Source organism: Alkalimonas sp., from assembly GCF_020831925.1.
Taxonomy (GTDB): Bacteria; Pseudomonadota; Gammaproteobacteria; order Enterobacterales; family Alteromonadaceae; genus Alkalimonas.
On record NZ_JAFIFQ010000002.1, the window covers coordinates 57,672 to 167,546 of the forward strand.

General features: G+C 49.4%; 95 protein-coding genes, 1 tRNA gene and 1 riboswitch (1 of these 97 cut by a window edge). Of the genes, 44 read left to right on the forward strand and 52 right to left on the reverse strand.

Translation table 11 applies throughout. The features are described from left to right. The 3 genes from JJU14_RS01165 to JJU14_RS01175 form a co-directional block, all read right to left on the reverse strand. Positions 1–194: the 5' portion of a glycosyltransferase gene (locus tag JJU14_RS01165; RefSeq protein WP_228610704.1), read on the reverse strand. It extends 700 nt beyond the left edge of the window; only the first 194 of its 894 coding nucleotides appear in the window; it begins with the start codon at positions 192–194; its stop codon lies beyond the left edge, outside the window. Next, complete coding sequence (locus tag JJU14_RS01170; protein ID WP_228610706.1) at positions 191–862, reverse strand: WecB/TagA/CpsF family glycosyltransferase; 672 nt, start codon at positions 860–862, stop codon at positions 191–193. Before JJU14_RS01170 ends, JJU14_RS01165 begins: the two co-directional genes overlap by 4 nt. 67 nt (positions 863–929) lie before the next feature. Continuing rightward, a complete protein-coding gene (locus tag JJU14_RS01175) occupies positions 930–1,982 on the reverse strand; it encodes a glycosyltransferase family 4 protein (protein ID WP_228610708.1) in 1,053 nt (350 codons plus the stop codon). A 109-nt stretch (positions 1,983–2,091) separates the two neighbouring features. Here JJU14_RS01175 and wecA point away from each other — a divergent pair, with 109 nt between their 5' ends. Further along, positions 2,092–3,144 carry a UDP-N-acetylglucosamine--undecaprenyl-phosphate N-acetylglucosaminephosphotransferase gene (gene wecA, locus JJU14_RS01180; RefSeq protein WP_228610710.1) on the forward strand — a complete coding sequence of 351 codons (1,053 nt, stop codon included), beginning with the start codon at positions 2,092–2,094 and terminating at the stop codon, positions 3,142–3,144. Between the two features lies 1 nt (position 3,145). On the opposite strand, the gene JJU14_RS01185 is transcribed toward wecA, so the two are convergent. After that, complete coding sequence (locus JJU14_RS01185; protein WP_228610712.1) at positions 3,146–3,850, reverse strand: DUF3581 family protein; 705 nt, start codon at positions 3,848–3,850, stop codon at positions 3,146–3,148. A 220-nt stretch (positions 3,851–4,070) separates the two neighbouring features. Here JJU14_RS01185 and JJU14_RS01190 point away from each other — a divergent pair, with 220 nt between their 5' ends. The 3 genes from JJU14_RS01190 to JJU14_RS01200 all read left to right on the forward strand — a co-directional run bounded on the left by JJU14_RS01190 (position 4,071) and on the right by JJU14_RS01200 (position 5,589). Next, complete coding sequence (locus JJU14_RS01190) at positions 4,071–4,565, forward strand: tetratricopeptide repeat protein (protein ID WP_228610714.1); 495 nt, start codon at positions 4,071–4,073, stop codon at positions 4,563–4,565. Between the two features lie 77 nt (positions 4,566–4,642). Beyond that, the gene (locus JJU14_RS01195; RefSeq protein WP_228610716.1) at positions 4,643–5,056 is read left to right on the forward strand and encodes a hypothetical protein; all 414 of its coding nucleotides are present in this window, start codon (positions 4,643–4,645) and stop codon (positions 5,054–5,056) included. Between the two features lie 38 nt (positions 5,057–5,094). Continuing rightward, on the forward strand, positions 5,095–5,589 hold the full coding sequence (locus tag JJU14_RS01200) for a YchJ family metal-binding protein (RefSeq protein WP_300976125.1): 495 nt from the start codon (positions 5,095–5,097) through the stop codon (positions 5,587–5,589). On the opposite strand, the gene JJU14_RS01205 is transcribed toward JJU14_RS01200, so the two are convergent. Continuing rightward, positions 5,574–6,041 (reverse strand): VC2046/SO_2500 family protein, encoded by a 468-nt coding sequence (locus JJU14_RS01205; protein ID WP_228610720.1) that lies wholly within the window; start codon positions 6,039–6,041, stop codon positions 5,574–5,576. The genes JJU14_RS01200 and JJU14_RS01205 overlap by 16 nt on opposite strands. Positions 6,042–6,149: 108 nt before the next feature. Here JJU14_RS01205 and JJU14_RS01210 point away from each other — a divergent pair. Together JJU14_RS01210 and JJU14_RS01215 are read left to right on the forward strand one after the other, a co-directional pair. Continuing rightward, a tRNA-Tyr gene (locus JJU14_RS01210) sits at positions 6,150–6,234 on the forward strand. 88 nt (positions 6,235–6,322) lie between these two features. Beyond that, complete coding sequence (locus tag JJU14_RS01215) at positions 6,323–7,960, forward strand: response regulator (RefSeq protein WP_228610721.1); 1,638 nt, start codon at positions 6,323–6,325, stop codon at positions 7,958–7,960. Here JJU14_RS01215 and deoC read toward each other — a convergent pair. Together deoC and JJU14_RS01225 are read right to left on the reverse strand one after the other, a co-directional pair. Beyond that, positions 7,957–8,694, reverse strand: coding sequence for a deoxyribose-phosphate aldolase (deoC, locus tag JJU14_RS01220; RefSeq protein WP_228610723.1), 738 nt, complete (start codon positions 8,692–8,694; stop codon positions 7,957–7,959). The genes JJU14_RS01215 and deoC overlap by 4 nt on opposite strands. Before the next feature lie 160 nt (positions 8,695–8,854). Further along, the gene (locus JJU14_RS01225; RefSeq protein WP_228610725.1) at positions 8,855–9,559 is read right to left on the reverse strand and encodes a SprT family zinc-dependent metalloprotease; all 705 of its coding nucleotides are present in this window, start codon (positions 9,557–9,559) and stop codon (positions 8,855–8,857) included. 142 nt (positions 9,560–9,701) lie between these two features. Between JJU14_RS01225 and xthA the strand changes: the two genes are divergently transcribed. Next, the gene (xthA, locus tag JJU14_RS01230) at positions 9,702–10,511 is read left to right on the forward strand and encodes an exodeoxyribonuclease III (RefSeq protein ID WP_228610727.1); all 810 of its coding nucleotides are present in this window, start codon (positions 9,702–9,704) and stop codon (positions 10,509–10,511) included. Positions 10,512–10,550: 39 nt separating this feature from the next. Here the strand turns inward: xthA and yfbV are convergent, their stop codons facing one another. Then, complete coding sequence (yfbV, locus tag JJU14_RS01235) at positions 10,551–11,009, reverse strand: terminus macrodomain insulation protein YfbV (protein ID WP_228610729.1); 459 nt, start codon at positions 11,007–11,009, stop codon at positions 10,551–10,553. 1,052 nt (positions 11,010–12,061) lie between these two features. Here yfbV and JJU14_RS01240 point away from each other — a divergent pair. Genes JJU14_RS01240 through JJU14_RS01255 form a run of 4 tightly spaced genes read left to right on the forward strand, consistent with a single transcriptional unit; the run spans position 12,062 to position 14,458 of the window. Further along, entirely contained in the window at positions 12,062–12,415 is a 354-nt protein-coding gene (locus JJU14_RS01240) for an ArsC family reductase (RefSeq protein ID WP_228610731.1), read from the forward strand. Continuing rightward, positions 12,412–13,548: a succinyl-diaminopimelate desuccinylase gene (dapE, locus tag JJU14_RS01245; protein WP_228610733.1), complete on the forward strand. Its 1,137-nt coding sequence runs from the start codon at positions 12,412–12,414 to the stop codon at positions 13,546–13,548. Before JJU14_RS01240 ends, dapE begins: the two co-directional genes overlap by 4 nt. Next, the gene (locus tag JJU14_RS01250; protein WP_228610735.1) at positions 13,545–14,237 is read left to right on the forward strand and encodes a M15 family metallopeptidase; all 693 of its coding nucleotides are present in this window, start codon (positions 13,545–13,547) and stop codon (positions 14,235–14,237) included. Before dapE ends, JJU14_RS01250 begins: the two co-directional genes overlap by 4 nt. Further along, complete coding sequence (locus tag JJU14_RS01255; RefSeq protein WP_228610737.1) at positions 14,234–14,458, forward strand: DUF2897 family protein; 225 nt, start codon at positions 14,234–14,236, stop codon at positions 14,456–14,458. Before JJU14_RS01250 ends, JJU14_RS01255 begins: the two co-directional genes overlap by 4 nt. 6 nt (positions 14,459–14,464) lie before the next feature. Here JJU14_RS01255 and yejK read toward each other — a convergent pair whose 3' ends face one another. Further along, positions 14,465–15,484 (reverse strand): nucleoid-associated protein YejK, encoded by a 1,020-nt coding sequence (yejK, locus tag JJU14_RS01260; protein WP_228610740.1) that lies wholly within the window; start codon positions 15,482–15,484, stop codon positions 14,465–14,467. A 68-nt stretch (positions 15,485–15,552) separates the two neighbouring features. Between yejK and JJU14_RS01265 the strand changes: the two genes are divergently transcribed. From JJU14_RS01265 to JJU14_RS01275, 3 genes are read left to right on the forward strand one after another with little or no spacing between them, the layout of a single operon-like run. Further along, entirely contained in the window at positions 15,553–15,774 is a 222-nt protein-coding gene (locus JJU14_RS01265; RefSeq protein ID WP_091341262.1) for a DUF1414 domain-containing protein, read from the forward strand. A 10-nt stretch (positions 15,775–15,784) separates the two neighbouring features. Further along, positions 15,785–17,302: a DUF3413 domain-containing protein gene (locus JJU14_RS01270; RefSeq protein WP_228610742.1), complete on the forward strand. Its 1,518-nt coding sequence runs from the start codon at positions 15,785–15,787 to the stop codon at positions 17,300–17,302. A gap of 43 nt (positions 17,303–17,345) precedes the next feature. Next, complete coding sequence (locus JJU14_RS01275; protein ID WP_228610743.1) at positions 17,346–18,173, forward strand: S1-like domain-containing RNA-binding protein; 828 nt, start codon at positions 17,346–17,348, stop codon at positions 18,171–18,173. On the opposite strand, the gene JJU14_RS01280 is transcribed toward JJU14_RS01275, so the two are convergent. From JJU14_RS01280 to dapA, 15 genes are all read right to left on the reverse strand, one after another. After that, on the reverse strand, positions 18,174–20,576 hold the full coding sequence (locus tag JJU14_RS01280; protein ID WP_228610745.1) for an EAL domain-containing protein: 2,403 nt from the start codon (positions 20,574–20,576) through the stop codon (positions 18,174–18,176). 125 nt (positions 20,577–20,701) lie between these two features. After that, positions 20,702–21,958, reverse strand: a complete 1,257-nt coding sequence (locus JJU14_RS01285; protein ID WP_228610747.1) for a cyclopropane-fatty-acyl-phospholipid synthase family protein — start codon at positions 21,956–21,958, stop codon at positions 20,702–20,704. Positions 21,959–21,963: 5 nt separating this feature from the next. Continuing rightward, positions 21,964–22,701: a DUF1365 family protein gene (locus tag JJU14_RS01290; RefSeq protein WP_228610749.1), complete on the reverse strand. Its 738-nt coding sequence runs from the start codon at positions 22,699–22,701 to the stop codon at positions 21,964–21,966. Next, entirely contained in the window at positions 22,691–23,953 is a 1,263-nt protein-coding gene (locus JJU14_RS01295) for an FAD-dependent oxidoreductase (protein ID WP_228610751.1), read from the reverse strand. The genes JJU14_RS01290 and JJU14_RS01295 overlap by 11 nt, the downstream gene beginning before the upstream one ends. A gap of 10 nt (positions 23,954–23,963) precedes the next feature. Next, entirely contained in the window at positions 23,964–24,419 is a 456-nt protein-coding gene (locus tag JJU14_RS01300) for a nuclear transport factor 2 family protein (RefSeq protein WP_366914871.1), read from the reverse strand. Continuing rightward, positions 24,379–25,797 carry a deoxyribodipyrimidine photo-lyase gene (phrB, locus tag JJU14_RS01305; RefSeq protein WP_228610856.1) on the reverse strand — a complete coding sequence of 473 codons (1,419 nt, stop codon included), beginning with the start codon at positions 25,795–25,797 and terminating at the stop codon, positions 24,379–24,381. Before phrB ends, JJU14_RS01300 begins: the two co-directional genes overlap by 41 nt. Positions 25,798–25,810: 13 nt before the next feature. Next, positions 25,811–26,752 carry a DUF523 and DUF1722 domain-containing protein gene (locus tag JJU14_RS01310; RefSeq protein ID WP_228610755.1) on the reverse strand — a complete coding sequence of 314 codons (942 nt, stop codon included), beginning with the start codon at positions 26,750–26,752 and terminating at the stop codon, positions 25,811–25,813. 179 nt (positions 26,753–26,931) lie between these two features. Then, on the reverse strand, positions 26,932–27,228 hold the full coding sequence (gene ihfA / locus JJU14_RS01315) for an integration host factor subunit alpha (protein ID WP_091341292.1): 297 nt from the start codon (positions 27,226–27,228) through the stop codon (positions 26,932–26,934). A 2-nt stretch (positions 27,229–27,230) separates the two neighbouring features. Then, positions 27,231–29,618, reverse strand: a complete 2,388-nt coding sequence (gene pheT / locus JJU14_RS01320; protein WP_228610757.1) for a phenylalanine--tRNA ligase subunit beta — start codon at positions 29,616–29,618, stop codon at positions 27,231–27,233. A gap of 15 nt (positions 29,619–29,633) precedes the next feature. Then, positions 29,634–30,614, reverse strand: a complete 981-nt coding sequence (gene pheS / locus JJU14_RS01325; RefSeq protein WP_228610759.1) for a phenylalanine--tRNA ligase subunit alpha — start codon at positions 30,612–30,614, stop codon at positions 29,634–29,636. 16 nt (positions 30,615–30,630) lie between these two features. Beyond that, entirely contained in the window at positions 30,631–31,350 is a 720-nt protein-coding gene (gene hda, locus JJU14_RS01330) for a DnaA regulatory inactivator Hda (RefSeq protein WP_228610761.1), read from the reverse strand. Further along, positions 31,351–32,451, reverse strand: coding sequence for a DUF2066 domain-containing protein (locus JJU14_RS01335; RefSeq protein WP_228610763.1), 1,101 nt, complete (start codon positions 32,449–32,451; stop codon positions 31,351–31,353). A gap of 45 nt (positions 32,452–32,496) precedes the next feature. Continuing rightward, positions 32,497–33,213: a phosphoribosylaminoimidazolesuccinocarboxamide synthase gene (gene purC / locus JJU14_RS01340; protein ID WP_228610764.1), complete on the reverse strand. Its 717-nt coding sequence runs from the start codon at positions 33,211–33,213 to the stop codon at positions 32,497–32,499. A gap of 125 nt (positions 33,214–33,338) precedes the next feature. Continuing rightward, positions 33,339–34,385, reverse strand: coding sequence for an outer membrane protein assembly factor BamC (bamC, locus tag JJU14_RS01345; protein ID WP_228610766.1), 1,047 nt, complete (start codon positions 34,383–34,385; stop codon positions 33,339–33,341). 11 nt (positions 34,386–34,396) lie between these two features. After that, the gene (dapA, locus tag JJU14_RS01350; RefSeq protein ID WP_228610768.1) at positions 34,397–35,278 is read right to left on the reverse strand and encodes a 4-hydroxy-tetrahydrodipicolinate synthase; all 882 of its coding nucleotides are present in this window, start codon (positions 35,276–35,278) and stop codon (positions 34,397–34,399) included. Between the two features lie 160 nt (positions 35,279–35,438). Here dapA and JJU14_RS01355 point away from each other — a divergent pair, with 160 nt between their 5' ends. The 3 genes from JJU14_RS01355 to JJU14_RS01365 are packed head-to-tail and all read left to right on the forward strand — an operon-like array spanning position 35,439 to position 37,946. Then, entirely contained in the window at positions 35,439–35,960 is a 522-nt protein-coding gene (locus tag JJU14_RS01355; protein WP_228610770.1) for an ACT domain-containing protein, read from the forward strand. Positions 35,961–35,973: 13 nt separating this feature from the next. After that, positions 35,974–36,741, forward strand: coding sequence for a class II aldolase/adducin family protein (locus tag JJU14_RS01360; RefSeq protein ID WP_228610857.1), 768 nt, complete (start codon positions 35,974–35,976; stop codon positions 36,739–36,741). A gap of 29 nt (positions 36,742–36,770) precedes the next feature. Continuing rightward, on the forward strand, positions 36,771–37,946 hold the full coding sequence (locus tag JJU14_RS01365) for a mandelate racemase/muconate lactonizing enzyme family protein (protein ID WP_228610772.1): 1,176 nt from the start codon (positions 36,771–36,773) through the stop codon (positions 37,944–37,946). Positions 37,947–37,973: 27 nt separating this feature from the next. On the opposite strand, the gene JJU14_RS01370 is transcribed toward JJU14_RS01365, so the two are convergent. From JJU14_RS01370 to lysC, 3 genes are all read right to left on the reverse strand, one after another. Beyond that, positions 37,974–38,279: a hypothetical protein gene (locus tag JJU14_RS01370; RefSeq protein ID WP_228610774.1), complete on the reverse strand. Its 306-nt coding sequence runs from the start codon at positions 38,277–38,279 to the stop codon at positions 37,974–37,976. 78 nt (positions 38,280–38,357) lie between these two features. After that, the gene (locus JJU14_RS01375) at positions 38,358–39,617 is read right to left on the reverse strand and encodes an FAD-dependent oxidoreductase (protein ID WP_228610777.1); all 1,260 of its coding nucleotides are present in this window, start codon (positions 39,615–39,617) and stop codon (positions 38,358–38,360) included. Positions 39,618–39,705: 88 nt separating this feature from the next. Then, positions 39,706–41,052 (reverse strand): lysine-sensitive aspartokinase 3, encoded by a 1,347-nt coding sequence (gene lysC / locus JJU14_RS01380; protein WP_228610779.1) that lies wholly within the window; start codon positions 41,050–41,052, stop codon positions 39,706–39,708. Positions 41,053–41,151: 99 nt separating this feature from the next. Further along, positions 41,152–41,322, reverse strand: a riboswitch (Lysine riboswitch). A gap of 221 nt (positions 41,323–41,543) precedes the next feature. Here lysC and JJU14_RS01385 point away from each other — a divergent pair. Together JJU14_RS01385 and JJU14_RS01390 are read left to right on the forward strand one after the other, a co-directional pair. Beyond that, the gene (locus tag JJU14_RS01385) at positions 41,544–43,283 is read left to right on the forward strand and encodes a BamA/TamA family outer membrane protein (protein WP_228610780.1); all 1,740 of its coding nucleotides are present in this window, start codon (positions 41,544–41,546) and stop codon (positions 43,281–43,283) included. Next, complete coding sequence (locus tag JJU14_RS01390) at positions 43,280–47,023, forward strand: translocation/assembly module TamB domain-containing protein (RefSeq protein WP_228610782.1); 3,744 nt, start codon at positions 43,280–43,282, stop codon at positions 47,021–47,023. Before JJU14_RS01385 ends, JJU14_RS01390 begins: the two co-directional genes overlap by 4 nt. Before the next feature lie 6 nt (positions 47,024–47,029). On the opposite strand, the gene JJU14_RS01395 is transcribed toward JJU14_RS01390, so the two are convergent. Beyond that, a complete protein-coding gene (locus tag JJU14_RS01395) occupies positions 47,030–47,797 on the reverse strand; it encodes a methyltransferase domain-containing protein (protein WP_228610784.1) in 768 nt (255 codons plus the stop codon). A gap of 10 nt (positions 47,798–47,807) precedes the next feature. Between JJU14_RS01395 and JJU14_RS01400 the strand changes: the two genes are divergently transcribed. Continuing rightward, on the forward strand, positions 47,808–48,566 hold the full coding sequence (locus tag JJU14_RS01400; protein ID WP_228610786.1) for an ElyC/SanA/YdcF family protein: 759 nt from the start codon (positions 47,808–47,810) through the stop codon (positions 48,564–48,566). Between the two features lie 12 nt (positions 48,567–48,578). Here the strand turns inward: JJU14_RS01400 and JJU14_RS01405 are convergent, their stop codons facing one another. Further along, positions 48,579–49,343: a Nif3-like dinuclear metal center hexameric protein gene (locus tag JJU14_RS01405; RefSeq protein WP_228610788.1), complete on the reverse strand. Its 765-nt coding sequence runs from the start codon at positions 49,341–49,343 to the stop codon at positions 48,579–48,581. Positions 49,344–49,473: 130 nt separating this feature from the next. On the opposite strand from JJU14_RS01405, the gene JJU14_RS01410 reads away from it, so the two are divergent. Further along, positions 49,474–49,845, forward strand: coding sequence for a hypothetical protein (locus JJU14_RS01410; protein WP_228610790.1), 372 nt, complete (start codon positions 49,474–49,476; stop codon positions 49,843–49,845). A 72-nt stretch (positions 49,846–49,917) separates the two neighbouring features. Here JJU14_RS01410 and JJU14_RS01415 read toward each other — a convergent pair whose 3' ends face one another. Both JJU14_RS01415 and JJU14_RS01420 read right to left on the reverse strand, forming a co-directional pair. Next, a complete protein-coding gene (locus JJU14_RS01415; RefSeq protein ID WP_228610792.1) occupies positions 49,918–51,531 on the reverse strand; it encodes a S8 family serine peptidase in 1,614 nt (537 codons plus the stop codon). A gap of 152 nt (positions 51,532–51,683) precedes the next feature. Continuing rightward, entirely contained in the window at positions 51,684–54,959 is a 3,276-nt protein-coding gene (locus JJU14_RS01420; protein WP_228610794.1) for a sensor histidine kinase, read from the reverse strand. A gap of 185 nt (positions 54,960–55,144) precedes the next feature. Between JJU14_RS01420 and trxB the strand changes: the two genes are divergently transcribed. The 4 genes from trxB to infA all read left to right on the forward strand — a co-directional run bounded on the left by trxB (position 55,145) and on the right by infA (position 57,822). Next, the gene (trxB, locus tag JJU14_RS01425; protein WP_228610796.1) at positions 55,145–56,101 is read left to right on the forward strand and encodes a thioredoxin-disulfide reductase; all 957 of its coding nucleotides are present in this window, start codon (positions 55,145–55,147) and stop codon (positions 56,099–56,101) included. A 6-nt stretch (positions 56,102–56,107) separates the two neighbouring features. Further along, positions 56,108–56,821: a leucyl/phenylalanyl-tRNA--protein transferase gene (aat, locus tag JJU14_RS01430; protein ID WP_228610798.1), complete on the forward strand. Its 714-nt coding sequence runs from the start codon at positions 56,108–56,110 to the stop codon at positions 56,819–56,821. Beyond that, entirely contained in the window at positions 56,814–57,515 is a 702-nt protein-coding gene (locus JJU14_RS01435) for an arginyltransferase (RefSeq protein ID WP_228610800.1), read from the forward strand. Before aat ends, JJU14_RS01435 begins: the two co-directional genes overlap by 8 nt. 88 nt (positions 57,516–57,603) lie before the next feature. After that, the gene (infA, locus tag JJU14_RS01440; RefSeq protein ID WP_091341339.1) at positions 57,604–57,822 is read left to right on the forward strand and encodes a translation initiation factor IF-1; all 219 of its coding nucleotides are present in this window, start codon (positions 57,604–57,606) and stop codon (positions 57,820–57,822) included. A 71-nt stretch (positions 57,823–57,893) separates the two neighbouring features. Here the strand turns inward: infA and clpA are convergent, their stop codons facing one another. Continuing rightward, on the reverse strand, positions 57,894–60,152 hold the full coding sequence (gene clpA, locus JJU14_RS01445; protein WP_228610802.1) for an ATP-dependent Clp protease ATP-binding subunit ClpA: 2,259 nt from the start codon (positions 60,150–60,152) through the stop codon (positions 57,894–57,896). Positions 60,153–60,204: 52 nt separating this feature from the next. After that, on the reverse strand, positions 60,205–60,525 hold the full coding sequence (clpS, locus tag JJU14_RS01450) for an ATP-dependent Clp protease adapter ClpS (protein ID WP_228610805.1): 321 nt from the start codon (positions 60,523–60,525) through the stop codon (positions 60,205–60,207). Positions 60,526–60,716: 191 nt separating this feature from the next. Here clpS and cspD point away from each other — a divergent pair, with 191 nt between their 5' ends. Further along, the gene (cspD, locus tag JJU14_RS01455) at positions 60,717–60,941 is read left to right on the forward strand and encodes a cold shock domain-containing protein CspD (RefSeq protein ID WP_228610807.1); all 225 of its coding nucleotides are present in this window, start codon (positions 60,717–60,719) and stop codon (positions 60,939–60,941) included. Positions 60,942–61,082: 141 nt separating this feature from the next. On the opposite strand, the gene JJU14_RS01460 is transcribed toward cspD, so the two are convergent. Continuing rightward, positions 61,083–63,308 (reverse strand): NADP-dependent isocitrate dehydrogenase, encoded by a 2,226-nt coding sequence (locus tag JJU14_RS01460; RefSeq protein ID WP_228610808.1) that lies wholly within the window; start codon positions 63,306–63,308, stop codon positions 61,083–61,085. Between the two features lie 353 nt (positions 63,309–63,661). Between JJU14_RS01460 and JJU14_RS01465 the strand changes: the two genes are divergently transcribed. The 5 genes from JJU14_RS01465 to JJU14_RS01485 are packed head-to-tail and all read left to right on the forward strand — an operon-like array spanning position 63,662 to position 68,691. Continuing rightward, positions 63,662–64,330 carry a pseudouridine synthase gene (locus JJU14_RS01465; RefSeq protein ID WP_228610810.1) on the forward strand — a complete coding sequence of 223 codons (669 nt, stop codon included), beginning with the start codon at positions 63,662–63,664 and terminating at the stop codon, positions 64,328–64,330. A gap of 42 nt (positions 64,331–64,372) precedes the next feature. Further along, positions 64,373–65,491, forward strand: coding sequence for a tRNA 2-thiouridine(34) synthase MnmA (gene mnmA / locus JJU14_RS01470; RefSeq protein ID WP_228610813.1), 1,119 nt, complete (start codon positions 64,373–64,375; stop codon positions 65,489–65,491). A gap of 3 nt (positions 65,492–65,494) precedes the next feature. Continuing rightward, positions 65,495–66,115, forward strand: a complete 621-nt coding sequence (gene hflD, locus JJU14_RS01475) for a high frequency lysogenization protein HflD (RefSeq protein WP_228610814.1) — start codon at positions 65,495–65,497, stop codon at positions 66,113–66,115. A gap of 33 nt (positions 66,116–66,148) precedes the next feature. Then, positions 66,149–67,519, forward strand: coding sequence for an adenylosuccinate lyase (gene purB / locus JJU14_RS01480; protein ID WP_228610817.1), 1,371 nt, complete (start codon positions 66,149–66,151; stop codon positions 67,517–67,519). 17 nt (positions 67,520–67,536) lie between these two features. Beyond that, a complete protein-coding gene (locus JJU14_RS01485; RefSeq protein ID WP_228610819.1) occupies positions 67,537–68,691 on the forward strand; it encodes a cupin domain-containing protein in 1,155 nt (384 codons plus the stop codon). Between the two features lie 50 nt (positions 68,692–68,741). Here JJU14_RS01485 and JJU14_RS01490 read toward each other — a convergent pair whose 3' ends face one another. Then, a complete protein-coding gene (locus JJU14_RS01490; RefSeq protein WP_228610821.1) occupies positions 68,742–69,158 on the reverse strand; it encodes a DUF4826 family protein in 417 nt (138 codons plus the stop codon). 234 nt (positions 69,159–69,392) lie between these two features. On the opposite strand from JJU14_RS01490, the gene JJU14_RS01495 reads away from it, so the two are divergent. Further along, positions 69,393–70,433, forward strand: a complete 1,041-nt coding sequence (locus tag JJU14_RS01495; RefSeq protein WP_228610822.1) for a Glu/Leu/Phe/Val dehydrogenase dimerization domain-containing protein — start codon at positions 69,393–69,395, stop codon at positions 70,431–70,433. A 60-nt stretch (positions 70,434–70,493) separates the two neighbouring features. Here the strand turns inward: JJU14_RS01495 and JJU14_RS01500 are convergent, their stop codons facing one another. Together JJU14_RS01500 and JJU14_RS01505 are read right to left on the reverse strand one after the other, a co-directional pair. After that, positions 70,494–72,776, reverse strand: coding sequence for an acyl-CoA dehydrogenase (locus JJU14_RS01500; RefSeq protein WP_228610824.1), 2,283 nt, complete (start codon positions 72,774–72,776; stop codon positions 70,494–70,496). Positions 72,777–72,785: 9 nt separating this feature from the next. Then, complete coding sequence (locus tag JJU14_RS01505; protein ID WP_228610826.1) at positions 72,786–73,457, reverse strand: TetR/AcrR family transcriptional regulator; 672 nt, start codon at positions 73,455–73,457, stop codon at positions 72,786–72,788. A 448-nt stretch (positions 73,458–73,905) separates the two neighbouring features. On the opposite strand from JJU14_RS01505, the gene JJU14_RS01510 reads away from it, so the two are divergent. Next, the gene (locus JJU14_RS01510) at positions 73,906–76,482 is read left to right on the forward strand and encodes a TonB-dependent receptor (protein ID WP_228610828.1); all 2,577 of its coding nucleotides are present in this window, start codon (positions 73,906–73,908) and stop codon (positions 76,480–76,482) included. 48 nt (positions 76,483–76,530) lie between these two features. Here JJU14_RS01510 and JJU14_RS01515 read toward each other — a convergent pair whose 3' ends face one another. Further along, on the reverse strand, positions 76,531–78,186 hold the full coding sequence (locus tag JJU14_RS01515) for a response regulator (RefSeq protein ID WP_228610830.1): 1,656 nt from the start codon (positions 78,184–78,186) through the stop codon (positions 76,531–76,533). 198 nt (positions 78,187–78,384) lie between these two features. Between JJU14_RS01515 and rimO the strand changes: the two genes are divergently transcribed. Next, positions 78,385–79,701, forward strand: a complete 1,317-nt coding sequence (gene rimO, locus JJU14_RS01520) for a 30S ribosomal protein S12 methylthiotransferase RimO (RefSeq protein WP_228610831.1) — start codon at positions 78,385–78,387, stop codon at positions 79,699–79,701. Position 79,702: 1 nt separating this feature from the next. On the opposite strand, the gene JJU14_RS01525 is transcribed toward rimO, so the two are convergent. Both JJU14_RS01525 and cysB read right to left on the reverse strand, forming a co-directional pair. Beyond that, on the reverse strand, positions 79,703–80,605 hold the full coding sequence (locus tag JJU14_RS01525; protein ID WP_228610832.1) for a LysR substrate-binding domain-containing protein: 903 nt from the start codon (positions 80,603–80,605) through the stop codon (positions 79,703–79,705). Positions 80,606–80,919: 314 nt separating this feature from the next. Beyond that, positions 80,920–81,897, reverse strand: coding sequence for an HTH-type transcriptional regulator CysB (gene cysB, locus JJU14_RS01530; protein ID WP_228610833.1), 978 nt, complete (start codon positions 81,895–81,897; stop codon positions 80,920–80,922). A gap of 178 nt (positions 81,898–82,075) precedes the next feature. Here cysB and JJU14_RS01535 point away from each other — a divergent pair, with 178 nt between their 5' ends. Together JJU14_RS01535 and JJU14_RS01540 are read left to right on the forward strand one after the other, a co-directional pair. Further along, entirely contained in the window at positions 82,076–82,768 is a 693-nt protein-coding gene (locus JJU14_RS01535) for a HAMP domain-containing sensor histidine kinase (RefSeq protein ID WP_228610834.1), read from the forward strand. 37 nt (positions 82,769–82,805) lie between these two features. Beyond that, on the forward strand, positions 82,806–83,576 hold the full coding sequence (locus JJU14_RS01540) for a hypothetical protein (protein ID WP_228610835.1): 771 nt from the start codon (positions 82,806–82,808) through the stop codon (positions 83,574–83,576). A 37-nt stretch (positions 83,577–83,613) separates the two neighbouring features. Here the strand turns inward: JJU14_RS01540 and topA are convergent, their stop codons facing one another. Further along, positions 83,614–86,205: a type I DNA topoisomerase gene (gene topA, locus JJU14_RS01545; protein ID WP_228610836.1), complete on the reverse strand. Its 2,592-nt coding sequence runs from the start codon at positions 86,203–86,205 to the stop codon at positions 83,614–83,616. A 218-nt stretch (positions 86,206–86,423) separates the two neighbouring features. Here topA and astB point away from each other — a divergent pair, with 218 nt between their 5' ends. Further along, positions 86,424–87,767, forward strand: coding sequence for an N-succinylarginine dihydrolase (astB, locus tag JJU14_RS01550; RefSeq protein WP_228610837.1), 1,344 nt, complete (start codon positions 86,424–86,426; stop codon positions 87,765–87,767). Positions 87,768–87,837: 70 nt separating this feature from the next. On the opposite strand, the gene JJU14_RS01555 is transcribed toward astB, so the two are convergent. Further along, positions 87,838–90,066 (reverse strand): Ig-like domain-containing protein, encoded by a 2,229-nt coding sequence (locus tag JJU14_RS01555; protein ID WP_228610838.1) that lies wholly within the window; start codon positions 90,064–90,066, stop codon positions 87,838–87,840. A gap of 169 nt (positions 90,067–90,235) precedes the next feature. Here JJU14_RS01555 and JJU14_RS01560 point away from each other — a divergent pair, with 169 nt between their 5' ends. Next, a complete protein-coding gene (locus JJU14_RS01560; RefSeq protein ID WP_228610839.1) occupies positions 90,236–91,579 on the forward strand; it encodes a dicarboxylate/amino acid:cation symporter in 1,344 nt (447 codons plus the stop codon). A gap of 9 nt (positions 91,580–91,588) precedes the next feature. Here the strand turns inward: JJU14_RS01560 and JJU14_RS01565 are convergent, their stop codons facing one another. The 3 genes from JJU14_RS01565 to JJU14_RS01575 form a co-directional block, all read right to left on the reverse strand. After that, the gene (locus JJU14_RS01565; RefSeq protein WP_228610840.1) at positions 91,589–92,236 is read right to left on the reverse strand and encodes a thiopurine S-methyltransferase; all 648 of its coding nucleotides are present in this window, start codon (positions 92,234–92,236) and stop codon (positions 91,589–91,591) included. A gap of 2 nt (positions 92,237–92,238) precedes the next feature. Then, positions 92,239–93,231, reverse strand: coding sequence for a protease SohB (gene sohB / locus JJU14_RS01570; protein ID WP_228610841.1), 993 nt, complete (start codon positions 93,229–93,231; stop codon positions 92,239–92,241). An 80-nt stretch (positions 93,232–93,311) separates the two neighbouring features. Beyond that, positions 93,312–95,693 carry a VolA/Pla-1 family phospholipase gene (locus JJU14_RS01575; protein ID WP_228610842.1) on the reverse strand — a complete coding sequence of 794 codons (2,382 nt, stop codon included), beginning with the start codon at positions 95,691–95,693 and terminating at the stop codon, positions 93,312–93,314. A 217-nt stretch (positions 95,694–95,910) separates the two neighbouring features. Between JJU14_RS01575 and JJU14_RS01580 the strand changes: the two genes are divergently transcribed. After that, entirely contained in the window at positions 95,911–96,654 is a 744-nt protein-coding gene (locus JJU14_RS01580) for a YciK family oxidoreductase (RefSeq protein ID WP_228610843.1), read from the forward strand. A gap of 66 nt (positions 96,655–96,720) precedes the next feature. On the opposite strand, the gene JJU14_RS01585 is transcribed toward JJU14_RS01580, so the two are convergent. Continuing rightward, the gene (locus tag JJU14_RS01585; protein WP_228610844.1) at positions 96,721–97,245 is read right to left on the reverse strand and encodes an H-NS histone family protein; all 525 of its coding nucleotides are present in this window, start codon (positions 97,243–97,245) and stop codon (positions 96,721–96,723) included. A 75-nt stretch (positions 97,246–97,320) separates the two neighbouring features. Next, positions 97,321–98,157 carry a formyltetrahydrofolate deformylase gene (gene purU / locus JJU14_RS01590; RefSeq protein WP_228610845.1) on the reverse strand — a complete coding sequence of 279 codons (837 nt, stop codon included), beginning with the start codon at positions 98,155–98,157 and terminating at the stop codon, positions 97,321–97,323. A 187-nt stretch (positions 98,158–98,344) separates the two neighbouring features. On the opposite strand from purU, the gene tsaA reads away from it, so the two are divergent. The 3 genes from tsaA (at position 98,345) to JJU14_RS01605 (ending at position 101,887) form a co-directional block, all read left to right on the forward strand. Continuing rightward, positions 98,345–99,067: a tRNA (N6-threonylcarbamoyladenosine(37)-N6)-methyltransferase TrmO gene (tsaA, locus tag JJU14_RS01595; RefSeq protein ID WP_228610846.1), complete on the forward strand. Its 723-nt coding sequence runs from the start codon at positions 98,345–98,347 to the stop codon at positions 99,065–99,067. After that, complete coding sequence (locus JJU14_RS01600) at positions 99,027–100,079, forward strand: galactose oxidase (RefSeq protein WP_228610847.1); 1,053 nt, start codon at positions 99,027–99,029, stop codon at positions 100,077–100,079. The genes tsaA and JJU14_RS01600 overlap by 41 nt, the downstream gene beginning before the upstream one ends. Positions 100,080–100,156: 77 nt before the next feature. Further along, positions 100,157–101,887, forward strand: coding sequence for a proline--tRNA ligase (locus JJU14_RS01605; protein WP_228610848.1), 1,731 nt, complete (start codon positions 100,157–100,159; stop codon positions 101,885–101,887). Between the two features lie 48 nt (positions 101,888–101,935). Here the strand turns inward: JJU14_RS01605 and JJU14_RS01610 are convergent, their stop codons facing one another. Together JJU14_RS01610 and JJU14_RS01615 are read right to left on the reverse strand one after the other, a co-directional pair. Beyond that, positions 101,936–102,325 carry a DUF2750 domain-containing protein gene (locus JJU14_RS01610; protein WP_228610849.1) on the reverse strand — a complete coding sequence of 130 codons (390 nt, stop codon included), beginning with the start codon at positions 102,323–102,325 and terminating at the stop codon, positions 101,936–101,938. Between the two features lie 34 nt (positions 102,326–102,359). Then, positions 102,360–102,779 (reverse strand): MAPEG family protein, encoded by a 420-nt coding sequence (locus JJU14_RS01615; RefSeq protein ID WP_228610850.1) that lies wholly within the window; start codon positions 102,777–102,779, stop codon positions 102,360–102,362. Between the two features lie 147 nt (positions 102,780–102,926). Here JJU14_RS01615 and JJU14_RS01620 point away from each other — a divergent pair, with 147 nt between their 5' ends. Continuing rightward, positions 102,927–103,541 carry a thymidine kinase gene (locus tag JJU14_RS01620; protein ID WP_228610851.1) on the forward strand — a complete coding sequence of 205 codons (615 nt, stop codon included), beginning with the start codon at positions 102,927–102,929 and terminating at the stop codon, positions 103,539–103,541. 44 nt (positions 103,542–103,585) lie between these two features. Continuing rightward, a complete protein-coding gene (locus JJU14_RS01625) occupies positions 103,586–105,136 on the forward strand; it encodes a sensor domain-containing diguanylate cyclase (RefSeq protein WP_228610852.1) in 1,551 nt (516 codons plus the stop codon). Here the strand turns inward: JJU14_RS01625 and JJU14_RS01630 are convergent. The 3 genes from JJU14_RS01630 to JJU14_RS01640 form a co-directional block, all read right to left on the reverse strand. Next, on the reverse strand, positions 105,124–105,909 hold the full coding sequence (locus JJU14_RS01630; protein ID WP_228610853.1) for a putative porin: 786 nt from the start codon (positions 105,907–105,909) through the stop codon (positions 105,124–105,126). The two genes, JJU14_RS01625 and JJU14_RS01630, sit on opposite strands and share 13 nt — an antisense overlap. A gap of 112 nt (positions 105,910–106,021) precedes the next feature. After that, on the reverse strand, positions 106,022–108,013 hold the full coding sequence (uvrB, locus tag JJU14_RS01635; RefSeq protein WP_228610858.1) for an excinuclease ABC subunit UvrB: 1,992 nt from the start codon (positions 108,011–108,013) through the stop codon (positions 106,022–106,024). Then, positions 108,007–109,377 carry an MATE family efflux transporter gene (locus JJU14_RS01640; RefSeq protein ID WP_228610854.1) on the reverse strand — a complete coding sequence of 457 codons (1,371 nt, stop codon included), beginning with the start codon at positions 109,375–109,377 and terminating at the stop codon, positions 108,007–108,009. Before JJU14_RS01640 ends, uvrB begins: the two co-directional genes overlap by 7 nt. Positions 109,378–109,875: the final 498 nt, after the last annotated feature.

The following is a 109,875-nucleotide window of genomic DNA, read 5'->3' on the forward strand; positions in this document are numbered from 1 at the left end:
AAACGCACCTTTGGATGCTGACCATAGGCCTGCTGCAAGAAAGGCCAGCTGTCATCCGTCGAGCCATCATCAACTACTATCAACTCAAAATGTGGGTAATCTTGCGCCAATACGGAATTAATTGCAGTGGCCGCCATCTGCTTTCGGTTATGCGTTGGCATATAGACACTGATCAATGGCAAATCTTGCTTCATAGTTTTCCCCGGATGGCTAACCACATGTAATGCAATAGGCGTCCTTGCCGACCAATCCGGCTCGGTTGACTCAGCAGACGATACAGCCACTCTAAATGCAGACGACACCAAAGCGCCGGGGCCCGTTTTACCTGGCCTGTGAATACATCAAAACTGCCCCCCACGCCCATAAAAAAACTATCCGGTAATTGCTGACGCAAACGTTCGATCAATTGCTCCTGCTTTGGCGAGCCCATCGCAACCGGTATTACTTTGGCACCACTTCTGCGAATGTCAGCTAACAGCCGTGTTTCATCATCAAAGTAACCATCGGTTGCACCTACTACAGGGACTCCTTGCTGTAACAACAGGGCTTTGGTTTTTACCAACACCTCTGCCCTGCCTCCGACCAGATAGACGGGTACCTGATAGTCGGCACAGCGCAGCATCAGGCTTTGCCAAAGCTCACACCCAGGAATACGTTGCACGGGCTGTTTTAATCGGCGTCGCATCAGCATCACCACCCCAATCCCATCAGCATAACGCAGTTCAGCCTGGCTCAACATAGCAGCTACCTGTGGATTTTGTCTGGCGGCCATGATTTTTTCAGGATTGATGGCAATAGCAGCGCCCGCAAATACCTTGCCATCCGGATCGATGATTGTCTGAAGCAACTGTTGCTGATGCAAAAAAGCACCTACCTTGACAGGCCCAATCTGAACACTGGCTATGCTTTCTGCTGAATTTGTTCTTGTGTTACTTGAGGTCATGCTTGGCCTTGTAAAGAGTCTGGTAGATGCTCATCAGTTCACTGGCTATCACGGGCAAAAGCTGTGTTTGAGCGTATTGAAAACCTGCTTGCTGCATGCGCTGATAATCTGGTTCTGCTAATTGCCAACATTGCTTCAATTGTAGAAGTAATTGTTCAATCAGCATTGGCTCGGTTTGCTGCTGGCTAATCACCCAGCCAAATTCCGGTTTTAGCTGTGCTCTGGCGCCATCAGTTTCGGTGGCAATCACCGGGGTATAACAGGCCAGGGCCTCCGTCATCACGAGGCCAAAGGATTCCTGCCGTGACAAACTCAGCAACACCTTGGCTCGCTGATACCATTTTCTTAGCTGCAGTGGGTTTTGACTTGGCAGCCACAGAAGCTTTGGGTAGAGCTGTTGCCACTGTTTAACCTTGTCCGATGCGGGGCCCTGGCCGATAATGCAAATCGTATGCTGCTGCAGTAACGGTAATAGCTGCTCCAAACGATCCAAGCCTTTGTTATGATTCAAACTGCCAACAAAGAGTAGATCAATATCTTTCTCGGATGGCCTCAACCGGTCCGCGTTGCCATAGTCAGCAGCAATGCCGGCGGCCAGTACCCGGGCCGAGACGGGTTGCTGGTAAAATGCCTGCTTTAAAGGCTCACTGGCAAAAAGCCACTGCTCGACCCAGCCAGCGCACCAGCGATACAGTGTACCCGGCGGTTGATAGCGGTAGATATCACTGCCATGGCAGGTCACTACTATTTTGGCAGAGCGGTGACGGAGGCACTTGTACAAAATGGCCAACCAAATGGTTGGGTAAAAAAAGTGTACATGCAGGATATCAAAACGCTGTCGACAGAAGACGAAACGCAGCACAAAATCCAGCAACCACACCGGGTATTTACACAGCCGGTTCAGCAAGCCATCATTGTGCCAACGCATCCAATGGTAGGCGGTTGCCACAGGAAGTGCTTGCCGCTGAAGCTCGATAAACTGTCCTTGAACCGGTGCCGAGGGTTTGGGTCCCATATTGCTTATTAGCAAGATTTGCATCAATCTATCTCATACATCGGGATTTTTATCCTATGTTCAGCTTAGTGCAAGCTGAATGACTGTAAGCTGAATCCTAAGCTGCTGCTCAGCATAACAAAAAAGGATGTCTATGTATTCGCTGTTCTGGCCTGTTATTAGTTGCTTTTTAATCACAGCGTTAATGCTACAAGTATTGTTCCCTCTAGCCCACCGGCTAGGCTTATTAGATATACCCAAAGGCCGCAAGCAACATCAAGGCAAAGTCCCGCTGATTGGTGGCTTAGCCATCTTTACTGGCGTATCTGTAGGCCTACTTGTGGCCGATGCCAGCCTGATGCAGCATTGGGCCTATATTGGTTGTGCCTTGGTGATCGTACTGCTAGGTGCTCTGGATGATGCACTGGATCTATCGGTATCTGTGCGTCTGATTTTTCAATGTCTGGTGGCGATTGCGATGATGTGGTTGCTGGATTTGCACCTGGCCCATCTTGGCAATTTGTTTGGCTTTGGCCCGGTCGAGCTTGGCTGGTTTGGCCCACCATTGACAATTATTGCTGTCATCGCTGCCATCAATGCATTTAACATGACCGATGGCATCGATGGCCTGGCTGGTAGTTTGAGCCTTTTAACCATGCTGGCGCTCGCATTTTTTATGCTGATGTGGGGGCAGCAGGATACGGCCTTGTTAGCAATCATGATGATGGTTGCTCTAGTGCCCTACCTTGCAGCAAATCTGCAGTATTTTGGCTTGCGTAAGGTTTTTCTTGGCGATGCTGGCAGCATGTTAATTGGGCTAACTGTGATCTGGCTATTGCTGCAAGGCAGCCAAAGTGCAGCCAGCAGCTTTCGACCCGTGACGGCCTTGTGGATCATCGCCATTCCATTACTGGATATGGCAGTGATCATGATTCGGCGCATTCGCAAAGGCCAGTCCCCTTTTAAAGCTGACCGAGAGCATTTGCATCATATTTCACTTCGGCTAGGTCTGGCCCCACGTCATGCATTGATGTTTATCGTTGGCCTGGCAGGGACCGCTGCCAGTATTGGTGCCTTGGCAGAGTACCTGCTATTGCCTGACATCGTAATTTTGCTGATGTTTCTTCTGGTGGGCGCAGGCTACTATTATCTGTTATTGCATGTCTGGCGCATTGTGTCCGCGCTGCGCCGTCGAAGTCAGCGCTGACTCAGGCGGCGAAAGCCGCCTTGCGACGGTTGTACTCAGCAATCATGGCTTCCATGCTGGGGGCGTCATAAGGTGATAAGTTACTTAAAATCATCCGCTTACGACCTTGACCAATGTGGTTTCCATCGCAACTCAGGCTAAAATCAAGCAGAGCACTGCCACGTTTTCCTGCAACCTCCAGGCTTGAATTGGATAGCACTAAATGAGGTGAGCAAGTCGGCAACTGCATGAGTTCCAGTGTCATGCTCTCGTAAATGACCATAGGTCGCTGCGGATGGATCATGACTTGCTGCTGCTGCATCAGAGGATGCAAAATATGTGGAAAGTTTTCACCGGAAAACTGCACATAATCAGTTGCGATCGCTTCAATTAACCCTAAGTCTTTGCTTATAGCACCCTGTTGCGTCAACGACAGGTAGACTTTTCCGTCTCGGTCACAAATTCGGATCTCACTGCCATCCTGCTCGAAGTGTAACCAAACATCCGCAGCGACCATGCCAGCGAAGGTACAGCACAATCGTTCGCTGATACCGTACTGACTTAACAACCAGGAAAACATCAAATCACCCGGCACGCAAAATCGCTTGGCATCTTCATCATGCAACGGATTAAAGTCACCGGCTACTTTTTTGGCAAAGGTACTGCCTTGTTGACGACTGAAGCTAAACTCGCCGGCTTGCTGATTAATATAAGGGGTCAAAAACATGAAATATCCACGGGTTTAATGCAAAACCCGACAAGTCTACCCTAATTTCCCCTTAAATTGGTCTAGCCAGTGCAGATTTTCTCGTTGAGGATTGGCATATTCGCTTCCTTTTCAGGTGGCGATTTTGAATTATGGCAGGCTTTATGCTTTCTTAACGGTATGGCAGGGGTGACTGGGCACTCCCTGTATCACAATGCAGTTCAAGGCACGAGAAGATACCATGACGTTTAAAACCGGTCGTCAACACTTAGCAGCAACAAAAAAACTGACTCTGGCTGAGCTGGAAGACAAGCTGCTCGAACATCAACAGTTGATCAACGCCATCGTGAAAGACAGCGGCATCTTATTGCCATCTCTGCTGCAAGGACCTGCCATCGCAGACACCGCTGCAACTACATTTACTGCCGCTTTGAAATCCTATGCCAGCAAAGACTACGCAACTGCCGCTCATCATTTTCGTCAGGCAGCCATGATGGGCCATGCTAAAGCTCAGTATTATCTTGGATTAATGTTCGCAAAAGGTCTTGGTATGCCAGCCTCTATCAAGCGCGCTTATTGCTGGTTACTGCTGGCAGCCAAGCAGCGTGATCAATCCGCCCTGGAATTGGTTCGTACTTTACAGAGCAAAATGTCAGCGGACTTATTGCAGCAAGCCACTGAGTTGGCAGCAGAGCGTTTTGAATCCATCGAAGACAGAAAAAACGCCCTGAGCTGAAAAAAGTGCTTGATTTATCATCAACAGCAAACTACTGTATATGCATACACTGTATATAACAACAGTTAGGAGTTGGTATGAGTTCACCACAAAGCCACAAGCAGACGTCCATGAATATTAGCAACCAACCTGGTTTGCATTATTGTCTCCCCTCAGCTGAGCAACAAGAAAGCCGTTATCTGAATGAATTGCTTCAACAACAGCTGCACGCCAAAGGTTGGACCTTGGTCCTGGCACCAGAAACTTCGTCATTAAAAGTGTTGGCAGATATGGAGATGTTGCAGCAAAGCCGCACTTTATTGATTCATCGCAAGCAAATTCAGGATTTAGCCGGCACCTTAAAAAAAGCCATCCTTGCTGGCACCTGCAGTTGTATTATCAACTTTGCTGAGCTGACTGATTTGCAACAAACACATGAGTTATCGCTACTGGCCGAGTCTTGCGGCTGTGCGGTATACTGCTTTACAACCAATACCAGCTGGTGCCATTAAAACGCAGCAGCCACTTTAAACAAAACATCGTCGAGCCAATGCATTGTTATTGTGGATCCGGACTTAGTTACAGCCATTGTTGTCAACCCTACCATAGCGGGCTGAGGCAAGCTGAAACCTGTGAACAGCTGATGCGTTCTCGCTATAGCGCTTTTTGCCGTAAAGAACTGCCCTATTTACAGCTCAGTTGTGTAGCAGAGCTGCAAGCGGAGCAAAGCCCGGAACAGATGCGCGACTTTGTTAGCCGAGTTCATTTTGTACGACTTAAGCTGTTGCCATTGCCGCACTTGGTTTTTTCCAAAGATGAAGGCTACGTCCATTTTCAGGTGTGGTATCTGCTTGGCAATCAATTACACAGTTTTAGCGAGCTTTCTCATTTTGTCCGTCAGCAAGACCGATGGCTATACAGCAGCGGTGACGTTCGTGAGCACGTAGCGCAAAAAGTTGGCCGCAATGATCCCTGCCCCTGTGGCAGTGGCCGTAAATTTAAGTCCTGTCAGCCACATTTAGCTTCAGGTCATGCAGCGGCATGAATGTCTAATTGCTGCAACACCTCGTATAAAGCTGTGGCATCTGTTTCTATTGGCTCTATCCCTTCTTGATACAGCCGACGCCGACTATGCAAATCCAAATTATCAGCCACCCGAACATCCAATTTTTTCGGATCGTTTTTCAGAACCCAAGGCAAAGGGCTTAGCTGTTGCTGCAAACGACTTTGCGTAAAGCCCTGATGCAAGGCATCGCTACACAGTTGGCAGCATTCCAGATCCCCATCTTGCCAGCTAAAGGGTCTTTGCTCACGCAAGCCTAAGCTTTGCCTAAGAGAGTGTTCTGGAGTGACCAGCTGCTGTTGTCTCAATACAAAAGCAGCCTGCTCTTCGACGGCAGTCGATAACATTGCCCGCCATAAACGAAAATCAGCAGGCTGCTGCTTTTGCAGCGCTTGATTCATTTTTGGACCAAGTTGCCACTCATGGATCAACATGGATTCAGTTCCAGGATTGTTCTTGCTGACTTTATCGGCAAACAAACAAATAAATAAAGGCCGCGCCTTTACATCAAGGTTTTTTTTGGTATTATGCAGGCCTTGTGTGGAGGGGTTCCCGAGTGGTCAAAGGGATCAGACTGTAAATCTGCCGGCTCAGCCTTCGAAGGTTCGAATCCTTCCCCCTCCACCACTTTCCTTCATCACCATAGCTTTTTTCCTTGCTATCCCCCCTTATTTTACTGACACTTAATCTATGACACTTCAACACTGTTGTCTCAATGGATAGTAAAGCACTCGAAAACCTGCGGGTATTAATTGTCGATGATCAGCGTTCATTTCAGCTGATGTTTAAAGGTATTCTTTACTCGATGGGCGCTACCAATGTAGCCTTCGCCCCAACCGGTGAACAGGCGTTGGCCAAGTGCATAAACATGGATTACGACGTGCTTTTTGTTGATTACCACTTGGGTACCGGTAAAAATGGCAAGCAACTACTGGAAGATTTACGGGAAAAAAAACTGTTAAAGCCTGGCAGTATTTTTATGATTGTGACCAGCGAAAACACTGTCCCCATGGTCATGAGCGCCGTTGAGTTGGAACCTGATGATTACCTGATCAAACCCTTTTCACAGCGGGTGCTTCGAAGCCGTATCCAAAAAATCCAACAAAAAAAACATCAGCTAAAAGCACTGTATCAAGCCATGCATGACGAACAGTATGAGCAGGTGATTGAGCGCTGCCAACTTGAAATCAGTCAGGCAGGTCGCTACCAGCAATTTTGCAAGCGGGTGCTGGCAGAAACCCTCATTAAGCAGCAACAGTTGGATACTGCTGAGCAGGTACTCACGCAGAACTTGCTTCAACACCGAAGCGGTTGGGCCTTGGTGCTTCAAGCGCATATCTGTTTTGAGCGCAAAGCCTTTGAACAATGCCTGGCACTCTGTGAGGAGGCGCTGGAATCAAACCGCTATTTTGCCGAGGCGCTGGATTTAAAAGCAAAATGTTATATGGCGCTCAGCGCACCGGAAGAGGCGCTCAAAGCCATTCAACAAGCAGCTGAAATAGCACCCCATTCAATTAAGCGCCAGTATCTGGTGATGGACATTGCTCGCGAATTGCATGACACCCCACAGCAAGTAAGTGCCAGCAAACAATTGTATGAGATTACTCGTCGCTCACTAAAGCAAGATGTTATTCATCTGCAAAACTACATTCGTACTGTGATTGAAGCGGCGATGGAAGCTGACGACCCGCAACTGAAAAATCGTTACCAACAAGAGACTCTGATTGCCTTACAGCGCGCCAGGCTTGATGAAAGTATGATTCGCGACATCGATTTTGATCTCTTTGAAGTCTTGTGCCAGGCCCGCTTGGAGTCATTAAGTGGACAGCAGTTTCAGGCCAAACGCACCTATGCTACTGTCGCCGATTTACTGAATGAACAAGAGCACAGTCTGGCCGATGCCGTCTTATTGCTAAACCAAATTGGCGAGTACGAAGAGGCTGAAAGCTTAAAGCAACAACTACCGGATAGCACCTTATCCAATCCAGTGCTAAATGCGATTCTACGAAGACAAACAGAAAGCACCGGAGAACGCAGAGCACACTTTGCTGAGCACAACAAAGAAGGCATTCGGCTATACAAAAGTGGTAACTACCATGAAGCCGCAAACCAGTTTGAGCAAGCACTGGAACTAGCGCCGATGAATACTGGTGCCGCACTAAACTACATCCAGTCGCTGCTACAACTGCTTGCCCAACACGCAAATAACCGTAGCAAGCCAGGTGATGCTTTTGAACGTTGCCGCAAGACATTTCGGGTGGTCGATCATATGCCTTTGCCAGAGCATCATCGCGTTCGTTACCAGGAATTACTGGCCCGATTTGAAAAAGTCCGTAATGAACTGAGACGCTAAGTTTTTGACTGTAACCGGTTGCATAACTCCTGAAACAAAGTACTTGCACCCAATCGCATAGTCTGAGGTTGTGCCTGACGCCCGGTAATACGCTCAAACTGCTGCATGAAAGCCAGACCATGCTCAATAGTGCGAACACCACCAGAGGCTTTAAACCCTACTGGCCGATCGGCTCCTGCTATGACAGTTAACATCACTTCCGCCGCTTCATCGGTCAGGCCGACCGGCACTTTACCGGTAGACGACTTCACAAAGTCAGCTCCACTATCGATCACTAACTCGGTTGCTTTGGCAACCTGCTGGCAGGTGATTAACTCACCGCTTTCAATAATTACTTTTAACAAGGCTGTGCCGCAAGCCTGACGTACATCAAGCAGAAAGCTTTTTACTCCACCAATCCGGCCAGCCATCAGCTCTTGATAAGGTAGCACACAATCTATTTCACTTGCGCCAGAGGATAGAGCAGCTGCAATGTCAAGGCATACCTGATCGGCACTTTGCTGCCCACTCGGGAAGTTCACTACCGTTGCAGCTGCAACCTTGGACGAAACTAATGCTGGATAATTGGCTATCAAAGGTAGATATTCAGAGTACAAGCAAATGGCAGCTGGTCGAAAACCAGATTCTGCTATTGGTAGCAGCCAGCGATGCATCTGTTCCTCGCTATCAGGCTGCTGTAAACGGGTAACATCCAGCAAAGACATCATTTGTGATAATCGTTCAAAGGTATTCATGTTTGGCCTTTTAATTTTTTTTTGTATCTATGGAATTTTTTTAAAAGATCACAGTCCTATTAAATAGCAGTGATGAGCCTATCTCTCCCAGGCATGGCTCCCACTTGTACTCATGTTTCGTCCTTGTGTTTGTCTTACCGGCCTAATTGGCCGGTTTTTTTTAACTCAACAGGCGAAGATGATGAAGTTTCAACCAATCTCTGGCAGCATCCACTTCGGGATAATGACAGCGAACCAACTGCCAGAAATCAGCCGAGTGATCCATCCACTTCAGATGCGCCAATTCATGCACCAAAACATAATCAATCACCCAGGACGGCGCTTTCACTAAGTGCCAATTAAAGCCCAGTTCCTGATTGCTGTTGCAACATCCCCAACGCCGACGCCAGGATTTTACAAAGAAACGGCGGCATTGCAATTGCATTCGCTGTTGCCAATAAGCGAGTCGCTGCTCAATCCAACTCACAGCTTGCTGTTGATACCAACACTTTATCTGTTGTTGATAACGTTGTTCCCGCCTCTCCGGGCGGACTCTGAAGCCTGCATACAACAGCAATTGCTGACCATCGAATACGAAGCCAGAATGGCTTGCTGGCATACACTGAACAGGCACACGCTTACCAAGCAACCATAGCCCTTGCTCAGCGGTTTCTATCGCTAATTGTCGCAACTGTCGTTGTTGCCATTGCATTTGTTGCCGGATCCAGCCTCGCTTTAGACGAATAAAGGCATCGATCTCTGGCTGACGACAATAAGGTGTAGCGCGAACATAGAGTTCTCCGGCTTTAATCTGAAGTGCCAATCGCTTTCGCCTTGGGCTTCGCACCAGCGTATAGTTCAGTTCTGTATCAAAGTTTTGCAGCATAAAGCCTGTTTGTTACTATCATTTCAAGTGCTGCCAGCATAGGTATTTTTGGCACTGTGCTCAAGCTTTCATTCACCCCTGCCCTTTGCAATGGTAAGATCGAGCACAGAACTTTTCAATCAACAGCAAAAGCGAATCAAGCATGAAGATTGTATCATTTAATATCAATGGCATTAGAGCCCGACTCCACCAACTTGAAGCACTAATCACGAAGCATCAGCCCGATTTGATAGGCCTGCAGGAAATCAAAGTTCACGATGATGAATTTCCGCTGAGCGCTATTGAAGGAATGGGCTACCATGCTTACTACTTTGGCCAGAAAGGACACTACGGCGTTGCAATTTTGAGTAAAATGCCAGCACTTCAAGTGCAGTATGGCTTTCCAACCGATGATGCGGATGCTCAACGTCGCATGGTCATTGGCCGCTTTGCTGTCAGTGGTGGCCGTGAACTCACGCTGTTAAATGGTTACTTCCCTCAAGGTGAAAACCGCAGCCACCCGATAAAATTCCCAGCCAAAGAAAAATTTTATGCCGATTTGCAAAACTATCTGGAAGCACACCACAGTCCGGATGAATTACTCGCTGTCATTGGTGACATCAACATTTCACCACAAGATCTCGACATAGGTATCGGAGAGGCCAACGCCAAACGCTGGTTACGTGAAGGTAAAACCTCTTTCCTGCCAGAAGAACGCGACTGGCTGCAACGCCTTCAGGGTTGGGGGTTAACTGATACATTTCGGCAACTACACCCGGAAAGCGGCGAACAATATAGTTGGTTTGATTACCGCTCCAAAGGCTTTCTTGATAACAGAGGACTTCGCATAGATGTAGTGCTTGCCACGACGTCACTGAGCAGCTTGCTAACTGAGTCCGGCATCGATTACGAGCTGCGTGGTATCGAAAAGCCATCGGATCATGCACCAGTTTGGTCCAGCTTCGCACTCTAGTTTCCACCCTGAAACGCCGTTGAATGAATTAGATTTCGTTCAGAGTATTTCCCGGATAAAGGCTTTATCGAGTTGGCGATAGGCCTGCTGCAGCAGCCGGCCTAAATCGTAATAACGCAGTGCCTGACCAGTTTGCTTATTGATGGATGCTGCAGCAACTCCTTGCGACTGAAGCTGTTGTAGTATCTGTTGATACCATTGCCGCATGGCTGGTGGCAGCTGCTTTTCTGCGCGGATACCAAGTCGGTACCAGCCTTGCAATGGAATAGAAAGCAGCAACAGGCTCATTGCAATGATCAGAGGCAATTGTGAGCTGCCGTGCCACCAGTACATGGATACAGCATTTAGCACGACAAAAAACGGCATCACTTTTTGTGCCCACAAAGTAAGCAATATCAGTCGGTTTTCTGGAAACACACTGTTTAATTCGGGCTGGCATGGCCACACTTTACCATAACGCACACCCGCCTGAATGACACCGATTAACGATTGCGACATGGAGCACTCCCAGGACCAATTCAGCCAAGTTCACCTTAGACTTTAGCACAATCTGCACAGAAATAGATCAGTAAAACCTGCATAATCCTCTGTCAGAAAAGCCGCAAGAAATCGGCAACGCGTTACTTATTCTTCCCATCAAAGTCAATTAAAACAGCATGAAAAATGACTTTTAACTCGCAGTTAACGCCATCAAGGTGCAAAAAACCACTCAGAAAGTGAATTTATGGCATTTCAAGCCCAATTCTACCTTATAAACAAACAATCAAAAAATATGCCAACTAATATAAATTAACTAAATCAATAGATTATGACAGTTAAACATAATTAACCACAGAATTATCCACAGATTCTGTGGACAAGATCAAGACTGTTTCCAGCTGGATTGCTTGCTATCTGTCAGCATTTTATACAGCAAAAATAACAGCTTCATGATGATTTCATGCTTAGTTCATATAAATATCATTTATTCCAACTTGAACTAGCCAATCCCAAAGGATATGTGATGCATCCGGCCAACTATTTAGCTATGCTAATGATTAGATATGAAGCCACGACAACAATAGCATGCATCCTGATACCGACCAGGCCAGCAACAGATACCGTTTTGCCATCCAATCTCCTGCAGACGGTGTATTACAGCCTCTGAGCCAACACCCACGAGCTGCCATTCGACAGCTGGCTGGGTTTGGCTTTTGTTTGCAAGCGACTAGCCACTATCTGCTCAGTCCCTGTGCCGGAACTGCGAGCGTGCATTTCTTGCCACACCCATGTATTCGAGTACGCCACAACAGCGGTTTGCAATTAAGGGTCGATTTACCTCTGGCGTGGTTGGAGCGTTTAGGTCTTGGGCTTCGCTGGCAGCTTAATGACTATGCTGTAGCAGCGGGCCAGCTCCTGCTTGAAGTTGACCCAGGCTATTTAAGCAGCAAACCTGTAATCAGTGTTGCTGTCTTTCCTCATCCAGCGGTTCGTCCGGAGCCGCAACATTTTGGTCAAACAGTACTGGCTAAGGAGCCGTGTTTTTTTATTCAAATGACAGGAAATAACCCATGATCACGCTGTACGGGATCCCAAATTGTGACACCATCAAAAAAGCCAGGCGCTGGCTCGAGCATCAACAAAAGCCCTACCAGTTTATCGACTATCGGGAGCAGCCATTAGGCAAGGAACAACTGCAGGCGGCTATTGAAGAGCTGGGCTACGACAAAGTATTGAATAATCGAAGCACCACCTATCGCCAACTGCCTGCTGCCGATAAAGATCAGCTTAATGCGAGCAAGGCCCTACAGCTTTTGCTGCAACATCCCACGCTGATTAAGCGCCCATTGCTGCATTGCTCGCTGGGGTACCGGGTCGGCTTTTCGGAAGCGAGTTATCAGCAACTGTTGGAGCAATTAGCATGAGCGAGTATAGCGCCGTCGTTAAACTGGCAATGGAGTTGATGGCAAGGCCATCCATTACCCCGGAAGATGCAGGTTGTCAGCAATTGATGGCAGAGCGTCTGGCACCGCTCGGCTTTGTCATCGAGTCAATGTTTTTTGAAGACACCTTGAATCTTTGGGCCCGCAAAGGCAGCGGTAAGCCGTTATTTTGTTTTGCCGGTCACACCGATGTGGTTCCGCCAGGTCCTGAGCAGCAGTGGCATACCCCTCCCTTTGAGCCCACCCTAATAGATGGCACCCTCTATGGCAGGGGGGCTGCCGATATGAAAGGCAGCCTGGCAGCAATGATTGTGGCAACTGAGCGTTTTTTATCCCGCACCCCCCAATTAACCGGTGATATTGCCTTTTTAATTACCAGCGATGAAGAAGGACCTTTTATTAATGGTACCAAGCGCGTGATTGAAACCCTGGAAGCCAGGCAGGAAAAAATTCGCTGGTGCGTGGTAGGCGAGCCGTCCAGCAGTCGTCAGGTAGGTGATGTAATTAAAAATGGTCGTCGCGGTTCGTTAAGCGGCACTTTATTGGTCAAGGGTGTACAGGGGCATGTGGCCTACCCCCAGCTAGCCGACAACCCGGTTCATAAGGCTGCAGCTGCCCTGGCGGAGCTGGCTGATCAAGAGTGGGATCACGGCAATGCCTACTTTCCGGCCACCAGCTTTCAAATCTCCAATATCCATGCTGGCAGCGGCACCACCAATGTCATCCCGGGTGAACTGCAGGTACTGTTTAATTTCCGTTTTAGCACTGAAGTCACGGCAGAGCAGTTGCAACAGCGAGTGTATGCCATTTTGGATAAGCATGCGCTAAATTATCAGTTGGACTGGATACTAAACGGCGAGCCGTTCTTAACCCAATCCGGCACCTTGCTAGAATCGGCCACCCATGCTGTTCAACAGGTTCAGGGCTTTGCCCCCCGGCTTGAAACCAGTGGCGGCACCTCGGACGGTCGTTTTATTGCGCCAACGGGTGCCGAAGTGATTGAGCTAGGCCCCTGCAACGCCACCATTCATAAAGTGAATGAGTGTGTATTGGCAGCGGATCTGGATAAATTGGCCGCAATGTACGAACACATTTTAGAGCAAAGCCTGACATGAATAAGGCGTGGCTCTCAGCCCAACAACTGACCGGACAAGATCCAAGCCATCTGGTCCAGCTTGCAGGCGGTGAGCAACTTCAGCCCGAAGCTGCCAGCGCCTGGAAAAAGCTCTGTCAGCAAGCTGCGGCTGAGGGTATTAAGCTGGCCGCAGTTTCCAGCTTTCGCAGTTATCAGCGCCAAGCCCTTATCTGGCAACAAAAATGCAGTGGTATTCGCCCAGTGCTAAATCAGCAGCAACACACTCTTGATATTGAGCAGCTCGTTGGTTGGAACAAACTGGAAGCCATTTTGCTGTACAGTGCTTTGCCTGGTGCCAGCCGGCATCACTGGGGCACCGAACTGGATGTGATTGATCTGGCTGTATCGCCACCTGATTATCAGCCACAACTGCTGCCATCTGAGTATCAACCGGGTGGTGTCTTCGAGCAACTTGGCCAGTGGCTACCTGAGCACGCCCAAGCTGCAGGCTTTTTCCTGCCCTACAGAGAATATCGCGGAGGTGTCGCAGCCGAGCCCTGGCATTTGAGCTACCAGTCGCTCTCCAGCCGGTGCTTCGAACAATTAACTTTGGACATGCTAGAACAGGCCTTACTCCGCCAGCCTATAGCAGAACAAGAACTGGTACTGGCTCATCTCCCAGCAATTTATCAGCGCTTCGTTCAAACCCTTTGCGAGCCAACCGCATGAACTGGATGCTAGTGACTGCACTTGCACTGGCCTTTGGCATTATTTTGGGCAACCTAATGCTACTGCGTTATCTGGACAAACTGCCGGGCAATAAGGCGCCTGCTAAACCTGACAAAAAGCCAGACTCGTCATCAGAGGCTACCGGCCAACAACACGACAATCCCGCTAACTCTTCCGGCACGAAAGAGTCATCACAGCGCTCTGATGACGACCCAAGCTAACACCTTTTACTGACTTTCACCGGTCAAAAAGCGCTGCAGCTGATCCTTAAGATTCGGTGGTACACCGCGAATGGTTAAAATGTCTTGCTTTGGATCGTACAGCACACGCTCCCCAAGATGTTTTTGTTCAAAACTGACACTGACCCCGGCTCCTGCACCGCTAAACTTCACCAGCGGCTTTAGGCTCTTTACCTCAACCGGAAACTGCTCTGCCACCGCCAGTTGTTGCTCAGCACAATAATGCAGGAAACCATGCTGGTCGTCTGGGTCCATCGTCTCTGACAACTCTTTGAGCACAACATCCTGCCCTTGCTTACTTTGCTCTTCGCAGTATTGGTACACCAGTTGCCGTACCTGACTTTTTTCGGCCGGATCAAACTCAGCCGCGCTCAGGTACTCTTCGACCGAACTAAGCATCTGTTTGCTATTTTCCTTTGCATCACTGCCTTCCTCACAACCGAGAAAATCTAAAAAGAAATCGGCTACTTTGCGCCCGGCTCGACCACGAATAAAAGAAATTGCATGCGGATGATTGCGGTTGAGCTGATACTCGGTCAAATCAATACGAGCAGCCAATTGCATACGTGCTATATCCAGATGTCTGGCAGCGGCCAGATCCAGGTCGGCAGTAACGCTGAAATGTTCTTTGCTTCCTAGCAGGCACAGCAGTAAATAATCAGTAGCAAGATAACGATAATGACTTATCAGCAAATAACCGGACTCCGCCAATTGGTGATCAGTCAGTTGCTTGACCAGCTCTGCTGTAGCCGTTTTGGCCAATTGCATAAAATCATCCGGCTGTTTCAGCCAAAGCTCCATACTCTCTTGCAGCAACGGCGATTTATCAGCACTAAAGCGGGCGTAGCCTTTAGCCGGTTTGCCGTTGTACGACAGATGCAATTGCTCCAGCAAATGACAGACTTCTGCGTTGGTAGGGATTAAGGCCTGACGCTCCCGGATTTGAGGGGCTTGCTGCTCGTCCAGCTCGAGATAATGAATGGTTAACTGGAACACATCGACCGACATAAATTTTCCTAATGTTGCGGATTTCTGTTACTATTCACACCAGATAAGCGGACTTTCCCGGTACTCCAATGCCCATTGTATCAAAGTATTCCTCAACGCAAATTGAAAATCTGGTCAATGCCCTGCTTGATGAGCTGCGCCAGCAACAAGCTACCACCGAACTGAGCCTCATGTGCCTTGGTAACGCCGTCAGCCACATCGTCAATCAGAATGTGCCCACGGCCAAGCGTGCTGAACTGGTGCAACAGTTCTGTCTGGCATTAACCGACAGCATCACCACCAAGGCCTGAACAACCGCTTATGGTGCTGGAGCATAACCTATCGCTGGTCAATAAAGTAAACCGTCTACTTAGTTGGGGCCACTGGTTTACTTTTTTTAATATTTTGCTGGCCTTGGTGGTTACGGCCAGTTATTGGCTGGCTGAGCCCTTGCCGCAAACAGTCACAGGCTGGAGTTATTTATTAAGCAATTGGCTCGGTCATACCGCCTTTTTGTGCTTTTTGTTTTTTATTCTTACCATTTTCCCTATCAGTCTGCTGTTTCCTTCGCAAAGACATGTCCGTGGCCTTGGTGCCTTACTGGCTACACTGGCACTGGTATTACTTATCTTTGATGCCTATGTATACAGCAGCCTTGGTTATCACATCGGCAATACCTCCTGGCAGCAAACCATTGAGCTGATGCGTTCACAGATCGTTACCAATCTGCGTAACTTTGTGCTGATCGTCAGCATCACAGCAACTGGTTTACTCGCATTGCAACTGACCCTAAGTAACTTTTGCTGGAAAAAAGTTGGCCGACTGCAAGCCACTCAGACAGGCCGGCCTATTTGGGTATTTTTTGTTAGTTGCTTCATGCTCAGTCATTTGATTCATATCTGGGCCGATGCACAACTCAATCAGGACGTTGTCCGCCAAGACAATGTGCTGCCACTGAGCTACCCCGCTACCGCAAAAAGCTTTTTAGCGAGGCATCGATTGCTGGACCGGCAAGAGCGTGCCAGCAGCCAGCAACAACAATTGGATGCGTTGGATTACTTAAAGCCAGTCTCTATGCAACTGCATTGTCCATCGCCTGCAGCCAGCAGCCAGCAGCTAACTGTGATTGTCATGCCACCACTTAACGCGGATGATAAACAGCATATCTCTCAGTTGGGATTGCGACAACTAGCACCTCACTTTGCCCCTGTTCAGCGAGACGAAGCTTTAGGCCAATTGTTATTTGGCCAGTTTGTAGCTGCATCACAAATCCCCGCCTTGTTGGCCGAGCCTCCTTTTTGGTTGCAGCAAGCTCCGGAGCGTTTTGGCATTGAAGTAGCACCTTCATTTCCAGCAGTTCCAACTTGGCTTCATCACTATACACAGCCAGAAGCACCCGTACAGCTACGATTTACTGATGACATCACCTCTCTGAGCCTGCCGACAGGCCCGCTGTTGCTGGTTGAGCTAACCGCTAACCACAACCAATGGAAGATGGCGCCGGTAAACGGTTGGTACCGCTGGCCTGCACTTCGCCAACAAACTCAACCCGCCGCAACTTTACAGTTGGATGTATTACCTACCCTGCTCGCTTATGCGGGCTGTGACTCCGTGCCAGCTTTAGCCGGCGACAACCTGTTGGCACCTCGCAACCTGCCTAAGATTGCCATTAGCCAGCACGAGGTTTACAGTTTTTATAAAGACAAACTGGTCATTATTCGTGAGGATAACAGCTTTGGTGTCTGGTCGGCGGCCACTGGCTTGCCACTAAACGAACGCTTTGATATGCCGATGCTGGTGGATGCGCTCCAGCGCTTGCCAGCACTAAACCACGACTAACTGCCCTGTTAGCTTACTTGCGATAACCACACTAGGAACCCTGATGCTGGCACTTGGAAAGATCAATCAGCTTGCGATTAAGAAAAAAGTAGATTTTGGTTATTTTTTGGATGGCCTTGAATGGGGCGAGATTTTGCTGCCAAAACGCTATGCCCCAGCCGAAGCAGAACTGGGTCAGCTGCTGGATGTGTTTTTGTACCTCGACTCCGAGGACCAGTTGATTGCGACCACTGAATTACCCAAAGTGCAGGTTGGTGATTTCGCTTTGTTGCAAGCTGTCGATGTGAACCGCGTTGGTGCTTTTTTGCAATGGGGCCTCAGCAAAGATTTGTTGGTGCCCTATAGCGAGCAACAAATTCCAATGCAAGCAGGAAAACGCTATCTGGTGCATTGTCTGGTGGATAAAAGCAACCGCATTATTGCCTCCAGTAAACTCGACAAGTTTCTGGACAAAACGCCTGCTAGCTATCAAGAGAAGCAAGCTGTCGATATCATCATCGCCAATCACACCGACTTGGGCTATAAAGCCATTATTAATCAGCAGCATTGGGGTTTGTTGTTTAAAGAACAGCTTAAAGAGCGACTCTACCCCGGCCAGCGTATGACGGCCTATATCCGACAAGTACGCCATGACGGTAAAATCGATTTAAGCTTAAATCCGATAGGTGCAGCTAAGGTAAAAGCACTGGAGCCCGCTATTCTTGAAGCTTTGCAGCAGGCAGGTGGCTTTTTACCCCTGCACGATAAAAGCAGTCCAGATGCGATTTATCAGCAGTTCTCTGCCAGTAAAAAAGCCTTTAAACAGGCTATAGGTAGCTTGTTTAAAGCAAAAAAAATCCGCATTGAAGCGGATGGTATTTATATAGTCTGACTAAGCCCGATAACCTGTTAACCAGTCCAACGCTTGCTCTGCGCTAAGTGGTTTGGCAAATAAGTAACCCTGACCATAGTCACAACCAAGACGATGCAGTACATGCTGTTGCTGCTGGGTTTCAATCCCTTCTGCAACGACCGATAACTGCAGCGTTTTTGCAAGCGCAATGATGGTATTGACGATAGGGTGGTCCTGCTCATCATCTTGCATATTATTGATAAAACTGCGATCTATCTTAAGAACGTCCAGCCGGAACTCGCTAAGATAACTTAGACTTGAGTAACCGGTGCCAAAATCATCCAGCAAAATACGAATCCCCAACTTACGCAGTTGTTGCAGGCTATCTTTTGCCTGCAACATATTCTCAATCAGCGCCCGCTCCGTCAGCTCCAATGCCAGACAATAACAAGGGATACCAAACTGCTGAATGAGCTCCTGCAGCCAGGGAACAAAGCTAGCTTCAGACACGGTCGTACCACTCACATTGACACTCACATAAAACCTGTGTCCCGCTGCAAACCAATAGGCAGCTTGTCTTAGCGCTTTGCGCAGTACATAGTGATCAAGGCGCACTATCAGGCGGCTTTGTTCGGCAATTGGGATAAATAGATCTGGCATCACCATCCCCTGCTCTGGGTGTGGCCAGCGAACCAATGCCTCAAAGCCTTGGACTATACTTCCTTCCAGTGCCACGATCGGCTGGTAAACCAATTGAAGTTGGTTGTCATTTAAGGCTGTTTTCAGGGCCTGCTCGATATTCCAGCCTGGTATTTCATCTGCCTGCATGCTCTCATCATAAACCCGATAGATGCCACGACCATCTTTCTTAGCTTGGTACATGGCAATATCAGCACGACGGATTAATTCATCTGGGATCAAACCAGGAGCATCCAATTGACAGAAACTAATGCCTATGCTGGTTGATGCCAATAAGGCCTGGCCATTGACTTCAACCGGGCGCTGAAGTGATAGCAGAATGCGCTGCGCCACCTCTTCGATGGTCGCCAACTCATCTACATCTTCAAGCAAAATCGCAAACTCATCACCACCAAGCCGAGCCAAAGTATCACTTTGACGCATGCACTGCTTTAATTGCTTGCCTACCGCTACCAGAAAAGCATCGCCAACGGCATGGCCATGAGTATCATTAACGGCTTTAAACTTATCCAAGTCCAAATACATGACAGCCAACTGCTGCTCAGGAAAGCGTTGCATCCGTAAAAATGCATGGTGCACCCGGTCAAGAAACAAAGCTCTGTTCGGCAGGCCTGTCAGGCTGTCATGCAACGCCTGATGTTGTAACTTACGCTCGGAAAAAACACGCTCCAATGCATTAGAGATATGCTGAGCCACGAAGGTCAATAACTCTAGATCATTGGGCTCGTAATGGATTTGCTCAATATAACTTTGCACTGCAACGACACCGTGCACTGAGTCGCCAGAATGAAATGGCACGCCCAGCCAGCATTCGGGAGTTTCACCATAGACTTTCAGATCTTTTTGTTGGTATAAATTATTCAGCTGTTCACGGTTGACCAGCAAGGGGCGATCCGTCCTAAACACGTAGCCGGTGAGGCTGTTTTTCAGAATTTCTTTCGGATAAACCTGCTCAGGCTTCTGATCCCCTCGTGTATCCACAAAATATGGAAAATACAGATGCTCTTTGTCTTCATCGTACAGTGCAATAAAAAAGTTGGGTGCATATATCAAGGCACTAACCACTTGGTGCACATGGCTATAAAACTCGGATAAGTCATCAGCAAAATAGGCAAATGAAGCTATTTCATAGAGGGATTTTTGTAGTTTTTCGGCGTACTCTAATTTCTCTACCGACTCTTCGAGCTGAGACAAGGTTTGTAGCCAACGCAGTTTGCTGGCCAGAATGGAAGCAACCTGCTCCAACAATTGCTGATGCTGTTGAGTAAAATAACCTGTTTGATGATGCTCACAGTCTATCACCGCAAGCACCTCACCAGTGTCAATTACTGGGACGGCCAGCTCAGACAAACTATGAGCAACATCCAATAGATAATAGGTGCATTGGCGGGTATCTTCTACCAGTAAACTCTGACGCTGACTGGCACAAAAACCTACGATACCTTGATCAAGCGACAAAATACTATAGCCTAACCCATCCGAAAGATTACGCGAACCAGCTGCCGAAAAACGCACTAGTTGTTGATGTTCTGCATCCATCAAAAAAATAGCACAGTCTTCAAATCCAAGCATGGAAGCCAGCGTACTGGCAACATAGTCAGTAACCGCTTTCACATCGTTCAACTGGTGCAGCTCGGTTGCCAGCTGATTAATAATGCGCAGCTCATGGTTCTGTTCAGTTAACAAAGCTAGCTTTGCTTCCAGCCTGCTGGTATCCACAGCATCAGGGTTGCGCTTACTCATCATTACAGGGACGTCATTCGCTATTTCATTATTCTTTGTCTCGCTTATAACACAGAATAATGCCCCAGTACCAGCGTAAAACTGAGCCAAGCAAAGAGGTGATGAATTCGTCAGCAACCAGAGCTTCAGGCTACCGGCTGAAAAGCTGAGCGGTTATTTGGTTTGGCCAATACCAAATGCACTGTACTGGTAGCGCGCTCTAAAAAACCGCCTTCGCAATAACATAAGTAGTAATGCCATAAACGGATAAACTCATGATCATACCCAAGCTTGAGAACCTCATCTTTCTGCTGCAAAAAACGCTCACACCAATGACGCAGCGTTTTAGCATAATCAAACCCAATATCCTGTAGCTGACGAATGACCAGATCTGTCCCTTTAGTTACCGCTTCAGACATTCGATGAATGGACGGCAGGCAGCCGCCTGGAAAAATATAGCGTTTGATAAAATCTACTTCCCGGACATACTGCTTGTAGCGCTGATCAACCATGGTAATAGCTTGTAACACCATGATTCCATCAGGTTTTAGCAAGGAAGAACACACCTTGAAGTAGGTGTCCAGATAATCATCACCAACGGCTTCAATCATTTCTATTGAGACCAGCTTGTCGTAGCTACCGGTCAGATCACGGTAATCCTGTAGCAATAGGGTAATTCTATCTTCTAAGCCAGCAGCAGCAACCTGGGTTTTCGCATAGTCGTATTGTTGCTGAGAGATAGTGGTCGTCGTTACCTTACACCCATAATGCTGCGCAGCATAAATTGCCATGCCGCCCCAGCCGGTACCGATTTCCAATAAGTGATCATCGGGGCTCAGCTGCAATCGTTGACACAATAACTCCAGTTTGTGTTGTTGCGCTTGTTCAAGGCTTGCATGTTGGTTTGGGTAAACAGCACTGGAGTACATCATGCTTTCATCCAGAAATAACCGATACATAGCGTTGCCCAAATCATAATGTGCTGAAATATTTTTACGCGCTTGCGACTTGGAGTTCGCATTTTGCCAATTCAGTAGCTTAAGCCATGGCCGGCTTAACCGGGCCCAGGTGGAGTCCATTTGATCCAGCAAGTTAAGATTGCGGGCGAAAATCCGCACTAGATCAGTAAGCTCATCGCAAGTCCAGGCTCCTTCGACAAAGGCTTCAGCGGCACCTATGGAGCCACTGCTGACCATTTTGCGGTAAAAGGTTGCATCTTCAACCCGGATATTAACTTGTAAATCAGCAGCTTTGTCACCAAACTCCAGCAGCTGCTGGCCCTCAAAGACCCTTATATAGCCGTGCTCCAGCCTGGCTATAAAGTTAAGCACAAAGCGACGGCTAAATTTATCAAACCAACTCAACTTGTTTGCAACCGAGTTTTCTGTCAACGACATCGTCATTGGCACTATCCTTTTTTGCTGTGGGCATAGACCGGGTTTCGCTTTAGAAACAACTTGAGGGCATGCCAGTAAATTCTTATCTTAACCAGTACGTTAGGCCATGGATTGTGGATCAGCAGTTGCTTCATAGCCGGTACACTCAACGCTTGGCGCGTCAATGTCATCCAAGCACTGAACACCTGCTGCTCATTCTTGTAATTGCTAATACTGCATACCAACTGCTCTGCCGGTGCATTGATACGCCAGCGATAGTGCATCGACAAAGGATTAAAAGGGGAAACATGAAAGGCTTTTTCATGGTGAAACTCACCGTCTTCACACATCGGGATGAGGTAGTGATGACGTTCATTCCAGGGTGTATTACTGACCTCAGCCAGCAGGTAGTGGAGTTGATTTTCCTGCCCATAGCAATAATACAACGTTAAAGGGCTAAAATAATGACCCCAGTTGGCCAATGGGCTAAGCAGATACACTTCTTCAATGGGAAGCTCGCCGCCAAGCTGTTGTACCTTGTCGCACACGGCTTGCTTTAAACAAGCTACGCCCGGTAAATAATCTTTGCGCCGATAACTAAATGCCGCAAAGCCTTCGTATTTAAGCAACCAACTGTGCCCAATGGCTGGCAGCTGACGGCAATTCAACCAAAAGTAATGCAGCCGATAGCCAAAACCATGTGGGCTAGGCACAAAGCGTTGATGTCCAAGTTCCCCTTGGTATAGGGCATGACCAGACTCATTCGTCACCAAATGCAACTCCAAGTGCCCGTGCTACATCAACCGCACTACGCACACCGTCTTCATGAAAACCATTGTACCAATAAGCACCACAAAACCAGCTGCTATTCTGCCCATTAATTTCTGCGCGCCGTTGCTGCGCATCCATACTGTAGCTATTAAACACAGGATGCGCGTAGTTAAAGCGATGCAGAATACGATCAGTGTCTATCGCTGCGGTGTTGTTTAATGTAACGCATACCGTTTGTTCCGACTCCAGTTGCTGCAAAATATTCATGTTGTAAGTCAAGGTTGCTTTTTCGCTGGTATTGGCTGATAAATTGTAGTTCCAGGCAGCCCAGGCAGCGCGACGTTTTGGCAATAAGGAGCTGTCGGTATGCAGTACCACCTCGTTGCTCTGATAAGGGATAGCCCCCAGGATCGATTGCTCGGCCGGACTGGCATCGGCCAATAACTTGAGTGCCTGATCGCTGTGGCAAGCAAACACGACTTGGTCAAAGTGCTCAACCGAACCATCCGGCAAGGTTAGCTCTACACCACTATCGCTACGCCGCACTGATTTTATCGGGCTATTCAGTCGAATGCTGTCTGTGGGTACCTGTTGCTGAAGGCGGCGAACATACTCACGCGAACCGCCACAAACTACGGACCATTGTGGCCTGTCACTCACATTCAGTAGACCATGATTGTTGAAGAAGCGCAAAAAGAACCGCATTGGAAATGAGGGCATATCGGCCAGGCCGGACGACCAAATGGCAGCTCCCATAGGCAACAAGTAATGCTCCTGAACTGCCTGACCAAAATGATGCTTAGAAAGGAAGTCTCCCAACGTCAGATCCAGATCATCATGGTCTTCGGCAAGTAGTTTTTTTCCAAGTTTATTAAAGCGAACAATGTCCAACAGCATGCCCCAAAACGAAGGTCGCAGTAAGTTACGTTTTTGAGCGAACAAGGTCGCAAAACTATTGCCGTTGTATTCAAGACCTGACTGCTCATGCTTCACTGAAAAACTCATTTCAGTCGGCTGGAATGGCACTGCCAGTTCCGCCAAAAAACGATTAAATAAAGGATAAGTCCAGTTGTTAAACACGATAAAACCGGTATCGACTGCCAGCTTTTTTCCCGCTAATTCTATATCAACCGTAGCCGTGTGGCCTCCCAGGTAATCGTTGGCTTCGAACAAGACCACCTGATGCTGACGTTGCAGCAAATACAAGGACATCATACCTGCGATGCCACCACCAATAACCGCAATTCTCATAGGGTTCCTTTCAGGCTTGCGCCATCCTCTGTTTCACTTGTCTGGTTGCCCAGCCGATGACCGGTAAATGTTGGTACACCAGCTCGGTTAAATCGTAATAATCACGATGACATATAATGCGTCCATCCGCATGCCAATGAAGTTCTGAGCACCCCTCCAACTGAACTTTTTTTCCTTTGCCAATGGCCTGGTGGGCAAAGGTCATTTGCCAACTGATAAAGCCACACTCGCCTTGCTCTGATTGCGCCTTTCGCTCAAACTGACAATAACTTAAACGAGCATAGGCATGTTCAAAATAGCGCTGAAGTGCGTCACTGCCTCGCACCTCGTGCACAGGATCGATAAAGCGAATATCCGGATGATACAGTTCCGTCAACCGGTGTAGCTCCTTGTTAGTAAGTCCATTGTAAAAATCTAAAAAGCTATCAAGTCGACTCATCTGATTTTTCACCTTGCTGTCTGGCATGCCGGAACAACTCCAGCGTCACTTGCCTTGCTTTGGCATGATCCACCACCGCCTTAGGGTATTCTTTGCTAATTGGCAATTTATGCGGCCAATGAATGTGTTGATTCGGCAGCTTGGCAAGCTCTGGCACCCAATTACGAATAAAGTCCCCTTCAGGATCAAAGCGTTCGCTCTGGGTAATCGGATTAAAAATCCGAAAATAAGGCGCAGCATCGGTACCGGTCGAAGCAGCCCACTGCCAGCCACCGTTATTGGCCGCAAAATCACCGTCAATCAACCGACTCATGAAGTATTGCTCCCCCTTACGCCAGTCGATATGTAAGTCTTTCACTAAGAAACTAGCCACCACCATTCGTAACCTGTTATGCATCCAGCCGGTTTGATTCAATTGCCGCATAGCAGCATCTACCAACGGATAGCCCGTTTTGCCATCGCACCATGCCCTGAACAGGGTTTCATCATTGTGCCAGCGAATAGTAGCCGTTTCGGCCTGAAACGGCTGATGCTTGATTAAATCAGGCCAAGCCACCAGCACATGCTTGTAAAAGTCACGCCAAATTAACTCCGATAACCAGACTGAAGCGCCTGAGTCTGCCTGCTGCAGAGCAGTACCTGCTTCAACTTGCAAGCGTGCAATGCATTGCCTCACCGAAATAGCGCCAATAGCCAGGTAAGGTGAAAGCCGTGAAGTTGCATCCAATGCGGGCAGATCACGTAGTTTTTTGTAATCCTGAACCTGCTGTTGACAAAAGCGGCGCAATTGCTTCAATAATGCATTCTGCTCTACCGGCCAAGCTGTTGAGCAGTCATCTCCACTATGCATTCTGGTTAAAGCTGGCAAATTAATTTCAATTGGCGCTTGTGGTTTAGGTTTTGCGAGCACCTGAAGCCCTTGCTCGGAAAAACGCTGTAGCCAACGTTTTTTAAAGGGAGTGAATACCTGATACATGGCTCCTGAACCATTGACAAAGCTACCCGGGGCAAAAGCACATTGGCGATCGCATTGCCACCAGCCTACGCCCTGCTTTGCAAGCCACTCTTGCAGTACCTGATCGCGCCTGCGCTCACGCAACTCATACTCAAGCTCCGTGTAAACCCGTGCCAGACCGAGTGACAATAGTGGTTCAAACACGGACTGTACATCATGATACGAACTCCCCTCGATCAGCAATAAAGGGACATTCAGTTCTGCCAACTCTTGTTCGAGTACCTGAGCTCTGCGCCGAATAAGATCCTGCTTGATAGGTGCCATCTGATGCTGTTGCCAGCTTTGTGGGCAAGCAATAAACAAGGCCAGAGTAGGCCCATGGGACATGGCCTCAGTCAGCGCTGCGTTGTCATACACCCGTAAATCGGAACGGAACCAAACTAACTGCAATGCTCGCACAGCTTTACCCCCTGAGTCCCAGTGCTTCCGGATAGGGCTGTAAATAGGTTTGTGCAGCCAGATATGGATGCTCGAAACGGGATAAATGATGTTGCAATAAAGTCAGGGGAGCCATCAGCGGCAGATGCCCCAATCGGAAACGATCAATCAAACTGCTGAGCTCCTGGCGTTCTTTGCCTGATAAATGCTTTTTAAAAAAACCCTGCAGGTGTTGCAATACGTTAGCATGTGTTTTCCGGCTGCATGGTTTCTTTAGGGCCTGCATCAGTTCCAACAGATAACGCTGCTGCAGCTCCTTGGTATCAAATAGCTTCGCCTGCGCGACCAATCGGCCGAGCTGGCGGTACGCGCTGGGACTGTGCGCCATCACCAGGAACTTGTAACGGCTGTGAAAAGCTACCAGCCCGCCGACACTAAAACCACTGCGACACAAGTGCTGATAGTCATGGCAGGCAAAAATGCGGGTGATAAAGCTTTCTCGTAATTCAGCATCATGCAATCGACCATCCTCTTCGACCGGTAACCATGGATAACGCTGCATCAGTTCGCGGGTAAAGAGCCCAACTCCAGCTTTGCCAAGTTGATGGCCCTGCTCATTGAACAAGCGTACCCGCTCCATGCCGCAACTGGGAGATTTGGCACAGACTATAAATCCAGCTAAATCTTCCATGCCGGGTAACACCTGCTTGGTGTAGTCCAGCATAGCTTCGGTATAATCCTTACTTGCATCTTTAACCTGCACCAGATGAATATCACCATGATCTTTTTTCAACAGGCGAATTGGAGGGCGAGGCGTGCCAAGGCCAATGGCATTTTCCGGACAAACGGCATGGTAGCGAACGAAAGGTTGCAACTGACTCAGACAAAACTCGGAAGCCTTATGACCACCGTCGTAGCGTACTTTTTGCCCCAGCAAACAGGCACTAATGCCAATGGGTAATTGCATGCGAGATTCTCACAGAACTGGATAGTTTTTGATACAGCTCTGACTTGAGGTTGGATCAACAGTCAATGCAAAAAAGAAGTGCGATTGCTTAAATAGTCGACAAGTTGCAGCATCACACAAAAAAGCATGAGCTATAGAAAGCAAAGCCCTGACAAGTCAGGGCTTTGTAATGAACCAAATCAGAGCTTGCTGGTGCCTTCTTCAACCCTGGACTTTAACTTTTGTCCTGGCCGAAAGGTGACCACACAACGGGCAGAAATTGGAATATCCTCACCGGTTTTTGGGTTACGGCCTGGTCGCTCATTCTTGACACGAAGATCAAAGTTACCAAAGCCAGACAACTTAACTTGCTCCCCAGCTTCTAATGCCGAGCGAATTTCTTCAAAAAAAGCTTCAACTATAAGTTTGGCATCGCGTTTACTTACCCCATACTTGGTAAACAATCGCTCTGCGATATCTGCTTTGGTCAGTGCCATGGTTAATCCCTCAGCGTTGCATTGAACTCGTTTTTCAGCGCCACTACTACCTGATCAACAACCTGCTGGATGTCTTTATCCTCAAGGGTTCGCGCACTATCCTGTAACGTCAAAGCGATGGCAAGCGACTTGCAGCCTTCTGCCACTCCCTGCCCGCTATACACGTCAAATAATTTTAGGCCAACCAGTTGATTTCCGCCAACTTTTTTAATAGTAGCAAGAATATCAGCAAAACGCACATCCGATTTCACCACCACAGCAAGATCTCGTCGGTTAGCAGGATAGCGGGATAGCTCCTGGCTTTGCACAATAGCCCGCTCACCAAGCCCGGCAAGCTCCAACTCAAACAGGTAACATTTACCCTTAATCCCAAGCTTGCGTTCAGCATCCGGATGCAGAGCACCCAGCCAACCTACATGCTGACCATGGCGGGTAATCTCAGCAGTCTGGCCCGGATGCAGCGCTGTGTGCTCAGCGGGAACAAAATCAAAACGATCAGCATCCGAAGTGGTTGCCAACAAAGCTTCTACATCGCCTTTCACATCGTAAAAGTCATAAGGACGCTCTGTCTGATTCCACTGGCCCTGTCCTATTGAACCAACCAGTACCCCACCTATCACAGGGACCTGACGTACACCATTTTCCGCCGAGGCATCCGGTACAAACTTCAGGCCAGACTCAAACAAACGCAATTGCAATTGTTGCCGATTCTGGTTAGCTACCACGGTTTGCAACAAACCAGCCCAGGTACTCAAACGCATGGCGGACATATCGGCTGAAATCGGATTTGGTAACAGCAACGCCTCAACCTGCGGATACAGCAACTGCTGCACTTTCGGATCGACAAAGCTATAAGTAATAGCCTCTAGGTACCCTCGATTGACCAACAACTGACGCAACAGGTGCAGTGGGATCTCCGCTTCGGCAAAGCGGCGCATGGTTAAACGGGCGCTGGGTGCCTCGTTCGGGATCTGATTGTAGCCATAAACCCGGGCCACTTCTTCAATTAAATCTTCGGCAATGGCCAAATCAAAGCGCCAGGAGGGTGTTCTGACCTGCCAGCCATCCGCCGTGTTGGTAACCTCAAGCCCCAACTGGCGCAAAATACGCTCAACCGTACTGGCTTCGATGCTGATCCCTAGTAACTTATTTAGCTGAGTAGCGCTCAGGTTTATCTGGTTGGCTTTTGGTATATGCGAACTACTGACAGCCTCGACTATAGGACCTGGTTCACCACCGACGATATCCAGCAGCAGGGCTGTTGCACGCTCCATCGCCTGGCGCTGCAGGGCTGGGTCTACACCACGCTCGTAACGGTGTGACGCATCGGTATGCAAACCATACTGCCGGGCTTTGCCTGCCATCGCCTCTGGCGCAAAAAAAGCACTTTCCAAGAAGATGTCGTAACTTTGTTCAGTCACGCCGCTGTGTAAACCACCAAAGATCCCGGCCATTGCTAGTGGCTTTTGTTGATCAGCAATCACCAGAGTACCTGGCAACAAAGTTACTTCAGATCCATCCAACAACACCATTTTCTCGTCGCTGTGAGCATAACGCACCTGAATATTGCCTTCAATTTTTGCTAAATCAAAGGCATGCATTGGATGGCCCAGCTCCAGTAGCACAAAGTTAGTAACATCAACCACAGGATCAATTGAACGCACACCTGAACGGCGAAGTTTCTCCACCAACCAGAGTGGACTGGATACACCAGGATTGATGTTGTGAATCACACGCCCTAAATAACGTGGACAAGCATCTGGAGCCAGCAGTTCGATCTGACGCTGCTCATCATGGACAGGTTCAACCGCTTTGTAAGCTGGAGCCTGGAAATCAAGAGCATTGAGTACTGCGACTTCCCGTGCCAGACCAAGTAAACCAAGACAATCTGCCCGATTTGGTGTTAAGTCCACCTCAATGCTGACATCGTCCAACTGCAAGTACTTACGGATATCCTGACCAATAGGCGCATCTGCAGGCAGCTCAACAATCCCAGCAGACTCTTCAGCCATACCAAGCTCGGATAAAGAACACAGCATGCCCATTGATGGCTGACCACGCAGTTTGGCCTTTTTAATTTTGAAGTCGCCCGGTAATACGGCACCGACTTTGGCCACAGCCACTTTCAAGCCTTGTCGGCAATTGCTGGCACCACAGACAATATCCAATAGCTCTTCGTCACCAACATCAACTTTTGTCACTTGCAGTTTATCGGCATCAGGATGTTGAGCGCAGGACACCACTTCGCCAACCACCACACCGATAAAGTCGCCAGCTACCGGGTTGACTGCATCGACCTCCAAGCCAGCCATCGACAACTGTTCAGACAGCACATCCGAACTGACTGCCGGATTGACCCATTCACGTAACCAACTTTCACTAAACTTCATGTCAATCGATCCTGCTTATCTGAACTGTTTAAGGAAACGTACATCGTTTTCGAAGAACGAACGCAAATCGGTCACACCATAGCGCAACATCGTCAGACGCTCTACACCCATACCAAAGGCAAAGCCACTGTATTTGGTTGGATCGATGCCAACCGACTTCAACACATTCGGGTGCACCATGCCACAGCCAAGCACTTCCAACCACTTGCCGTTTTTACCCATCACATCTACTTCAGCCGAAGGCTCGGTAAAAGGGAAAAAAGACGGCCGAAAACGTACCTGAAGTTCCTGTTCAAAAAAGTTCTGCAAGAAATCATGCAAAATGCCTTTAAGCTCAGTGAAGCTGACATCGGTATCGACCATCAACCCCTCGACTTGGTGAAACATCGGTGTATGAGTTTGATCGTAATCATTACGATAGACCCGCCCAGGCGAAATAATCCGCAGCGGCGGAGCTTCAACTTCCATAGTACGGATTTGCACACCAGAGGTCTGGGTTCGCAGCATCAACTTGGGGTTAAAATAAAAGGTATCGTGATCTGCTCGTGCCGGATGATGCTCGGGAATATTCAGAGCATCAAAGTTATGAAAGTCATCTTCGATTTCAGGGCCTTGCTTCACACTAAAGCCAAGTTCGGCAAAGAAGCTTTCAATACGCTGAATGGTACGGGTAACCGGGTGCAAACCACCGTTTTCAAGCTGACGGCCAGGCAGGGTAACATCGATGCGCTCACTGGCCAGCTTTTCGGCAAGTTGGGCTAGTTGCAACTGATCGCGTTTTTCATTAAGTGCTTGCTGCACTTGCTGCTTCAGCTCATTGATATGCTGACCGGCGACTTTACGCTGTTCGGGATCCATGCCACCCAAAGACTTCAAAAGCTCAGTGATCTGGCCTTTTTTCCCCATGTAATCCACACGAACCTGCTCCAGCCCAGCAATATCGCTACTGGCCTGGATAGCTTGTGTAGCCTGTTCTAACAATGCATTCAGCTCCATCGTTTCCTCAGCTCACTCAATCGAAATAATGTCCGTCGTCATCCGCCAGTACGGCCTTGACGAATGGAATGGTAATTTTGCGTTGGTGCACGATGGACGCCTTATCCAGCTGATCCAAAATCGCCACCAGTGCCCGGATGTCCCGTTGCTGCCTGTTCAGCAAGTAACGCGCCACCTCCGTGGTTAACTCTATGCCTCTTACATGGGCTTTATACTGCAGCAACAGTTGTTTTTCCGGATCGCCAGGCAACCGCAGCTGATAACTGGTACATGCTTGCAACCTGGAAACCAGATCTGCCAACTGAAAACCGAGCTGAGTTGGAGCTTCATTCGCTACAATAAGCAGGCATTTGCCCTGCTCCGCCATCCGGTTGTATAAATCAAACACCGCGGTTTGCCAGCTAATGTCGCTGGCTATGGCCTGAATATTATCAAGACAGACCAAATCCAGGTGTTCTAGATCATCCAGTACCCTGGCATCGAGCTGGTGCAGATGCTCCAGCGCAAGCAACTGGCTGGTTAGCCCCATCTCCTGTGCATGAACACAGGCCGCATACAACAAATGCGACTTGCCAGCCCCGCTGGCACCAAATAAATACAAGGGCGCTTTGTCAGCAGGCTGAGCTAAGTACTGCCGGATGTAATCCACCGCTGGATGAGGTTTACTGCTATAAAAACTGTCCAGCGTTTCATCTTCCGGCAAGGTCACCGGTAACGTAAACTGGGTAGGCTGCATCTAAGGACGTTCAAACCGAAGTTGAATGGCATCCACCCCAGCACTGGCCGGCGTTAACAGACTTATCGGCTGATTTACTTCACCGCTCGCCAATAAACTTAAGGCGGGTTCCAGCGCGACCAGTTGCAGCCACTCGTCCAACGGAATCGATAACTGCAAACGTAGTTTCGACCAATCACCAGATCGTTTGATTAAATCGACCTGACCAACACCAGGAAAACTGCTCAGCAAACGCTGTAAACGGACCCAGTCTGCCCAGTCGCTAGCACCTGTTACCATTAACTCCAATGGCTCACTCTCTGTCAAATAGCGCACAGCAAAGCGTTGTGCCAACAAATCAGCCAAGGCATCAACAAAGTCAGCCGCTAATTGGGTTGCATTGCTACCAGCCAGCTCAAAACGCTCTACACGGCCTTGTTGATCAAGTTGCCAGAATAGTTGGTACTCAAGGTTGTCTTCGCTTTGCTGTTCACTTAACTGCATTGTGACAACTAAGTCAGGTTGGTAGCGGCTGCTCGCTGTGCGGATTTGCTGCCAGAATCCTGCCCAGACGTCCGTTTCAGTCAAATTGAGTAGATCTTCCATATCGTACAAAGGCCAAATCAGCGGTATCATTCGCTGTTGAGCACGTTGTTGTATAGCCAGCACCAGGTCATGCTGCCGCTGCCTAACAAACTGACGTCCTTGCATATCCTGTTGCACCAGCCAAATCAGACTTTGAGGACGCCGGCTGTCCCAAATTAATAACTGCTGCTCCCGAAACAGCTGTTGAATTTTTTGCTGATCCATCATTACCCGCACAGCGGGTCCTTGCTCGGTACGAATGGCTTCAAATTGTTTGACGTACGTATTAGCCCGCTGTCGTTCTTGCTGCACAGCGGGATGAGACAACACATCCGGATCAGCAGAAATACGGCGGATCACCTGTTCAAAGGCTTCGCGTTGCCATTGCTGACGACTTTGCTCTGCGGACACTTCAGCAGTATAAAGCGGGCTGGCAATGGCCTGACCACTCTGCAGCAGCAACGCCAGAACACAGAGTAACACCAACAACGCCAATTGCTGCCCTGGTTTATACTTCTCTGTGAACTGCTTGGTCATCAGCTGCCTCATACGTGATAAAGCCACCAAACGGTGGCTTACGAATTAATCGATTGGCACGCCCAGACGCTGGGCAACTTCTTCGTAGGCCTCTACGACGCCACCCAAGCCTTGCCTGAAGCGATCTTTATCCAGCTTTTTGCGGGTAGCCTTATCCCACAACCGGCAACCATCCGGTGAGAACTCGTCACCCAGCACGATCTGGCCATGAAATAGCCCAAATTCCAATTTGAAATCCACCAGCATTAAACCAGCTTGATCAAACAGATTAGACAAGACGTCATTGACCCGTAAGGTCAACTGCTTCATCTGTGCCAGCTGCTCGGCTGTGGCCCAGCCAAAAGACACTACATGCGAATCATTGATCATCGGATCGTGCAAGGCATCGTTTTTCAGAAACAATTCAAAAGTGGGCGGTGTTAATGCCAGGCCTTCTTCGACACCAAGCCGCTTGACCAAAGAGCCTGCAGCAAAATTCCGTACCACACACTCAACCGGAATCATATCCAGCTTCTTTACCAGCACTTCATCGTCGCTTAGCAACGCTTCCACCTGGGTAGGAATTCCGGCCTGCTCCAGCTGCTGCATAATAAAGAAGTTGAACTTGTTGTTCACCATCCCTTTGCGAGCTAGCTGCTCAATACGTTCACCATCAAAAGCAGAAGTATCGTTACGGAAATGCAGGATCAGCTTATCTGCATCCGTAGTGTGATAGACAGTTTTAGCTTTACCACGGTATAACTCGGTTGTTTTTTGCGCCATCTGCGACTCCGGCCTGAGCAAAATTTCAGGGCGCAAAGTATACGGGGCTTTGCGCCATTCTCAAATCACTTTTTTACGGGTTTTCATCCAAAAACAGCTTGCAGGATAAAAACTCACAATGCTGTTTACAACTCCAAGCGAGTCTCGCTTACGACCGTCAGCAGGACTGATTCAAGCTGTGCGACGACAGACTCTGACAGTACCTGTCCATTTTTATCGCGAAAGCTGAGGCTGGTTTGCTGTTGAGACCGCCCCAGCACTACCTGGTAGTCACCGTTAGTCAGTGGTAGTGTCGGCATCGCCTTACGACGGAACAAACGTGACAAAAAGCCTTGTTTGGGTTGCTCATAACGCAGATAGTAGGTTGAAGCCGACCGATTCAAATCCGTCACTGAAAGATTCACAGCTTCAAACAGGCTTTCCAGCTGAGACCAAACCACCTCGAGCGGCTGTTCGGATAGTAAAGCGGGCTGGCCTTGCCCATCTACCCCTAACTGCAAACTAGTATCAACCGGGCGACTGCGTCGCAGCTGTGCCTGGCGGAACTCGTAGTCACCGACAAAAGCTGTGAAACTGTTCAGAAAAGCAGTTTCTTCACGTTTGACACCAGTTGGTAATAGAGGTCTGCCTCTGTCGAAGTACTCATGCTCCAGCATTTCGACCAGTAATGCCACGCTGCGCCCATGCGGCCTTGGCTCCATACTTACCCGGAAACGAGCCTGATCACGAGGCTGCTTGGACTTCCAGAACCACATACCTGTGGTATCGGTTTGAACTACCCAGTCAGTTACCCATGCCAACTCCGATTCTTGCTGATAGCCAATGCTATTCTCGGAGAAAAACTCACTCAGCTTTTGCTCTAAAAAGGGCTGCAAGTCACCACTAAAATCGGTACGATCAAACCAGATACGGGCCCGGGTTTCTTCTTCATCTACTCTACTGCTTGTGGACAAAGTTAACACCAGGCCAGGTGGTTGCGCATCAACCTGTTGCACAGTGGAGCGCACAGCTGGAATATCATACTGTGCAGGTTGCGGTGGTGCCGATAAATGCGCAGGCACTTGCAGCGGCTGGCCAACAATTGGCTCTGGATCAGCTTTTGGCGAGGAAAAAAATGAACAGCCGCTAAGCAGCAGACTGGCAAGAACACAACTGGTTACCGAATAATGCACCTGGTAAACTCCTAAAAATCAATGGTGGCGTGATGTAATGCTTCTTCGATACCGGCCTGGTGAATTGGTTCCAGTGTCGTTAAAGGTAAGCGAACAAAATCTGAGGCTATCAAGCCAATACGGGCCAGAGCCCACTTTACCGGAATGGGGTTGGCCTCTACAAACAATTGCTTGTGCAGTGGTTGCAAGCTGGCATCTATCACCCGGCATCTTTCTATTTCACCGCTTGCTGCAGCCTTTACCATAGCGGCAATTGCAGCAGGAGCGACATTGGCGGTAACTGAAATTACCCCATGGCCACCAGCCAGCAGAAAATCGGCACTGCTGCCATCATCGCCACTAAAGAGCGAGAAATCTTGCGGGCAACAGTCTTTTAAATCCTGCAGCCGTTCAAGCGAACCTGTGGCTTCTTTAATACCGACAATATTTGCTACTTTAGATAGCTCTGCCACTGTTTCCGGAAGCAAATCAACTGCCGTCCTGCCGGGGACATTGTACAGTAAAATAGGTTTGTCGGTTGCCGCGGCAATGGCTTCGAAGTGCAGCTTCATCCCTTTTTGCATCGGCTTGTTGTAGTAAGGCGTTACCGTTAAAAAACCATCCGCCGGCTGGGCAGCAAACAACTTGGTTTTTTCTACTGCGGCTTTGGTCGAGTTGCCACCATTACCGACAATCACTGGCACAGCACCAGCAACTTGCTGGCAAACTGCCTGGATAATGGCCAGCTGCTCTTCCAGCTCAAGTGTGGCAGCTTCGGCCGTGGTACCGAGCACAACCAAACCGTCGGTGCCCTGCTCCAGATGAAAGCCAACCAAACGCTCTAAACCGGCATAGTCTACTTCACCCGATGCAAGCATGGGGGTGATTAATGCCACATAACTGCCTTTCAACATGCGCTAACAATCCCAAATTCTTTCCGGGCGCCTATGTTAAAGACTGCGCCCACTAAACACAAGGTTCGCTATTAAAACAAGTCCCTGTCATGCTTTGGCTGCATGACACTCCAGAGCAATATGCTACAATGCGAAGCAATTTCTCTGTACAGGATTTGTCATGACGCAACATCTGGTGGTTACCGCTATAGGCACCGATCGAACCGGCCTGGTTAGCCAGTTAGCACGGCTGGTAACGGACTGTCACTGCAATATTCTTGATAGCCGCATGGCAATATTTGGCCATGAACTTACCTTTATTATGTTATTAGCTGGCGAACCAACGGCCATAAGCAGAGTAGAACACTTGTTGCCAAGCCTTGGACTTGAACTGGATTTGCTGACCATGATGAAACGCACTCCTGCGCACGAGCTACCACCAGTGGCCAGCCATTACGTGCTGAGCTATCAGGGGCCGGATAAAGTAGGCACCCTTCGTGCCATCACGGCTTTGCTGGCACAGCATCAGGTCTCCATTGCCGCCTTACGTTCAAAAACCATTGCAAAAGATGATGGCCAGTGGATGGAAGCCAGCATGACCATGCAATTTATGCAGGATCAGTCGGTGCCTGAGGTCAAGCAGGCGGTGGAGAGCCTAATGCATGAACTCGGTTTAACCGGCGACTTCAGTGCCCAAATTTAAGGAGCCTTTGATGATTCCACCTCTACCTCAGTTCAGTTTGCAGGGCAAAGTTTCAGATGAAGAATGGCAATTGCGGCTGGATTTAGCCGCCTGTTACCGTTTAGTCGCCCATTTTGGCTGGGACGATCTCATCTACACCCATTTATCGGCACGCTTGCCTGGTACTGATCACTATCTGGTCAATGCCTTTGGTCTGACTTTTGAAGAGGTCACTGCATCCAATCTGGTGAAGGTTGATTTGCAGGGTACTATTCTGGATGACACACCTTTTCAGATCAATCCGGCAGGTTTTACCATTCACAGTGCCATCCATGAAGTACGGGCAGATGCCCACTGCGTGATCCACCTGCATACGCCTGCTACCATTGCCGTCGCTAGCCTTGAAGGTGGCCTGCGTCCGCTTAGTCAGTACTCGATGTTTTCCCTGCCATCGCTCTCATACCATCAGTACGAGGGCTTGGCGGTGAATGCCGAGGAAAAAGCCAGGTTGCAAGCAGATTTAGGACAGAACAATCATTTGCTGCTGGTCAATCATGGTGGTTTAACGGTGGGACCGACTGTGGGCGATGCCTTTATGCGGATGTACGACTTGCAACGCGCCTGTGAAATTCAGGTGTTGCTGCAAAGCTGTGGTGAAAAAACAATCGAAGTACCACAAGCCATTCAAGATGGTATTTACCAACAAGCCAAGCTGGTGCATAGTGGCAGTACAGGCGGCCAGAAGGCCTGGCCCGCGATGCTACGTAAAGCTTGGCGACTCGATCCAGGCTTTGCCCGTTAATTTGGTTTCTGCTCTGAAAAGGAAGCGCTATGAAAGTTATCCGCGTTGAAGTGTTCGATATCCACTGCCCTGAGCGTCCGGCCTGGACCCCGGTTTTTGTGCGCATCCACACCGACGAAGGCATTCATGGCGTCGGCGAAGCCGGCCTGGCCTACGATTTAGGTCACAGTGCGGCAGCCGCCATGATCAAGGAAATGGCCGAAGCCTTTTTACTAGGTCATGACCCGTTCCAAACCGAAAAACTCTGGTCGCGGATGCTGCGGGAAAGCTTCTGGGGGCTGGGTGGTGGCCCGGTGGTGTATGCGGCGATGTCGGCCATTGACACTGCGCTTTGGGACATTAAAGGCAAAGCTCTGGGTGTACCGGTCTATCAGTTGCTTGGCGGCAAGGTGAACGACAAACTGCGTACCTACGCATCACAGCTGCAATTTGACTGGGGCCCGGAATTCAAAGCCCTGGTTCACCCAGAACAGTATGCTGAAGCCGCGTTAAAAGCCATCGCCGAAGGATACGATGCGGTCAAAGTCGATCCAATTCAGTACGATAAAGATGGCAACACCTATTACGATCGCACCAACATTATTTCCCGCACCGAGATGAAACTCTATCGCGCCAGAATGCGGGCCATTCGGGAAGCGGTTGGCGATGAAGTGGACATTATTTTCGAGTGCCACAGCTTGCCTGGCGCTACCAGCGCCATTCAGATTGGAGAAATCGCCGAAGAGTTCGATTGCATGTACTACGAAGAGCCGGTGAACTACTTAAACCACTCATTGCATGACAAGGTCGCCCGCAAGGTGAAAGTACCTATTGCAGGTGGCGAGCGACTGTACAATCGCTGGGGCGTGCGTCCCTACTTTGAAGATCAAAGCATCGATGTACTGCAACCGGATATCGGCCTTTGCGGCGGCTTTACTGAAACCAAAAAGGTGTGTGATTACGCCGATATCTTCGATATCCGCATTCAGGCTCACGTCTGTGGTGGTCCGGTAGCTACTGCGGCCGCTCTGCACCTGGAAACGGCCATCCCGAACTTTCTGATCCACGAGCACCATACCTACGCTTTGAAACGCTGGAACCGCGAGCTCTGCCTGCAAGATCCTCAACCGGTCAACGGCTTTTTCCAGGTGTCAGAAACACCTGGCATCGGTATTGAGCTCAACGACGAAGTGGTGATGCGTTCACAACGGGTAGAGATTAAATAAGCGCCACCGGCGAGCCAAGACGTGTCCTTACGGTTTTCGAGTAGCTACACCAGCTATTTCAGTGACCGTTCGGGCCTTTGCTCGCTCGATAATCTTTACCAATACAGATTGAATCGCTTCATCCTCCCGCACATCAACACTGCTGGCAAAGCGCTGCTCCTGTGCTGCTGCGCCAGCTTCGGCAACAAAGCTTACCACCACTTCAGTAACGCAATCCGGCGTCTTGCAGCCCTCTACCGAAGAACCAAAATACGCTAAGGTAATGTGAGGATAACCATCAAAACCTTTCTTGACTTGTTTTGCGATGCGTTTTTTTGCTTTATCCAACTTCATAAGAGGCCTTGCCCGGTAAGTTATGGCGAGACTATAGCACTAAAGCTAAGCCTGTATGCCAATAAACGGCTGGAGCTTTCAATCTAAATGCTTGGCGGCAATAGCTTCGACCACGGCATTGGCGGAACGCACAGCCGATTCAAGCAGCGGTACCCCTTCATAGGCCCAGGAGCCACAAAAGAAGACTTTGCGACCAGGCTGGCGGTGCCATTCTGCCAGCGCCTGATGCACACGAGCATTCGCGGCGCCAACCACGGCACGTTGCAGTGGTATCCGGGCCAGCACGGTGTCCGGTAAAGGTTCGAACAATGGGTTCCAGGTCTGAAACACAGCTGCTTTGTCGTTGAGATCAGGTTGCAACGGATTGACCCAAACGGTAAACATGGCTTGTTCCAGCGCCTGGTCCATCTGAAAGTTCAGAGCCGTCCAGTCACGTTTGTCCAGCGGCATAAAGCGAGGGTCCTGATGAACCCAAAGCTCCCCTGAGTCAAAGCTAATGGTTTGCAGCAGCGCCCGCTCCTCAGCAAACTGCTGTTCATCCAAAAAACTCAGGTGATTGGCTTGGGTCGCAACAATGACCCGATCGTACAAGCCTCCGTCACCCCGTTCGTTGAAAACCTTTACTCCCACATCGTCCTGCTGCAACTGCACGACAGGGCTGCCACTATGCAGCTGCAAGTTCTTGCTCAAGGCATTCACCAGCGCAGTGGTACCTCCTTCAAGGCGACAAAGACCACCGTGGTGCAGAATGCTGTGAAGCAGCGTAAGCAACTGCCTTGCCGGCCAGTTCAGCAGATATTGTTCCTTGCAGGTGCAGATGGTGGTTAGAATGGGCAGTACCAGCCCACGCCAAAATAGCAGATCAATGCGATGCTGCTGCAATACGTCGCCAAGGGTAAGATCGCTTTGATGTCGTTCAAGCTTGTCGGTTAAGCGGCGCAGTTGCCAGATCCCAAGCCCCAGACGCAGGGCGCGACCATTGAGATAACGCCAGCCACCAACAAAAGGCCAGCCTAAAAGCGGCAGCTCGCCGCTTTTGAACCAGGTTGCTCGGTTGCGCCAGCTACAGGACGTAAAAGTACGAACACCGAAAGTAGTAACACCAAGCTCTTTGGCAAGTTGCAACACCTTAGGCCAACTGGCTGGGCTCATCACCCGCAGTGGCACATCCACCAGGCCACCGTCTACCCTGAGAGCATGAGCATCCATGCCATGGCTGTTCAGGGCTTCAAAGAGTGTGACTTGATGCCCAGCGCAACGCGCACGATAAGCCGCAACAAGCCCGGCCATACCGCTACCAATTACCGCGATGGAATACTGGACTCCAGGCTCAGCCATCATGCATACTCCTTCTGTAGTTGTCTTTCTACATCAAGGTAGCATAAGTAGCTTTATTTCTCTGTCTGCGACGAAGGCAGCGCCATGATCAGGCTGTAAACAAGCTCTGGTGCAGCTGTTTAACCACAGGAGTCGCATCGGCGTCCTGTACCAAGAAACACAAGTTGTGCTTGGAAGCGCCATGGCAAATCATGCGCATATTCACACCTTCCAACGCCTGGAACAGCTCACCGGTAATACCACGACTACTGTGCAAGTGATTGCCAATGACGGCCACCAAACTTAAACCATGTTCCACTTTCACTTCACCGAGCAGGCGCAACTCCCCTATCGCCGTTTCTGTCAGACTATCAAAAGCACTACCGGGGGCTTCATCCAGAGTGAGTGCTACACTGATTTCTGACGTTGTAACCAAATCTACTGAGATATGATGACGACTCAACACATCGAACACTCGGGTCAAAAAACCAGCAGCATGCAACATGGCTGGGCTTTTCACCGTAATCAAGGTCTGGGATTTACGCAGGGCAATGGCTCGATAGGCCGGGCGCTCGGTGACCTCACGGGCAATCCAGGTGCCGCCAGCCTCAGGCTCCCGGCTGGAACCAACAAAGACCCGGATATTTTGTCGCACGGCTGGCAACAAGGTCGCTGGATGCAATACTTTGGCACCAAAGGTAGCCATTTCGGCGGCTTCATCGAAGCTGATTTCGCGAATACAACGTGCCTGTTCAGTTAAACGGGGATCGGTGGTAAAGATGCCAACCACATCGGTCCAGATTTGTACCACACTGGCATCCAACGCCTCACCCAGCAAGGCGGCACTGTAATCTGAGCCACCACGGCCTAAAGTAGTCGTCTGTCCCTGCGCATCAGCACCGATAAAGCCTTGCATCACCAAACGCTCGCTGCCAAGCAGGGGTTTGATTTGTTGCTGACACAAAGCACGGATAGCATCGACTTGAGGCTCAGCTTTACCAAAGTGACTGTCGGTACGAAGCACCAGACGGCTGTCAAAGCAGGCGACAGCCGCATCCCGCTCAGCCAGTACCTGGGTAAACAGCACTGAACTAAGGCGCTCACCAAAAGAAAGGATCTCATCTTTTTGTTGGACACTGAACACAGCACCCGCCTGTTCGATCAATATACGCAGCTCAGACAACAACACATCAATGTGCGCAGCTACCGCTTCCGGGTGGCTAAGCGCCTGCAGCACTGCCATGGTAATGCGTTCAATTTCGGTGTATGCCGTAAAGCGTTCGGTAAGTTCGGTATGCTGGCTAATGGCCACCAACTGATTGGTAACACCAGCACTGGCGCTGACCACTACGACACGAATGCGGTCGTCGGCCAACACAATATCGGCACAGCGGGACATGGCCTGGAAATCGGCGACACTGGTGCCACCAAATTTAGCAACGATGAGTTCAGACATGGATCTCTCCTTATGCAGCAACAATAAGCAGAGCACGGCATTTGATAAAACCGGAAACAGGCAGGCAGCAAAAGCAGGCATGCTGTTAAGCAGTAAACAAAGGCCAGAAGCTCTCCACCAGGGTTCAGGTGACAGTCCCAGGGATTCAGCCCTGGCGACCGAAGCTATACGCTCTGTAACGTACGCTCCTCGGCGATGCTCCCCTCCTCTGTGCTACGATGTACAGACATCTAACACAGGCTACCTAAGCAACGCGCCTCTTCTGGTCTATCGAATTCGATGGACGGCGCTACTCTAACCAGTTCACGACTGAAAATCAATAGCTATCTGGCCGTCTGCTATTTTTGATGCAACTGCCTTAATTCAGGCTGAATTCAACTTGGTATGGCTACAGTAAACGTTCTTTTCATGCGATACTGTCTCATTCATGATGTTAAGCACTGAGTTAGGCTCAGAACCTATTTAATTCGGCAACAGGATGCAATGCCAAAGTGATTTTTTTTGTCCGCGCTGTACTGGTTGCGCTTTTATTACTGACGACTTCCTTTGTCACTTTGGCTGAAGGCCAAACCCGCCTGCAAATTCAGGGGGTATCAGGCTCTGCCAGAGACAATGTAGAACTGTATCTGGCCAATTTCGCCAATGGTGAGGTCTCAACATCACTGCGTTTTCAGGCCCGGCTTGAGCAAGAAGCAAGAGTAGCATTAAGGGCTTTGGGCTACTATCACCCCAACATCGAATTTAGCATTGAACGACCAGCCCGTGGCACCACCCTGGTCATGACGATAGAACAGGGGCCCGTCACCCGCTACCAACAAGTTGATATTCAGATTCAAGGCGAAGCCGCAACCGATGCAGACTTCATCGCTCTGAAAGATCGGCTTGCACCAAAGGTTGGCGATGCAGTACATCATGGCCGCTACGAACAACTCAAAAGTAGTATGGGTAATCTTGCGCTACGAAAAGGCTATTTCAAAGCGGATTTCAGCAAGAATATACTAGCCATATCCGAAGCACGACAAGAAGCCAGATTAACATTGCACTTTGACAGTGGGCAGCGTTACCGTTTTGGCGATGTGCGTTTTACTGGCTCACAAATCCAGGAGCCCCGACTTTTCTCCCTGATCCCATTCCAAAGTGGTGATCCTTACCTGGCCAGTCAGTTGGGTGAGTTTAATCAAGCCATCGCCAATACCAACTGGTTTGGCTCTATTTTGATCGAACCTGATGGCGAGTCACTGGAAGACAGTGAAGGCACTGTACCATTGCATGTAAAGCTGGAACCCAGAGCACGCAACAGCATGGAGCTTGGTGTCGGTTATGCCGATGTTCAAGGAGCACGCTTAAAAGCCAACTGGAACAGGCCTTGGTTGAATGATCGAGGGCATAGCCTGAATAATCGCCTGGCTTTATCCGAAATTGAGCAGAGCCTGGAGTCATCTTATCGCTTGCCACTTCGCAACGTGGCACAGGATTTTTATCAGTTTCAGTTTGGTGTGAAGAATTTCGACAACCAGGACGGCAAAGGCCAGGATTATACCATTGCAGCAGAGCGGCACTGGTTACTCAGCAATAAGTGGTATCGTACTGTTTCCATGCGCTGGCTTTACTCCGAGTTTACGCAGGCGGAACAAGAAGACAGGAGTAACCTGCTGATGCCCGGGATCAGCTTCACTCGTAGCCGTAGTCAAGGCGGTATGATGCCTACCCGAGGTGATCGCTTGCTCTTTTCATTGGAAACCTCTGACAGGGCCTGGGGCTCAGACAGTCGTTTTATTCGCTTTCGTAGCAGAGCCAACTACATTACTAGTTTTGGTAGTGACCACCGAATAGTGACCCGACTTGATGCCGGTGCAATTTTGCTGGAGGAAGCCACAGCGCTCCCACCTAGTCTGCGTTTTTTTGCCGGCGGCGATGGCAGCATTCGAGGTTATGGCTATGAGCGGGTAGCTCCTCGAGATGATGAAGATCGCTTATTGGGTGGCCGTTATATGTTGACCAGCAGTGCCGAGTATCAATACCGTGTGACCGGCAACTGGTGGCTGGCAACTTTTGCCGATTATGGCAGTGCCTGGAGTAAAGATCCGGACTGGAAACGTGGCGTTGGTCTTGGCATTCGTTGGGCCTCTCCGATTGGGCCTGTGCGACTGGACTTTGCCTGGGGCCTCGATCATGGCACCGGCAAATCACGCCAGTTTCAGTTGCACTTTTCATTGGGGCCAGAGTTATGAAGTGGCTACTCAAACTGAACAAAGGCTTTTGGTATAGCGTGCTGCTGTTTGTGCTGCTTACGGTCGTGCTTGCCTTTAGCCAGCCAGGGCTACGTTTTAACCTCTGGGTAATCGAACGCATGGTGCCCGAACTAAGCATAGGTAAGGCAGAAGGCAACCTGCTAAATGGCTTTACGTTGCACCAACTGCATTTTGCTCAAGAGGGTATCCAACTTAAGATAGATCGGCTTGAGGTAGACAACCACCTCCCCTGCCTGCTCGGCTTTAGTTTGTGTATAAATAAGCTGCAACTGGATCACGTAGATATTCAACTACAACCAGAACCTGCCACTGACGATGCTGAAAATACTGAGCTTGCGTTGCCACAGATTTGGGTTCCATTCCCAATCAACATTCGCCAGCTTCAACTCAATCAGTTGGCGTTTCAAACAACCGACTTAACGGTGACGCTGCACCAGTTTGATAGCAGCTTTGAGCTGTGGGGCAATCGACTTGTACTGCAACCAACGGCTGCGCATCAGTTAGCCATTGTTAGCAACACTGAGGAAGCCGTCTCAGAACCTTTGTTGGAGCAGCCAGACAGTACAGAGCTGTTTAGCTGGCAAGGCCTGCATCTGCCTGAGCTGTTGTTTCCACTGCAGGTCGATATGATTGAGTTTCAGCTGCATCAGCTTAGCCTGAATCATGAGTTGCTGCTTGATCACGTTCAATTCGGTTTGCTGCTGGAACGTCGTAAACTGCAGCTGATTGATTTCAGTGCACGCCAGGATCAAGTGGAGCTTCAAGCTCAGCTTGAACTTTCGCCTCAGCAAAACTATCCAATCATGGCCAGTCTGCAGCTGTCTCATCCCAGTTTGTTAACTGGAAAAACCCAGGTAACTGCCGCCATCACAGGGGATCTATCTGCCCTTATGCTGCAATTGTCGGTAGATGGCATCATGCAGTCTCAGGTCAATGCCGAACTGGATTTACTTACCGATAAGCTCCCTTTTAAACTGCAGCTGCAAAGTGACGCCTTGCAATGGCCGCTTGATACCGAACCAGAGTATCAGCTCACCGACACCAAGTTGGTGGCAGAAGGCAACCTGCAGCAGCTAAATGCCCATCTGAAAAGCCATGTTCGCGGTGAGTTAATTCCGGCTACCAGCATTCAACTGAATGCGAAACTCAACAGCCAACAACTTCTGGTGGAGCAACTAATACTGGGCACCTTAGGTGGGCAGATCCATGCCTCTGGTCAGCTGGATCTCAAAGAGCAGTTAGCCTGGCGCAGCAGCTGGCAGTTTGAACAGTTGGATCCAGGGTTGTATTGGCCAGATTATCCGGGACTTATTTTTGGCAGCAGTCAACTAAATGGTGTACTGACACCAGAGCAAGGTTGGCAATTGCACCTTCCTGAGGTACAACTATCTGGCTGGTTAAGGGAATTTCCACTTCGCCTCGATGGACAACTGTCTTTGCAAGATGAAGATGGCTCTGGTGCTATTCAGTTGAGTGTTCTGCCCCTTCGCTTGCACCATGGTCAAAACCGACTTGAACTACAGGGCACACTTACTGATCAGTGGCAGATGGCTGCCGAGGTATTTATCGTTGATTTTTCCGACTCGGTTGCGAATGCCCAAGGCGAACTTGCTGGAAAAGTGGTACTAACTGGTTCAAGAGACACCCCAGCCATACAGCTAGAGCTTTCGGGCAGCGAGCTGGGCTGGCTAGATTTAGTGTCTATCCAACATGCGGCACTTAGCGGTGAGTTGGATAGCCGTCAGCCAATGCAAACGCGGCTGAAGATGACACTTGAACAACTTCAGCTGCAAGACCATCAGCTCGATGAGATTGAGCTCGAGCTGTCAGGCACTGAACATGAACATCATCTGCAGTTGGCTGTTATTGGGACAGCACTAAGTGCTGAACTCAATCTTAACGGTCAGTTTGATCGAGCCGAACAGCGCTGGTCTGCTCAATGGCACAATAGTTGGCTAAGCAGTGACCTGGGGCGCTGGCAGCTGCAACAACCGCTGCAGATGCAACTCCTAGTCGATCAACAACAGCTAATACTATCGGCTCATTGCTGGCAGCGGGAAAGTGCAAGCCTTTGTTTGCATGAGGAAAGTGTACTCAGCCAGCAACAAGCAGAGCTAAAACTCGCGATGCAGGACTTCGAACTGAGTTGGTTAGAGCCCTGGCTGCCCACCTTTACCGACTTGGAAGGCCGTCTGCAGGCAAACAGCCAGCTCAGCTGGCACGCTAACTCTCCTTTAGAGGCATCCCTCGCGCTTAGTATCGAGCAAGGACAGTTCAGCTACCACTACGACCATCCTCTGGAATTACCCTGGCGCGATCTGCAGGTGCAAGCTAGCCTGCAGCAGGATCAGTTTTCCATGAGCTGGCAACTGGAAGTTACTGAACAGGGCCGCATGCAGGGCCAACTGGCGTTGCGTGAATTGGCCAGTGATGACAGGCAGCTGGCAGCTGATATCCAGATCGATCAGTTTAGTTTCGAGTTTTTACAACCTTTGCTGGATGAGTACAGCCAGCTCAGCGCCATACTGAATAGCCGGATCCGGATTGAAGGCCCCCTGCAGCAGCCGGATGTCACAGGCCATCTAACCATTCAGGATGTCTCAGTGCGAGGCCAGATGTCCCCTATTGATATCGAGCAAGGTGAACTGTCGATTGACTTTAAAAATGACAGTGCTGTATTGCAGGGTTTTGTCCAGACCCCTCAGGGGCAAGTCAGGTTGCAGGGTGATAGCCAATGGGCTGATCTTGCAGCCTGGCAAGCGGGGCTGAAAATTCAGGGAGATGCGTTATCTGTTCAGATCCCTCTTGGCCGGATGCAGGTCCAGCCGGATCTGATGTTAACTGTAAACCCCGAACGCGCGCTGATCAGTGGCACTATTGATATTCCGTGGGCGCGCATGGTGATTGACAGCCTACCTGATGCCGCAGTCAGCACCAGCCGCGATGAAGTACTTACCGATGAAAACTTTGTGCCACTGACAGAAGCCAGTGATAGCCGACCTATAGCCATTCATACCGATATCAGGGTGCGCCTTGGCGACCAGGTCCGTTTTGCAGCCTTTGGCCTGCGCAGCCACATAGCTGGCAGTTTGCAAGTTCGACAGGACAGTGAACAACCTCGCCTTTATGGTGAGTTAAATCTGGTAGATGGTACCTTCCGCTCTTATGGTCAAGATTTATTGATCCGCCGAGGTCAATTGCTGTTTAATGGTCCGGCCGATCAACCGTTTTTAAATCTTGAGGCCATCCGCAACCCGGACAATATCGAAGATGATGTCATTGCCGGGATCCGTGTGAGCGGTCCAGCCGATGAGCCAACCTTCCAGATTTTCTCTGAACCGGCCATGGCTCAAGCTAACGCTACCTCCTACCTACTGCTTGGCCGAAATTTGGACAGTGAATCCGGTAGTGGGGCCAACCCGGTGACAACAAGCCTGATTGGCCTTGGCTTGGCATCCAGCTCAAAGCTGGTTGGTAATATTGGTGAAGCCTTTGGCGTACAAGACTTAACACTGGATACGGCAGGAAGCGGCGATCAATCCCAGGTCACTGTCAGTGGCTATCTGACCCGCAATTTACAAGTAAAGTACGGTGTTGGCATTTTCGAGCCTTTCGGTGAGTTTACTTTACGTTATCGCTTGATGCGTAATCTCTACCTGGAAACCGTGACAGGGCTGGAACAATCGGTGGATGTGCTGTACCGCTTTGAATTTGATTGAATCCCCTTACCCGGCTCTTAGCAACAAATGAATGTATTTGCCCAAGGACGCATAAGGCTCTTGCCGATTGTACTTAAGTTCCATCTCCAGTAGCTCTGAGAAATGGCTTTGTTGCATGGCCGGTTGGCGCAAATAGTCATGAAAACAACGCACACCTGTCTTACTGAGCACCTGAAAACCTGCAATGTCACACCAACTGAGTACCTCAGCAGGTACCAGCGGATACTGTGGGCTGAGTGATACCGTTTTACGCTTACTTAAACCATCGGTCACGTAGTCAAAGTTGCCATAAATCATGTTACCAAAGCGCTTGGCATCCAGGTTGTAAAACATCAGCGACAGCAGTCCCCCTTGTCGTACTAACGCTTTTAACTGCCCAATAGCAGCTTTCGGCTCAGCCAGCCACTCCAGCATGGCATGGCACAACACAATAGAATACTTCTCACCCTGATGACTTAATTGCTGCAAACTGCTTTGCTGACAATGGATCTGATGGCTAAGCCCAAGTGCTTCGGCTTGCTGGACAGCCAACTGCAACATGGCAGCCGATATATCCGTTAAAGATATAGAGTGACCGAGCTTGGCAAGTTCCAGTGCAAGCTGCCCCTGGCCGGCTCCTACGTCCAAAATGTGCTGCGGCTTTTGAAACTCGGGCAACTCAAGCAGATCACGCAACAACACCTGCTGGCGCAGCTGACCTTTTGTGGTCTGATAAATGTTGCGTTGGAATTTCTGCGCTATGCTGTCAAAATTACGATCGTTTATTTTGCTCATGGATGACCCAATGGATCCTCTACTTAAATCGTTATTGATGCCTTTGCCATTGTTGCTGCTCTGGTTGTTGCTCGCAGCTGCGCTTTGCATTGTCAAAAAGAAAGCAGGCCTATGGTTGTTGTTCCCTGCAATCGTAGCACTTTGGCTTGGCAGCAGCAGTGCAGTCACCGAGCGCTTAGCGGCCAAACTGGAGCTTCGCTACCCGACATATCAGTCTACCGCTGGTGTGGATAATATCATTGTCCTTGGCTGCTATCACAGTGATTATACGTATTTACCCTTAAGTAGCCGACTGGCCGAGTGCTCATTAGCCAGACTAACTGAAGCCATCATTCTCTGGCATCAGCATCCTGAGGCCAGGTTGATTGTAAGTGGACACTTAACCGGGTTATCAGGCAACCATACCCAGCTAGCAGCGGATTTCGCCATAGCTTTGGGCGTACATGAACACAAAATTCTCCGCCTTACTGAACCTACCAATACGCAGCAAGAAGCAGCTACAGCAGCGCCTTTGATCGTTGATCAACGCAATGTACTGGTTACTTCGGCTATCCACATGCCACGCGCCAAGCGTTGGTTTGACTACTACGGTGCAAATGTGACAGCTGCACCTGCTCATTACCAGGTAAGGCGTCCGGCAGCTGAGCACGGCATAGCCGGCTACCTACCCTCGCCACAGGGCATTCGCACACTCACGCTGGCACATTACGAATACCTGGGGCTTTGGCAACAGCGCTTGAAGCTGTGGTGGGATCCGGAAAACCCCTGACTGTTCAAAGCACTAAGCTGGGTTCGGTATATCAATAAACTCTACGGCAATACCGGTTTCAGCAGCCAGCCATTCACCTAGCGCCTTGACGCCGTAGCGCTCAGTAGCATGATGACCGGCCGCAATAAAATGAATGCCTTGCTCGCGAGAACTGTGGATGGTTTGCTCCGATACTTCGCCGGAAATAAAGAGATCGGCTCCAGCGTGCGCAGCGGCATCTATGTAGCCCTGACCACCACCAGTACACCAGGCTAACTGCTGCACCTCTTGCTGACCGGCACTATGACTTAGTACTGAACGACCTAATTTTTGCTCCAACAAAGCAGCCACCTGAGACAGCGTTTTTGCCTGTGGGTAAAGACCATGCATCACAACACCAGTTGGTTGAACCCCAACCAATGGCTGCACATCCGTTAATTCAAGCAGCTGCCCCAGTTGTGCATTGTTACCAAGTTCCACGTGCACATCCAAAGGCAGGTGGTAAGCAAACAAGTTGATATCATGCTGCAGTAATGTTTGCAGGCGCTTCTTTTTCATGCCGGTGATGCTGGCTGCCTCACCTTTCCAAAAGTAGCCATGATGCACCAGAATGGCATCCGCTTTTGAGGCAATGGCAGCATCAATCAAGGCCTGAGAAGCGGTAACTCCCGTTACAACTTTAGCGATTTCAGCTTTGCCTTCAACCTGTAAACCATTCGGACAGTAGTCTGATACCAGCTCAGGGTTAAGTTTGTTGGTAAGCAGTGACAGCATAAGCTGACGATGAATGGTGGTCATAGTTTTCTCCTACTCTGCAAGAGTCATTCTAACAGCCAGACAGATCTCAACATAGACACAAATTTGTCAGAAAGCAGTGAATGTTGTATAACTAATCAGCACCCGATTCTAACTACAACAGGAACAATCAATGAGCAAACTGGACAAAGACCAAGTCATCGCTGAGTTCACTGCTGCATACAAAGCTGCTTTTGGTAAAGAGCCGCAGCTGGAGCAAAAACCTGGCTGGTTTAGCGTGGATGGCGGTAAAAATATTCGCTTAGCAGAGCTATCTGAGTTAGCTCAAAGTTATGGCGCCTCAAAAGCACCAACCAAACCTGCAAAAGCGGCCGCTAAGCCAGCAGAGAAATCAGCTGCAAAGCCAACAGCAAAACCGGCTGCAAAGAAAAAAGTAGCGGCCACTAAAGTTGGCAAGTCACGCCCATTAGCGCAGCAAGCCGCTGCTGCCAGCTGGGCTGAGCAAATCGGCGATGGGAAACGCATGCCACGTGGTGCACGCTAATTTACACAGCACCCTTTTTAACAAAGAAGCTTGCCGTTATAACGGCAAGCTTCTTTACTGATCTCAGTGCGTTTAATACTGATAGCTGAAGGTTAAACCAGAGAATGCCGTATAACCGCGGATCCCCACATGCCAGGTCCCTGCTTGCGGATTATTAAAGGTACAAACTTCTTCATTACCATTCCGATATGGCCGGCAATCCCATACTTGCTCAGTCGGCGCATTACCATAACGTATGTACAAGTCGGCATCTCCCGTGCCACCAGTAATCCGGAAAGTAAGCTGACTGACGCCAGAAGGGATGTTATAGCTGCCACGTAACCACTGTCCGGTAGAGCCTGATAAATTATGGAAAGTTTGGCCGCCACCTGGGTTACCTCCACCACCACTGCCGTCACAACCATTGTTAGTGATCCAGTCATGCGCGGCTTTAGCGCGTACAATACCCCAGCCATAAGAAGTGTTTCGGCCTGACGTTCCTCGACGCTCTGCGGTCAGATTGAGTACGTTTCGAATCTGGGTATTGGTGCATTGCGGATGATTGCTCCACACCAGGGCGGCAACACCTGCTACATGAGGCGAGGCCATCGAGGTACCACTGATACTGCGATAGCCACTGTTTATCCAGGTAGAGGCTACATTCACACCAGGGCCAGAAATTTCGACCTGAGAATTTCGCTGTGAAAAGCTGGCCAGGTTTTTATTGGAATCAACCGCAGCAACCGATACCACAGCATCGTACGACGCTGGATAAGAAAAGCTGGTATTACCAGCATTCCCTGCTGCAGCAACCAACAACATACCGCTGTTATTGAAACTATTCATCGCATTGCGCTCGGTGGTATTGGAGCTGCCACCACCCAAACTCATGTTGACCACCTTGGCACCTGCGTTCTGACACGACTGTATCGCCTGGATCAGGTTTGAAGCATTGGTCCAGTTTCCTGAATTATTGAATATTTTTACGTTGTGCAACCCCACCAATCCGGATGGCAAAACCCCCACCACACCGATGTTGTTGTTCAAAGCGACAATGGTTCCGGCAACATGAGTGCCGTGTCCATTACCGTCTGTAGACCAAGCGCCATGACCAGAGAAAGTTGAACCTGTTACCCCGGCAGATGGCAAGTCCGGATGCCCAAGCTGATACCCAGTATCAATTACACAGACCTTCATATTGGTCGCGTTGGCATCACTCACCTGATTGGCTTGAACCATTGTGATGCCGTAAGGCGTGGTCTGAGCCATGGGTGTGATGACATCAGCAATATAACGCTTGTGGTCCAGTTCGATGTATTCAACCGCTGGATGTTTTGCAAGCTCATAGTATTGTTGACGACTTAATTCAGCCACACTGGCCTGCACGATGTCCAGGTGCATAATGGCGTTTACCCGATACTGCGCCAATACATATTCTGCCGCATGAACTGAAAACGCTTCTGCATCGGATAGACGCTCAAAATCCGCAGCAGGCTTAATACCAGCGGCTGCTAATAACTCCGGTGCTTGAAACTTGATGATGTAACGCTCAGACTGTCGGTTATCAGGTCTCAGTGTATGAGAAGCTCCCTGACTAGCAGAACTAAGACCAATGCGATCATCTGCGATTACGGTACCAGCGATACTGGATAAGGTGAAGGTACTGGCAATAGCCAGTGCTAACTTGGTTGCTTTTGTGTTGTTCATTTTTTTTGTTCCAATGTTATTCTAATGACACCTCCATGTTTTATTGTCCTTTCACAAAGAGTGTAACGCGGACAACTGCACAAAAAAAACACACAAAAACCCATAAATTCATGATAAAATTATTACATCGTACCTGATACCGTGCTTATTTGTTAATTTTTGTTTGTTGTAGGAGCAACTAACAACCGAAACCAAAAGCAGGTACCCTGCGGCTGATTCGCTTCAAAACCGATCTCGCCACCATGAGCTTCAATGATGTTTTTACAAATGACCAAACCCAACCCAGTGCCCTGTACTTGTTTGCTATCAGAAGCATCGGCTTGGGCAAATTTTTCAAACACCCTGGCTTTAAAGCTCTCCGCAATACCGCAGCCATGATCGGCAACAGTCACTTGCAACATATTGCCATGACCTATCAGACCTACACTGACCTCACTTCCTGGCGGTGAAAACTTGATTGCATTGGACAATAGGTTATCCAGTACCTGACGTAGTCGCATCTTGTCTCCAACCACAAGTGGAACATCCCCTTCTGTGTTAAAACCAATAGCGACATCAAAGCGACGAGCGTACTCAGCTATACCCGATATGGCGTCCACTATCAGATCTTGCAGCTGAATGTTTTCAGACTTTAAACTCATTTTCCCGGCAGCAAACTTCTGCACATCCAGCAGATCATTAATAAGCTCAGACAAGCGTTCGCTATTTCGTAAAGCAGCAGTGATCAACTCTTGATAACTGGATTGAGCGGGTGACACTATTTTATTATCAATCAGGGATAAAGCTCCTCGAATTGAGGTTAAGGGTGTTCGAAGCTCATGACTGACGGTAGAAATAAACTCATCCTTAATCTGATTGAGTTGCTTTAACCGCTGATTACTTTGCGACAACTGCTGCATACTCTTTTCAAGTTGCTTTGTTCGCAGTGACAGTGCAGCAGAGCTTTGCTCCAATGCTTTGGTACGTTCAGCCACTTTGCTTTCCAGCAACACCTGAGCTTCGCCTTTCTCTTCAATCGATTGCTTTAACAAACGGTTGACTTGGCGGATATGCTGAAGTCGATACCAATGGGCCGCCAAAGCAAACAGCAGCAGCAACACAATCAATAACAACTGATAGCCAGTTTGCTGCCACCAATAAGGCAGGATTTCAAGTTGTAATACATCCTTTTCATCAGACATCAAGCCATGATTATTGCTCGCCATTAACTGAAATTGATAACGCCCGGGTGGCAGGTTTGAATAAAAGGCATTGGGGCGCTCAGCAGCATAAATCCAGCGCTCATCAAAACCCTTTAGCCGGTAACGATACTGATTACGGCTCACATCGTGATAATCCATCGCCGAAAAATTAAGCTCCAGACTGTTCTGGCCAGGTTGTAGTTGCAATGCGGCTTGGTTCGGATGAAGAAATAAGGGGATCAACTCGCCATGATTAATACGATAAGCCGTTACCATTGGCACGGGAGGCTGTTGATTCACCCACAGCTGCTCTGGCTCTGCTTTACTAAGGCCGTTTAAAGTTCCCAAATACAAACTGCCGTCTGCTGCAGCTGCGATAGCCCCAGCATTGAGCTCTGTCGCTGATAAACCATCCTTATGGGTGAAAGTAACTATGTTTTCGAACTCCGAAGATATCAGACTCAACCCCTGAGCACTTACTAACCAGGTGCGATCATCCGAGTGCAAAGCCCCCAACATATGATCACTGGCTAGCCCATCGCTGGCATAGAGGACTTTATAACTGTCGATGTCCGGTTGCCAAAACAAAGTCCCCCGGTTGGTACAAATGATCAAGGCGCCTTGGCCATCCTGATTCAGGCACTGAATGGTATTGGAGGGGAGCCAACTATTATTGGCGAGATTGAGCTGTTGAACAAAGCCTTCATTGGCATCCAACAAGTAAAGGCCATTGTAGCGGGTACCAGCCCAGACACGCCCATCCGGCATCGCATGCATGGTTTGGACGACTTCGTTAGCTCGTTGCCGTTGAAAATCCTCGGCAAAATGTCGTGTACGTCCGCTATCTTGATGATAATGCAAGACCCCCTGTCCCCAAAGTCCAAACCAGATGCTGCTATCTGGCAATACCACCATATCCCGAATAATGGGACTGCTGGCAAAATTCGTAAAAGGTATCTGGTAGGGCTCTATCTGATCCTGCTCTGGCAGGTAATGAAATAAACCGGCTTCAGTAGCAATAAATATTTGACCGCGGGGTGAGCTTACAATCCGATTGACTCTGGCCGAAGTCTCATAACTGCTGATTTCACCACTTGTAAGTTGCATCCGGTACAAACGTTCAGAAGTTCCAAACCAAAGAATACCAGGCTGGCTTGCATTGAGGCTGTTGATGGACAGTTCATAGCGCCGTTGCCACTCAGGCAAATCGGCTAAAGTTAATTCGCTAAAAGCGCTGCGAGCAAAGCGGGTATGATACAAGCCGCCATCACGAGTACCAAGCCAGAGCACCCCGCTTTGATCCAGCAACACCGAGCGAATATTCAAACTAGGCAGCAAAGTGGTTTCCTGCCGAAAGAGCTTGTAGCTGTTATTGATTAAGTCGAATTGAAATAAACCTTCGTAGCTACCAATCACCAGCAGATCAGATGATATCGGGTAAATTGTGTTGAGAATAGGCGGGAAATCATAATCGCCTTCGCCGGGTACCGGAAAAACCTGGCGTTGCCAACTATCAGGTTCAAACGCAAGTAATCCTGAGCGAGAGCCAACCCAGACCTTATCCCGGGCAAAGTACAAGGCTCGGGCCTCATTCTGCCGGCTACTCGCGGCAGCTTCAGGAAACAGTGAACGTCCAACTTGCAACCCAGTCGAGGCATGCCAGCGATGCACCCCTTGGCTGGTACCAACCCATATTTCGCCTTGCTTGCCTGCCGCTAGGCTCCAGACGCGCTGGTGTAAAAGTGGCTGCTCACTATCGGTACTGCCAATCTGAGAGACCTTATCGTCAGATGCGATGCGAAACAAACCTGCCGTAGTACCGACCCACAGAGCACCATCATCGGCCTCCAACAAGGATTGAACCTGATACCCATCCGTTAAAAAGCGAGTTAAGGAGCTACGAGATGGATCCAGCCGGCTTACCCCCTGTCCCCAGGTTCCGGCCCAGAGCTGTTGCTGACTATCGAGCAATAACACCCCAACATCGGTAAACGGTTCCTGCTGCGCCTCTTGCTCAGTTAACAAAGGTACCTGGATAAATTGATAGCCATCAAACCGCAGCAAACCGGAATCAGTTGTTCCTAACCAGATAAAACCAAGTTCATCCTGCACAACAGCAAAGATGGTGGTATTAGGTAATCCATCATCAATGCCAATACGATTGATATTCGCTTGAACAGCAAGGGATATCATAAAAGCAAATACCAATAACAATAGGGTAAGGGCTTTGTTCAAAGTCAAATCCATTTAAAAGGCCTGTAATTCACTTTAAATCGAACCGCAGGTGCCGTCAAAACATTCACCATTCTTCGTGCATTAAAATAGGTTTACACAGAAGAAATGGCAATTTACCGTGGAACACTTTCGTTCAGGCTTGCCTTTCCGTAGAATCAGCCCCATATGCGAATGAACATCAACCATGGAGTACTCTGATGTCAGAGATCAAACACAGTCAATTGCTTATCCTGGGTTCAGGCCCTGCCGGCTATACGGCTGCAGTCTACGCAGCCCGCGCTAACCTCAAACCGGTGCTCATCACTGGTATGCAGCAAGGTGGCCAGCTGACCACCACCACGGAAGTTGAAAACTGGCCGGGTGATCCGCATGGTTTGACCGGGCCTGCACTGATGGACCGCATGAAAGAGCATGCAGAAACCTTTGATACCGAAATTGTGTTTGACCATATCCACACAGTGAACTTAAAACAGCGCCCTTTTACCTTGCAGGGCGATAATGGCACCTACAGTTGCGATGCACTGATTATCTGTACCGGAGCCTCTGCCAAATACCTTGGTCTGGAGTCCGAGCAAGCATACAGTGGTCGCGGTGTCTCTGCTTGCGCCACCTGCGATGGCTTTTTCTACCGCAACCAAAAAGTGGCGGTAGTTGGTGGTGGCAATACCGCCGTTGAAGAAGCACTGTACCTATCCAACATTGCCTCTGAAGTTCATCTGGTGCACCGGCGTGACAGCTTCCGTTCGGAGAAAATCCTGATCGACCGGTTGATGAAAAAAGTCGAAACTGGCAACATTATTTTGCACCTGCACCGTGAATTGGACGAAGTTTTAGGCGATGAGATGGGCGTGACCGGGGTTCGGTTAAAGTCCAGCAACGGTGAAGCACCCGAGCAACTGGATGTTCAGGGTGTCTTTATTGCGATTGGTCACAAACCCAACACCGATATTTTCGCCGGCCAGCTTGAGATGCACAATGGCTATCTCAAAGTACAATCCGGTACTGAGGGCAATGCCACTCAGACCAGCATCCAAGGTGTCTTTGCCGCTGGCGATGTGATGGATCATATCTATCGTCAGGCTATTACTTCTGCGGGCAGTGGCTGCATGGCTGCGCTGGATGCAGAACGCTACCTGGATGCCCTGAATAGCTAAGTACTGGTGCCCATCTTTCTGCCCGAACTCAGTCAAGAGCTCAGTTTTCCAGCGTTGAGCCAAGCTCTTACTGAACCTGATGGCTTGCTGGCAATGGGCGGGGACTTGTCCCCTGCCCGTATACTGGCTGCCTATCAAAAAGGGGTTTTCCCGTGGTTTTGCCAGGGTGATCCCATTCTATGGTGGAGCCCTTCAGTACGAGCCCTATTTGAACCAGGACAACTGCAGTTCAACCGCTCTTTGCGTAAGCAGCAACGGAGGATGGGTTATCAATTCAGCGTAAATAAAGCCTTTCGCCAGGTAGTTGCCGGCTGCGCTGCTCCCAGATCCAAGCAAAGTGATACCTGGATTGTACCTCAGATGCAGCAAGCTTATTACCAACTGCATCTGCAGGGGCATGCGCATAGCATCGAAGTCTGGCAAGATGAGCAACTGGTTGGTGGCCTCTATGGGCTTTGTATCGGCCAGCTGTTCTGTGGCGAGTCGATGTTTAATCGTCAGCCAGGCACCGCCCGGCTAGCCTTAATCGCTTTGCAGCAACAACTGCATAGGTATGGGGCTGGTTGGATCGATTGCCAGTTACCAAACGACTACCTGCAGCAACTAGGCGTACAAACAATGGCGAGACCCGACTACATACAACTGTTGCAGCAATTGGCTACTCAACCAATGGATAGCACCTGCTGGCGAGATCAGATGTTACAGGTTTCAGATGACTGAGCTGACGTTCGGTCTGACAGCTCCGGCGCCATGCAGTTACCTGCCAGCTCAACAGGAGCAGGTGATATTTTTATTGCCCTCATACCCAATCGACGCCAAGCTTTATCAACAATTGTTGCAACATAATTTTCGCCGTTCAGGCAATGATGTGTATCGCCCCCACTGCGCCGCATGCCAAGAGTGTCAGTCGGTTCGGCTGGATGTCAGTGCATTTCGAGCAAACCGACGTCAGCAGCGAATTTTACGAAAGGCCAAGCGCGAGCAACTGCAGCTTCGATTTGGTAAACCTACAGCGAAAAGCTATTACCCACTCTATCAACACTATATCGAGGCTCGCCATCCCGATGGTGCTATGTATCCACCAAGCCAGCAGCAACTGGACTCGTTACTCGAGTGCAATTGGGCGAATGTCGAGGTGCTGGAAATTTTTCATCAGCAGACCTTGATTGCCGTCAGCGTCGTGGATGTGCTGGACAAGGTGTTGTCTGCGGTCTATACCTTCTATCATCCAGCTTATCAGCGCTATTCTCCTGGTATATTAGCAATCCTGTTGCTTATTGAGCAGGCCCAGCTGCAGCAGAAAGACTATCTGCACCTGGGCTATTATGTGGCAGACTGTGCTAAAATGGCGTACAAGGCAGAGTTTCTGCCACAACAGCGCTTTTCAGCAGAAAAATGGCGGTCAATTGGTTAAAAAAGCCGGTCTTGCTTTACAAGGCTGGCGTATTTCGGCACAATCTGCGCTGTTTTAATTTTCACACTATCAGAGGCGAGTACGCTGAATGGCGAAAGAAGATGTAATTGAAATGCAAGGCACCATTTTAGATACCTTGCCAAACACCATGTTTAAAGTTGAGCTGGAAAACGGCCACGTGGTTATTGCCCATATTTCCGGCAAAATGCGTAAGCACTATATTCGGATCCTGACTGGCGACAAAGTCACTGTTGAACTGACCCCCTACGATCTAAGCAAAGGTCGTATCGTGTTCCGCCAGCGCTAAGCCCGGTTTCCCGGCCTATGGCCAGAACGCAAAAAACCCGCTGTAGCGGGTTTTTTGCGTGGCAGCAACCACTAGGCTGGTTCAGGCTCCTCCTGGAACACAAAGCTCAATTTATTATCCACCAGCTCGACCCGAACATCACCACCTTGCAGCAAGCGTCCAAATAGGATCTCGTTGGCCAGTGGCTTTTTCAACTGTTCCTGGATTAAACGGGCCATTGGTCGTGCTCCCATGGCGCGATCGTAGCCTTGCTCTGCCAACCAGGCTCTGGCTTCAGCAGACAACTCCAGCGAAACTTGTTTCTTATCCAACTGGGCCTGCAACTCGCAAATAAACTTGTCGACTACTTGCAAGATAATAGTGCTGTTCAGATGCTCGAACCAGATAATGCTATCCAGCCGGTTGCGGAACTCAGGCGTGAAGGTACGATTGATCTCTGCCATCGCATCATGGCTGTGGTCCTGCTGCTGAAAACCGATGGATTTTCGCACCGTTTCCTGTACCCCAGCATTGGTGGTCATCACCAGCACAATATTACGAAAATCAATTTTACGGCCATTGTTGTCGGTCAAAGTACCGTGATCCATTACCTGCAGCAGAATGTTATAGATGTCACTGTGTGCCTTTTCAATCTCATCCAATAACACCACGGCATAAGGATGTTTCGAAACCGCATCAGTCAGCAAACCGCCCTGCTCAAAACCAACATAGCCAGGAGGCGCCCCAATCAAGCGACTGATCGCGTGGCGCTCAACGTATTCGGACATATCAAAACGCAACAGCTCCACTCCCATCACCCGGGCCAGTTGCTTGGTCACTTCCGTCTTGCCTACCCCGGTTGGGCCAGCAAACAGGAAGCTACCGATTGGCTTTTCTTCGCTACCAAGGCCGGAACGCGACAAGCGGATCGCCGCCGTCAGCGCATCGATAGCACCGTCTTGGCCAAACACCACCAGTTTCAAGTTGCGATCCAGATTACTTAACACATCGCGATCGGAGGCTGATACAGATTTCTCAGGGATGCGGGCCATTTTCGCAATCACATGCTCAATATCCGGCACATTAATCACTTTTTTACGGCGTGACTCCGGCAACAGCCGCTGACTAGCGCCTGCTTCATCAATCACATCGATAGCTTTATCCGGCAAGTGCCGTTCATTGATGTATTTTGCGGATAACTCAGCCGCCGCCCGCAGCGCTTTTTGCGTATAGCGCACACTATGATGTTTTTCGTAACGTTCTTTTAAGCCTTGTAAGATACGGGTGGTGTCTTCCACGCTAGGTTCAGTCACATCAATTTTTTGAAAGCGACGCACCAGTGCGGTGTCTTTTTCAAAGATGTTTTTAAACTCCTGGTAGGTGGTAGAGCCGATGCAACGCAATCGTCCACTCGACAGCAACGGTTTGATCAAGTTTGAGGCATCCATCACACCACCTGAGGCAGCACCAGCGCCAATTACTGTATGGATTTCATCAATAAAAAGAATCGCACCTTCTTCTTTTTCCAGCTCTTTCAGTAAAGACTTTAAGCGCTTTTCAAAGTCGCCTCGGTATTTGGTGCCTGCCAGCAAAGCCCCCATATCCAATGAGTAAATGGTGGCATTCTCAATCACCGCGGGCACTTGTTGATTAACGATCCGAAACGCCAGCCCCTCGGCAATGGCTGTTTTCCCTACACCGGCCTCGCCAACCAACAACGGGTTGTTTTTCTTACGACGACACAACACCTGGATGGCACGCTCCAGCTCCGCGTCTCGGCCAATCAAAGGATCAATCTGCCCTTGCTTGGCCAATGCATTTAAATTGGCGGTAAAGTTATCCAGAGAGCGCGCTTCCTCTGAAGGCGCTTCGGATAAATCATCCTGTGCCCGCTCTTCATGCTGTTCCAGTTTTTCGGTTTTGATCACACCGTGAGAAATGTAATTGACTACATCCAGGCGGCTGATATCGACCTTTTTTAGTAAGTAAACGGCTTGTGATTCCTGCTCACTAAAAATGGCAACCAGCACATTGGCACCCGTCACTTCGGTTTTACCTGAGGACTGCACATGAAAAACTGCACGCTGCAACACGCGTTGAAAGCCAAGGGTCGGCTGAGTATCCCGTTCTGCATCGCCATCGGGCAATAGAGGCGTGGTAGAATCAATAAAGGTAGCCAATTCAAGACGAAGCTTTTCAATATTGGCACCACAGGATTTCAGCGCATCACCAGCGGCTGGATTGTCCAATAGGGCAAGCAGCAAGTGCTCAACAGTCATGTACTCATGACGACGCTCTCTGGCAAAACGAAACGCCAGATTCAGTGTCAACTCGAGATCTTTATTCAACATAGATGGACTCCTGACTGCATCTTAGTTTTGGTGCTGGTGCTTATACCTTAAGTTAAGCTCGTTCCATCGAACAAAGCAATGGATGTTCGTGGGATTTTGCATATTCTGTTACCTGCAGTACCTTGGTCTCAGCAATTTCAGCGGTAAAGACCCCACAGGTAGCGCTGCCTTTGTGGTGAACCTGCAACATGACTTCACTTGCTTGCTCATACTGCATATTAAAAAAACGGGTAAGCACATCAATGACAAAGTCCATCGGTGTGTAATCATCATTATGTAGAATAACCCGATACATGGATGGAGGCTCAACCTTCTGCCGGGTCAGCTCCTGCAACCCCTCTTGTTGACTCGCTAATTCTTTAAACCAACTCATACGCTTTCGCTACGCCTTATCGATCATAAAACAGACCAGATTAATTAATCGTAAAAAACCAGAGATTTAATTGCAAAAAACTTGACTGTCTGAGCAAATTATCTACAGTAAGTACTAGGGTAACGCATTTGCCCTGTAATTATTATACCTGCACACAGAATTTAGCTCACTTAAAGAAGGATGTAAGTAGTATGGCTACCGGTAAAGTAAAATGGTTCAACAATGCCAAAGGCTTTGGATTTATCCGGGAAGATGGCAGAGATGAAGACATTTTTGCACACTACTCCACCATTGCAATGGATGGTTACCGTACCCTGAAAGCCGGGCAGGATGTCCAGTTTGATTTGGCAGAAGGCCCGAAAGGGCTGCATGCAGTCAATATTGTCCTGCCAGGTGAGGAAAAGTCAGACGCCTGACCATTGTCTGAACACCAGTTCAGCACTGACTTGTCCGGAAAAACAAACAGGCACTGCATGCAGTGCCTGGGTTTTTGTTGGGTTTAATAAGCAAGTACCAAGCCATTACCATGCTGTGATGGCAACGGCATAAGGCTTCATTTAAAGGCTACTCAAAGCCTGATTAAAGGTAGTGCTTGGCCGCATCACCTTGCCAGCAAGTTCAGCCGATGGGCGGTAGTAGCCGCCTAAATCCACCGCAACACCTTGAACATCATTCAACTCGCGCACAATCTGCGTTTCATTGGCCGTCAGTTGCTCAGCCAACTTGCTGAAGCGCTGTTGCAACTCGCTGTCTTTGGTTTGGGCAGCCAGTGCTTCTGCCCAGTACAAGGCCAGATAGAAGTGGCTGCCACGGTTATCCAACTCTTTCACTTTGCGTGATGGCGACTTGTTGGTATCCAAAAACTTAGCAGTGGCCAGATCCAGTGTATCGGCCAGTACCTGAGCTCGGGCATTGCCAGTCGCCTGGCTCAAATGCTCCAGCGAGGCCGCCAGCGCCAAAAACTCACCTAACGAGTCCCAACGCAGGTGGTTTTCAGCTTCCAACTGCTGGACATGCTTCGGCGCTGAACCACCGGCACCGGTTTCAAACAAACCGCCCCCATTCATCAGCGGTACAATCGACAACATCTTGGCGCTGGTACCCAGCTCCAGAATCGGAAACAAGTCGGTCAGGTAATCACGTAACACGTTGCCAGTCACGGAAATGGTGTCCTGGCCAGCTTTGACCCGTTGCAGGGTAAAGCGGGTGGCATCAACCGGTGCCATGATATGCAGTTCCAGACCATCGGTATCGTGCTCTTGCAGGTAGCTTTCTACTTTGGCAATCAGCTCGCTGTCGTGCGCACGCTCACTGTCCAGCCAGAATACTGCCGGCGTATTGCTCAGACGAGAACGGTTCACCGCCAGCTTCACCCAATCACGGATCGGTGCATCTTTCACCTGACACATACGCCAGATATCGCCCTGCTCTACCGCATGCTCAAACACCACCTCACCAGCTTTGTTCAGTACTTGCACCGAGCCATCAGCCGGGATCTCAAAGGTTTTATCGTGTGAACCATATTCTTCTGCTTTTTGCGCCATCAGGCCGACGTTCGGCACTGTACCCATAGTGGCCGGATCGAAAGCGCCGTGCTCTTTACAAAAACTGATGGTTTCCTGATAGACTCCGGCATAGCAGCGATCCGGGATCAGTGCCTTGGTATCTTTCAACTTGCCATCTGGTCCCCACATCTGGCCCGATTCACGAATCATCGCTGGCATGGAGGCATCGATAATGATATCGCTTGGCACATGCAAGTTGGTGATACCTTTATCTGAGTTGACCATAGCCAGCGCTGGTTGTTGCTGGTACACCGCCTGAATATCGGCTTCAATTTCAGCTCGCTTGGCATCATCCAGCTGGGCAATTTTGGCAACCACATCGCCAAAGCCGTTGCTTGGGTCCACATCCAGCTGCTTAAAGGTTTCGGCGTGCTTGGTAAAAAGTGCTTTAAAATACACCTTCACAGCATGGCCGAACATAATAGGATCAGATACCTTCATCATGGTGGCTTTTAAGTGCAGTGACAGCAGCACGTCTTCGGCTTTCGCCGCAGCGGTTTCTTTTTCAAAGAAAGCACAGAGTGCGGTTTTGCTCATCACAGCCGCATCGACCACTTCGCCGGCTTGCACCGGTACACTGGCTTTAAGTACCTGCTGTTGACCATTGCTATTGAGCACAATCTTTAGATCGTCCGCAGCCTCAAAGGTCGTGGATTGCTCAGAGCCAAAGAAGTCGCCATCCTGCATATGGGCTACATGCGACTTTGATTCCTTGCTCCAGACACCCATTTTATGCGGGTGCTTTTTCGCATAGTTTTTTACTGAAGCAGGCGCCCGACGATCAGAGTTGCCTTCACGCAGCACTGGGTTAACGGCACTGCCTTTGATTTTGTCGTAACGGGCTTTGATGTCTTTTTCCTGTGCAGTCTTCGGCTCGGCCGGGTAATCTGGCAATGCATAGCCTTGTTGTTGCAACTCTTTAATCGCGGCTTTTAATTGCGGGATAGAAGCACTGATGTTGGGCAGCTTGATGATATTAGCCTTTGGCGTTTTCGCCAGCTCACCCAGTTCAGCCAGCGCATCGGACTGACGCTGGTTGTCTTGCAGAAACTCCGGGAAGCTGGCGATGATCCGGCCGGATAAGGAAATATCACGCGTTTCAACTGAAACCCCGGCTGCTTTGGTAAATGCCTGAATAATCGGCAGCAAGGAATAGGTCGCCAGTGCTGGCGCTTCATCGGTTTCAGTATAAATAATCTTTGAGTTTTCAGTCGACATAATGATTCCTATTGAAATGGCTTCCCCACGACGAGGGCCCGGAACTGCAGATCCATCCCTCAGACCTAAGGCTGTTTAAAACAGCTGATCCTCCGTACTGCAGGCTCTTACAACACAGTCTTTTATCACATAATTGCTTGCTACCCATCCGGCTGGATCTGACGCTGGCGACAGGCTAAAAGCAACGTCAGCTGCAGCCGGATAGACAGAAAAACGCCGGGATTATAACAGCTCACCAAAGCCACGCCTAGTCAACGGCAAAAAACCAGCGTCCTGTTTCAAACCTGAACTGAAGCGCTTTTTATGCTAGCCTGTCAGCCAGAACAACCAGCATCTGTACACAGAACCCTACAGTGAACCCCAAAAAACACAACACGACCAAAGTCGCAGCTTGCCAACTAATTGCTTTCAATAAGCCCTTTCAGGTGCTTTGCCAGTTTACCGATCAAAGTCCCAAACAGCGCCAGACGCTGGCAGACTTTATCCCAATCCCCAATGTGTATGCAGCTGGGCGACTGGATTACGACAGCGAAGGTTTACTGCTACTGACTGATGATGGACGATTGCAACAGCAGATCGCCGATCCGAAACACAAGATGGCTAAAACTTACTGGGTGCAGGTCGAAGGCGACATCACAACAAAAGCCCTGCAACAACTGCAACAGGGCGTCTTACTGAATGATGGCCCAACCCGCCCGGCCTCAGTCCGGCAGTTATCCGCCCCGGAAGTATGGCCACGTCAGCCACCGATCCGACAGCGTCAGCACATCCCCACCAGTTGGCTGGAGCTGACCATCCGTGAAGGGCGCAATCGCCAGGTCCGGCGTATGACTGCCGCCGTTGGCTTTCCAACCCTGAGGCTGATCCGGGTTGCCATTGGCCCCTGGCAGTTGCAACCGCTGGTGCCAGGTGAGTACCGCATGCTGGAGATCCCTGCGAATCTTCTTAGTGCCGCAGTGACCTTAACTAAAGGCTCCCAGCCAAAGCAACGGCGGTTTTCGGGTGTGAAGGGCAAAAAATAATGGTATAATCCGGCCCAATTTTTTCCGAGTTGTAAGGGCCTCATGTCAGCTTCCACGCCAAAGTCAGCTTCCACGCAAAAAAAAGTCATCGTCGGCATGTCCGGCGGTGTTGACTCATCAGTTTCCGCTTATCTGCTGCTGCAGCAAGGCTACCAGGTCGAAGGCCTGTTTATGAAAAACTGGGAAGAAGACGACAACGACGAGTACTGTGCTGCAGCCGAAGACATGGCTGACGCGCAGCAGGTGTGTGACCGGCTTGGGATTAAACTGCATAAAGTCAATTTCGCTGCTGAATACTGGGACCAGGTGTTCGAGTACTTCCTGGCCGAATACAAGGCCGGACGCACCCCCAACCCGGATATTATGTGCAACAAGGAAATTAAGTTTAAAGCCTTCCTTGAGTTTGCCGCTGAGGCCCTGCAAGCCGATTACATTGCGACCGGCCATTATGTGCGCCGGCGGGAGCTCAATGGTCATTGGCAACTGCTGCGCGGCTTGGATCAAAACAAAGATCAAAGTTATTTTTTATATACGCTAGCCGAACAGCATGTGGCACAAACCCTATTTCCGGTTGGTGAGCTGGAAAAACATGAAGTTCGGGCCATTGCTGAGCAACAAGGTTTTATTACCCACGACAAAAAAGATAGCACCGGCATTTGCTTTATTGGTGAGCGCAAGTTTAAAGACTTTTTGCAAAAGTACCTGCCAGCCCAACCCGGCGATATTGTAACCCCTGAGGGCGACATCATTGGCCAACACGAAGGTCTGATGTACCACACCCTGGGCCAGCGTAAAGGTTTGGGCATTGGTGGCCTGAAGAACAGCGGAGATGATCCCTGGTACGTTGCCGGTAAGGATTTAACCCACAATCGTTTGATGGTGGTGCAAGGCGCTGATCATCCCAGTTTGTTTGCGAAGGGCCTTATCGCCAGTCAACTGCACTGGGTTGATCGAGCTGGGCCTGACCAACCCATGCGCTGCAGCGTAAAAACCCGTTATCGCCAACATGATATTCCCTGTACAGTGACGCCTCTTGCCAGCGGAGAGCTGGAAGTTCTGTTTGATCATCCGCAAAAGGCCGTCACACCAGGCCAATCGGCGGTTTTTTATCTTGAAGACGTCTGCCTTGGCGGCGGCATTATTGATAAGGCAGTAAATTAACCTATGCAAGTAAGTGTATCTACCCAAGTCATGGCTCTGGCCGCGCTGTGTCAGGCGCTTAGTCTGGTTAAAGCCGTCGCCAAAACCAAAGACGTCGACCCGACTGAACTGGAATTGATGCTCAGCAGCGTCGCCATGCTGGATGCCGACAGCCCACTCGATATTTATGGCGGCGAGCTGAGGCATTTGCGCAGCGGTTATCAGGTGTTGTTGCAGCAGTTGGGCGATAACCCAAACAAAGATGTAGAAATCACCCGTTATGTGGTGGCTGTACTGGCGTTGGAGCGACGCTTATCCAAAAGCAGCTCCAATATGGCAGCCCTTGGCAAGCGCTTACAACAACTGGCTCGTCAGCTGGAACATTTCAGCATTACCGATGAGACTTTATTGTCGAATATGGCCGATATCTACATTGAATGCATCAGCACCCTGGGGACCCGTATTCAAGTGGCAGGCCAGCCTGAGTTACTTAAACAAACTCATGTGCAACACAAGGTACGTGCCTTGCTGCTGGCAGCAGTGCGCGCAGCGGTACTCTGGCGTCAGGCTGGTGGCAGCCGTTGGCATTTGCTGTTTAAACGCAAACAATTGGTTCACGAGGCGCGTCAGGCGCTGAAAGACTAACCCTTTTTTATTGAACGTTTACGAGGAAGCACCATGGAACTGAACGCACTGACCGCCTTATCGCCGGTAGATGGCCGCTACGGCAGCAAAACCACTGAGCTGCGCGATTTCTTCAGCGAGTTTGGCCTGATTAAATACCGGGTGACCGTGGAAGTGCGCTGGTTGCAACAGATGGCGAGTATTGATGGCATTGCTGAAGTGCCTAAGCTAAGTAACGAGGCCAATGCCCTGCTGGATGCCATCGTCGCGAATTTTAGCCTGGCCGATGCTGAACGTGTGAAAGAGATCGAGCGCACCACCAATCACGATGTCAAAGCGGTGGAATATTTGCTAAAAGAAAAAGTTGCAACCAATGCAGAGTTAAACGCTGTTACCGAATTTATTCACTTTGCCTGCACCTCGGAAGATATCAACAATCTGTCGCATGGCCTGATGCTCAAAGATGCCCGCGAGCAGGTGATTCTGCCCTACTGCGATCAGTTGCTAAACGCCATTCGCCAATTGGCGGTCGATTACAAAACCGTGCCGATGATGGCACGTACCCATGGCCAGCCAGCGTCCCCCACGACCATGGGCAAGGAAATGGCCAACGTCTATATGCGACTGAAACGTCAACGCGATCAGATTGCCAGCATTAGCTTACTGGGTAAATTTAACGGCGCCGTCGGTAACTACAATGCTCACCTGTCGGCTTACCCAGCGCTTGACTGGCACCAGATTTCTGAGCAGTTTGTCAGCGGTTTAGGGCTAAGCTGGAACCCCTACACCACCCAGATCGAACCTCATGATTACATTGCCGAGCTGTTTGATGCCATTGCCCGCTTTAACACCATTCTGATCGACTTTGATCGGGATGTCTGGGGGTACATCGCGCTTGGCCATTTCAAGCAAAAAACGGTCGCCGGCGAAATTGGCTCGTCTACCATGCCACACAAAGTAAACCCGATTGACTTTGAGAACTCCGAAGGCAACCTGGGCCTGGCCAATGCTATCTTTGATCATCTGGCAGCCAAACTACCGGTATCACGCTGGCAGCGTGACCTGACCGACTCCACGGTATTGCGTAATCTGGGAGTTGGTATTGGCTACAGCCTGATTGCTTATCAGGCAACTTTAAAAGGCATCAGCAAACTGGAAGTGAATGAAGCCAGCCTGTTGGCTGAACTAAATGCCAACTGGGAACTGCTGGCCGAACCGGTGCAAACCGTGATGCGCAAATATGGTGTTGAAAAACCGTACGAGAAACTTAAAGAACTGACCCGTGGTAAGCGCATTACCCCAGCCGATTTGCATGCCTTTATTGAGACGTTGGATATGCCGACTGAAGGCAAGGCCATGATGAAGCAGTTTACCCCGGCCGGTTACATTGGTGATGCCATCGCCCTGGTGGATCGCCTGCCATAATGGCTTTGGAGCAGACTATGTACAGCTTGAACTTCGGCAGCCTGAGCATCGAGCAGTTTCTGGCCGAATACTGGCAGCAAAAACCGCTGCTGATTAAGGGCGGTTTTAGCAACTTTCAGGATCCATTGTCGGCTGATGAGTTGGCAGGCCTGGCGCTGGATGAGCAAGTGGATGCCCGGCTAATTCACCAAAACGATGCCAACTGGCTGGTTGACGAAGGCCCTTTTGATGGCTTTGACCAGTACGGTGAAAAGGACTGGACCCTACTGGTGCAGGCCGTCGATCACTGGCAGCCTGATGCCGCTAAGCTGCTGGAACCATTTCGGTTTATCCCAAACTGGCGGATTGACGATCTGATGGTCAGCTTCTCTGCACCGGGTGGTGGCGTTGGCCCGCACCTGGATCAGTACGATGTGTTTATCATTCAGGGCATGGGCAAACGGCGCTGGCGCGTTGGTATGCCTGATGCCAGTCTGGAGCAATTCTGCCCGCACCCCCGCCTGTTGCAAGTCAGTGATTTTAACGCTTGCATCGATGACGTGATGGAACCTGGCGATATCCTTTATATTCCGCCGGGCTGCCCACATGACGGTGTTTCACTCGAACCCAGCCTGAATTACTCGGTTGGCTTTCGCGCTCCTGCGCAAAAAGACTTAATTGGCGGCCTAGCCGATTACCTGCTCGACTTTCAGATAGAAGGTGAACGGTTCAGCGACCCAGGTCGGCTGCGCAGTCTGTCGCCTGGTGAAATCAACAGCCGCGATTTAGGTCAGGTTCGGCAACTAATGCAGCAACTGCTGGCAGACGATGATTTGATGAGTCACTGGTTTGGCAGTTACATCAGCCAGGCCAAGCGTGAGCTGGATTTGCAGGAGCCGGAGCCCCATTACCAAGCGGAAGAAATCGCCGAATATCTGGATGAAGGCTCGGTACTTGGCCGTCTTGGCGGGCTGAGATGTTGCTACCAGCAAGCCAATGCAGAGGGCGATGTGCAGCTGTTTATCAACGGTGATCGCTTTCCACTGCCAGCCAATGAAATCGACAGTGCCCGCTTACTTACCGATCGTAGTCAGCTAACTGAAGCCGAATGCCGCCACTTTATGCAAACGCCAGAGCGCCTCGCTTTTATTACGCAACTGATTAATCAAGGCTACTGGTACTTTGTTGAGTAAACGACACAAAAAAGCCGCCAACGGGCGGCTTTGTAAGGCAAGCTTTACGCTTAAGTCGGCTGTTGTGCTTGCCAGATCGTTTCATTGTCAAACAGATCGTACAGCCCATGCGCCCGGCTAATCAACAGGTTAGCAAAGTCCAACTGGGTTTTATCACCCTGCTGTGTATCTAAGATCTGCTGGGCTTTCAACTGCCATTGAAACGAAAAGGCGCGTATTGCCTCTTTCGCATTTTTAGCACCACTAAGGGCCATATGATCGGTCGGCAAATCGCCGGTCAGCACCCAGAACTCTTTGCGATCCTGGCTTTTAATGCGCCATACCGCAACCAGAGGCACTAAATAACGCGATTCTGTCACCACCACCTGATCTGGCAGTATGCCTTTGGATGCCAGATACTCATTGGCTTTTTGAAACTGGCTACGGACCCATTCACTTTGTTGTTGCTCTGTCAGTTGCTTACTCATTGCTCATATCTACATCGTAAAATCAGCGCCTACTCTATGTCAGCTCAAACAGACAATCAAGCTCAACGTGCTCTCTCTCTTTGCTTGAAAGATAACAGGTCTTACCAGGCAAAAAATCCCTTGGTGTCTGGCGTAACTCAGACTGAAATGATACATTGCGCAGCGCAAAATTCGGTCTGGTGTTGGTTATAACCATGCACAGATCCATCATTTTTATGCCAGCGGAGAGTGAAAGTGGCCGTATTCAATCACACAGAGTTTGATCAGCACGAACAAGTTGTCTTTTGCAGTGATCAGGAGACCGGTTTAAAAGCCATCATCGCCGTACACAGCACAGCTTTAGGGCCAGCCGTCGGTGGTTGCCGCTTATGGAACTATGCCAGTGACGAAGAGGCCATTCGCGATGTACTGCGTTTATCAAAAGGAATGACCTATAAAAATGCCATGGCCGGCCTTCCTATAGGTGGTGGCAAATCAGTGATTATTGGTGATGCCAAAACCATCAAGTCCGAAGCTTTATTTCGTGCCTTCGGTCGCCATCTGCATCGATTAGGCGGTAGCTACTACAGCGCCGAAGATGTCAATATTACCACCGGTGATATCATGATGGTCAATAAAGAAACCCCTTATGTTGCAGGGCTGGAAGGCAAAAGCGGCAATCCAGGGCCTTTCACCGCCATCGGTACCTATCAGGGCATCCGTGCCGCAGCTAAACACCAATTTGGGGTCGACTCATTAAGAGGCCTGAAAGTTGCCATTCAAGGCCTTGGTAGTGTTGGCTTTTATCTATGCGAACATTTGCATAAAGAAGGCGCTGAGCTCTTTGTTACCGATATCAACGAGCAAGCCATTGAGCGTGCAGTGAAGCAGTTCGGCGCAACCGCTGTTGCCCTGGATGAAATCTACGCCCAGGATGTCGATATTTATGCGCCTTGTGCTTTAGGTGCCACTCTGAATGATGACACCATACCGCAACTAAATGCCAAAGTGGTCGCTGGTTGTGCCAACAATCAGCTGCAGAAAGCCCGTCATGGTGACATGCTGCGTGAGCGCGGTATTTTGTATGCGCCAGATTACGTTATCAATGCGGGCGGTATCATTAATGTGTACATGGAAATGCGGCCGGAAGGTTACAACGCTGATGACGCCACTGCCAAGGTAAACCAGATTTACGATACCTTGCTGCAAATTTTCCAGCGCGCAGACCATGAGCAAAAATCCACCCATCTGGTAGCAGATATTATGGCCCAGGAAATTATCGCCAAAGGCCGATAGCCTGTTGGCTTAACAATAAAAAAGGACCCTAGGGTCCTTTTTTATTGCGTAACAGCGGGTTTAAAGTTCTCCAGATTTGAAGCTATCAACACTGATGGCTTCAAAACGCAGTTTGTTCATATGATGCAGCTGCTCCGCTTGTTCGGCCGTCACTATACCTGCCGCTTCCGCTTCGCTAATGGCTTGATCCATCGGTACTTTGCGGCTGATTTTGCCATCGCGCTGTGCCAGCAAAATGGCTTTTAACTGCGGCTGTGCCTGATGCATCTCAATAAAAGCCTGCTCCATTAAACCGGTAGGGTCCTGCTCCCCTTCACCAATGTAACATAGATGCGTTAAGCGATCGCGGATCACGCCTGGCTTGGAGAGCGCATCGCAGATTTCCATACAGATATCATCGGCCGGCATCTTGTAACCAATACCGAACGGGAAAATCAGCCGCTTTAACACCACCGCAACCGCTCTGGCCGGAAAGTTAGCAAAGAAACCGTCAAAAGCCCGGCCAATTTCTGCCAGTGCGCGCTGCAGATTGTAATGCACAAAAGGCAGATCCGCTTGCTGACGACCATTGTCTTCGTAAAACTTCAACACTGCTGAAGCCATATACAAGTGACTCAGCACATCACCTAAACGGGCCGACAGCATTTCTTTGCGTTTTAAATCACCGCCCAGCATCAGCATGGAGATATCCGCCGTCAACGCCAAGGCTCGACTCATCCGGCTTAGCTGCTTGTAATAACGGGCCGTTTCACCTGCCATCGGACTTTTATTAAAAGCGGCAGCAGTTAATCCCTGCCACAAACAGCTGAAGGTATTGCCAAGGGCAAAACCAACATGGCGCAGTAACAAACCATCGAATTGTTGTAAGCCTTCATTCGCATCCGGGTTTGCTGCGGCTTGCAGCTCGGCAAGCACATAAGGGTGACAACGGGTAGCGCCCTGGCCAAAAATCATCAGGTTGCGCGTTAAGATATTGGCCCCTTCCACCGTAATGGATATCGGCACGCCCATGTAACCATGCGCCAAATAGTTTTTAGGCCCCAGTTGAATGGCCCTGCCAGCGTGAATATCAAAGGCATCGTTTAAAATGGTGCGCGACATTTCTGTCATGTGGTATTTGGCGATGGCCGTCACTACGCCGGGGCTGAGTTTTAAGTCAATGGCACCAGCCGTCATCACCCGCATCGCTTCCAAACCATAGGTAAGACCACCGATACGGGCAAAAGCTTCCTGCACCCCTTCGAATTTGCCAATCGACAAGCCAAACTGCTGACGGACATAGCTGTAGGCACCTGTCATCCGGCTGGCCAAGTGGCCGGTTGCCGTTGCCAGTGCAGGCAAAGAAATACCGCGGCCAGCTGATAAGCATTCCACCAGCATCCGCCAACCACGACCGGCGTAATCTGGACCACCGATGATCCAATCCAACGGAATAAACACATCTTTACCATAAGTGGTGCCATTCATAAAAGCCATTCCCATAGGGAAATGGCGGTCGCCAATTTCAACCCCTGGATGTGTGGTTGGAATTAACGCACAAGTAATCCCTATGTCTTTCTTATCACCGAGCAAGCCATCTGGGTCAAATAGTTTAAAAGCCAGCCCAAGCACAGTTGCCACCGGGGATAAGGTAATATAGCGCTTATCCCAGTTTAAACGAATGCCAACAACCTCTTCACCTTCAAACTCACCGCGACAAATTACGCCAGTATCCGGGATTCCACCCGCATCAGAGCCTGCTTCAGGGCCGGTTAAGGCAAAACAAGGTACATCTCGGCCATCGGCCAGACGAGGTAACCAGTACTCTTTTTGCTGATCCGTACCATAGTGCATCAGCAACTCACCCGGGCCTAAGGAGTTAGGCACCATCACGGTCACAGCGGCTGTCAGGCTGCGGCTGGCAATGCGCGAAACAATGGTGGAGTTCGCGATTGCAGAAAAGCCACGGCCGCCGTAGCTCTTCGGTATGATCATGGCAAAGAAGCCTTCCTGCTTCAGATAGTCCCAGACCTTCTCCGGCAAGTCGCGCTTTTTCTGAACAATGTCATAATCGTCCAGCATGGCAAGCAAGGTCTCTACCTGCTCGTCCATAAAGGCTTGCTCATCCTCGCTCAGCCTTGGCTTAGGGTAATGATGCAACTTCTGCCAATCTGGTTTGCCTTGAAATAAATCCCCATCCCACCAGACATCACCTGCTTCCATTGCCTGCTGCTCGGTTTCAGACAATGGTGGCAGAATTTTCTTGAACACCTTAAATACAGGGGCTGAAATCAGCGCCCGACGGATTGGCGTTACGCCAAGTAGTACCGCCAGAGTAATAACAAGAATCAATAACAAAGTCATGGTTGGTCCTTAAGAGGCAGCTTGTGCCATGGAGTTAAGTTGTTCTGGATAAATCACGGGTGCAGCGATACCTGCTGCCAGATAGGGCAATAGCCGCCGAATCACGCTTTCGATATCTGCCTGCTGATGATAATCTGCAGCTGCAATATCAAACAAAGCTTCACTGGAGGCCATAGTAAATACCACAGTGCCCAGCGAGAAATGCAGGCGCCAGAAAATTTCAGCAGCGTCTAAGCCGGGACAGGATTGCTGTACCAATAAGACGAATTTATTCAGCACCGAACCATAGTGGTGACTGATAAACTTACGCAAATGCCCTTGTACATCAGTATAGCCCCGCCCCAGCAGTTGCAAAAATAAGGTAGTGCCCTGACGCTTGATCTGTTCAAGCTCCAGCAAAGGTTGCACAAAGACTGCGAGTACTTCAGGCAATTGGGTTGGCTTTTGCCGGGCAAGCAGCACTTCAAACTGATGCTCCAGCCGAGGCATCACGACCTTTAGGTAACGCTGCAGCACTGCTTGGATTAAGGCCTTCTTTGAGCCAAAGTGATAATTGACTGCAGCCAGGTTAACTTCCGCCCGGCTGGTAATTTGCCGCAACGAGGTATCGTTAAAACCCGTTTCGGCGAACAGACTTTCAGCAGCATCAAGAATTTTTTGTTGGGTCTGGATTCGACTCATAGGCCCCTCATTTCAAACACCCGTTTGAAATGTACGTTTGAATCAAAACCCTGTCAAGCACTAATCCGATGAGTTAGCAAAGCAAAGACTTGCCCCGAAAAAGGGGTTGACAGTCAATAACAATTAAGCGAGTTTATAGGCATTGTGTATTTCCCAACCAAAGGAGGACTTCTATGCCTGTATTGCTGAATCAGCATTGCCGCTGCTATTTTGCTTCTCCTTTTGTGTCTCCTTACTACTTGTCCGAGTGGTTCAACAATTAGCCATACCGCTGTGCCAAACAGTGGTGTGATCGCTAAGTAGTCATGTTTTACTTGCAAGCGTCTGCTTTTCATCTCACCTGATTGCATTTGTTGCTGCGACATCGATCCAGCCTGTGTATCTGGCACAGCTTTAACTATCAGACTGCCGCTTCACGGCAGCCAATAAAGCAAAATGAGGAAGAAGCATGAAAACAATAACCACTGGAGTAAGCAAAGTTGCGTTGGCAACCTTGACCGCCCTCTTTGGTCTGCAAGGACTGCACGCGGAGGAAGCGGAGGTCCAAGCAAAAGACGTTGAACGCATCGCCATTACCGGCTCCCGTCTCAGAGGCGTGGATATGGAAGGGGCAAACCCGGTACAAATTATCAGCCGGGACGAGTTAGAAAGCCGTGGCTATGACAGCGTCAGCGCCTTTTTACGTGACTTACCACAAGCCGCCAGTGCTGGAACTTTTAGTGAGAATGGTGCCACGGCAACCGCAGCAGGTGCGCCAGCTGGTTCATCAGGTGTTAGCTTACGCGGCCTTGGCAGCAGCTCGACGCTGGTATTGGTCAATGGCCGTCGGGTAGCGGTTGACTCCTTTGCCAATGGCGCGGACTCTTTCGTCAACGTTAATACCATCCCGATGTCTGCCATTGAGCGTATTGAAGTACTGACTGATGGTGCTTCCTCAGTGTACGGCTCCGATGCCATTGCCGGTGTCATCAACTTTATCCTGCGCGATGATGTTGAAGGCCATGAAGTCTCAGTCATGTACGGCAACGATACCAAGAGCAGTGATTTTGGACGCTACAACCTAACGTATGTTGGTGGCTTTAATACAGCCAGCAGCAACACCACCGTAGTCGTGGATTATTTCGACCGTAAAGCTCTGTTTAATACCGATCGGCCGATTGATGTCACTTTTGCACTACGCACCTCTCTGGGCATTGATGGCCAGAATCATCCTGAAGCATGGTGTGGCGAGAATACCGTACGTGCTGGTACCGAGTGTCGCTACGACTACGTGATGGAGCGCGCCATTCAGCCAGAAACCGAACGATTAGGTGTCACCTTAAGCCACCTTCACCAACTGGACAACAGCATGGAGCTGTTTGCTGAAGGTATGTATCAACGCAACAAAGGATCGGCCTACGATTCAGCTACCGCTTATACCGTTAATATCGCAGCAGATTCCAGCCTGGTACCAGATTATGTGCGTGAACTGAATCCAAACGATAGCACGATCATCGTTCGTACTCGCTTTCCTGAACGCCGGCAACAAGCATACGATACCGAGTCATTCCGCATGTTAGCGGGGCTGCGCGGTGAAGCTGGTGACTGGTTCTGGGAGGCGGCGGCAACCTATGGCGTGACAGAGAATGAAGTACGTCACATCCGAGGTTACTTCAACCGCGAAGCCGTGCTAGCAGGTATTGCTAACCAAAGTTACAACCCTTTTAATTTGGGGCGTGACAACAGCGAGGCGACACTGGCAGCACTGCGCAGCGAAGCACCACGTCGCGGTCGTTCAGAAACGCACAGCTTTGATTTTAATATCTCAGGAGAACTGTTTGAGCTGCCAGCGGGTTTTGTTAGCTCGGTGTTTGGCGGTGAATACCGCTCTGAAGACATCAAAGATACACCAGCACCTATTGCCGCAGCCGATGGCGTTTATGGCTTAGGTGCCCGTGATGCACAGGCTGATCGGACCCAATATGCACTCTACGGTGAGTTTAACCTGCCTCTGACCGATGACATTGATGCCATTGCAGCGATTCGTTACGATCACTACAGCGATTTTGGCGGCGACGTAAATCCAAAACTGTCTTTACGTTGGCGTGCAACCGATGCGCTGATCCTACGTGCTTCCTGGAGCACAGGCTTCAGAGCGCCATCACTCTCACAACTGGGTGCCGGCCGGGCTCTGGCGACCGGTTACATCAACTGTGGCCCTGGTGAAGAGTTTGATGCTTTGTGTGGCAACTTCGATGATGAAGTAAGCTTTGATCAGGAAACCCGCGGCAACCCGAATCTGGATGCAGAAAGCTCTGAAGCGATCAACCTCGGTTTTTCCTGGAACCTGACTGATAACCTGCAATTGACAGCCGATTACTGGCGCTATGAACACAAAGACATTGTCGATGTGGATGCCAACACTACACTGCGCAGCTGTTTAAGTGGTGCGGCCCCAACGGTCACGGATGAGGCCAACTTGCCTGGTTTTGGCTGCGTTATAAGTAGCGATGGCGATCTGGTCTTTCTGCGGACAGGTTTCTTTAACGTGGGTAAGCAAAAGACCGATGGCTTGGATCTGAAGCTGAACTATCGCCTGGATACCCAGGACTATGGCCAGTTTAATTTCTTTGCGAATGCCACCAAAACCTTCAGTTATGAGCGTCAAATCACCCCAGACAGTGCACCGCAAGATTTGCTGGGCCGCCTGAGTGGTGCCAACGAAATCGCACGGCCAGATCTGGTGGCGGATTTTGGCACCGACTGGCGCCATGGCAACTGGAGTCTGGGCCTGACAGCCAACTACATCGCCAGCATGGGTGACGGTGACTTTAAGTGGGGTGGCAATGAGACAGTGTCGTCCTGGTTAGTGCTCAACGCCAGCGCAGGCTATGACTTTGGTGATTACGGCCGGCTGCAACTGGCAGTGCGTAACCTGACTGATAAGAAGCCGCCTTATGCGTCATCACCTACCGATGGTTATGCCAGCTCAGTGCATGACTGGCTCGGTGCAACCTATACCCTGCGCTATACCTACAACTTCTAACCGACTTTGTTTCTCCTGGTAAGCTTTGGGGCCTTTGTGGCCCCTTTTTTATTCCATTGGAAGCATGGCCTGCGCCAACACTAAGTTCAAGCGTTCCTTGTACTGGGCAACGCTCTGTAACTCCTCATCCGTCAGTTGGTTTTTAGTCAACAATGAGACCGTGCGAAGCGCTAGCTCTTTCTGGCTGGCGGACAAGCCGCCCTCTTCAAACATCAGAGACAGTACCTTGAGCACGCTAATCGGGATCTTGTTATTTTTAGGGGTTAGCTCCATGGCCTGTTCCAAGGCAGATAGCGCTGCACCGTATTTTTTCTTTTTAAAAAACTCCACCGCCATGCTCTGCAGCTGCTTGGGTGTAAAATGCACCCGCTCTTGTTCATCGCACTCCTGCTCAACGTATTTTTTAACCACCAAGCCAGCCAGGTTATCGGATGAAATTTGTTTTTTCACCGCATCCATAATCAACGCCGCTTCTTCGCGTCGCCCTAACTCATGGAAAATCTTCGCTTTATCCAGATTATCGTCCAGCGAAACGATAGGCCTGACAGACACATGGAGGTCAATCAAGTTCTCTGCTTTTTTTCGCTCATCATTGGCCAGTAATAGACGCGCTTTGGCGATGGTAATTTGCTCTTTAAATAAAGCAGCATCTTTGTAGTCTTTTTCCAATGCCTGAATATGGCGGTCGGTTTGCTGCAGTATTTTATGTGATCGTTCATTATTTAGGGTTTGCGCCAAATCCAAACCGGCACGGATGACATTGAGAGCAAGAACAGGTGAATCATGCAATGAGTTTTTGGCATGTTTGGCCATAGCCTGGGTTGCCAGGTACTGACCTTCAAAATCGTGGGTCAACCGGGCCAGATCCCATACTTTTTTATTGCGCTCAATATTGCGCGGCGCTAAAGCCACCGCTTTTTTAATTTCGTCGTAGGCGCGATCAAAGTCCTGGCGCTCTATGTGATACTGCGCAAGTAAGTCGTAGGTCGCAAAGCGGGTATCCACCCGATCGGTCATCTCAGCCAGTAACTCTTCTATTTGTTGCATCTTATCTTGCTTGAGCAAGGCATTCACGTAACCAAGATGTACCCAAGACATTTGATGCTTTTGCCTTAAATCAAGGTAAAAGCGCTCCGCCTCTTCAAACTCTTGCAACTTTAAGAGTGCATCCCCTTTCATCCGCAATAGCTGCAAATAAAAACGCGATAATTTAGGGTTGAGCAGGTGTCGATCGACCTGATAAATGGCTTTACTGTAGTTTTTCAAATCAATGGCTTCATACACATCAAACAGAGTGCGCTTAATGTTCAACACCTGTGGCAAGCGTTGTTTCACTCTGGCTCTGTCCAGTGGTTTGACCCAAAAATCATCTGGTTGCAACTCCACAATACTATTGACCAGGCTTTCATCCGTTTCCGCGCTTAGAAAAATGAGCACAGTGCGCTTATTGACATACCCTTTAAACTTCAACTCCTCCAGCAGATGAAAACCATCTTTATCGCTTTTGACATTGAAAGCACAAATCACAATATGAAAGCGATGTTGTTCGCATAAGCGTAAAGCATAATACGCATTTTCAGCGTATTTTATTTGTCGGATACCCAGTTCATCAAAAGCTTCTTTCAGCAAGTTATGTACCAGATACTGATCATCCACAATCAATACCTTCAAAGCTTCAAGATGGCTTAAGTCCGCTTTATCCATGCCTTAAAGGCTCCTTTTATCAATGTTTGTTGCACGAAAAGTGTCTTCACTGATTATAGCGTTCGCATCGCTGAATGCCATGCAAATCGAGTCGTTGAATTGCGGGTATGACAGACAACAAGGCGGTGAGCACATCGCTGGCGTTCAAACGGATATTCAAGTAAAATACGCGCCCTTTTGTATGCACGGTGGTTCAGCATGTCACAGCCTAAAGTCGGATTTGTCAGTTTAGGATGCCCCAAGAATCTGGTCGATTCTGAGCGCATTCTGACGCAGTTAAAAAGTGATGGGTACCAAATCGTGCCAACTTATCACGATGCTGAGCTGGTGATAGTCAATACCTGCGGCTTTATTGACAGTGCGGTGCAGGAGTCGCTGGATACCATAGGCGAAGCGCTGGCTGAAAATGGCAAGGTGATTGTGACTGGCTGCCTGGGTGCGCGGGAAGATGAAATTCGCCAGGTCCACCCCAATGTGCTCGGCATCACCGGGCCGCATGCCTATGAAAACGTGCTACAACAAGTACACAGCTTTATTCCAAAGCCTAAATACGATCCTTTTACCATGCTGGTACCAGATCAAGGTGTGAAGCTAACACCACGTCACTACGCTTATTTAAAAATCTCTGAAGGCTGCAACCACCGCTGTACCTTCTGCATCATCCCTTCCATGCGTGGCGATCTGGTCAGCCGGCCAATTGGCGACGTACTGGATGAAGCTCAACGGCTGAAGAATGCCGGTGTCAAAGAGTTGCTGGTTATTTCGCAGGATACCAGTGCCTATGGGGTCGATGTCAAACACCGCACTGGCTTCTGGAACGGTCAGCCAGTGAAAACCGATATGCTGGCTCTGTGTCAGGCGCTCACCGAGCTTGGTATATGGGTGCGTCTGCACTATGTTTACCCTTATCCACATGTGGATCAGGTGATCCCCTTAATGGCCGAAGGCAAGTTGTTACCTTACCTGGATATTCCATTTCAGCATGCCAGCCCGCGTATCCTGAAACTAATGAAGCGACCAGGTCAGGCCGAGCGGACCTTAGAGCGTATTAAAAAGTGGCGTGCAATCTGCCCTGAATTGACCATTCGTTCTACCTTTATCGTCGGCTTTCCGGGCGAGACGGAAGAAGATTTCCAAATGCTACTGGACTGGCTGCAAGAAGCTCAATTGGATCGGGTTGGCTGTTTTAAATACAGCCCCATTGATGGAGCTAAAGCCAATGAGTTGCCCGATCCAGTTCCGGAAGATGTGAAAGAAGAGCGCTACCATCGCTTTATGCAAACTCAGCAGGCGATCAGCGCTGCCCGTTTAGAGCGTAAAGTAGGCCAGCAGCTGACTATTTTAATTGATGAAGTCAGTGCCGAAGGTGCCGTTGGCCGAAGCGCTGCCGATGCACCGGAAATTGACGGTGTGGTTTATCTGGATAACTCAGCCGATCTTAGCCCTGGTATGTTGGTACAGGTAAAAGTTACTCGCACCGACGCCTATGATCTGTGGGCAGAACGCCTGGTTTAACTCACGATGATTGAGCCTGTTGCGGCAGCAGTTGCTGCAACAGCGTGGCCAGGCGTTGATATGCAGGCTCCAACCTATCCTGCAGCCGCCATGCCAGATACATAGGGCGCCATAAACCTTCCTCCCCCAATGCCAGTGATGCAATCAGTCCTTGCTGCAGGTAAGGTTCGGCCATCCAGCCTGGCAACACAGCGACCCCTTGATTGGCCGCAACTTGCTGGATCATCTGGCTGCCTTGCTCAATAGGCTTAACTCGGCCCTGAAACGCATGTTGGGCGAGGAAAAACCGAAACAGATCCTGCCGCTGCTGCGGCACCGGATAACTTAAAATGGTTTGCTGAAGCAGTTGCTCCGGTTGCACCCAGCTCTGCCGCGCCAAAGGGTGCTCTGGACTCACCAGCAAGCGTAGCTCCATCGGATACAAGTAATGATAATGCACATGCTGCAATAAACGCTGATCACTGGTCACGACCAAATCCAGTTCATCCTGCAGCAATGCTTCGATGGCCTGATGCTGAATACTGACAGATAAATCCAGCTCCAAATCCGGCTCCTGATGCAAAAATGCTTTTATGGCAGGTAACAACCAGTGATAACAAGCGTGGCACTCCACACAAAAACGGATTTCACTCTTAGAAGCCTCCACTCCCTGCTTTAAGCTTTGCTCTGCCGCCCGCACAGCTGGTAATACCTGCTCAGCCAGCTGCAACAACAACTGTCCGGCTGGCAGAAATTGCAACGGCTCTGTTTTGCGCTCAAATAACCCTTGCTCCAACCGGTGCTCCAGCTCTTTAAGCTGATGCGATAAGGCAGACTGCGTCAGACACAGCAGGTTCGCCGCAGCACTCACCGAACCGGTATCGCGCAATGCTTGAATGGCTTTGAGGTGTTTTAACTCAACCATAATGAGGTTTCTTCATTAGCTTCAGGCTATTTTACAATTTGAGTTTCCCATCATAACCGGCGGGATCAGGCATATCAACATCTAGACGTCCAAATGATGAGTAAATATTGTCCATCCGAAACTCAGGTTTCCTGTATCGGCAAGCACAGAGAGCTAAAGCGTATGTGGGCGGCTAACCAAAAACCAGCAAAACGGCTGTTCAATGATGCCTTACAGCATGATTGACTCATTTTCGCAAACCATAGCGATTCGTCATGCTTCACTGGTTCAAAATCAAGGTGCCAGATCAAGCTGACACAATTTGGCCTGCTGCTTTATCGACTGGGTAAATCAAAAGAAGCAAACATGGCATCAATTTCATCCTGATTCCGCAGTAGATTGGCTTTTTCAACCACATCTTTGGTCAGATGAGGCGCAAAGCGCTGGATGAAGTCGTACATGTAGCTGCGTAAAAAAGCGCCTTTGCGAAACCCTATCTTTGTGGTGGAGGCCTCAAATAAATGACTGGCATCCAGTGCTACAAGATCCTTATCCAAAGCTTGATCAATGGCCATCGTAGCGAGTACTCCTACCCCTAAACCAAGCCGAACATAGGTTTTCAAAACATCCGCATCGGTGGCTGTAAAAACGATTTTCGGTTCAAGGCCACAAGCATTAAAAGCTCTATCGAGCTCAGAGCGCCCGGTAAAACCAAACACATAGGTCACAATAGAGTACTGCGCAATGTCTTCCACCGTCAGTTTGCGTGAAAGCTGAGCTAATGGGTGATCGGGCATAACTATGATGCTGCGATTCCAGTGATAACAAGGCAACATCACCAAATCGCCATACAGGTGCATGGCTTCAGTTGCAATGGCAAAGTCTGCATCACCACGGGAGGCGGCTTCAGAAATCTGCTGAGGGGAGCCCTGATGCATATGCAGGGTTACCTTCGGGTATTTTTCAATAAAGCCACCAATCACAGGAGGTAGCGCATAACGCGCCTGAGTATGGGTCGTGGCGATATTCAGTTTGCCTTGATCCGGTAAGGTATGTTCTTTAGCGACCGCTTTGATGCTTTCAACCTTTGCCAGAATTTGCTGGGCAATCTCTATGACTTCTTTTCCGGCGGGGGTGACGTGAGTCAAATGCTTGCCACTGCGGCCAAACACCTGAATACCCAACTCATCTTCCAGCATTCTGACTTGTTTACTGATACCCGGCTGTGAGGTAAATAGGCTTTCCGCTGTGGCTGATACATTCAGGTTATGGTTAAGCACCTCGACAATATAGCGCAATTGCTGGAGTTTCATCAGTCGGTTCCCTGTCACAAGGCTGGGGCAAGTTACTGGATATTCCAGTTAACTTAGGATACTGTATTGTTCTATAACCAATAGTAGCTAAAAAAACATGGAAAGAGTAGGCGTCGACTATACGAAAAACCATTTTTCGAGTAGTTTAATTGCAAACCTCTGTCGGAATTGACCTCCTATGAGCAAATCGCCACTACCGATTGATTTCGCCTCTGTGCTGGCTTCTTCTGTCCACGATATGAAAAACTCGCTGTGCATGCTGCTGCAATCCATTGAGTTGATGCATACCGAGCTGAAAGAAAAAGCACCTGACTCGCAACAGGAGCTGGCCAAAATTCACTATGAAGCCAATCGGTTAAATACCAACTTACTGCAATTACTCTCTTTATACCGCCTTGAGCGGGATCAGTTGCCACTGCAAGTGGATGATTATTACCTGGCTGACCTTCTGGAAGAGATTCAGCTTAAAAATGAACTCTATATAGCCCAGAAGCAGATTGAGCTTCAGATTGACTGTGATGAAGCACTGCACTGGTTTTTAGATCGCGATCTGATCACCAACCTACTGAATGATATTGTGGTTAATGCAATACGCTATACTCAACAAAGATTATGCATTAGGGCATTTCAAAAAGAGCAGGTGCTGGTGATCGAAGTGCATGATGATGGTGCCGGTTTTCCGGAAAACATGCTAACCGATAGCAAGCAATTAATGAACAGAGTTGAGTTAAGCCGAGGCCATACAGGGCTTGGCCTGTTTTTTGCACACTTAATTGCCTCAGCTCACCAACATCAAGGGCAGACGGGACGCATAGCGCTGACTAATGGCGGTTACTATGGTGGTGGTGTTTTCCAGCTGCAACTGCCATGAGCAGCCAGCAGTTATTTATTATGATTTCGAGGTGTAGATGTTACTAACTCTGATCATCATTCTGGTCATCGCTCTGGTGATTATCGCAGTGATCGTCAATGCTGTGCAGCAGCACCGTAATCGTATGGCTGCTCTGAAGCGTGCTGAGTTCAGCAAGCTACGCACCATTTTAGAAGATACAGAAGATATTTTGATCAATGCCGCCAATGTTCCGATGACTCCAGCCATCAGCCAGGTGCTACTTCGTCGTATTGCCTTTACGTTAAAAGCTATGGCCGAACTTGAACCTGGCTCTAAAGACATTAAAAACCGCCTTAATGAAACTCAGAGCCGCTTAAAAGGCTTTGATAGCGAGTCAGCTGAGGCCCAGGTAGCTGAAGGCATTAGCCTGCCAGATGACGATAAGCTCTTAATCTCTTTAATTCAGGGCATTAAAAAATTACGCCTGATCTTGCGCTCTGAGCATGCGAGAGGCAATGTTGACACCCAGGTGGTGATACAAGAAGACAAACGGCTAGAGGCCCTGCAGTTGCGCATCAATGTAGAAAGCCAAATTAAACGTGGTATGAAAGCACGCTCAACTCAGATGCTCGGATCAGCCCGTCAGTATTTTGAGAAAGCCTTAGTAGCATTGGATGGCTCACCCCACCAAACCGAGTACGTGGTGACACGTAAGTCTGAAGTGATCCAGTCGCTGCAGGAGATTTCCGACGAGCTCAAAAACAGCAACCAACGCGATCGGGACAAAAAGGCTCAGCAAGAGAACAAGGATCTGGACGAGTTATTCGCACCAAAGCGCAAATGGTAAAAAACCAGCCGAAGCTGGTTTTTCAAAGAGTGATGGTTCAGGCTTTTTCGGTCACCTTCCAGCGTCCATTTTCAAACCAGGCAGACCAACCGGTTGCTTTACCATTGCTTTCAGTCATCACGTACTGCTGCTTGGTTTTTCGGCTCCAGCGCACAATACTTGGATTGCCCTCAGGATCTTTGTTCGGTGCATCCGCCAAATAATGAAATTTCGGTGATAACCGCTCCCGGAACCGCGCCAGCTCTTCCACCAAAGGCGCTCTGGTTTCACGGGATTTAGGGAAAGTAGATGCCGCCAGGAAAATTCCTGCCGCCCCATCACGTAACACAAAGTACGCATCCGACTTTTCGCATGTGAGCTCTGGTAGATGTACCGGATCTTCTTTCGGTGGAGCTGCCTCGCCATTGCGAAGCAATTTCCGGGTGTTTTTACAGGCACTGTTGGTACAACCAAAATACTTGCCAAAACGACCCGACTTCAGCTGCATTTCAGAGCCACATTTATCGCATTCAATAACAGGACCATCATAGCCTTTAATTTTAAAACTACCCTGTTCTACCAGAAAGCCATCGCAACTCGGATTGTTGCCACACACGTGCAACTTGCGCTTTTCATCAATCAGATAAGAATCCATAGCCGTACCGCATTTGGTACAACGCCGTTTATGGCGCAAGGCTTCGGTTTCCTGCTCATCATCATCCACATCGGCCACGGCTTCCTCGCCAGGTACCAGATTCATGGTCGTCGTGCAGCGCTCTTTCGGTGGTAACTGATAGCCAGAACAACCGAGAAATACACCGGTTGAAGCAGTACGAATACCCATTTTCCGTCCACAACTCGGACAATCAATATCGGTCAAGACAAACTGGTTGGCTTTCATGCCACCTTCAGCTTCATCCGATTCGGCTTGCTTCAGTTGCTCAGAAAAACCAAGGTAAAAACTATCCAGCACTTCACGCCAAGAGACCTCGCCATGAGCAATATCATCCAGCTTCAATTCCATGTTGGCGGTAAAATCAAAGCTCATCAGTTCTTCGAAGTTATCCCGCAGTCGGTCTGTAACAATCTCTCCCATCTTCTCAGCATAGAAGCGTTTATTGTCAATCCGTACGTAGCCTCTGTCCTGAATGGTTGAAATGATGGACGCATAGGTTGAAGGCCTGCCAATGCCACGCTTTTCTAACTCCTTTACCAAACTGGCTTCGCTAAAACGAGCAGGTGGTTTGGTAAAGTGCTGCTGAGGAACTAACTGTTCCAAGGTTAACACCTCACCAGGCTTCACATCTGGCAACACCGAATCTTCTTCGCCCTTGCGTTTAACAACTGGCTGCACCCGGGTCCAGCCGTCGAAGCGTAACACCCGGCCTTTGGCTTTTAATTCATAATCGCCGGCATCAACGGTGATGGTCGTAACGTCGTATTGTGCGGCCGGCATCTGACAAGCCACAAACTGGCGCCAAATCAAATCGTACAGTTTGCGTGCATCGGCTTCCATATCACCGAGCGCGGTAGCCTGCACCTTGACATCGGATGGACGAATGGCCTCGTGCGCTTCCTGCGCATTGTCTTTACTGCCATAACGAAGAGGCTCAGGCGGCAAATACTGCTTGCCAAAGCTCTGCTCAATAAAATCACGGCAGGCATTGACCGCGTCCTGACTCAAATTGGTGGAGTCAGTACGCATGTAGGTGATGTGGCCCGCTTCGTACAAGCGTTGGGCCAACATCATGGTTTTTTTCACCCCGTAACCCAACCGGGTACTGGCAGCTTGTTGCAACGTTGACGTGATAAAAGGAGCTGATGCTTTGCTGCTGCTGGGTTTATCCTCGCGCTTAGCGACCCGGTACTCGGCCTGCTGAAGCTGCGCTAGCGCTTGCTCGGTTTGCGCTTTGTTTACCGGCCGGAAAGCTTCCCCCAGATGCCTGCTGACATCGAGCTGTAAAGCCGTAGCAGAGGCCGTAGTTGTGTCGGCCAGCACTGTCCAGTACTCTTCCGGGTTAAACGCTTTAATTTCACGCTCACGCTCTACCACCAAGCGGACAGCCACCGATTGCACGCGGCCAGCAGATAAACCGCGGGCAATTTTTTTCCACAACAGCGGCGACACCATAAAGCCCACTACCCGGTCTAAAAAACGGCGGGCTTGCTGTGCATTTACCCTGTCAACATTGACCACACCAGGTTCTTCAAACGCTTGCTGAATAGCATTTTTGGTAATTTCGTTAAAAACCACCCGTTTGAACTTAGCCGGCTCACCGCCAATAATTTGCTGCAAATGCCAGGCAATGGCCTCCCCTTCTCTATCCAAATCCGTTGCCAGATAGACAGTTTCAGCCTTCTCAGCCAGTGTTTTTAACTCCTTGACTACCTTCTCTTTGCCCGGCAGAATTTCGTACCTTGCTTGCCAGCCGTTGGCCGGGTCAATACCCATTCGATCAACCAATGCTTGGTAGGCTTTTTCTTCCTTACTAAGCGCAGTACTGGCTTTTTTGGCTTTTTCCTTGCTGGAGCTGGTTGGTAAATCGCGAATATGCCCCACGCTGGATTTCACAATAAAATTTGTGCCCAGGTACTTATTGATCGTCTTTGCTTTTGCCGGTGACTCGACTATTACCAGTGATTTCGCCATCTCAACCCTAAGAATGTTTGATTTTTTGCGCTTTTGGAACCTTCTTTTTTAACGTATATCTGCAAACTGAAGTTGTGACAAGCCCATAAACTCATTATTATGCTGTCAAGCTCTGTTTTTTGAGCTCCTTGGTGATTAATTCACCAACCCAATAAAGCAAATCCCTCTGGCCGAATAAAAATAATAGTGCCAGCCAAACGGAAGGATACAAAGTAAAAATGAAGTATTTTGAAGCAAATTTTGATGGGCTGGTCGGCCCTACGCACAACTATGCCGGTTTATCCGTTGGCAATGTTGCCTCGCTGAACAATGCCCGTAATACCTCAAGCCCGCGTCAGGCAGCCAAACAAGGCCTGCAAAAAATGAAAGCACTGCGCGATCTGGGGATGGTACAAGGTGTGTTGGCTCCTCAGGAGCGGCCAGACGTGTACACCCTACGCCGCTTGGGTTTTACCGGCAGTGATCACGATATCATCAGCAAGGCTGCGAAACAAGCGCCTGCTGTACTGCGTGCTGTCTGCTCTGCGTCCAGTATGTGGACGGCCAACGCCGCGACCATTTCACCCAGTGCCGATACCGCCGACGGTAAAATTCATTTTACCCCGGCCAATTTGACCAACAAATTCCATCGCTCGCTGGAACCAGATACTACCGGCCGCATTTTACAGGCGATGTTTGCCGACCCGAATCACTTCGCCCATCACCGCCATCTGCCAGACAATGATCACTTCGGTGATGAAGGTGCGGCTAACCATACCCGCTTATGCAGCGAGTATGGCGCCAGGGGCGTCGAACTCTTTGTCTTTGGACGCTATGCCTTTGATGCCAGCAAACTGGCTCCAAAACGCTTCCCAGCGCGTCATACGCTGGAAGCCTGCGAAGCGGTCGCACGTCTTCATGGCCTGTCCGACGAGCACGTCGTGTACATGCAGCAAAACCCGGATGTGATTGATCAGGGCGTGTTCCACAACGACGTAATCGCTGTTGGCAACCAGAATGTACTGTTTTACCACCAGGAAGCCTTTGTCGATACCCAGCTGAAGCTTGCTGAATTGCAGCGCAAGTTCGGTAATGCCAGTGAGCTGCACCTGATTGAAGTCAAAACATCGGAAGTAGCTGTTGACGATGCTATTAAAACCTACTTGTTCAATACTCAGGTGATCACCCTCCCGAACGGCGAAATGGCCATCATCGCACCAACTGAGTGCCGTGAAAATGATCGGGTGGCTGGTTATCTGGAACAACTGACCGGTCGTGGTACGCCTATCCGCCATGTACACTACTACGATGTGAAGCAGAGCATGCGTAACGGTGGTGGCCCGGCTTGTTTGCGCTTGCGTGTTGCTATGAGCGAACAAGAGCGTCAGGCAGTTAATCCAAATGTCCTGCTCACCGACGAACTGTTCACCACACTAAATCAATGGGTAGACAAGCATTATCGTGATGAAATCAGTGAAGCTGACCTGGCTGATCCACAGCTGCTGCAAGAATCTCGTGCCGCACTGGACGAGTTAACCCAAATTCTGCATCTGGGCTCGGTCTATCCATTTCAGCGCGGCTAACTAGATTTCTACCACGTCGATAAAAAAACCCGCGAATTAATCGCGGGTTTTTATTTACCAGAATCAATGGCTAGAGCGTATCACCACAGTTGGCACTTTGACCAAACGGATTTGCTGGCGGTGGAGATGTTTCCACAGTCACATCCGCTGCAGCAACCGGCAAGCCAAACTCACGATAACTGATATTCTCAGTGCCCGCTGCAAAGCCAGTTACCTGTAAACGAACATCCAACCAAGGTGCAACATCACGTGGATAAGTCACATGGAACACAGCAATACCATCCGCATTGGAGGTAACTGTAGCCGGAACCGTGGCAAGATTCCCAGGTGTGAGTAAACCATCACCATTGGTATCTTCGCCATCATCCAAAATACCATTAAAGTTTACATCCTCGCTTAAACAGTGGGCTGTAACATTCGGCACCCAGGTTTTAAAGCTTTCTGGTGGCGGAGGATCTTTAATCCAAATGCCTTTACGGTAGCGCAACGACACAGCAGCAACATTCAAAGGTTGATTTGCTACCGGGTTCCCCGATGAATCCGTCACAATGATAGAAAACTCTTTACGATACAGGCTATTGCTCGGCGTTTCGACAATGTTGCTAGTACCAAACCTGAAGAACAAGGTTCTGCCACCAACCGCAATATCAGTTGAATCGGTTACAGCAGAGTTGCTCACCAAAGAAGCACTGATAATGAGATTCTCACCTTCTACACCGCTACCGGTGGTTAGGTCTGCGGTAAACGATGTAGTGGCAACACCCTGTGAGTTAGTGGTTGCGGTTCCTGAACTGATGGAACCACCAGCACTGTTATCCAGTGAAAAAGCAACCAATTGGTTTTTTACCGGATTGTTGTTTGCGTCACGCACAATAGCCCGAATCGAGCTGCTATCTCCAGGAACCAGCTGAGCAGGGAATGCCTGCACTTCCATCTTCGTGGGATTGGTCGCAACAAACTCAATCAGCTTTTGCGTACTGACTTCATTATCTCCACCGCGAGCTGAGATGGTCGCTAAACCAGCAAAAGCTGATTGAACATATACTTGAGCCTGACCATCGCCATCGGTGGTGGCTTCAGCAACAACACTTTGAGCACTAAGACCTGCTTCCGTATTGGCAATACTGCCACGCGTTGAAGAAAACAACACATCACGGTTTGCATTCGGCACATTGTCAGTTAACCACTCCAACAGCATGGATTCCGGAGTATTTAGGTCCACCTCAGGAATTGCAGGTGCATCATCAGCTGCCAGAAAGACAAAGCTATCCGCTTTAACGCTGAGGTTAATCGACTGATTAAGGCCGAGCGCTGACACCAAAATGGTATCGTCACCGCTGGTCACAGCATCGTAGCTAATACTAACCTGGCCATTACTTCCCGTCATAGGCATTGTCTGGCTTAACGGATTCCCAAGCGCTGACGAAACATTTAAGACCTGACCAGCAATACCTTGCCCGGCAGCGTCCTGTAACGAGAAATTGATGGAAACTTGATCCCCCAGGACGACAGCTGCAGGTGACACCACCTCAAGTGTGGTACCAACGACACGCACCAGCAACTCGTCACGCACATTATTCACCCGAGCACTGACAACGATATCCCGCACTGATTTGTCAATTTGACTGGTTAAGGTTGCTTTGGCTACCCCATCCTGCTCGGTACTGGCGGAAGTCACGACCAACTCACCTGAGTCCGTTGCAAAGGTAACTGGAACGCCGGCAAGCAGCACATTGTTATTGTCACGAACCAATGCTGAAAGCTGGATTGAATCAGACGCCCCAGAGCCGAGCTGGGTGCGATCCGCTAACAAACGAACGCTTGAAATGATGATGCCGTCTTGTCCACCGCCATCACCGGCAGATTGAAAGCCTGTGCTGGTCACTGCACGCACATTCTCTCCTTCAATAAACTCGGCAATTAATTCACCGGCACCACTGACATCGCCTGCTGCCAGGTTAATGGTAGCAACCCCATTCGCATCGGTTAGTACACTGCCAGTCCCTGTCGATAAAACAGCCAGTCCCGGCTGGTCAACAGAAAAACGAATGACCTTACCTGACACCCCTGCGTTCTGGGTAGCCGTCAAGGTTGCACGCGCGGTTAACGGTTGTTGATCTGACAGACTGGATGTTTCCACATTGTCAGCATTAACTAACACCAGCGCCAGCTGATATTGAGGTTCAGTACCACCGGTCCCACCGCCGCCACCTCCGGTTTCCAGAGTACCTCCGCCACCACAGGCGACTAAAAAAACAGATAGAATTACTGATGTGCACACAAGCAGGATTGATCGCATCAACAGGCTCCCAAGCTTTATAATTTTAATTGTTTGATATCTATTCTGTATCTTATCCCACGATTTATCCAGCCGTCACAGCATTTTTTAAAAAAAAATCAATTGCTGTTGGTTGAATCAGGGCAAACTGATACCCTAAAGCATCTTTAAAGCCACACTGAAATGCAGTATGCAAAACAATAAAAAATTGAGCCTGACCAGCCGAATTGTCATCGGCATGGTGGCGGGCATCGTGCTTGGAGCTTTGTTCCAATGGCTGCTGGCCGGACAAGAAGAACGGCTGCTGCCGCTCTTTCTGTTTAATTTACCCATTAAAGCTTTTTTTATTGATGGGCTCTTCCACATAGGTGGCCAGATATTTATTGCCAGCCTACAAATGCTGGTGGTGCCGCTGGTATTTATTTCCTTAGTCTGTGGTACTACATCCTTATCCGACGCCAGTACGCTCGGACGATTAGGCGCCAAGTCGGTTGGCTTGTACTTATTTACCACCGCTGTTGCTATTACCCTGGCCATTACGGCGGCCTTACTGATTGGCCCTGGCCATGGCGTGGAAATGCACAGCGATGCAAGTTTCAGCACCGCTGAAGCACCCGGGCTTGCTCAAGTTATTATCAATATGTTCCCCCGCAACCCCATCAACGCAATGGCCGAAGGCAACATGCTGCAAATTATTATTTTTGCGGTGTTGTTTGGTATCGCAACAGCCATGAGTGGTAAAACCGGCGAGCGTATTGCCGACTTATTTCAGGATCTGAACACCATTGTGATGAAGCTGGTCACCATTCTGATGAACCTGGCACCTTACGGCGTCTTCTGTCTGATGGTGCGGGTGTTCAGTACCATGGGACTGGATATGTTCAGCAGCCTGGCCGCTTATTTCTTTGTGGTCCTGGGCGTCTTGCTGTTGCATGGTTTTTTGACTTACCCTGTGCTGCTCAAACTACTTACCGGCCTGAACCCCATTATCTTTCTGCGCAAGATGCGCGATGCCGCCCTGTTTGCTTTTAGTACATCCAGCAGCAATGCCACCATACCAGTCACCCTTGAGACAGTCACCAAAAAGCTTGGGGTAAAAAACAGTATTGGCTCTTTCACTGTTCCGCTTGGGGCGACCATCAATATGGATGGTACTGCTATTATGCAGGGTGTTGCCACGGTATTTATAGCCCAGGTCTTTGGTGTCGATCTTAGCCTCACCGACTACCTGATGGTGGTATTGACCGCTACGCTGGCATCAGTTGGTACGGCCGGCGTCCCTGGCGTTGGCCTGATTATGCTGGCCATGGTACTGCAGCAAGTTGGCTTGCCTGTGGAAGGGATTGCACTGATTATCGGGGTGGATCGCCTACTTGATATGACTCGCACCTCCGTCAATATCACCGGTGACTCGATGGTTTCCTGTGTCATTGCCAAAAGTGAGAATCAACTCGATGAAACCGTCTTTAACGATCCGAATGCTGGGCGCAAAGACGAAGAATCCGTTGACTTCAAGCATCTGCACAATAGTTGAGTTAAACCATCACAGCTGAATCCGCCAGGCCTTTTCCAGCAATGAGCTAGTTACAAAGGCCCGGCGGGCAAAGCCCTGACCGGTCAGGTTACGAATAGCCAACAGCTCTATGCGACAACCCATAAACAACTGCAGCACCTCTGCGGCTGGCACTGCAAAAGGTGGACCTTGCTTTTCAGTCGACGGATACTCCAGGCTTAACAACAGTATCGTGCTGCCAACCGGTAGCAGCTGCCGTAGATGCTGGACGTACTCTTGGCGCATAGATTCCGGCAACGCAATTAACGCTGCCCTATCATACACCAAGCAAGGGCCTTGCAATTGATTTACCGACAACTGGAAAAAGTCTCCCTGCAAGAGACAAATACCATCGCCCTGATAACAGATAAACCCATCAGTAGCATGACACTTCACATCCAGACCATGTTCAGTAAAAAATTCATGGCAGGGCCGCTCAGCCAGCTCCACACCCAATACCGGCAGATGCTGTTGCAACCAGCGCATATCCAAGCTCTTGCCGCAAAGCGGCACCAACACTTGCTTATGTTCGGGTTGCCATACCCGAGACCAGCAAGCCGGCAACAACGGATGCACTTGATCTAAGTGAAAGCCTGGTAACGGTTGCTGCCAGCATTCCAACCAGAATGCAGCATCCATCGTCACCTACTCCAGTGCCAGAAAGGTAGCTTTTGCCATATTTGTTGCAGCGCGACACTGGCACCAGCCCCCATCCGCTCCGCAAGCTTTTTACGGGGCTGGAATTTCACCTGTAATATCCGCCGCTGCTGCACACGCTGCAATATAAAATCATCACTGGTTTGCAAGGCATCAACCAGTTTGTACTCCAAAGCTTGAGTAGCCAACCAGTACTCGCCGGTAGCAACCTGTTCCATGTTCAGAACATCACGGTGACTATAGACATGCTCTTTAAACAACTGATGGGTTTGTTCCAGCTCCTGCTGAAACTTTTCCCGCCCTTTGTCGGTATTCTCGCCAAAGAGCGTGACGGTTCTTTTGTATTCGCCTGCAGTAAATTGTTCAAAATCAATGTCATTTTTTTGCAAAAAGCGATGAAAGTTAGGTAGCTGGGCCAAAACACCAATGGAGCCAACAATGGCAAAAGGTGCCGCAATAATACGGTTGGCAATGCAGGCCATCATGTAGCCACCACTGGCAGCCACTTTATCAACAGCAACGGTCAGTTCAATGCCACGTTGTCGCAATCGTTCAAGCTGCGAAGCACCCAGGCCATAGCCATGCACCACCCCCCCGCCACTTTCCAGCCTGACAAGAACCTCATCACCATCTTCTGCGGCAGCCAGTACAGCCGTTACTTCTTCCCGCAATGCATCCACCTCAGAAGCACCCATGCTGCCATGAAAGTCGATAACAAAAGTTGTTTGGCGTGGCTTATCTTCTTTCTTTTTTTGCTCTTTGAGCCAGCGTTTAAACACCTTTTTATCCATCAGCTCCGCTTTTAAATCGGTCTGCAACCTGGCAAACTCCTCGGATAAATCCGTAAACTGAAACTCACCTTTTTTTGGCTTGTTACGCATAGCTGCACCAGCCGCCAATCCGATGACAATTCCTATCGCAATAACAATGGTGGCTGCCTTTGCCAGAAAAAGGCCATATTCGTATAAAAAGTCCACGTGATTCTCCTGTGCTTTTTTAGATATTGTACATAAAAATAAAGCCCGGCGAACCGGGCTTTATTAAAGAGCATCAAAGCTTAGTCCTGCAATACCGCTGGGTTGGTCACTACTACTGTAGCACCGCCTGTGGCGAAGAAACTCGCCATCTGGCTTTGCATTTCAACAGTTACCGCTGGGCTGGCAGCAGGGCTTAAGATGGAGCCATGATCACCAGCCACAAAACGGCTGATGGTTGCGCCATCCACCATCACAGGGCCAGCAACAGCATCCACTGTATCAGCTTGTAGCAAACGCGCCATAGGTTCAGTACCTGCCAGTGGCATCTTGCCAGCCTGAAGGGCTGCCATTGGTGAAAAGAAGCCATTTGGGATCACCTGATCCGGAAGATTCTCATCATCACCGGCTACCATCAGGATATGCACCGGAGTCTCCGTTGCTAACAGCTGCTGCAGGTAGTTGTTTGGATCACCAGAATCAGTAATGGTTTGAGCAGCAAAAGCAAAGCGGGTCAGATTACCACTAATTTGTGCCAAGGCAGCTGTCTCACCACCCATAGTTAACTCCGCCAAGAAGTTATCAACATGCTGAGCTACACAACCGGTAAATACCGCTTGTGATACAGAATCCGGCATCGGACAACCAGCCTGGATAGCAAAACCAGCTAAAGCTGAACTATTGGCATCACCAGCACCCAAAATAACGCTGGCCTTGATTAAACCTCCAAACTGCGGCGAATCCAGTAAGAAGTTAGCAACTGCACCACCTGGCATCGCCAGGCCCACACTTTGTACCCGGTAAAGGAAGTCCAACTGAGGGTTGCCCGTTGGCGTATTGGCCAAAGCAACCATAGAAGAGCCGGCTATAGCACCAAGTGAGTGCCCAAGCACATGCACTGTACTGGTATCAAGCTGTGCGCCTTGTGTAAAGTTTAGCGCCAAGCGTAAACCCAGCATATCAGCAATACTCTGGCGCAGGTTGTCCCGAGTCACAGGCAAGTTGCCCAAGTTCATATAGACAGTGGCATTGCCTTGCTGACCACAGGAAGCACCTGATGCATTTAAGGGGCCAAATCCACGACTCCCATGCAATGGGTGATCGATTGCCACGGTAGCGAAACCAGCCTGAGTTAAAGCGCTGGTGACTGCTAACATATTCTCTTTACAGGAAGTAATACCATGCTGCAGCATCACCACGGGCCAACCATTGGCAGGTTTAGTAAAAACATCCTCATCAGGCAACGTCATTTGCACCGCCAGTGAAGCCTGCATCCGCGGCAATGGAATGGTGTTGAACTTGGTTAAATGACGACGCTCATCCAAACCAAAATCACGCAATGCTCCGCCAGAGGCGGCATTGCAGAAACCATCGTTTTGCAACTGTGCAGGATCCGTGATCCCAGCTTCAATGGCTGTAATTTGCTCCTGACTCAGGCTTGCGATAATAGCCCCACTATCACATCGAGCTGTCCAGCTTGTATTGAGGGGTCCCATTGGATCATCTTCTGTTGGAACACCGGAGTAATATGGCAATGTGACGGTACCCTGGAACAAGCGGACCAGCCCAAAGCCCTGTGCCACTGGAAATTGAGGGCTAATATCTGAGACACGTAAGCCGGTATCCTGAACCTGGACCACGGGTTGAGCACCTTGCTGAATGCCGGCTGCCAGCAGCTGCTTAGTGGTTGCCAACACATCGGCGGTAGACTGAGTCGTTACAGCCGCAGTATAAATAATACTGGACCGGCTTAGGCCGCCTGAAGACACTACAGATTCAAAGCTATTGATCACACCTTGCAGCTGGCGTTGTTGCGCAGAACCAAGTGGCAAGGTATTCAGATCCTGTTGTAACAGTTCATAGGTGGTCGATGGTTTAATAGCGCGGCCTTCAGAATCCTGCAAGGTATTGGTCAAAGCAACAATATAGGTGGTCTTTGCTTTTAATGGCCGAATGGGGATCACGGCGACGTTGTTGCCCGTTGCGGCAGTCACAAAGTCTTGACCAAAGGCAAGCTCACCCACCAGTTGACAGGCTACGCCCTGAGGTACAGCTCGGCATTGATCCACACTGGAAGTTGGACCGCCCATCACGACTTCAAAAATACGCACAGCACCTGGAGCACTGGCTGATTGCGCATTTAAACCAACACCAGGAGCAAAACGCAGTTCTATGCTAAAGGGGTTTTGCGTCGACCAGCCATCCAGTACACCAAGCGCTGTCTGTGGATCGGCATAATTTTGGCTTCCGCTATCCAATGTCAAGGTACCATCGGTGGTGCCTAGGAATAATAAGTCATTGGGCACCGACACTGCACCTGCACCCGGATCAAACACCACCCGTGAGGCAGCAATGACCTGTGAGCCCTCTTGCTCTACCTGTTGTTGAATATCTTCCAGTGAATCGCCACAAGCAGTAAGGCCCAATGCAGCGGCTACCGCCAGACTAATCGCAAGCTTTTTCATAGATTCTCCCCTGTCCTCACTTTTTTGTTTTTGCAACAGCGTGTGTTGACTGATCTTTTTTAAGTTTGAGCTGTCTACACCAACAGCTTAGACCAGTTAAACTTAACCCAATCAAACAGAAATCGCTAGCTGAAAACAACGCTTCTGTCGCAAAAGATGAAAAAAAAGTGCAAAAGGCGTATGCTGTCGGCCTTTGAAACAAGGACCTTACATTGCAATGAAGAGTTATCAGGCCCCGGCAAACTTACTGACTGACAAGGTTATTCTGGTGACTGGTGCTGGTGATGGTATCGGTAAAGAAGCCGCATTGACCTTTGCCCGCTACGGCGCCACTGTTATTTTATTGGGTAAAACCACCGACAAACTGACGGCTGTTTACGATGAAATTTGCGCCAGCCAATGGCCAGAGCCAGCCATAGTCCCGCTTGACTTAAAAGGCGCCAGCCAAAAACACTATCAGGATTTAGCCGCCACCATTCTTGCTGAATTCGGCCGCTTGGATGGCCTGCTACACAATGCAGGTATCTTGGGTGGCTTAGCCCCATTTGAGCACATCAAAGCTGATATTTGGCAAGATGTGCTGCAAGTGAACCTGACTGGCCCGATGCTGATGACCCAGGCACTGATGCCGGTGCTGCGCAAAGCCGCCCACAGCTCAATAGTGTTTACTTCTTCCGGGGTTGGTCGTCAGGGACGAGCCTACTGGGGAAGTTATGCGGTATCCAAGTTTGCCACTGAAGGTTTAATGCAAACCCTGGCTGATGAGTATGCCGGTAGCAGCATTCGGGTCAATTGCATCAACCCGGGAGCCACCCGCACCAGCATGCGCGCTAGAGCTTATCCGGCAGAAAATGCTCAGCAATTAAAAACACCGGCTGATTTGATGTGGTTGTACTTGTATTTAATGGGAGATGACAGTATCAACATCAACGGTCAGTCGCTGGATGCCCAGCCGAAATAAAGCTCGATAACAATGCGTAAAAAGCCCTGATGTGACAACATCAGGGCTTTTGTTTAGAATCAAAGATTACTTGGCACTTAACTGCTCACCACCGTTCGCTTCGGCCCACAGGTTCCAGACTTTCACTTTAGCATTAAAGTTTGCAATAGCTTGTTTTTCAGCTTCTACCAACAAAGCTTGCACTTCTTTTTGGTGTTTTTTACTGACATCACTGTAAGAAAGAATATCAATGCCGCGATCCCGTAACCCTTGCTTCATGGTATGAGTTTTTAATAATTGAAGTTTTCCACCATCAACATAAAAGTATTGTTTTTCTTTATTGATAGTTTTCAGCTTAGGTTTGACCGGTCTTTTGTCTGCTGAGCTACCTGGCACCTCTGAGCTGACCAGTTCATGCTGTACTTGAAAGCCTAACTGCTGCAATGAAAAGCCTTTTTGCTTCGCCAGAGCTTTTAGCTCTTCAATCGTTTCAGCCTCACGCTGTCGCTCTTCCAGCACATCGTTTAGTTGGCCGATCACATCTTGCAACTTAATAACCGATAACTCTTCAGCTGCTTTCTTTAAATCTTTTTTATTTAATAATAATGACATCGTACGACCTCAATAAGATTGCTAGAGTGAATATCAGCATACTAACATGGTTCTCAATTATATTTCCAGAAACCTTCAAAGCAGCACCGTTTTATTGCCGTGTACAAAAACCCGGTCTTCTTGTATTAACTGCAATGCTCTGGATAGCGCTGCTTTTTCAACATCACGACCGGCTTTTGCCATATCCTGAGCACTGTAATTGTGATCAACCCGACTGACCATTTGTTCAATAATGGGGCCTTCATCCAGTTCATTGTTGACAAAGTGCGCGGTCGCTCCAATGATTTTAACGCCACGTTCAAAGGCTTGCTGGTAAGGTTTAGCTCCAATAAAGGCAGGCAAAAAACTATGGTGAATATTAATAATCTGCTCAGGGAAGCGACCCACAAAATCCGGTGTTAAAATCCGCATAAACTTTGCCAGCACCAGATAATCCGGAGCATAGTGCTCAATCAACTCAAGCATCGCCTGCTCATGCGCAACACGGCTTAATTGCTGATGGCAAATATGATGAAAAGGAATGGAGAAACGCTCCGCCAAACCAGCCAATTCATTATAGTTCCCAAGCACAGCGACTATATCCAGCTGCAGGCTGCCATCGAATACCTTCATCAGGATATCTCCCAGGCAGTGCGACTCCTTCGTGACCAGGATAACCACCCGCTTGCGTTTGGTGGCGGAACCTAAACTGCGCTCACTGCCTGCAGGCAATATGCGGTCCAAATCGGAGAGGAGCCTGGCATCGTCAAACTGTCCTTCCAACTCAGTCCGCATGTAAAACTGGCCAGATACTGGATCAACGTATTCGGTATTGCGAATAATATTTAACTGATGCTGAAAACAAATGCCGGTAATCTGGGCAATTAATCCTTTCGAGTCCGGACATTCGGTCCGTAAAATCTTACGCTCCATCGGGCAGCTCTCACTGTTTTTTATCTGGTTCGATGATTCATAGTACTTTGCACCCATCCAGAAATAAAGACATTTAGATAGCCAAAATAATTATAGCTAAGAATAATAAGATTACGACCAGCTTGGTGTTTTACTGCCACAGCTGGCATACTATGTCATTGCTTTAGAACAGAACTCCAGCAGGCCTATGCAGCAGCAATTTGCATTTAATGTGATTGGCACTATCCGCTCTCCTTACAAACAAAAATTTGCCATCCCACGTCAGCCTGGCTTAGTCCTCGAAGCCAAAGCGCAGTTAATTTTTGCTGAAGCCTACAATGCCGAGCCTTTTATCCGTGGCATTGAAGAGTTCAGTCATCTCTGGCTGATGTTTGTTTTCCATGAAACCGCGGACAAGGGTTGGTCTCCGATGGTACGCCCTCCGCGCCTTGGCGGAAATACCCGCAAAGGCGTGTTTGCCACTCGCGCGACCTTTCGTCCTAATCCAATTGGGCTTTCTGTCGTACAATTGGAAGGGGTCCGCTGCGTCAATAAGCAGTGGCAACTGGATTTAGCAGGTATTGATTTATTGGATGGTACACCCATCCTGGATATTAAGCCTTATCTGCCCTACTCAGATGCTATCCCATATGCCAGCGCCAGTTTTGCCGACACCGCGCCTGAAACCGCAATGACGGTGAGCTTCTCTGCTGAAGCGGAGCAGTTTTGTCAACGTCAGAGCCGTTGGCCAGAACTTAAAACTTTGATCGAAAAGGTGTTGAAACAAGATCCAAGGCCGCCTTATAAAAAGAAACACACTGGCGAACAGAGCTATGGTATGACACTCTATAACTTAAATATTCAATGGAAAGTGACAGGAGAACACCATTATGTCTATGCGATCACTCCCCTTGGTGAGCTTGCTGGTTAGTGGCAGCGTGCTGGCACTACCGCCATTACCCGAGCCAGTCAGCAACAATGCGGTGGCCAGTGCAACGGTGCGTGGCAAAACCTACGTGATCAGCATGATGGGCATGGGTCAGGGCAAAAGCAGTCAGGACATGCACAATAAAGTATGGGTGCATACCGTTGGTGAGTTTGGCTGGAGCAGCATGCCGGAGGTTCCCAGCCAGACGCGCTTAACCGGCCGTGTTGCAGCCAGTGCCGTAGCACTAAATAATAATTTTTTTGTCTTTGGTGGCTACAGCGTCGATCGTCAGGGCAATCGCAATACCTCGGTTGAAAGCTACCGCTTTAACCCAGTCACCCAGCGCTACACAAGAGTCAATCCTATCCCTGTGCCAGTGGACGATACGCTGGCCCTGACCTATCAGGATCGTTACGTCTATCTGGTTGGCGGCTGGAGTGATGATGGTGCGGTTAATCTGGTACAGGTCTTTGATAACTTTACCCAGCAGTGGAGTCAGGCAACCCCAATGCCAGGCAAAGCCAGCTATGGCCTTGCCGGTGCAATCGTCAATGACCATATCGTTTTTTGCGATGGCGTCAGTCTGGATTATCAGAGTGGCCAACGGGTTAAAGCCACCGAACCTGCCTGCTACCAAGGAAAAATCAATGCACGCAATGCACTGCGCATTGAGTGGCAACCTATCCCCCACCCAACTGGTCAGGCTCGATTTCGGATGGCTGCCATCGAAAGCACAGTGGATGGTGAAGCGGTTGCGGTCTTCATGGGCGGGAGCAAGACCTTTTACCACTTTGACGGCATCAGTGAGCAAGGCATCAAAGCCCAGCCGGAAGCCAATGTCTGGCTGTACTCTCCGGCCAAACAAGCCTGGCTTGCTGCAAAACCAACCACACCAGTGATGGACTTGCAGGGTCTGGTGAAAGTGAATAACACCATCTACTCTATCGGTGGCATGCTGGCCGATCAGCAGGTGACGCCTCAAGTCATTCAGCACAGCATTGAGCGGGTAAAATAGCTGATGATTGGGCATGGCGTTGCCGTCATGCCCTTGCTAGAATACGGCAATTTTATAAACTGCAGACAGGGTCGACAATGCGCAGTAGCCAGTATTTACTCTCCACCATGAAAGAAAACCCAGCCGATGCTGAAGTGGTCAGCCACAAGCTGATGCTGCGTGCTGGTCTGGTCCGCCGGCTGGCATCCGGTTTATACACGTACCTGCCAACCGGCGTGCGCACCTTACGCAAAGTTGAACGTATTGTTCGTGAGGAGCTGGATAAAGCCGGCGCTATCGAAGTCTTAATGCCGATGGTACAGAATGCTGAACTGTGGCAGGAAAGTGGCCGCTGGGAACAGATGGATGCAGAACTGCTGCGTTTTCAGGACCGCCATCAACGTGACTTTGTGCTTGGGCCAACCCACGAAGAAGTCATTACCGATCTGATTCGCCGTGAAGTCACCAGTTACAAACAATTACCATTGAATCTTTACCAGATCCAAACCAAGTTCCGCGATGAACGGCGGCCTCGCTTTGGCGTGATGCGAGCACGTGAGTTTCTGATGAAAGATGCCTACTCTTTCCATCTGTCACAGGATTGCCTGCAAAAAACCTACGACGCCATGTACCAGGCTTACACCAATATCTTCACCCGTTTGGGACTGGATTTTCGGGCAGTACTGGCAGACAGTGGTGCTATTGGCGGCAGCGTCTCGCACGAGTTTCATGTATTGGCTAGCTCCGGTGAAGATGCCATCGCCTTCTCAACCGAGAGTGATTATGCGGCCAATGTTGAAATGGCGGCCGCCTTAGCTCCCCTGAACGAACGACCTGCGCCGACTCATTCACTGACCAAAGTCAGCACGCCAAATGCCGGCAGTGTGGATGAAGTAGCCACTTTGCTTGCGGTAACGCCAGTTCAGATTGCCAAAACCTTGTTTGTCCATGCACAACAGGATGCAGATGCAACCGGCACTGCTTTCGTTGCACTGGTCTTACGTGGTGATCATCAACTAAATGAAATAAAAGCAGAAAAACATCCGCTCGTAGCTCAACCTCTAACATTTGCCAGCGAAGCTGAAGTCCTGCAGCTTACCGGTGCCCAGCCCGGCTCAGTGGGCCCGGTTGGTCTTGATATTCCAGTGATTGCCGATCACAGCGCTGCTCAGCTGGCCGATTTTATTTGTGGTGCAAATGAAACAGGCTTTCATTTGACCGGCGTGAACTGGCTGCGGGACATTCCAGACTTTGACACAGCTGATTTACGCAATGTGGTTAGTGGCGATGCCAGTCCTTGTGGTAAGGGCAGCCTGGAAATCCGCCGTGGTATTGAGGTCGGACACATCTTCCAGCTGGGGGATAAATACTCTCAGGCAATGAAAGCCGGTGTGTTGAATGAAGATGGTAAAAACCAGATCCTGACCATGGGCTGCTACGGGATTGGGGTTTCCCGCATCATGGCTGCGGCCATTGAGCAAAACCATGACGAACATGGCATTATCTGGCCAGATGCCATTGCTCCCTTCCAAATCGCTCTGATCCCAATGAATATGCACAAGTCGGTCCGCATTCAGCAAGCGGCTGAACAGCTGTATGAGCAATTGACCGCAGCTGGTTTTGAGGTGCTATTTGATGATCGCAAAGAGCGGCCTGGCGTGATGTTTGCCGATATGGAATTGATCGGTATTCCGCATCAGATTGTGATTGGTGAGCGTAACCTGGACCAGCAACAGGTGGAGTACAAGCACCGCCGTACTGGTGAAAAATCTTTACTTACGCTGGATGCGGTTGTGGCCGAGATGCAAGCCAAGATCCAGACAATTTAAGTTGTTTCTTATCCGCTTCAGGGCCAAGCCCTGAAGCGGATCCATCTTTCAATCGCTCAGTTCAGCCTGCAAGGCTTCTTCCAGCTCAAGCGGATTAACCACCACTCCAGGACCTTCAGCATCTGGAAACACGGCTATGGCCAACTCATCGCCCTGCAAACCAGATGTCCACTTTTCTAACCAGGTGGCTAATGGAATGGATTGAGCCTGACACTCGCTCCACTCGCCATCAATCCAAAGCTCAGCCAGCTCCGCATGGGGCCAAACTGGAATGCAACGCTCATCTTCGGCACTCACCAGCACGAAGCCTTCATCATCCACCAGGATCCAAATCGCATCCAGATCTGCAGCCGCATGCACAAAGTACTCGTACCGCTGCTCCGGAGTTAACTGAACCAACTTATCCAATTCATCTTGATTTAACTGATATTCCATCATTTCCCTCACTTTTACCGGAGCTGTCCGGCCTGATTTATCCGAAAAAAACCAACCACAACAAACGCAGCCAAATCACCCAAAGTACAGCACAACTGTAAATGAAGGTGCGAAAGCGCCAGCGCAAGCGGTTACTGCCGGTATGGATCACAGCATGGCCGACCCGCAACAACAGATAAAAGGCCCCCATCAATACAAAAGCCGTATCAGCCAACCCCTGCTGTAAAATAAACACAACTGAAAACAAGTACAGCATGGGCATTTGAAATTGATTGTCAAAATTGCGGCCAGTGGCAATCACCTTTGCACTTGCTTTATCGAGTTGCATCAACTGAAAAGCATCCATTGTCAACTCCCCACGGCGCGCAGCAGCGAAACGTCGACGCCCCATCAACACCAGTACCACACTGGTTAGCAACACCTGACCAAAGACCGTCAATAGCAACCATTTATCCATCACGTCATTACTCACTCACCCTGAATTTTTGCTCAGCTTATAGCATCCGGCTAACGGATACCAGCGCTGGCTAAGCAAGGTTGAACAAAGCGGTCAAATTCATAGCATCCTCTGATATACTCGCATCATTTATGCATCGGAGCACTTATGGCTCAACTTTATTTCTATTACTCGGCAATGAATGCTGGTAAATCTACCTCCTTGCTGCAGAGCGCCTACAATTACCGCGAGCGCGGTATGCAAGTCGCCCTGTTTACCGCTGCAATAGACAACCGTTTCGGTGAAGGTGTGATCAGTTCACGCATTGGATTATCCATGCCTGCTACCTTGTTCGACTCAGATTTTCATTTTTACAACGAGCTAAAAACACAGTCTGTTGATTGTGTGTTGATCGATGAAGCACAGTTTCTTAGCCGGGCTCAGGTGCGGCAGCTAACCGATGTAGTGGATGCACTGAATATTCCTGTGCTGGCTTATGGCCTGCGTACGGACTTTACTGGTGCTACCTTTGCCGGTAGCGAAGCTTTATTGGCCTGGGCCGATAAGCTGGTCGAGCTGAAAACTGTTTGTCATTGTGGCCGCAAAGCCAACTTTGTGGTGCGGCTGGATGCTGATGGCAAGCCAAGCCGACACGGTGATCAAATTCAAATTGGCGGCAATGAACGTTATGTGTCGATGTGCCGGGCACATTTCAAAGAATTGGTTTGGTCGTCCCCGCCCGAGGAAACGCTTTGTCATACTGCCACAGCTACGCTAAGCTAGCTTTTATAGTAGGCGCGAAGCGCCTCAAGGCAACGAGGCTGTGCATGCCAACAGAACGAAAAGATACGCCGCACTTTTGGGCCATTATCGATGCGCTTCCCATTGCGGTCTTGTTAAAAGATACCGCGAAACCTGATATTTTTGCCAATCAACAGGCACTTCAACTCCTTGGGCTAAAACCAAGCCAGCAGGTGTTGAGCTTAAGCGATATCCGCCATATCGAGCTGACCGAGCCGGATAGCAACGAAGTGCTTGGTCTGGTTCAAAATCCACTGTTGCTAGCGCTAGGTGGCTCTTCACTGCACCAGGTTGTTTGTCTTAACCAGAATAAATTCAGAGTACAACTGGAATCGAGGCTGATACAGCTAAGCTTTACCCTGAGTAAATCGGTACTCATTGTATTAAAACCTGAGCAACCTCATGATATTGCTGCAGCCGGGCAGAGCAGCACACATGAAGTCAGTGAACTAGAAGAGGCACTCGCTTTTGACAAGTTGATTTCATTAATCTCCGCAGAGCTAATTAATGTACAACCAGATGAACTTGATACCCATATTGAGGATGCTTTAACCGCTCTTGGTGAGTTCTGCCATGCCGATCGAAGTTATGTGTTTTTATTCCATGACGACATGACCCTGATGAGCAATACTCATGAATGGGTACGTACTGGTGTATCCTCGCACAAAGAACATCTACAAAATATGCCTGAATCATCACAACCTTATATTTGGCAAGTCCTGCAAAAGCAGCATGTTTTTGTAGCTTCCGACATTGAGCAACTTCCTGCTGAAGCTGCACTTGAAAAGCAAGAGTTCAGAAATGAAGATATTCAGTCGATTCTTTGTTCAGCTATGTATAGTCAGGGTCAACTGATTGGTTTTGTTGGCTGCGATATGGTCGCGCGCAAACGTGCCTGGACCAACTCAGATATACGCCGTCTCAAATTAGTTGGCAATATGATTGGCAACACCATACAGAACATTAATTACCGCTTGTCTCTGGAGCAAATGCAGCAAGAGCTGTTGCAAGCCAATCGCGAGCTGCAGGAACTTGCCAGTCGTGATGGTCTTACTGGCATAGCCAATCGCCGCCACTTCGATCTGATACTGCAACAAGAGCTAAACCGCTGTGCCCGCCTGCATCTGCCTCTGGGCCTTATCATGGCAGATATTGATTACTTCAAGAGCTACAACGACAGCTATGGGCACCTTGCCGGTGATGATGTGTTAAAGCAAGTGGCCGGGCAACTGTCAGAAACCATCAAGCGACAAGGCGAGCTGGTGGCTCGCTATGGTGGTGAAGAGTTTGCGATTATTGTCCCTGGCTGCTCAGCAGCTGATCTTCGCCTGTTGCTGGAAAACCTGCGGAGTCGTATCGAGCAATTATCCATTGTCCATGCGAAAGCACCGGCCCGGCAGCTTACTATCAGCCTTGGGGCCAGCCTGACCGAGCCAGACAAAAATACCAGCAGCAGTGAACTGATTAATGAGGCCGACAGCGCCCTTTACCGCGCAAAAGCTCAGGGGCGAAATCGGGCCGAAGTGATCCTGCCGTCCGAAAACGGCAGGCTCCCGCCCGGCAATCAGAAGCGATAGCTGGCACCTAAGGTATACAAGTCTTCCCCGGTTTCAAAGCTATCGAAACTAACCGAAGCCCGTACTGCCAGATTTGCCACTGGGAACCACTGCCCACGCACCGTGAATGAATCACGCTCTGTGCTGATCATGTTTTTCGACGTCCAGTCGTAAAATAAACCAACCGACAACTCTTTGCCGAAATAGTAATCACCACCAAAGCTGTAGGCGTTTCGACTGGTGCTACGCAAATCACGGTAACTGGCTTCTACATTCAGGTGATCACCGGTTGGAAGACGCATCAGCTTCTTCGTACTAAAACCAAACTCGGTGCGGGTGCCGGTACTATCTGGACGTGTATGATCAATATCAAAAGTCACCAGCCAATCCGAGTCGAAAAAATAGCCCAGTTGGGTCAGTGCCGACTTTGTGCTGGAGCGATTGATGCTTTCATACTCAAAACTAACATAAAAGTTATGGCTGCTGTCCATGTATTTGCCACCCAGACGCCAGGCAGAAAAGCTTTCTTTTAAACCATCCTCTTTTAAGGTACCACGCACATAATCGCCAAACACACTGCTATTACGACCAAGGAATGCTGCTTCGGCAAATGGAGCCGCTACATTGCCCTGCACCGGCGTAAGATAAAAGCGGTGCGACAGATCAAAGCGCTGTAGATCAGCCTGAGCCACATCGCCCCAGTTATAGTGAACGGTCGATTCATGCTGATAACTGGCTGCCATGCTGGAAATAGAAACCACCGACAGTAAAGAGGCAAGCAGAGTACGCTTCATAATTTCTTATCCTTAATGCTACTAAGTAAAACGATTGGCGGCATGCTAGCGTTCTGAAACTTAATGAAAACTGAACATTACCATCAGCAAGGTATTCTGGGTCATTGATTGCTTAGTCTTGCAGCAACTGTCGCTGCAGCAGTTGCAAACGGTCACGGCATGCCGCGGCTTGCTCAAACTCAAGATTTTCTGCATGCAACCGCATTTGGCTTTCTAGCGCCTTCATCTCATCGGCCAGTGCATTGCGGTCATGATGGTAGGCAGCAGCCTGCTCAGCAACCATTTTCTTATCAGATGGCTGCTGCGCCAGGTCCATCACATCAGCGATTTTCTTATTCAAACCTTTGGGCGTGATACCATGGGCTTCATTAAACGCAATTTGCTTATTCCGCCGACGCTCGGTTTCGTCCATGGCACGCTGCATGGAACCGGTAATGGAGTCGGCGTACAAGATAGCTTTACCATGCAGGTTACGGGCAGCTCGACCAATGGTTTGAATTAAAGAGCGATCAGAGCGCAAAAAGCCTTCTTTATCAGCATCCAGAATAGCTACCAATGAAACTTCGGGAATGTCCAACCCTTCGCGAAGTAAGTTAATGCCTACCAACACATCAAACACACCTAATCGTAAATCGCGAATGATCTCAACCCGCTCCACCGTATCAATATCTGAGTGCAGGTAACGCACCTTCACCTGATGCTCTTGCAAGTAATCGGTAAGATCCTCGGCCATTTTCTTCGTCAGCGTGGTTACCAGTACCCGCTCATTACGCGTTGCCCGCAGATAAGCTTCCGATAAAAGATCATCCACTTGGGTTGCAACCGGGCGGATTTCAATCTCCGGATCAATCAGTCCGGTTGGCCGCACCACCTGCTCCACCACCTCACCAGCGGATTTTTCCAGCTCATACTTAGCCGGCGTAGCGGATACATAGATCCGCTGGGGCGCAATGCTTTCAAACTCTTCAAACTTCAAGGGCCGGTTATCCAGTGCAGATGGCAAGCGGAAGCCATAATTGACAAGGTTTTCTTTGCGCGAACGATCGCCCTTGTACATGGCACCAATCTGCGAAATAGTGACGTGCGATTCATCAATAAACATCAGACCGTCGGCCGGAAAATAATCCAACAGCGTTGGCGGTGGCTCACCCGGCATTCTACCAGATAAGTAGCGAGAGTAGTTTTCAATACCAGAGCAATAACCAAGCTCAACCATCATTTCTATATCAAACTGGGTTCGCTGGGTCAGGCGTTGCTCTTCCACCAATTTGTTATCCGCCAGCAACTGCTGCTTGCGATGCTGCAACTCAACTTTGATGTTTTCAACGGCGGCGAGTATTTTTTCACGCGGAGTAACATAATGGGTCTTTGGGTAGATGGTGTAACGTGAAACCACTTTTTCAATGCTGCCGGTCAGGGGATCAAACAAACTAATACGTTCCACTTCTTCATCGAACAATTCCACCCGAACGGCAAAACTATCTGACTCGGCCGGGAAAATATCAATAACATCGCCACGAACCCGGTAACTGGCGCGCTCAAAGGCCAGATCATTGCGCTGGTACTGCAGCTCTGCCAAACGCCGCAGTATAAAACGCTGGTCCAGCGTATCGCCCTGACGAAGATGCAGCAGCATCTTCATGTATGACTCAGGGTCACCTAAACCATAAATGGCAGAAACCGAGGCAATAATCACCACATCGCGCCGTTCCATCAGTGCTTTTGTAGCAGAGAGACGCATTTGCTCAATATGCTCGTTGATGGAAGCATCTTTTTCAATAAAGGTATCGGTGGATGGCACATAGGCTTCTGGCTGATAATAATCGTAGTAAGAGACAAAGTATTCGACCGCGTTGTCCGGGAAGAAGGCTTTCATCTCACCATACAACTGCGCAGCGAGGGTTTTATTATGGGCCATAATCAGCGTCGGACGGCTTACCTGCTGAATGATGTTCGCCATGGTAAAGGTTTTGCCCGAGCCTGTAACACCGAGTAAGGTTTGATGTGCCAACCCCGATTCCAGCCCATCCACCAGCTTGGCAATAGCCTCCGGTTGATCGCCTGCCGGCTGATAGTCGGAGACCAGTCGAAACGCTTTCATGATGCCACTCCTTGTGAAGCCTCAGATAACTCCATTCGCTGCAAGGCACGTTGAAACCAAAAATAACTGAGCAAAGCCATACACAGATTGGCCACTAAGCAGCCGATAAAAAGTCCCTGTATACCGGCCAGTTGACCACCTAACCAGGCAAAAGGTACATAGAAAACAAACAAGCGACAAATACTAAGGCCTAGCGCTTGCAAGGGTAAATGCAAAGCATTTAGCGATGAGTTGGTTAGAATAATCAGTCCTTGCAAACCATAGCCTACTGGCAAGATCCACAAGAACAGCTCGATCAGGCGCTGCACTTCGGCATCTGCAGAAAAAATCCGGGCTATCCACACGGCTAATAAAGCCAACAGACCATAAACAACCAGTTGCCACACCAAAATAAAACGGATGCTCTGCTTATAGGCAGCTTGTACACGAGACAGATAACCCGCCCCATAGTTTTGACTTATGAAAGGTGGCAAGGTTGTGGATAGCGCCAACACCACCAGACAAGCCATGCTCTCCAGGCGAATACCAACACCAAAGGCAGCGACCGCTTCTGCTCCATGACTTGCAATAATGGCTGTCAGAACCGCCATAGCCAGAGGGGTTAACATATTGGCGCCAGCAGCCGGAAAACCAATACGCAGAATTTTTCGATAAATCGGCAGTGCTTTTCGCCACACCTGCCACCCCTGGTCAATTAAACGACGCTGATGCAATACCAGCAAGACCACCAAGCTACCACAAACCCAGGAAACAACACTGGCAAGGGCAGCTCCCTGCATACCAAGCGCTGGGAAAGGCCCTAGACCGAAAATCAATAAAGGATCCAACACCGCATTAATCACACCACCGGCAGCCATAATATAGGCTGGTAGCCGGGTATCTCCGGCAGCTCTCAATACACTATTTCCAATCATGGGGATCATCAAAAATACTGCACCAGCGAGCCAAATCAACATGTACTGTCGAATAAGCGGCAAAATGTCATCACTGGCACCGAGCAGCCGAAACAAGCTGTCGTGCGCCAACCACCCAATAAAGGTGAGCGCCACCATCAAATAAGCCGCTAACCAGAGCGAAGCTAGAGCATCAGCCCTAGCCTCTTGAGTATTGCCACTCCCAAGCGCTTTCGCAATCACAGCTGAAGTACCAATACCAAGGCCAATAGCCAAACTGATAAAGGTAAAGGTTATTGGAAAGGTAAAGCTCACGGCAGCCAACTCTTTGGTGCCAAGTAGACTGATAAAAAAGGTATCAACCAAGTTAAAGCTCATTAAGGTAAACATACCAATTAACATCGGCACAGTCATACGATACAGCGTTGACCCAATGTCATTGTGCAATAAAGAGCGCTTATCTGGGACAGACATACCTGCAACCCGTTGCAATCGGAAGGCGCTATTGTAATGAAAAGCAGCATCCGATACCACGTCAGTCACCAAAAACCAGCAAAACAAGGGTTAAATGTCAATTTAGTCCACATTTGCTCATTGCACTGAACAATCCCTGCCCAGCAAAGGGCCTATATCAACCCAACAACAACAATTATGTAAGCTACTGATAATTAATGCTATTATTTTTTATCGCAATCCTATTGACCAAGCTCTAACCCTTATATTGTCTATGATTGCTTAAGGCATCACCGTGTAATTAACAGACTTATCCACAGCTTCTGTGGGTAAGTGGTTTGTCCGGTTAAAACATCAGCAGTTTCACCTGCCCTTGTGAAATGGTAACCAAGGATTGACGATTCTGTGTCCAAGCAGTTCGAAAATCAAAAAATGCACAGGCTTTCCTGTTGACAGTATTCCGGACTGGCATTAGTATTGCCGCCGTTGTTTGCTGTTCCTCAGTAGCTCAGTTGGTTA

What these genes read in the sequence shown, in the direction of transcription:
- JJU14_RS01175 (WP_228610708.1), bottom strand. Translation starts at nt 1,982, where the DNA reads ATGCAAATCTTGCTAATAAGCAATATGGGACCCAAACCCTCGGCACCG.
- wecA (WP_228610710.1), top strand. Translation starts at nt 2,092, where the DNA reads ATGTATTCGCTGTTCTGGCCTGTTATTAGTTGCTTTTTAATCACAGCG.
- JJU14_RS01185 (WP_228610712.1), bottom strand. Translation starts at nt 3,850, where the DNA reads ATGTTTTTGACCCCTTATATTAATCAGCAAGCCGGCGAGTTTAGCTTC.
- JJU14_RS01190 (WP_228610714.1), top strand. Translation starts at nt 4,071, where the DNA reads ATGACGTTTAAAACCGGTCGTCAACACTTAGCAGCAACAAAAAAACTG.
- JJU14_RS01195 (WP_228610716.1), top strand. Translation starts at nt 4,643, where the DNA reads ATGAGTTCACCACAAAGCCACAAGCAGACGTCCATGAATATTAGCAAC.
- JJU14_RS01200 (WP_300976125.1), top strand. Translation starts at nt 5,095, where the DNA reads ATGCATTGTTATTGTGGATCCGGACTTAGTTACAGCCATTGTTGTCAA.
- JJU14_RS01205 (WP_228610720.1), bottom strand. Translation starts at nt 6,041, where the DNA reads ATGTTGATCCATGAGTGGCAACTTGGTCCAAAAATGAATCAAGCGCTG.
- JJU14_RS01215 (WP_228610721.1), top strand. Translation starts at nt 6,323, where the DNA reads ATGGATAGTAAAGCACTCGAAAACCTGCGGGTATTAATTGTCGATGAT.
- deoC (WP_228610723.1), bottom strand. Translation starts at nt 8,694, where the DNA reads ATGAATACCTTTGAACGATTATCACAAATGATGTCTTTGCTGGATGTT.
- JJU14_RS01225 (WP_228610725.1), bottom strand. Translation starts at nt 9,559, where the DNA reads ATGCTGCAAAACTTTGATACAGAACTGAACTATACGCTGGTGCGAAGC.
- xthA (WP_228610727.1), top strand. Translation starts at nt 9,702, where the DNA reads ATGAAGATTGTATCATTTAATATCAATGGCATTAGAGCCCGACTCCAC.
- yfbV (WP_228610729.1), bottom strand. Translation starts at nt 11,009, where the DNA reads ATGTCGCAATCGTTAATCGGTGTCATTCAGGCGGGTGTGCGTTATGGT.
- JJU14_RS01240 (WP_228610731.1), top strand. Translation starts at nt 12,062, where the DNA reads ATGATCACGCTGTACGGGATCCCAAATTGTGACACCATCAAAAAAGCC.
- dapE (WP_228610733.1), top strand. Translation starts at nt 12,412, where the DNA reads ATGAGCGAGTATAGCGCCGTCGTTAAACTGGCAATGGAGTTGATGGCA.
- JJU14_RS01250 (WP_228610735.1), top strand. Translation starts at nt 13,545, where the DNA reads ATGAATAAGGCGTGGCTCTCAGCCCAACAACTGACCGGACAAGATCCA.
- JJU14_RS01255 (WP_228610737.1), top strand. Translation starts at nt 14,234, where the DNA reads ATGAACTGGATGCTAGTGACTGCACTTGCACTGGCCTTTGGCATTATT.
- yejK (WP_228610740.1), bottom strand. Translation starts at nt 15,484, where the DNA reads ATGTCGGTCGATGTGTTCCAGTTAACCATTCATTATCTCGAGCTGGAC.
- JJU14_RS01265 (WP_091341262.1), top strand. Translation starts at nt 15,553, where the DNA reads ATGCCCATTGTATCAAAGTATTCCTCAACGCAAATTGAAAATCTGGTC.
- JJU14_RS01270 (WP_228610742.1), top strand. Translation starts at nt 15,785, where the DNA reads ATGGTGCTGGAGCATAACCTATCGCTGGTCAATAAAGTAAACCGTCTA.
- JJU14_RS01275 (WP_228610743.1), top strand. Translation starts at nt 17,346, where the DNA reads ATGCTGGCACTTGGAAAGATCAATCAGCTTGCGATTAAGAAAAAAGTA.
- JJU14_RS01280 (WP_228610745.1), bottom strand. Translation starts at nt 20,576, where the DNA reads ATGAGTAAGCGCAACCCTGATGCTGTGGATACCAGCAGGCTGGAAGCA.
- JJU14_RS01285 (WP_228610747.1), bottom strand. Translation starts at nt 21,958, where the DNA reads ATGACGATGTCGTTGACAGAAAACTCGGTTGCAAACAAGTTGAGTTGG.
- JJU14_RS01295 (WP_228610751.1), bottom strand. Translation starts at nt 23,953, where the DNA reads ATGAGAATTGCGGTTATTGGTGGTGGCATCGCAGGTATGATGTCCTTG.
- JJU14_RS01300 (WP_366914871.1), bottom strand. Translation starts at nt 24,419, where the DNA reads ATGCCAGACAGCAAGGTGAAAAATCAGATGAGTCGACTTGATAGCTTT.
- JJU14_RS01310 (WP_228610755.1), bottom strand. Translation starts at nt 26,752, where the DNA reads ATGCAATTACCCATTGGCATTAGTGCCTGTTTGCTGGGGCAAAAAGTA.
- ihfA (WP_091341292.1), bottom strand. Translation starts at nt 27,228, where the DNA reads ATGGCACTGACCAAAGCAGATATCGCAGAGCGATTGTTTACCAAGTAT.
- pheT (WP_228610757.1), bottom strand. Translation starts at nt 29,618, where the DNA reads ATGAAGTTTAGTGAAAGTTGGTTACGTGAATGGGTCAATCCGGCAGTC.
- pheS (WP_228610759.1), bottom strand. Translation starts at nt 30,614, where the DNA reads ATGGAGCTGAATGCATTGTTAGAACAGGCTACACAAGCTATCCAGGCC.
- hda (WP_228610761.1), bottom strand. Translation starts at nt 31,350, where the DNA reads ATGCAGCCTACCCAGTTTACGTTACCGGTGACCTTGCCGGAAGATGAA.
- JJU14_RS01335 (WP_228610763.1), bottom strand. Translation starts at nt 32,451, where the DNA reads ATGACCAAGCAGTTCACAGAGAAGTATAAACCAGGGCAGCAATTGGCG.
- purC (WP_228610764.1), bottom strand. Translation starts at nt 33,213, where the DNA reads ATGGCGCAAAAAACAACCGAGTTATACCGTGGTAAAGCTAAAACTGTC.
- dapA (WP_228610768.1), bottom strand. Translation starts at nt 35,278, where the DNA reads ATGTTGAAAGGCAGTTATGTGGCATTAATCACCCCCATGCTTGCATCG.
- JJU14_RS01355 (WP_228610770.1), top strand. Translation starts at nt 35,439, where the DNA reads ATGACGCAACATCTGGTGGTTACCGCTATAGGCACCGATCGAACCGGC.
- JJU14_RS01365 (WP_228610772.1), top strand. Translation starts at nt 36,771, where the DNA reads ATGAAAGTTATCCGCGTTGAAGTGTTCGATATCCACTGCCCTGAGCGT.
- JJU14_RS01370 (WP_228610774.1), bottom strand. Translation starts at nt 38,279, where the DNA reads ATGAAGTTGGATAAAGCAAAAAAACGCATCGCAAAACAAGTCAAGAAA.
- JJU14_RS01375 (WP_228610777.1), bottom strand. Translation starts at nt 39,617, where the DNA reads ATGGCTGAGCCTGGAGTCCAGTATTCCATCGCGGTAATTGGTAGCGGT.
- lysC (WP_228610779.1), bottom strand. Translation starts at nt 41,052, where the DNA reads ATGTCTGAACTCATCGTTGCTAAATTTGGTGGCACCAGTGTCGCCGAT.
- JJU14_RS01390 (WP_228610782.1), top strand. Translation starts at nt 43,280, where the DNA reads ATGAAGTGGCTACTCAAACTGAACAAAGGCTTTTGGTATAGCGTGCTG.
- JJU14_RS01395 (WP_228610784.1), bottom strand. Translation starts at nt 47,797, where the DNA reads ATGAGCAAAATAAACGATCGTAATTTTGACAGCATAGCGCAGAAATTC.
- JJU14_RS01400 (WP_228610786.1), top strand. Translation starts at nt 47,808, where the DNA reads ATGGATCCTCTACTTAAATCGTTATTGATGCCTTTGCCATTGTTGCTG.
- JJU14_RS01405 (WP_228610788.1), bottom strand. Translation starts at nt 49,343, where the DNA reads ATGACCACCATTCATCGTCAGCTTATGCTGTCACTGCTTACCAACAAA.
- JJU14_RS01410 (WP_228610790.1), top strand. Translation starts at nt 49,474, where the DNA reads ATGAGCAAACTGGACAAAGACCAAGTCATCGCTGAGTTCACTGCTGCA.
- JJU14_RS01415 (WP_228610792.1), bottom strand. Translation starts at nt 51,531, where the DNA reads ATGAACAACACAAAAGCAACCAAGTTAGCACTGGCTATTGCCAGTACC.
- JJU14_RS01420 (WP_228610794.1), bottom strand. Translation starts at nt 54,959, where the DNA reads ATGGATTTGACTTTGAACAAAGCCCTTACCCTATTGTTATTGGTATTT.
- trxB (WP_228610796.1), top strand. Translation starts at nt 55,145, where the DNA reads ATGTCAGAGATCAAACACAGTCAATTGCTTATCCTGGGTTCAGGCCCT.
- JJU14_RS01435 (WP_228610800.1), top strand. Translation starts at nt 56,814, where the DNA reads ATGACTGAGCTGACGTTCGGTCTGACAGCTCCGGCGCCATGCAGTTAC.
- infA (WP_091341339.1), top strand. Translation starts at nt 57,604, where the DNA reads ATGGCGAAAGAAGATGTAATTGAAATGCAAGGCACCATTTTAGATACC.
- clpA (WP_228610802.1), bottom strand. Translation starts at nt 60,152, where the DNA reads ATGTTGAATAAAGATCTCGAGTTGACACTGAATCTGGCGTTTCGTTTT.
- clpS (WP_228610805.1), bottom strand. Translation starts at nt 60,525, where the DNA reads ATGAGTTGGTTTAAAGAATTAGCGAGTCAACAAGAGGGGTTGCAGGAG.
- cspD (WP_228610807.1), top strand. Translation starts at nt 60,717, where the DNA reads ATGGCTACCGGTAAAGTAAAATGGTTCAACAATGCCAAAGGCTTTGGA.
- JJU14_RS01460 (WP_228610808.1), bottom strand. Translation starts at nt 63,308, where the DNA reads ATGTCGACTGAAAACTCAAAGATTATTTATACTGAAACCGATGAAGCG.
- mnmA (WP_228610813.1), top strand. Translation starts at nt 64,373, where the DNA reads ATGTCAGCTTCCACGCCAAAGTCAGCTTCCACGCAAAAAAAAGTCATC.
- hflD (WP_228610814.1), top strand. Translation starts at nt 65,495, where the DNA reads ATGCAAGTAAGTGTATCTACCCAAGTCATGGCTCTGGCCGCGCTGTGT.
- purB (WP_228610817.1), top strand. Translation starts at nt 66,149, where the DNA reads ATGGAACTGAACGCACTGACCGCCTTATCGCCGGTAGATGGCCGCTAC.
- JJU14_RS01485 (WP_228610819.1), top strand. Translation starts at nt 67,537, where the DNA reads ATGTACAGCTTGAACTTCGGCAGCCTGAGCATCGAGCAGTTTCTGGCC.
- JJU14_RS01490 (WP_228610821.1), bottom strand. Translation starts at nt 69,158, where the DNA reads ATGAGTAAGCAACTGACAGAGCAACAACAAAGTGAATGGGTCCGTAGC.
- JJU14_RS01500 (WP_228610824.1), bottom strand. Translation starts at nt 72,776, where the DNA reads ATGACTTTGTTATTGATTCTTGTTATTACTCTGGCGGTACTACTTGGC.
- JJU14_RS01505 (WP_228610826.1), bottom strand. Translation starts at nt 73,457, where the DNA reads ATGAGTCGAATCCAGACCCAACAAAAAATTCTTGATGCTGCTGAAAGT.
- JJU14_RS01510 (WP_228610828.1), top strand. Translation starts at nt 73,906, where the DNA reads ATGAAAACAATAACCACTGGAGTAAGCAAAGTTGCGTTGGCAACCTTG.
- JJU14_RS01515 (WP_228610830.1), bottom strand. Translation starts at nt 78,186, where the DNA reads ATGGATAAAGCGGACTTAAGCCATCTTGAAGCTTTGAAGGTATTGATT.
- rimO (WP_228610831.1), top strand. Translation starts at nt 78,385, where the DNA reads ATGTCACAGCCTAAAGTCGGATTTGTCAGTTTAGGATGCCCCAAGAAT.
- JJU14_RS01525 (WP_228610832.1), bottom strand. Translation starts at nt 80,605, where the DNA reads ATGGTTGAGTTAAAACACCTCAAAGCCATTCAAGCATTGCGCGATACC.
- cysB (WP_228610833.1), bottom strand. Translation starts at nt 81,897, where the DNA reads ATGAAACTCCAGCAATTGCGCTATATTGTCGAGGTGCTTAACCATAAC.
- JJU14_RS01535 (WP_228610834.1), top strand. Translation starts at nt 82,076, where the DNA reads ATGAGCAAATCGCCACTACCGATTGATTTCGCCTCTGTGCTGGCTTCT.
- JJU14_RS01540 (WP_228610835.1), top strand. Translation starts at nt 82,806, where the DNA reads ATGTTACTAACTCTGATCATCATTCTGGTCATCGCTCTGGTGATTATC.
- topA (WP_228610836.1), bottom strand. Translation starts at nt 86,205, where the DNA reads ATGGCGAAATCACTGGTAATAGTCGAGTCACCGGCAAAAGCAAAGACG.
- astB (WP_228610837.1), top strand. Translation starts at nt 86,424, where the DNA reads ATGAAGTATTTTGAAGCAAATTTTGATGGGCTGGTCGGCCCTACGCAC.
- JJU14_RS01555 (WP_228610838.1), bottom strand. Translation starts at nt 90,066, where the DNA reads ATGCGATCAATCCTGCTTGTGTGCACATCAGTAATTCTATCTGTTTTT.
- JJU14_RS01560 (WP_228610839.1), top strand. Translation starts at nt 90,236, where the DNA reads ATGCAAAACAATAAAAAATTGAGCCTGACCAGCCGAATTGTCATCGGC.
- JJU14_RS01565 (WP_228610840.1), bottom strand. Translation starts at nt 92,236, where the DNA reads ATGGATGCTGCATTCTGGTTGGAATGCTGGCAGCAACCGTTACCAGGC.
- JJU14_RS01575 (WP_228610842.1), bottom strand. Translation starts at nt 95,693, where the DNA reads ATGAAAAAGCTTGCGATTAGTCTGGCGGTAGCCGCTGCATTGGGCCTT.
- JJU14_RS01580 (WP_228610843.1), top strand. Translation starts at nt 95,911, where the DNA reads ATGAAGAGTTATCAGGCCCCGGCAAACTTACTGACTGACAAGGTTATT.
- JJU14_RS01585 (WP_228610844.1), bottom strand. Translation starts at nt 97,245, where the DNA reads ATGTCATTATTATTAAATAAAAAAGATTTAAAGAAAGCAGCTGAAGAG.
- purU (WP_228610845.1), bottom strand. Translation starts at nt 98,157, where the DNA reads ATGGAGCGTAAGATTTTACGGACCGAATGTCCGGACTCGAAAGGATTA.
- tsaA (WP_228610846.1), top strand. Translation starts at nt 98,345, where the DNA reads ATGCAGCAGCAATTTGCATTTAATGTGATTGGCACTATCCGCTCTCCT.
- JJU14_RS01600 (WP_228610847.1), top strand. Translation starts at nt 99,027, where the DNA reads ATGTCTATGCGATCACTCCCCTTGGTGAGCTTGCTGGTTAGTGGCAGC.
- JJU14_RS01605 (WP_228610848.1), top strand. Translation starts at nt 100,157, where the DNA reads ATGCGCAGTAGCCAGTATTTACTCTCCACCATGAAAGAAAACCCAGCC.
- JJU14_RS01610 (WP_228610849.1), bottom strand. Translation starts at nt 102,325, where the DNA reads ATGATGGAATATCAGTTAAATCAAGATGAATTGGATAAGTTGGTTCAG.
- JJU14_RS01615 (WP_228610850.1), bottom strand. Translation starts at nt 102,779, where the DNA reads ATGGATAAATGGTTGCTATTGACGGTCTTTGGTCAGGTGTTGCTAACC.
- JJU14_RS01620 (WP_228610851.1), top strand. Translation starts at nt 102,927, where the DNA reads ATGGCTCAACTTTATTTCTATTACTCGGCAATGAATGCTGGTAAATCT.
- JJU14_RS01625 (WP_228610852.1), top strand. Translation starts at nt 103,586, where the DNA reads ATGCCAACAGAACGAAAAGATACGCCGCACTTTTGGGCCATTATCGAT.
- JJU14_RS01630 (WP_228610853.1), bottom strand. Translation starts at nt 105,909, where the DNA reads ATGAAGCGTACTCTGCTTGCCTCTTTACTGTCGGTGGTTTCTATTTCC.
- JJU14_RS01640 (WP_228610854.1), bottom strand. Translation starts at nt 109,377, where the DNA reads ATGTCTGTCCCAGATAAGCGCTCTTTATTGCACAATGACATTGGGTCA.